Origin of the sequence: Streptomyces sp. ITFR-6 (assembly GCF_031844725.1) — a bacterium.
In the GTDB taxonomy this organism is placed as follows: domain Bacteria; phylum Actinomycetota; class Actinomycetes; order Streptomycetales; family Streptomycetaceae; genus Streptomyces.
The window spans coordinates 115344-230686 of sequence record NZ_CP134614.1; the positions used below are offsets into that span (position 1 = coordinate 115344).

Below are 115343 nucleotides of genomic sequence, written 5' to 3' on the forward strand. Positions count from 1 at the left end.
GGACCGCTTACGGTTCAGCGCCGCCACCGCGAGCGAATCGCCGTCGTACGTCTCGTCGACGGCACCGATCAGCGTGGCGTCCGGGCCCAGCTCCAGGAACCTGGTGACACCGGAGGACTTCAGGTGAGTGATCGCGTCCGCGAAGCGGACCGTCCCCCGCACCTGGTCCACCCAGTACGACGCGGTGAACCCGGAGACCGGCTCACCCGTCAGCGTCGACACGATCGGGATGCGCGGAGCCTCATACGTCACCGCGTCAGCCGCCGCACCGAACGCGTCCAGCATCGGGTCCATCAACACCGAGTGGAACGCGTGACTGACCTCCAGCCACCGCCCCTGCCGGTCAGACAGAGCGCCCGCTACCGCCTCAACCGCTTCACGAGCACCCGACAGCACCACCTGACCGGGAGCGTTCACCGCAGCCACGGACACACCATCGCCCTCGACCAGCAGCGGAGTGACCTCGTCGAGCGTCGCCCGAACCGCCCACATCGCACCACCAGCAGGCAACGCCTGCATCAACCCGGCACGCGCCGACACCAGCTTGCAGGCATCCGCCAGCGAGAACACCCCGGACACATGCGCAGCCGCCAGCTCACCCACCGAATGACCCACCAGGTAGTCCGGGCGCACCCCCCACGACTCAAGAAGCCGGAACAACGCCACCTCGACCGCGAACAACGCCGGCTGCGCCCAACCCGTTCGTCCGAGAGCCTCCGCGTCGGTGAACATCACCTCACGCAGACCATCGAAGTGCGCACACACCTCATGCAGAGCGGCTGCGAACACCGGGAAGGACTCGGCCAGCTCCCGGCCCATACCGACCCGCTGACCACCCTGACCCGAGAACACGAACCCGGTCAGACCGTCCCGGGCCACCACCGGCACCAGCGCCTCGCCCAGCCGCGCACGCAGCTCGTCAGCGTCCACGCCGAGCACGACGGCGCGGTGCTCCAGCGCCGCCCGGGTCGTCGCCAGCGACAGGCCGACATCGACCGCGTCCAGGCCCTCCACACCGGAAGCCAGCCGCTGCACCTGACCTTCCACGCCCGCCGCAGACTTCGACGACACCAGCCAGGGGATCACCGGAAGCGCGACGTCCGGCACCGTGGCCGGTGTGTACACGGCGGCAGGAATCTCTTCGATGATCACGTGTGCGTTTGTCCCGCTGACGCCGAAAGCGGACACACCCGCCCGCCTAGGCCGGTCACCGGGCGCCCAGTCCCGTGCCTCGGCCAGCAACTCCACCGCACCGTCCGACCAGTCCACGTGCGAGGACGGGGTACCGACGTGCAACGACTGCGGCAACACACCGTGCCGCATCGCCAGAATCATCTTCATCACACCCGCGACACCCGCCGCAGCCTGCGTGTGACCAATGTTCGACTTCACCGAACCCAACCACAACGGCTGGTCCGCAGGCCGGTCCTGGCCATACGTGGCCAGCAACGCCTGCGCCTCGATCGGGTCACCCAACGAGGTGCCCGTGCCGTGCGCCTCGACCGCGTCCACCTCAGCGCCCGACAACCCCGCATTGGCCAGCGCCTGCCGAATCACCCGCTGCTGCGAAGGACCGTTCGGCGCCGTCAGACCATTGGACGCACCGTCCTGGTTCACGGCCGAACCGCGCAACACCGCCAAAACCTGGTGCCCGCTGCGTCGGGCGTCCGACAACCGCTCCAGGACCAGAACGCCCGCGCCCTCGCCCCAGCCCGTACCGTCCGCATCGTCCGAGAACGCCTTGCACCGGCCGTCCCCGGCCAGACCACCCTGCCGCTCGAACTCCACGAACGCACCCGGCGTCGACATCACCGTCACACCACCGGCCAGCGCAAGATCACACTCACCCGACCGCAACGCCTGCGCCGCAAGATGAAGAGCCACCAACGACGACGAACACGCCGTATCAATAGTCACGGCCGGACCCTCAAGCCCGAGTGCGTACGAGACCCGCCCGGACAGGACACTGCCCGAGCTTCCCGTCCCGCCGTAACCATCAGCGGGCTCCCCCGCCAGCGCCAGTGCCGCCGGGTAGTCCTGGCCGTTCGTCCCCGCGAAGACCCCGACCGGCAGACCACGCAACGAGAACGGCGCGATACCCGACCGCTCCAGCGACTCCCACACCACCTCAAGCAGCAACCGCTGCTGCGGATCCATCGCCAGTGCCTCACGCGGCGAGATCCCGAACAGACCGGCATCGAAATCCGCCACACCCTCGACGAACCCACCGACCCGGGCATAGTCACCACCGACGCCGCTGATCAGCTCCCAGCCACGATCCGCGGGGAACCCACCCATCGCATCCGTGCCCTCAGCCAGCAGCCGCCACAACTCCTCCGGCGAATCCACCGCACCCGGGAACCGGCAACCCATCCCCACCACAACCACCGGATCATCACCATCAACCTGACGCGCCGCCACCACACCCAGCGCCGCACCCTCCTCCTCCACACCGAACAGCCGGGACAGCAGTTCATCGGTCAGTGCCTCGACGGACGGGTAGTCGAACACCACGGTCGAGGGCAGTTTCAGACCGGAAGTCGTGGTCAGGGCGTTACGGAGTTCCACCGCCATCAGTGAGTCGAGACCCAGATCGCGGAATGCCGTGGACATCCCGACGGCCGCCGGATCCTCGAACCCCAGCACCGCTGCGGCCAGCGACCGCACGGTCTCCATGAACGTCTTCCGACGGACAGCGGGTGACAGGCCGACGAACCGCTCCCTCAATGCGCCGGCTCCGGCGTCGGCGCGCGGCACAGGCGTGGTCGTGCTGCGTGGCGCGACCTCGTCCCACAGACGGTTCGCCCGCAACGCGGTCATCCCGGGAACGAAACGCTCCCACTCCACATCAACAACCGTCACACAACCCGAAGCAGACCCCAGCACGCCCAAGGCGGAGTCGGGGTCGAGCGGCCTTACCCCACCACGCTCCATCCGGGCCAACACCGTGACGTCATCAGCCATACCACCCTCGGCCCACGGACCCCACGCAATGGACGAACCCACCAGACCCTGACCCCGGCGGAAGTCCACCAACCCGTCCAGCGCAGCATTCGCCGCCGCATACGCACCCTGACCCGCACCACCCCACACACCCGCAGCCGACGAAAACACCACAAACGCATCCAGCTCCCGACCGAGCGAAGCATGATGCAGATTCCACGCACCCCCCGCCTTCGCCCCCCACACCCCGGACACCCGCTCAGCCGTCAGACCATCCACCACACCGTCGTCCAACACCCCCGCCGTATGCACCACCGCCGAAAACTCGAACCGGGCGAAAAGCTCCTCCACCTCCTCCCGCACACCCACATCACACGCCACCACATCCACCACAGCACCCAACGCCTGCAACTCACCCACCAGCTCCGCCGCACCAACGGACTCCGTCCCACGACGGCCCACCAACACCACACGCTCAGCACCCCGGCCCACCACCCACCGCGCGACCCGGGCACCCAACGCACCCAAACCACCCGTCACCAACACCGTCCCCGACGGCGACCACACCACACCCCCAGGCCGGCCAGGACCGAGCCGACGCCCCAGCACCGTCCCACCACGCACCGCAACCTCATCCTCATCACCGAAACCACCGGCCAGCACCTCCACCAGCCGCCCCACCGCACCCCCCACCAGCACCTCCGGCACATCGACCAACCCACCCCAACGCCCCGGCTCCTCCAAAGCCACCACCCGACCCAGACCCCACACACCAGCCCGCACCGGACGCGCAACCACATCACCCGCACCCACCGAAACCGCACCCGACGTCACCGACCACACCGGAACGTCAACACCGGCATCACCCAACGCCTGCACCAACACCACAGACCCCACAACACCCCCGGCCCCCGACTCCACCTGACCCAGGAACGACACCACCCGCCCAACACCCGCAAACTCCCCAAGACGGCTTAGCCAGAACCGCCCGCTCCAAACCCTCCGCATCCAAAACCAACCGGGACACCTCCGCACCCCGACCCGTCAGCTCATCCGCCAACGCAGCCGCCCACACATCCTCAACACCACCCGGCTCAACAATCAGCCACCCACCCGACACCCCAACACCAGCACCAACACCAGCACCCAACGGCGCCCACGACACCTCATAACGCAGCCTGTCCGCTACCTCACGCTCACGTTGCCGACGCTGCCACGCCGAGAACGCCGGCAACGTCTCCCGCAACGGCGCCCCGACATCCACACCGAACTCCGCCGCGAACAACTCACCATCACCACGCTCCACCGCATCCCAGAACACCGCATCAACAGCAGCCGACGCCACCACCGGCTCCCGCCGCACACTCGGCCAGAAACGCTGACGCTGAAACGCATACGTAGGCAGGTCGACGGTGCGGGCGCCGGTGGGCCCGTAGAACGACGCCCAGTCGACATCCGCGCCGTCCGCCCACAGCCCGGCCAACGCGGTCACCGCCGTATGCGCCTCGGGCCTGTCCCTACGCAGCATCGAGACAGCGAACACCGCATCGTCAGCCGCCTCACCGATCGCACCGACCAAGGACGCATCCGGCCCAACCTCCACCAGACGCGCCACCCCCAGTGCCCTCAGCCGGGAAACGGCATCCGAGAAACGAACCGTCCCCCGCACCTGATCCACCCAGTACGACGCGGTGAACTCGGAGACCAGCTCACCCGTCAGCGTCGATACGACGGGTATCTCGGGGCTGCGCATCTCCAGCGCATCGGCCGCCGCACGGAACGCGTCCAGCATCGGGTCCATCAACACCGAGTGGAACGCGTGACTGACCTCCAGCCACCGCCCCTGCCGGTCAGACAGAGCGCCCGCTACCGCCTCAACCGCTTCACGAGCACCCGACAGCACCACCTGACCGGGAGCGTTCACCGCAGCCACGGACACACCATCGCCCTCGACCAGCAGCGGAGTGACCTCCTCCACCGTCGCCCGAACCGCCCACATCGCACCACCAGCAGGCAACGCCTGCATCAACCCGGCACGCGCCGACACCAGCTTGCAGGCATCCGCCAGCGAGAACACCCCGGACACATGCGCAGCCGCCAGCTCACCCACCGAATGACCCACCAGATAATCCGGCCTGACACCCCACGACTCCACCAGCCGGAACAACGCCACCTCGACCGCGAACAACGCCGGCTGCGCCCAACCCGTCGACTTCAACGCCTCCGCATCGGTGAACATCACCTCACGCAGACCATCAAAATGCGCGCACACCTCATCCAACGCAGCCGCGAACACCGGGAAAGCCTCCGCCAACTCCCGCCCCATACCGACCCGCTGACCACCCTGACCCGAGAACACGAACCCGGTCAGACCGTCCCGGGCCACCACCGGCACCAGCGCCTCGCCCAGCCGCGCACGCAGCTCGTCAGCGTCCACGCCGAGCACGACGGCGCGGTGCTCCAGCGCCGCCCGGGTCGTCGCCAGCGACAGGCCGACATCGACCGCGTCCAGGCCCTCCACACCGGAAGCCAGCCGCTGCACCTGACCTTCCACGCCCGCCGCAGACTTCGACGACACCAGCCAGGGGATCACCGGAAGCGCCAGCCGCTCCAGCCGCTCCTGCGGTTCCTGCGGCTCGTCGGCCGAGTCCGAGACCGCGGCCTCCTCGGCGATCGGCTCCTCTTCGATGATCACGTGGGCGTTCGTCCCGCTGACGCCGAAAGCGGACACACCCGCCCGCCTCGGCCGGTCACCGGGCGCCCACTCCCGCGCCTCGGCCAGCAACTCCACCGCACCGTCCGACCAGTCGACATGGGTCGACGGCGTCTGCGCGTGCAGTGTCTTCGGCAGCATGCCGTGCCGCATCGCCAGGACCATCTTCATGACGCCCGCGACGCCTGCGGCCGCCTGCGTGTGCCCGATGTTCGACTTGATCGAGCCCAGCCACAGCGGCTGGTCCGCGGGCCGGTCCTGGCCGTAGGTGGCCAGCAGGGCCTGGGCCTCGATCGGGTCACCCAGCTTGGTACCCGTACCGTGCGCCTCCACCACGTCCACATCCGCCGACGAGAGACGCGCACTGGCCAGCGCCTGCCGAATCACCCGCTGCTGCGAAGGACCGTTCGGCGCCGTCAGACCATTGGACGCACCGTCCTGGTTCACGGCCGAACCGCGCAACACCGCCAAAACCTGGTGCCCGCTGCGTCGGGCGTCCGACAACCGCTCCAGGACCAGAACGCCCGCGCCCTCGCCCCAGCCCGTACCGTCCGCATCGTCCGAGAACGCCTTGCACCGGCCGTCCCCGGCCAGACCACCCTGCCGCTCGAACTCCACGAACGCACCCGGCGTCGACATCACCGTCACACCACCGGCCAGCGCAAGATCACACTCACCCGACCGCAACGCCTGCGCCGCAAGATGAAGAGCCACCAACGACGACGAGCACGCCGTATCAATAGTCACGGCCGGACCCTCAAGCCCGAGTGCGTACGAGATACGGCCGGACAGGACGCTGCCGGCGCTGCCGGTCATGATGTAGCCGCCGACGCCTTCCTCGGCGCCCAGGAGGATGTCGTAGCGGGACGGGGAGCCGCCCATGAAGACGCCGACCTTCTCGCCCTTCGTGGACATCGGAGCGATGCCCGCGCGCTCCAGCGACTCCCACACGAGCTCAAGGAGCAGCCGCTGCTGGGGGTCCATGGCCAGTGCCTCGCGCGGCGAGATGCCGAAGAGCGCGGCGTCGAAGTCGGCCACGTCACCCAGGAATCCGCCCTGGGTGGTGGGGCCGACGCCGGGCAGGTCGAGGTCCCAGCCACGGTCGCGCGGAACGGGAGACATCGCGTCCACGCCGTCCTCGACGAGCCGCCACAGGTCGTCGGACGAGCGGACGCCGCCCGGGAAGCGGCAGCTCATCGCGACGACCGCGATGGGTTCCCGCGCCGCGTCCTCCACTTCACGGAGCCGCTTGCGCGTCTCGTGAAGGTCGGCCGTCGTCCACTTGAGATAGTCGCGAAGCTTGTCCTCGTTCACCGTACGGACCGTCTCCTGTTGGCGTCGCCACGGGAGACGGTAGCTTCGGCTTTCGCTCAGGAAGACTTACCGAACTCCCTGTGGATGAATTCGAACAGCTCGTCGTCTGTCGCTGTCTCCAACTTGCGGGTTACGGGCTCCTCGTCATCCACGGACGGCCTGTCCCCCAGCACCGACAGTAGGCTGCGCAACCTTGCTTGCACGGCGTCCAGATCGTGGTCTGGGGAAAGAGCTGAAATTCCGGCTTCAATCTTGTCCAGCTCCTGAAGTACTGCCTGGTCCGGGGAGATCTGCCCCGGCTGCTCACCGAGGAGCCCCGAGCGCAGCCGTCCGACGAGGTCCAGCACGGTCGGATGGTCGAAGACCAGCGTGGCGGGCAGCTTCACTCCCGTGGCGGAGGTCAGCCGGTTGCGCAGCTCCACCGAGGTCAGCGAGTCGAATCCGAGGTCCTTGAAGGGCCGGTTCACCTCGACGGCGTCGGCCTCGTCGTGGCCCAGGACGGCGGCGACGGCGGACCGTACGAGACCGAGCAGGGCGGCGTCGCGTTCCGCCGCGGCCATACCGCGCAGCCGGTCGCCGTGGTCCGTGTCCGGCTGCTGCGACGCGTCGGGACCGGCCGATGCGGGGCGGCCGGTGGGCAGCTCGGTGAGCAGCGGCCGGGGCCGGGCGGCGGTGAAGCCGGTCGCGAAGCGCGGCCAGTCGATGTCGGCGACAGTGAGCAGCGTCTCGTCGTGTTCCAGGGCCTGGCGGAGTGCGGCGAGGGCCCGTTCGGGGGCCATGGCGATGACGCCCCGGCGGCGCAGTTGCTCCTCTGCTGCCGGGTCGGCGGCCATGCCGCTGCCGGACCAGGCGCCCCAGGCGACCGAGGTGGCGGTGCGGCCGCGTGCTCTGCGGGACTGGGCGAGGGCGTCGAGGGCGGCGTTCGCCGCGGCGTAGGCGGCCTGGCCTCCGCTGCCCCAGACACCGGCGTTGGACGAGAACAGCACGAACGCGTCCAGGTCGGCCTCGTCGAAGTACTCGCCGTACAGCTCGTCGAGGTGGGTTGCGCCCAGGGTCTTCGCGGCGAGCACGTCCGCGCATTCCTCGATGCTCATCTCGGACAGCGGGGTGGCCTGGACGGCTCCGGCGGCGTGTACGACGGTACGGACGCGGAGTCCTTCGTCGCGCAGTCCGGCCAGCAGAGCGGCCAGCGCGGCACGGTCGGCCACGTCGCAGCCGACGATGGTCACCTGGGCGCCGAGTGCGGTCAGTTCGGCGCGCAGTTCCTCGGCGCCGGGCGCGTCGGGGCCCCGGCGGCTGGTGAGCACCAGGTGCTCGACGCCGGATTCGGCCAGCCAGCGGGCGATGTGGGAGCCGAGTCCGCCGGTTCCGCCGGTGATGAGTGCGGTGTCCCGGGGCTGCCAGGTGCGTTGCGGCGGGGTGTCGTCGAGCGGCGCGGGTACCAGCCGCCGTACGAGGACGCCTTGGCGGCGCAGGGCGATCTGGTCCTCGTCGCCGCTGCCGGCCAGGATCTGGCGGATCCGCTCCGCGTCGGGTTCGGCCAGTTCGGCGGGCAGGTCGAGGAGGCCGCCCCAGCGGTCGGCGCACTCGAGGCCGATGACCCGGCCCAGGCCCCAGATCTGTCGTTGGGCGGGGTCGGTGAGCCGATCGGCGGGGGTGGCCAGTTCGGCTCCGCGGGTCAGCAGCCACAGGGGCGCCTCCCCATCGGTGCCGGTCAGTGCCTGGGCCAGCCGCAGGGTGGCCGCGACTCCGGCGTGCAGCGCCGGGTGCGCCGGGTGGGGGCGTACGTCGGTGCCGAGCAGGGAGACGATGCCGTGCACGGTGCCGGAGTCCGCCAGGTGGGTGCGCAGCAGTCCGGCGAGCGAGTCACGGGTGGCGGTGGCCGCGTCGACGGTCACGGTCCGCAGCTCGGCTCCGGAGGCTGCCGCCAGTGCCCCGCCGACGGTGTCGCACCAGGCGGCGGCGTCGGCGGTGGCGCCTGAGAGGTCCGGGGTGAGCAGCAGCCAGGTGCCGGACAGCCGGGCGGGCCGTTGCTCGGGGAGCGGGCGCCATACGGCGCGGTAGCGCCAGGCGTCCAGTGCGGCGGCGTCGCGGCGGGTGCGCCGCCAGGCGGACAGCCGGGGCAGCACCTCGTCGAGGGTGGTCGCGCCGATGCCGAGGGTGTCCGCGAGGGCGGCGGTGTCCTGCCGTTCGACGGCGCTCCAGAAGGCGTCGCCGACCGGGTCGGCGGCGGACCGGTCGGTGACGGCCGTCGCGGGGCGCGGCCAGTAGCGCCGGTGCTGGAAGGCGTACGTGGGCAGTTCGACGTGGGTGGCCGGGGCGTCCGTAGCGGTTACCGCGTCCCAGTCGACGTCGATGCCGGAGCAGTACGCCTCGGCCAGCGAGGTCGCGAACCGGCGCGGGCCGCCGTCGTCGCGGCGCAGCGAGCCTCCGACGAAGATCTGCCCGGCCATCGGGGCGCCGCTGTCGGTCAGGTCGTCGACGGTCTCCCGGACGGGGACGGTCAGGACCGGGTGGGGGCTCATCTCCAGGAAGCCGCGATGGCCGTGCCCGGCGAGGGTGCGTACGACGGGGTCGAGCCGCACGGGCCGGCGCAGGTTCTGGAACCAGTACTCGGCGTCCAGTTCGCCGTCGTCGATCCACTCTCCGGTGACGGTGGACAGCATGGGGATCGTGGGGTGCTGCGGCCGGATCGGGCGCAGCGCCTCGCGGATCTCGTCCGCTATGCGGTCGACGTGGACGCTGTGCGAGGCGTAGTCGACGGGGATGCGACGGACCCGTACGCCGGTGCCCTCGCAGTGGACGAGCAGTTCGTCGAGGGCGTCCACGTCGCCGGAGATCACCACGGAGGCGGGGCTGTTGACCGCGGCGACCGAGAGGCGTCCGTCGTAGCCGGCGACCAGCTCCGCTGCGGGTTCGGGCGCGAGCATCACGGAGACCATGCCGCCGCTCGCGGCGAGTGCGGTCAGTGCCCGGCTGCGCAGGGCGACGACGCGGGCGGCGTCGCGCAGGGAGAGGGCGCCGGACACGCAGGCGGCTGCGATCTCGCCCTGGGAGTGTCCGATCACCGCGTGCGGGCGGACGCCGCAGGACTGCCAGAGTTCCGCGAGCGAGACCATCACCGCGAACAGCACGGGCTGGACCACGTCCACCCGGTCGTATCCGGGGGCTCCGGACGTGCCATGCAGTACGTCGGTCAGCTTCCAGTCCACGTACTCGGCCAGCGCTTCCTCGCAGGCGGCGAGTTTCGCGGCGAACACCGGTGAGGAAGAGGCCAGTTCGGTGGCCATGGCGACCCACTGGGCGCCCTGGCCGGGGAAGACGAACACCGTTCTGCCGGGTGAGCCGGCCGTCGCGGTGACGACGTGTGCGCTCTCCCGGCCGTCGGCGAGCGCGGCCAGAGCGGCCACCAGCTCGTCGTGGCCGCTGCCGATGACGGCGGCGCGCCGGTCGAGCGCCGCGCGCGAGGTGACCAGGGTCCGGGCCACGTCCGCGGGGGCCGGTGCGTCCGGGCCGGTGACCCGGGACAGCAGCCGGGCGGCCTGGTCGGTGAGTGCCTGCGGTGTCTTGCCGGACAGGGTCCACAGCACCGCGTCCGAGAACGGTGCGGGGCGCGGGGTGGTGTCAGGGGCACTGGCAGGGGCGGTGTCAGGACCGGGCACCACCGGTTCGACGCTCACCGGTTCGGGTGCCTGTTCCAGGATGGCGTGGGCGTTGGTGCCGCTGACGCCGAATGCCGAGACTCCCGCGCGGCGCGGCCGGCCGAGGTCGGGCCAGGCCTGCTGCTCGGTGAGCAGCCGTACGCCGCCGCCCTGTGCGCTGTCCCAGTCGACGTGCGAGGTGGGTGCGGCCACGTGCAGGGTCTTCGGCAGGGTGGCGTGCCGCAGTGCCAGGACGGTCTTGATGACTCCGGCGACACCGGCAGCCGCCTGGGTGTGGCCGATGTTCGACTTGAGCGAGCCGAGCCACAACGGCCGGTCCTGGGGCCGGTCCTTGCCGTACGTGGCGAGCAGCGCCTGCGCCTCGATCGGGTCACCGAGCCTGGTGCCGGTGCCGTGGGCCTCCACCGCGTCGACGTCCTGCGTGGTGAGGCCCGCCGCGGCGAGCGCCTGGCGGACGACGCGCTGTTGGGCGGGGCCGCTGGGGGCGCTGAGCCCGTTGGACGCGCCGTCCTGGTTGACGGCGGTGCCGCGGATCACGGCCAGCACGGGGTGCCCGTTGCGACGCGCGTCGGAGAGGCGTTCCACCATGACGACGCCCGCGCCCTCACCCCAGCCGGTGCCGTCGGCGTCGTCGGAGAAGGCCTTGCAGCGGCCGTCCGGCGACAGTGCGCGCTGGCGGCTGAACTCGACGAACGCGCCGGGGGTGCTCATCACGGACGCGCCGGCCACCAGGGCTGCGCTGCACTCGTCGGCGCGCAGGGCCTGGCAGGCCAGATGCAGGGCGACCAGGGACGCGGAGCAGGCGGTGTCCACGGTCATGGCGGGGCCTTCGAGCCCGAACGTGTAGGAGATCCGGCCGGAGAACACGCTGGCGGAGCTGCCGGTGGCGATGTAACCGGCGACGTTCTCCTCGGAGTTGTGCAGGGCCACCGGGTAGTCCTGGCCGTTGGTTCCGGCGAACACGCCGATACGGCTGCCGCGTACGGAACGCGGGTCGATGCCGGCCCGTTCGAACGCCTCCCAGGAGCATTCCAGCAGGAGGCGCTGCTGCGGGTCCATGGCCAGTGCCTCGCGCGGGTTGATGCCGAACAGGTCGGCGTCGAAGTCCGCCACGCCCTGGAGGAAGCCGCCCTCCCGTGCGTACGAGGTGCCCTCGTGGGCGGGGTCGGGGTGGTGGAGGGAGGCGGTGTCCCAGCCGCGGTCCTCGGGGAACGGGCCAATGCCGTCCGCCCCGTCGGTGAGCAGCCGCCACAGCTCCTCCGGGGTCCGGATGCCGCCGGAGAACCGGCAGCTCATGGAGACCACGGCGATCGGTTCGTCGTCGGCCCGCGCCACGGCGGGCACCGGGAGGAGGCTGTCGTCGGGCGTGCCGTCGGCGTCGGCCAGCTCATGCAGCAGGTGGCGGGCGAGCGCGTCGGCGTTGGAGTGGTCGTAGACGAGGGTTGCGGGCAGGACGAGACCGGTGAGCGTGGAGAGCCGGCCGCGCAGGTCCAGGGCGAGCAGCGAGTCGAAGCCGAGCGCCGAGAACGCGGCCTCCGGTTCGACCGCGGTGGCGGACGTGTGCCCGAGCACCTCGGCGGCCTGGGCGCGCACCGCGTCCAGCAGTGCGGAGTGCCGCGCCTGTTCGGGCAGGGCGAGCACTTCGCGCCGCAGCGTCGGTGCGTTGCCCCGCGAGGCGGCGGCGACGGCGTCCACCGTCGCGCCGAGTTCCGCGAGGAGACCGCTGGGCCGCCCGGAGGTCATCCGCGTCCAGTCGGCGTCGGCGATCACCGCGCAGGACGCGTCACCGGTCAGGACGGGCTCCAGTGCGGCCAGCGCGTCCGCGGCGTCCATCGGGTTGAGACCGGTGTGCCGCATCCGCTCCGCCATGCCGTCACCGGCGGCCATGCCGTCGCCGGCCCAAGGGCCCCACGCGACCGACAGGGCCGGCCGGCCGGCGCGCCGGCGCGTCTCGGCCAGCGCGTCGAGGTAGGCGTTCGCCGCCGCGTAGCCCGCCTGGCCGACGGCGCCCAGGGTGCCGGACAGCGAGGAGAACAGCACGAACGCGGTCAGCTCCCGGTCCCCGAGCAGCTCGTTCAGGTGCGCGGCGGCCGTCGCCTTCGCCGCCCAGATGTCCGCCAGTTGCCGCGGGGTCATCGTGTGCAGCAGGCCGTCGTCGACCACTCCGGCGGCGTGGACGACGCCGTCGACGCGGACGCCGTCGGTGTCGAGTCCCTCGATCAGGGCGGCGAGCGCGGCCCGGTCGGAGACATCGCAGGCCGCGAGGGTGACGCGGGCACCGGCGGCGGTCAGTTCCTCGCGCAGCGCGGCCGCACCGGGCGCCTCCGGCCCCCGGCGTCCGACGAGTACGAGGTGCTGGGTGCCGTGTCCGGCCAGCCATCGGGCAACGTGGGCGCCCAGCGCTCCCGTACCGCCGGTGACCAGGACGGTGCCGCTCAGCGGCAGTTCGGCCACCTCGCCGGACGGCCGGGCGCCGCGTACCAGGCGCCGTACGGACATGCCTGCGGGGCGGATCGCGATCTCGTTCTCGGTGGTGCCGCCGGCCAGCAGACCGGCCAGCCGCTCGATGTCCCGCGCGGTCGGCAGCGCGGGCAGGTCGACCAGGCCGCCCCATCGGTCGGGGTGTTCCATCGCCGCCACCCGCCCCAGGCCCCAGACCGCTGCCTGCTCGGGCTCCGGTGCCGCATCGGCTCCGCCGGTGGCGACGGCACCGCTGGTGACGCACCACAACGGCGCCGCGACCGAGGCCTGGCCGAGTCCGCGTACCACCTGTGCGAGCCAGCCGGCCCGGCCCGGTCCTGAACCTGCGCCCGGCGCAGGCAGGCAGACGGCTCCCGCGATGCCGGTGTGCCCGGTGAGCAGCTGTGCGGGGTCCGTGTCCGGGGTGAGGACGATCAGTTCGGGCTGCGCGCCATGGGCCAGCAGCCCTTCGGTGAGCGGGGCGACGAGCGGGGCGTCGGCCGCTGGCGCGAGCAGCAGCCAGCGTCCGGCGAGCCGGCCGCGCCGCTCGGTGATCCGGTGCCAGGCGACCTGGTAGCTCCAGCCGTCCTGGGTCCGGGACGGGCCCGCTCCGAGCCAGTAGCGCCGGCGCTGGAAGGCGTACGTGGGCAGGTCGGTGACCCGCGCGCCGGCGGGGGCGAAGAACGCCGCCCAGTCGGCCTCCGCACCGGTCGCCCACAGGTGCGCCAGGGCGGTGACCGAGGTGACGGGGTCGGGCTTGTCCCGGCGCAGGAGCGAGACCACCGACACGGTGTCCCCGCAGGTTTCCTCGACGGCCCCGGTCAGGCTCGCGTCCGGCCCGAGTTCGACGAAGCGGGTGACGCCCAGGGACTCCAGGCGGGTGACGGCGTCGGCGAACCGCACCGTGCCGCGCACCTGGTCGGCCCAGTAGTCCGGGAAGAAGCCGGTGACCGGCTCGCCGGTCAGGGTGGAGACGATCGGGATGCGCGGAGTCTCGTACGTGACCTCGTTCGCCGCCGTACGGAACGCGTCCAGCATCGGGTCCATCAGCACCGAGTGGAAGGCGTGGCTGACCTCCAGCCACCGTGCCTGGCGGCCATCGAAGGCAGCCGACGAAGCGACCGCCTCAACCGCCTCACGGGCACCCGACAGGACGACCTGGCCCGGAGCGTTCACCGCAGCCACGGAGACACCCTCGACCAGGAACGGTGCGACCTCGTCGAGCGTCGCCCGCACCGCCCACATCGCACCACCAGCAGGCAACGCCTGCATCAACCCGGCACGCGCGGCCACCAGCTTGCACGCGTCGGCCAGCGAGAACACCCCGGACACGTGCGCGGCGGCCAGCTCACCCACCGAATGACCCACCAGGTAATCCGGGCGCACCCCCCACGACTCCACCAGCCGGAACAACGCCACCTCGACCGCGAACAACGCCGGCTGCGCCCAACCCGTTCGTCCGAGAGCCTCCGCGTCGGTGAACATCACCTCGCGCAGCGGCCGGTCCAGCAGACCGTCGAAGTGCGCACACACCGCATCCAGAGCCTCCGCGAAGACCGGATAGGCGTCCGCCAGCTCGCGGCCCATGCCGAGCCGCTGGCCGCCCTGACCCGAGAACACGAACCCGGTCAGACCGTCCCGGGCCACCACCGGCACCGCGCCCGGCGCCGGCTCACCGGCCGCCAACGCGCCCAGCCCTGCGAGCAGCTCGTCCGTGTCACTGCCGAGGATGACCGCGCGGTGCTCCAGCGCGGCCCGGCTCTTCGCCAGTGACAGACCCACATCCGCCGCGTCCAGACCCACCAGCCCGGACCGCAGCCGGCCGGCCTGCTCCACGACGGCCTCGCCCGACCGGGCCGACACCAGCCACGGCACGACGGGCAGAGGCGCGTTCCCCCGGGCGGGCTCCGGCTCGGCGGGCGCCTCCTCAAGGATCACGTGCGCGTTGGTGCCGCTGATCCCGAAGGCGGAGACACCGGCCCGCCTGGGCCGCTCGCCGCGCGGCCACTCCCGCGCCTCCGACAGCAGCTCCACCGCACCCGCCGACCAGTCCACGTGCGAGGACGGGGTGTCGGCGTACAGCGTCCTGGGCAGTTCGCCGTGCCGCATCGCCAGCACCATCTTGATCAGACCGGCGACACCCGCCGCAGCCTGTGTGTGACCCAGGTTCGACTTCACCGAGCCCAGCCACAGCGGCTGGTCGGCGGGCCGGTCCTGACCGTAGGTGGCCAGCAGCGCATGCGCCTCGATCGGGTCACCCAGCCGGGTGCCCGTGCCGTGCGCCTCGACCGCGTCCACGTCTGCCGACGACAGTCCGGCGGTGGCCAGTGCCTCCCGGATCACCCGCTGCTGGGCGGGGCCGCTGGGAGCGCTGAGGCCGTTCGACGCGCCGTCCTGGTTGGTGGCGGTGCCGCGCACCACGGCCAGCACCCGGTGGCCGTTGCGCCGTGCGTCCGACAGCCGTTCCAGGACGAGGACACCGGCGCCCTCGCCCCAGCCGGTGCCGTCGGCCTCGTCGGAGAACGCCTTGCACCGGCCGTCGGAGGCGAGGCCTCCCTGGCGGCTGAACTCGGTGAAACTGTCCGGCGTGACCAGCACGGCCACACCACCGGCGAGCGCCATGGTGGATTCGCCGGAGCGCAGGGACTGGGCGGCCCAGTGCAGCGCGACCAGTGAGGACGAGCAGGCCGTGTCGAGGGTGACCGCCGGGCCTTCGAGCCCGAGGGTGTAGGCAACCCGGCCCGAGACGACGCTGTTGGCGTTGCCGATGAGAAGGTGGCCCTGGACCTCCTCGGGGACGGAATCCAGCCCGCTGCCGTACCCCATGCTGTTGCAGCCGATGAAGACGCCCGTGCGGCTGCCGCGCACGGACGACGGGTCGATGCCCGCGTGTTCGAAGGCCTTCCAGGCCGTTTCGAGCAGCAGCCGCTGCTGCGGATCGGTGGCCAGCGCCTCGCGCGGGCTCATGCCGAAGAAGGCCGCGTCGAAGTCGATCGCGTCGTGGACGAATCCGCCCTCGCGGACCCCGCCGACGGTGGACGGCCAGCCTCGATCGGACGGCAGCGGTGACAGGGCGTCCGTGCCGTCGGCGAGCAGTTTCCAGAAGTCCTCCGGCGAGCGGATGTCGCCCGGGTAGCGGCAGCCCATACCGACGATGGCGATCGGCTCGTCGGCCGCGTGGGCGACGGCCGGTGCCACCGTGTCGTCCGCGGCGCTCCCTTCACCGCCCAGCTCCGTGTGGAGGAAGGCGGCGAGGAGCCGGGGCTGGGCATGATCGAAGACCAGGGTGGCGGGCAGCCGGAGTCCGGTCGCGGCGGACAGCCGGTTGCGCAGCTCCAGGGCGGTCAGCGAGTCGAAGCCCAGCTCGCGGAAGGCGCGCGTCTGCTCGATGGCGGAGCCGTCGGCGTGGCCGAGCACCGCCGCGGCGTGGGCGCGTACGAGTTCCAGCAGTTCCCGCTGCTGCTCGGCCGGGGTCAGGCCGGCCAGCCGGCGGCGCAGCGCGTCGTCGGCACCGTCGTGTCCGGTGTCCGGCCGGCCCGCTTCCGCGGCCTTCCTGACGTCGGGGAGTTCGTCGAGCAGCGGGCGGGGGCGGGCCGTGGTGAAGGCCGGGGCGAACCGCTCCCAGTCCATGTCGGCCACGACCGCGACGGTCTCCTCGCGCTCGACCGCGGCACGCAGTGCGACGAGGGCGGAGGCGGGCGGCATCGCGCGGATGCCCCGGGCGCCCAGGTGGCGTGCCATGGACGCGTCGGCCGCCATACCGGCGCCGCCCCAGGCGCCCCAGGCGACCGAGGTGGCGACCCGGCCGCGCGAGCGCCGGTGGTGTGCCAGCGCGTCGAGGTGGGCGTTGGCCGCCGCGTAGACCGACTGGCCGCCGCTGCCCCAGACACCGGCGCTGGAGGAGAACAGCACGAACGCGTCCAGCGGCCGGTCGCCCAGCAGTTCGTCGAGGTGGGTGGCGCCCAGCGTCTTCGCCGCCAGGACGTCCGCGAGGTCCGCGAGGCTGTGCTCGGCAAGCGGCGCGAACTCACCGACGCCCGCCGCGTGCACGACCGCCGTCAGCGGGTGCTCCTCCGGTACCAGGTCGAGCACCCCGGCCAGCGCGGCCCGGTCCGCGACGTCGCAGGCGGCAACGGTGACGCCCACGCCCTGCGCGGTCAGCTCGTCCCGCAGTTCCGGCACTCCGGGCGCCTCGGCCCCGCGCCGGCTGGTCAGGATCAGGTGGTCGATGCCCTCCGCGGCGAGCCACCGGGCGAGTTCCGCACCGATCCCGCCGGTACCACCGGTGACCAGTGCGGTGCCGTGCGGCTGCCAGCGGCGGCCCCGTGCCCCGCCAGGCCCGGCGTGCACCAGACGTCGCACGAAGGAGCCGGACGCGCGCAGCGCGATCTGGTCCTCTGCGCCGTCGGCCAGTGCGGTGGCGAGGCGCTCCGCGCCACGGGCGTCGAAGAGTTCGGGCAGGTCGATCAGCCCGCCCCAGCGGTCCGGGTGTTCCAGCCCGACGACCCGGCCCAGCCCCCAGGCCGCTGCCTGCGGCACGCTGCGCGGCGGGTCAGACGGCCCGATGCCGACCGCGCCCCGAGTGGCGAGCCACACCGGCGCGGCGAGGTCCGCGTCACCGAGTGCCTGCACCAGCGCGACGGTGGCCGCCAGCCCGGCAGGTACGGCGGGCTGTCCGGGATGCGGGCGCTCGTCGAGCGCGGCGAGGGACAGTACCCCGGCCGGCTGCGGTACGAGTTCCCGCAGCCGCTCCGTGATCGCCTGCCGCTCGGCCGTACCGTCGGCCAGTACCAGGGTGTGTACGTCGGCGCCGTGCGTGCGCAGGGCGTCGAGGACCGCGCCGGTGTGCTCAGTTTCCGCCTCGCTCTCCGGCAGGACGACCAGCCATGCCCCCGTCAGCTCGGGCTGCCCGGCGCTGCTGCTCCTGGGGCGCCATTTCACTTCGTAGCGCCAGGAGTCGGTGGTGTCCTGCTCCCGCTGCTTGCGCCGCCAGTCGGCCAGCGCGGGCAGCAACGGATCGATGAGCGCACTGTCCGCACCCAGCGTGCCGGCCAGCGCATCCACATCGGCCCGCTCCACCGCCGCCCAGAACGCACGGTCAGCAGCAGTGCCCTCATCCCCGGACACCACCGCCTCGGTCTCGAACTCCGGCCAGTAGGACTGATGCTGGAACGCATACGTGGGCAGGTCCACGGTCACGGGCCGGGCGCCGTCGGGGAAGGCGGCCGACCAGTCGACGTCCACGCCGCGCACCCACAGCTCTGCCACCCCGGCCAGGAAACGGTCCAGACCGCCGTCATCCCGGCGCAGCGAACCGGTGACGACACTGCCGTCCACGATCTCCTCGACGGCGGCGGTCAGTACGGGGTGCGAGGAGGCCTCGACGAAGACTCCGTAACCCTCCCCGCTCAGCTTCTCGATCGCCTCGGAGAACCGAACCCGCGAGCGCAGATTCGTGAACCAGTACCCGCCATCCATCCCGGAACCGTCCACCAGTTCGCCGGTCACCGTCGACATCAACGGGATGTCACCCGCACGCGGGGAGACCCCGGCCAGCTCGACCGCCAGATCCGCCTCCAGCACATCCATCGCAGCCGAGTGCGAGGCGTAATCCACCGCTATCCGCCGCGCCCGCAACCCCTGCCCCCCGCACTCGGCAACCAGCTCGTCCAGAGCAACGGCCTCACCCGAGACCACCACCTGCGACGGACCATTCACCGCAGCCACCGACACCCGGCCCGCCCACGAACCAAGCAACTCCTCCACCCGCTCCACCGACGCCGCCACCGACGCCATACCGCCCGCACCCGCCACCGCCGCAATCGCCCGGCTCCGCAAGCACACCACCCGCGCCGCATCCTCCAACGACAACACCCCCGCCACACACGCGGCAGCGATCTCACCCTGCGAATGCCCCACCACCGCAGCCGGCACCACACCGAACGAACGCCACAACGCCGCCAACGACACCATCACCGCAAACGACACCGGCTGCACCACATCCACCGCATCCAACGACGGCGCACCCGGCGCCCCATTCAGTACCTCCGTCAACGACCAGTCCACATAAGCGGACAACGCCGACTCACACTCCACTACCGCCTGTGCGAAGACCGGGGAGGACTCCAGCAGCTGGGCGCCCATGGCGGCCCACTGCGCGCCCTGACCAGGGAAGACGAACGCGGTACGGCCGACGGGAGCCGCAAGCCCGGTGACGACCTGCCCGGCGGGCTCGCCCGCCGCCAGCGCGGCCAGAGCGGACACCGGCTCCCCCACCACAACCGCCCGGTGCTCGAACCGCGCCCGGGACGACACCAACGACCACCCGACACCCACCGGATCAGTGCCGTCCGCCAGCGGACGCAGCGCCTCGGCCTGACCCCGCAGCGCGGCAGCACTCCGCCCCGACAGAATCCACGGCACCACCGACGGCGTCCCGGAAACCGTCCCCCCGGCCTCCGCCTCCTCCGGCACCTCTTCAAGGATCACGTGGGCGTTCGTCCCGCTCATCCCGAACGCCGACACAGCCGCACGCCTCGGCCGCTCACCACGCGGCCACTCCCGCGCCTCGGCCAGCAGCTCCACCGCACCCGCCGACCAGTCCACATGCGACGACGGCGTACCCAAATGCAGCGACTTCGGCATCAACCCGTGCCGCATCGCCTGCACCATCTTGATCACACCAGCCACACCGGCCGCAGCCTGCGCATGGCCGATATTCGACTTGATCGAGCCCAGCCACAGCGGAGCGTCGTCCGGCCGGTCCTGACCGTACGTGGCAAGCACCGCCTGCGCCTCGATCGGGTCACCCAGCGAGGTACCCGTACCATGCGCCTCGACCACATCCACGTCCGAGGAGGCCAGCCGCGCGTTGGCCAGCGCCTGCCGGATCACCCGCTGCTGCGACGGGCCGCTCGGCGCGGTGAGGCCGTTCGACGCACCGTCCTGGTTGACAGCGGTGCCCCGGACGACGGCCAGGACGCGGTGGCCGTTGCGGCGCGCGTCCGACAGCCGCTCCACCAGGAGGAGGCCGACACCCTCGCTCCAGGCCGTGCCGTCGGCGTCGTCCGAGAACGGCTTGCACCGGCCGTCGGGGGCGAGGCCGCGCTGGCGGCTGAACTCGCGGAACGTCGAGGGGCTCGTCATCAGCTGCGCGCCGCCGGCGAGGGCCAGCGAGCATTCGCCGGAACGCAGGGACTGCACCGCCAGGTGGAGCGCCACCAGGGAGGTGGAGCAGGCGGTGTCCACGGTCACCGCCGGTCCTTCGAGACCCAGGACGTAGGCGATGCGGCCGGAGGCGACGCTGGTGGCGGTGCCGGTGGCGAGGTAGCCTTCGGTGTCGACGCCGCTCTGGTGGACCAGCGGTCCGTAGTCCTGGCCGGTGGCCCCGGCGAAGACGCCGGTCGATGTGCCGCGCAGCGAGGCCGGGGATATCCGGGCGTTCTCCAGGGTCTCCCAGGCGACCTCCAGGAGGAGCCGCTGCTGCGGGTCCATCGCCAGGGCCTCGCGCGGCGAGATGCCGAAGAAACCCGCGTCGAACCGGTCGGCGTCGTGGAGGAACCCGCCCTCGCTGACGTACGTGGTGCCGCGCCGGTCCGGGTCCGGGTCGACGAGGGACTCGAGCTCCCAGCCGGGCCGGTCGGGAAACTGCGAGATGGCGTCCTCGCCCGCGGCGAGCAGCTGCCACAGCAGCTCGGGGCTGTTGGCCCCGCCGGGCAGCCGGCAGCCCATGCCCACGATCGCGATCGGCTCGCGCGCGACCTGCTCCAGGCGCTCGTTGCGCTGCTTGAGCTGCTCGTTGGTGCGCAGCGCGGCGCGCAGGGCATCGACGATCTTGTCCGAAGGTGCGGTCATGTCAGCTTTCCTGTACATGGGTGTCGGTGCCGAGTGCCAGCTCGACGAGGTCGGCCACGTTCATGTCGTCGATGCGCTCCGCGGTGTCGGCCGCGGTGTCCGCGTCCGGGGCGTCGGCCTGCTGCGGGGCGGCGGCCAGCTCCAGCAGGGCGTCGAGCAGCCCGGTCTCGCGCAGCCGGCTCAGCGGGATGGCGCGCAGGGCCGACCAGGTGGCCTCCTCCTCGGGGCTCTGCGCGGCGGCCTCGCTGTCGGCGCCGAACAGGCGGGTCGTCAGGTAGCGGGTGAGGTCCGGGAAGGTGGGGTGGTCGAAGACCAGGGTGGTCGGGAGCTGCAGGCCGGTGAGCGCGGACAGCCGGTTGCGCAGGGTCACCACGGTCAGGGAGTCGAAGCCCAGGTCCCGGAAGGACCGGTCGGACAGCAGCTCGGAGGCCGATTCGTGTCCGAGGGCCACCGCCGCCTCGCGGCGGATCCGGTCGAGCAGCAGCCGTTGCCGCTCGGTGTCGTCGAGTGCGGACAGTTCGCGGACGAGTCCGGTCACGGCGTCGCTCTCGGCGGCGGGTGCCTCGGACCCGGTGAGTGCCTGTCGTGCCTCCGGCACGCCGAGGATCAGCGGCCTGGAGCGGGCGGCACTGTATGCGGGGGCGAAGGCCTGCCAGTCGATGTCCGCGATGACCAGGTTGTGGTCCTGGCGGCCGACGGCGTCGGCGAGGGCGGCGACGGCCAGGTCGGGGTCCATCTGCCGGTTGCCGAGCCGGTGCAGATGGGCTGCGGTGTCGGTGTCCACCATGCCTCCGCCGTCCCAGGCGCCCCAGGCGAGGGACAGGAACGGCAGTCCGGCCGCCCGTCGTTCGGCAGCGAACGCGTCGAGGTGGGCGTTGGCGGCCGCGTAGCCGATCCGGCCGGAGTTGCCCCAGGTGCCGGCGCCGGAGGAGAACAGGACGAAGGCGTCGAGGTCGAGGTCCTCGGTGAGGGCGGCGAGGTTGCGGGTGCCGGTCACCTTGGGGCTCAGTACGGCGGCCAGTTCGGCGGGGGTCAGCTCCTCTGCGGGCATCTCGCGTCCGCTGGTGCCGGCGACGTGCAGCACCGCGCGGATCGGCGGACCGTCGGTGCCGATCTTGGCGAACAGGTCGCCGAGGGCGGCCCGGTCGGCCAGGTCGCAGGCGGCGATGACGACGTCGGCACCCAGGTCGACGAGTTCGTCGATGAGTTCCGGCATGCCGTCCGCGGCTTCTCCGCGCCGGCTGACCAGGACGACCCGGTCCGCGCCCGAGCGCGCGGCCCAGCGGGCCAGGCGGCTGCCGAGGGCTCCGGTGCCGCCGGTGATCACCACGGTCTCGCGCGGCTGCCAGGGCGTCGCCGCGCCGTCGGCGGGCGCGCGGACCAGCCGGCGGGCGAGTATCCCGGAGGGGGCGATCACCAGCTGTTCCTCGCCGGTGGTGCCGCCGAGGACGGCGCACAGGTGGCGGGCGCTGTCGGCGTCCAGCTCCTCCGGCAGGTCGAGCAGTCCGCCCCAGCGGCGGGGCAGGTCGAGGCCGATGACCACGCCCGTGCCCCACACCAGTGCCTGTGCCGGGTGGCGCGGCGGGTCGGCGGGGCCGGTGCCGACCGCGCCCGTGGTGCCCAGCCAGAGCGGGGCGTCCAGGTCCAGCGCGGTCAGTGCCCGGACCGTGGCGAGGACGGCGGTGAGCCCGGTGGTCATCGCGGGGTGGTCGGGGTGCGGGGTCTCGTCGAGGCCGGTGAGGCAGAGCACTCCGGCGGGGCGTCGGCCGTCGAGGGCTGCCGTGATCCGCTCGGCCAGCGAGGAGCTCCGGCCCCCGGCAGTATCGCTTCCGGCGGTGCCGTTTCCGGTGGTGTCCACCGGTACGTCGATGACGTCGGCGCCCGCCTGCTGCAGTGCGCGGGCGGTGGCGTCCGCGAGGCGGTCGTGGGCTCCGGCGGGCCGCAGCAGCAGCCAGCTCCCGGACAGCGGCGCGTCCGGGCCCGCCGCCACCGGCTCCCACTGGGTGCGGTAGCGCCAGTCGTCCAGCGCGGTACGGAGCCGGCGTCCGGTGTGCCAGCGGGACAGGGCGGGCAGCACGGGTGCCAGTTCGCAGCGTGCCATGCCGGTGTGCTCGGTGAGTGCGTCGAGGTCCTGGTCGCTCACGGCCCGCCAGAACTCGGCCTCGGCCGGGTCCGCGACCGTTGCCACGATCTCCTCGAACTCCGGCCAGAACCGGCGCCGTTGGAAGGCGTACGGGGGCAGGTCGATGCGCCGGGCGCCGGTGTCCTCGAAGACCCGGGTCCAGTCGACGGCCGCGCCCGCCGTATGGGCCTCGCCGACGGACCGCAGGAAGCGGGCCAGTCCGCCGTCGAAGCGGCGCAGCGAGCCGAGGGCGGCCACGTCGTCGCGGTCCGCGAGGGTCTCCTCGACGGCGGCGGTCAGCACGGGGTGGGCGCTGACCTCGATCAGCGGTCCGTAGCCCTCCTCGGCGAGCGCCCGGACGGAGTCCGCGAAGCGCACCGGCCGACGCAGGTTCTGGAACCAGTACGAGCCGTCGAACACCGGGCCGTCGGCCCAGTCGGCGGTCACGGTGGAGAAGAACGGCACGTCGGGCGCCGATGACGTGACCGGCGCGAGGACCTCCGCGAGCCGGTCCTCGACGGCGTCCGCGTGCGGGGAGTGGGAGGCGTAGTTGATCGGGACGGTCCTGGTGCGGATGGACTGGTCCGTGCAGGCGGCGGCGAACTCCCGCAGCGCGTCCGCGTCACCGGAGACGATCACCGCGCGCGGGCTGTTGACCGCGCCGATGTGCAGCCGGCCCTCGTACGCCCGCAGCAGTTCCTCGACCAGGGCCTGCGGGGCGGCCACCGAGAGCAGGCCGCCGAGCCCGGCGAGTGCGGTGACCTCGCGGCCGCGCAGGCAGACGACGCGGGCGGCGTCGCGCAGGGTCAGCGCTCCGGCGAAGCAGGCGGCGGCGATCTCGCCCTGGGAGTGGCCGACGACCGCGGCCGGTTCGACGCCGCAGGAGCGCCACAGTTCGGCCAGTGACACGGTGACGGCGAACGTCGCGGGCTGCACGACGTCGTCGCTGTCGAGGCCGGGGGCGCCCGGTGCGCCGCGCAGCACGTCGGTGAGCCGCCAGTCGACGAACTCGGCCAGCGCGGCCTCACAGCGGGCGATGCTGCGGGCGAACCGGGGTGAGGTGTCGATCAGTTCGGCGGCCATGCCGGCCCACTGGGAGCCCTGGCCGGGGAAGACGAACACCGGGCGGCTCAGCGGACGGGCGACGCCCTCGACGACGTGCGCGCTGGGTTCGCCCTCGGCCAGGGCGCGCAGTCCGTCGAGGAGTTCGCCCCGGTCGGCGCCGACGATCACCGCGCGGTGTTCGAAGGCCGACCGGACCGTGGCCAGGGTCAGGCCCACGTCCACGGGTGCGGTGTCCTGGAGGGCCGGCAGCAGGCTGTCCGCCTGGGCGCGCAGGGCCGGTTCGCTCGGTGCGGACAGGGTCCAGGCGACGGCGGCGGGCGGCGTGCGGTCCGGGTCCGGACGGGCGGCCGACGCGGGCTCGGCAGGTGCCTGTTCGAGGATGACGTGGGCGTTGGTGCCGCTGATGCCGAACGAGGAGACCGCGGCACGGCGCGGCCGTCCGGTGTCGGGCCAGTCCTGGTTGCGGTCGAGCAGCCGTACGGCGCCGGACTCCCAGTCGACCCTGGACGAGGGCTCGTCCAGGTGCACGATCCTGGGCAGTACCCCGTGCCGCATCGCCAGCACGGTCTTGATGATCCCGGCGACACCGGCGGCGGCCTGGGTGTGCCCGAGGTTCGACTTGAGGGCGCCGACCAGCAGCGGGGTGTCGTCCGCCCGTTCCTGGCCGTAGGTGGCGAGCAGCGCCTGCGCCTCGATCGGGTCGCCGAGCGGGGTGCCGGTGCCGTGCGCCTCGACGGCGTCGATGTCCACGGCGTCCAGCCGGGCGTTGGCGAGCGCCTGGCGGATGACGCGCTGCTGGGAGGGGCCGTTGGGGGCGGTGAGCCCGTTGGAGGCGCCGTCCTGGTTGACGGCCGAGCCGCGTACGACACCGAGGACGGTGTGCCCGTTGCGGCGGGCGTCGGAGAGCCGCTCCAGGAGCAGCAGTCCGGCGCCCTCGCCCCAGCCGGTGCCGTCGGCGCCCTGCGCGAACGGCTTGCAGCGGCCGTCGGTGGCGAGTCCGCGCTGGCGGCTGAACTCCTGGAACACGGTGGGTGTCGACATCACGGTGGTGCCGCCGGCCAGGGCGAGCGAGCACTCGCCGGAGCGGAGTGCGGCGACCGCCATGTGCACGGAGACCAGTGAGGAGGAGCAGGCGGTGTCGACGGTGACGGCCGGGCCCTCCAGTCCGTAGGTGTAGGCGAGCCGGCCGGAGGCGACGCTGCCCGCGGTGCCGGTGCCGAGGTGGCCCTCCAGATCGTGGGCGCGGCCGTGCAGCAGGGCCGAGTAGTCGGTGTACATCAGGCCGATGAACACGCCGGTGCTGCTGCCCCGCAGGGAGCGCGCGGGGAGCCCGGCCCGTTCGAAGAGCTCCCAGGACGATTCGAGCAGCAGGCGCTGCTGGGGGTCCATGGCGAGGGCTTCGCGGGGCGAGATCCCGAACGGGGTGGGGTCGAACCGGTCGGCTCCGACGAGGAATCCGCCCTCGAAGGCGTAGCTGGTGCCGGGCCGGTCTGCGTCCGGGTCGAGGAGCGCGCCGAGGTCCCAGCCCCGGTCCTCCGGCATCGGTACGACGGCGTCGTCGCCGCGCAGCACCAGCTCCCACAGCTGTTCGGGTGTCTCGACCCCGCCGGGCAGCCGGCAGGCCATGGACACGATCGCGATCGGCTCGTCGTCGGGGGCGCCGGCCGCCGTGACGGGGGTGGCGCCGGGGGCGGGCGCGGCCGTCGGACCCGCCGTCATCGACTCCAGGTGGCCGGCCAGCGCGGCCGGGGTGGGCTGGTCGAAGATGACGGAGGCGGGCAGTCTGAGGCCGGTCTGCTCGCTGAGCGTGTTGCGCAGTTCGACGGCCATCAGCGAGTCGAAGCCGAGCTCGGAGAACGACTTGTCGGGGTCGACGGCGCTCGTCGAGGAGTGCCGCAGTACGGCGGCGACCCGGCTGCGGACCAGGTCGATCGTGCGGACCGGCCGGGCCGCCGGGGCCGTCGCGGGCCTCTGGTGGCGTACCAGTCCGCGCAGCAGGGCGTGCATGGCCTGCTTGCCGTCCTGCCCGCGCAGGACGGGGAAGTCGAAGGCGGCGGGCACCAGGTTGCCCTCGGGGCTGCCGAGGGCCGTGTCGAACAGGGCGAGTCCTTCGGGGCCGCCCAGGCTGAGGACACCGATGCTGGCGGCGCGCTGCAGGTCGACGTCACTGAGGCCGCCGACCATGCCGTCCTGGCCCTCCCACAGGCCCCAGGCCAGGGAGAGGCCGGGCAGCCCCTGCCGGCGGCGGTTCTCCGCGAGGGCGTCGAGGTAGGCGTTGGCGGCGGAGTAGTTGCCCTGGCCGGGGCCGCCGAAGGTGCCGGCGGCGGAGGCGAACAGGATGAACGCGGTCAGGGGCAGGTCCTGGGTCAGCTCGTGGAGGTTGAGCGCCCCGGAGACCTTCGGGGCGAGTACGGCGTCGATGCGCCCGGGGGTCAGCGACTGGATGATGCCGTCGTCGAGGATGCCCGCCAGGTGGATGACGGCGGTCAGCGGGTGCGCGGCGGGCACCGTGTCGAGCAGTGCCGCCAGGGCGTCCCGGTCCGAGACGTCGCAGGCCGCGAGCCGCACCTCGGCGTCCAGCGAGGTCAGCTCGCCGGCGTCCGGGGAGTCCGGCCCCGACCTGCTGGTCAGCAGCAGGTGCCGGACGCCGTGCTGCTCGACGAGGTGCCGGCACAGGGCGCGGCCGAGCCGGCCGGTGGCTCCCGTGACCAGGACCGTTCCGTCGGCCCCGAAGGGGGACGCCGGCTCTTCGGTGCGGGGCTCCGGCCGGGCGAGGCGGGGCGCGTACCAGCGGCCGTCGCGCCACAGCAGCGACGGCTCGTCGTACGGGAGTGCCGCCACCGGGATCTGCGGGCCGTCGTCGGTGACGTCCACGAGGACGAACCGGTCCGGGTTCTCCGACTGCGCCGAGCGCACCAGGGCCTGGACGGCGGCGGCGACCGGGTCGGCCTGCGCGCTCTCGCCGGGCAGCCGGGCGGCGGCGCGGGTGCGCAGTACGAGCGGGGTCCCGTCCACGGGCTCGGGTCCGCCGAGCCGGTCCTGCAGGATCGCGAGGGTGCGGTGCAGGGCCTCGCGCAGCGCCTCGTGCGGGTCGTCCGGCAGCGCGGGGCCGCCCGGCAGGTCCATCACCTCGGGCGGTTCACCGGCCGGGGCGGGTCCGGCAGGGACCTCCGGCCACTCGACGCGGTACAGGGTGTCGCGGTGGCGCGGCAGTGCGCGCAGCCGTTCCCCGGGCAGCGGGCGTACCAGCAGCGATTCGACGGACACGACGGGCGTCCCGGCGGCGTCGGTCGCGGTCACCGTCAGCGAGCGCTGCCCGGACGGGCTGAGGGTGACGCGCAGTGCGGTGGCGCCCGGGGTGTGCACGCTGACGCCGGTCCAGGTGAAGGGGACCGCGGCGGCGGAGGTGTCGGCGCCGAGCGCGGAGGCGTGCAGGGCGGCGTCGAGGAGGGCCGGGTGCAGTTCGAACCGTTCGGCCTCGATGTGCCGGGACTCGGGCAGCTCGACCTCGGCGTGGATCTCGTCGCCGAGCCGCCAGGCGGCGCGCAGTCCGCGCAGCAGCGGACCGTACTCCAGTCCGGCCGAGGCCAGTTCGTCGTAGAGGTGCCCGGTCTCCAGGGGGGTCGCGCCCGGCGGCGGCCAGTCGGCGGGCCCGGCTCCGATGTCCGCAGGGCCGGGTGCCGGGGTCAGGGTGCCGGTGAAGTGGCGGGTCCACGGCCGGCCAGGGGTGTCCGCCTCCGGCCTCGCGTAGCCGGTGACGGCGCGCCGGCCGGCGGGGTCCGCGGCACCGATCACCAGTTGCAGGGTGACGCGGTCGGCGGGTTCCAGCACCAGTGGTTCGGCCAGGACGAGTTCGTCGACGCGGGGGCAGCCGATCCGGGTGCCGGCCGACAGCGCGAGTTCGAGGAAGGCGGTGCCGGGCACCAGGATGTGACCGGCCACGCGGTGGTCGGCCAGCCAGGGGTGCGTGGCGACGGACAGTTCGCCGTCGAAGACGAAGCCGTCCGCGTCGGCGCGTTCGACTCCGGCCCCGAGGACGGGGTGGCCAGTCGTCGTGTCGCGGTGCGGGAAGGGCGCCTCCAGCCAGAAGCGCCGGTGTTGGAAGGCGAAGGTGGGCAGCTCGGGGCGGCGGGCGCCGGTGCCCTCGTAGAAGGCGGACCAGTCGACGCGGCCGCCGCAGGCCCAGAGCATGGCCAGGGTCTCGGTGAGGGTCTCGGGTTCGGGCCGGGCACCGCGCAGCAGCGGCCGCACGAGGCCGGGGCCGGGCCGGCCGCCGGCGACGGCCGCGCACAGCGGTCCGTCGGGGCCGAGTTCGACGAACCGTTCGGTGCCCAGGGCGCGCAGCCGGTCGATGCCGTCGGCGAAGCGGACCGCCTCGCGTACGTGCCGCACCCAGTGCTCGGCGGTGAACTCCTCGACGGGACGCCCGGTCAGGTTGGACACGACCGGGACGGCCGGCCTGCGGTACTCGACGGTCTCGGCGACCGCGCGGAACTCCGCCAGCATCCCGTCCATGCGGTGGGAGTGGAAGGCGTGGCTGACGGTGAGGCGGCGGGTGTCGCGGCCGGGGAACCCGGCGGCGACGCGGAGCACTTCGTCCTCGTCGCCGGACAGGACCACGGAGTCGGCGGCGTTGATCGCGGCGATCGAGACGCGGTCCCCGAGCAGCCCGGTGACCTCGGCCTCGGTGGCGCGCAGGGCGAGCATGGCGCCGCCGGCCGGCAGGGCCTGCATCAGCCGGGCACGGGCGGCGACGAGCCGGCAGGCGTCCGGCAGGGACAGCGCGTCCGCGGCGTGGGCGGCGGCGAGTTCCCCGATGGAGTGGCCGATGAGGTGGTCGGGCCGCACACCCCAGGACTCCAGCAGCCGGAACAGGGCCACTTCGAGGGCGAACAGGGCGGGCTGGGTGTACTCGGTCCGGTCCAGCAGGCCGGTGTCCTCGAACATGACGGTCTTCAGCGGGGTGCCGGAACCGATGTCGAAGTGCGCGCAGATCTCGTCCAGTGTCCGTGCGAACACGGGGTAGGCGGCGTACAGCTCGCGGCCCGTCCCGGTCCGCTGGGAGCCCTGGCCGCTGAACATGAAGGCGACCGGGCCACTGAGGGGCTGTCCCGTGACCACACCGGGTCCGGTGCTCTCGCCGTCCGCGATGGCGGTGAGCGCGGCCAGCAGTTCCTGCGGGCCGGTGCCCACCGCCACCGCGCGCCGCTCCAGGGGCGCCCGGGTGACGGCCAGTGCGTGGCCGATGTCCTGGGGGGCGTGCCCGGCGGTGCCGGGGAGCAGCCTGCGGGCCTGGGCGGCGAGGCCTTCGGGGGTCTTCGCGGAGACCACCCAGGGGATCACGGGGAGGGTGCGCGGCGCGGGGCCTGCGGGCGGACCGTCCTGCGTCGCGGCGGCGGGCTCCTCCTGCGGGGCCTGTTCGACGATCAGGTGGGCGTTGGTGCCGCTGACGCCGAACGCCGAGACGCCGGCCCGGCGGGGGCGATCGGGTTCGGGCCACGGCCGGGCCTCGGTGAGCAGTTGCACGTCGCCCGCGGACCAGTCGACGTGCTGGGAGGGCTCGGTCACGTGGAGGGTCTTCGGCAGGCTGCCGTGCCGTATCGCCTGCACCATCTTGATCACACCGGCGACGCCGGCGGCGGCCTGGGTGTGGCCGAGGTTCGACTTGAGCGATCCGAGCCACAGCGGCCGGCCCGCCGGGCGGTCCTTGCCGTAGGTGGCGAGCAGCGCCTGCGCCTCGATCGGGTCGCCGAGCCGGGTGCCGGTGCCGTGTGCCTCGACGGCGTCCACGTCGGCCGGGGTGAGGCCGGCGTTGGACAGGGCCTGGCGGATGACGCGCTGCTGGGAGGGGCCGTTGGGAGCGGTGAGGCCGCTGCTGGCGCCGTCCTGGTTGATGGCGCTGCCGCGGATCACGGCCAGCACGCGGTGGCCGTTGCGGCGGGCCTCCGACAGGCGTTCCAGGGTGAGCAGGCCGACGCCCTCGGACCAGCCCGTCCCGTCGGCGTCGTCGGCGAAGGACTTGCAGCGTCCGTCGGGCGCCAGGCCCCGGTGCCGGCTGAACTGCACGAAGGTGACCGGTGTGGACATGACCGTCACACCGCCGGCCAGAGCCAGGGTGCACTCCCCCGACCGGAGGGACTGGCAGGCCAGGTGCAGGGCGACCAGCGAGGAGGAGCACGCCGTGTCCAGCGTGACCGCGGGCCCTTCGAGGCCGAGGGTGTAGGCGATGCGGCCGGAGGCGATGCTCGGGGAACTGCCGTTGCCTATGTAGCCCTCCAGGCCGCGCGGCGGCTGCCGCACCCTGGATCCGTAGTCGTTGTACATCACGCCGACGTACACGCCCGTACGGCTGCCGCGCAGCGACGTCGGGCTGATCCCGCCGTGCTCCAGCGCCTCCCAGGAGGCTTCGAGGAGGAGTCGCTGCTGCGGGTCGGTGGCCAGTGCCTCGCGGGGGCTCAGGCCGAAGAGTTCGGCGTCGAACCGGGTGGCGTCGTGCAGGAAGCCGCCCTGTGTCGAGTAGCAGGTGCCCGGCTGGTCGGGGTCCGGGTCGTAGAGCGAGCGCAGGTCCCAGCCCCGGTCGTCCGGGAACTCCGAGACGGCGTCGGTGCCGTCGGCGACGAGCTGCCACAGCTGCTCGGGCGAGGTGACCCCGCCGGGCAGCCGGCAGCTCATGCCGACGATCGCGATCGGCTCCGAGCTCTTCTCCTGGTGCTCGGCGAGTTTCTGACGGGTGCGCTGCAGATCGGCGGTGGCCCTCTTCAGGTATTCGCGCAGCCGCTCCTCGTTCATGGGACTCATCGGTCTCCCCCTCGTCCGGACCAGCTGGCCTGATGCACGTCCTGCTCCCCCATTCGCACGCTCACGGCTCCAGCCCGTCGAGGAACCGGAAGATCTCGTCGTCGGAGGCCCCGTCGAGGTCGTCGATCGCCGTGTCCGGCGCCGTCGGAGCGGCCGCCGGACCCGTCACCCTGGCCAGCAGGTCCCGCAGCCGGTTCTCGACCCGGCCGCGCAGCTCGTCGTCGGCGGTCGTGTCGGACAGGTTGGCGCCCAGCTTCTCCAGCTCCACCAGGAGCGGGGCCAGTACGAGTTCGCTGTCCGACGGGAAGACCTCGTCGAGGTGCGCGGCGAGCCCGGCAGGCGTCGGGTAGTCGAAGAGCAGGGTCGCCGGCAGGGTGAGGCCGGTCGCCTTGCCGAGCCGGTTGCGCAGTTCCACGGCGCTGAGGGAGTCGAAGCCCATTTCGAGGAATCCGCGCTCCACGTCGACGCGTTCGGAGGCCGAGTACGCGAGGACCACGGCCGCCTCGTCACGGACCAGGTCCAGCAGGGCGCGTCGGCGTCCGGGCCCGGACATTCCCGCGAAGCGGTCTTCCGGGGCGGCTGCGGCGGCCGGCCTGCCCGCCTGCGCGGCGGCCGGCCGTGCCTTGCCCCGCACCAGGCCGCGCAGCAGAGGCAGCACTTGGTCCGGGTCCATGTCGTCGAGCGGGGCGAGGGCCAGTCGTACGGGCACCAGGACCGCCTCGTCGATGCCGCGGGCGGCGTCGAGCAGGCTCAGTCCCTCGGCCGAGGACAGCGATGCCATGCCGCCCCGGGCGAATCGTGCGTGGTCCGCGGCCCCGAGCTTGCCCGTCATGGCGCTGGCCTCGGCCCACGGCCCCCAGCACAGGGACACGGCGGGCAGTGCGCGGGCCCGGCGGTGGCCGGCGAGCGCGTCCAGGAAGGCGTTCCCGGCGGCGTAGGCCGCCTGGCCCGCCCCGCCGAACGTCGAGGCCACCGAGGAGAACAGCACGAAGGCGCTCAGCTCCAGGTCCGCGGTGAGCTCGTGCAGGTTGACGGCGGCGTCGACCTTGGCCGCGAGCACGCCGTCGACCCGTTCCGGGGTCAGCCCGGTGACCACTCCGTCGTCCACGACACCGGCCGCGTGCACGACCGAGGTGAGCGGGTGCGCGGCGGGGATGCCGTCGAGCAGCCGACGCAGTGCCGTACGGTCCGCCACGTCGCAGGCCGCCAAGGTCACCTCGGCTCCCAGCGCGGTGAGTTCGGCCCGCAGTTCGGCCGCTCCCGCCGCGTCGGGGCCGCTGCGGCTGACCAGCAGCAGCTGCCGTACGCCGTGCTCGGCGACGAGATGCCGTGCGACCAGCCGGCCGAGCGTGCCGGTGGCACCGGTGACCAGTGTCGTTCCGGCGGGGTTCCAGACGGGTTCCCGGGCGGGCTCCTGACCGACGCGGACACGGGCCAGGCGGGCCATGCGCGCGGTGCCGTCGCGCAGCACCGTCTGGGGTTCGTCGCCGGTGAGCACGGCTGCCAGCGCGGCGGCCGGCATGTCGTGGCCGTCGACGTCCAGGAGTGCGAAGCGTCCCGGATGCTCGGTGATCGCGGCGCGGACCAGTCCGTGGACCGTGGCGACGGGCAGGTCGGTCAGCTCCGTGCCGGAGTCGACGGCGATGGCGCCCCGCGTCACGAAGACCAGCCGGGATCCGGTGAACCGCTGGTCCGCGAGCCAGCTCTGCACCAGCTCCAGGGCCCAGTGGGCGGCCGAGTGGGCGGCGCCCGCCGGGTCGCCGTCGAAAGACGGTGCGGCGACGAGGACCCGGTCGGGGACGGCGGTGCCCGCCGAGACGGCCTGGGCCAGGTCCGGCAGTGCCGCGTAGGTGTCGAGTACGACGGCCCGGGTGAGGGCGGCCGTCGGACCGGGCGACGCGTCGTACCCGACGATCGCCCAGGTGCGGCCCTGCGGGTCCGCCGCCGGGACCGGGACAGGTGTCCACTCCGTGCGCAGCAGCAGTTCGGTGCGCGGGCGGCCCGGCTCGGCGCCGGCGACCGGCCGGAACGCCAGCGAGCCGGCGGACACGGCGGGGGAACCGGCCGTGTCCCAGGCCTGGACAGACACCGTACTCGTACCGGTGTCCGCGAGCCTCACCCGCAAGGCCGTCGCGCCCGTGCTGTGCAGGGTGACGTTCTGCCAGGAGAAGGGCATCACGCTGCGGCCCTCGTCCCCGAGCGTGCCCAGGGACACCGCCTGAAGGGCGGCGTCCAGGAGCGCCGGGTGGAGCCCGAAGCCGGTCGCGTCCGTGCCGTCGGGCAGGGACACCTCGGCGAAGATCTCGGATCCCCGCCGCCAGGCGGCGCGCAGCCCCTGGAACACCGGACCGTACTCGCTGCCCGCCTCGGCCAGCCGGGGGTAGAGGCCGGTCAGGTCGACCGGGTCGGCGTCCGCGGGCGGCCAGGCCGCGGGGAGCGGCTCGGCGGGCAGGGCCTGGGGCAGCAGGGTTCCGCCCGCGTGCCGCTGCCACCGTCCGTCGGCGCCTTCGCTGTCGGGGCGCGAGTACACGCCGATCGGCCGGATGCCGTCGTCGGCGGCGGCGCCCACCCGCACCTGGACCTGGACCGCCCCGCTCCCGGGGAGCACCAGCGGCTCCTGAAGGGTCAGTTCGCCGATGCCGCCGCAGCCGACGTGGTCACCGGCCCGGACGGCGAGGTCCAGGAACGCCGTGCCGGGCAGTACCGCCCGGCCGGCGATGACATGGTCGCCGAGCCAGGGGTGGCGGCGGTGCGAGAGCCGGGCCGTGAACAGGACGCCGTCGCCGTCGGCGAGTTGCACCGCCGCGCCGAGCAGCGGATGGTCCGCGGTGTCGAACCCGGCCTCCCGTACGTCGCCCGCGGGCCGTGCGTCCAGCCAGTAGCGCTGCCGCTGGAACGGGTAGGTGGGCAGCTCGGCCGGTGCGGTGTCCGGCAGGAACGCCGACCAGTCGCAGCTGCCGCCGTGCACGTACAGCTGGGCGAGCGCTCCGAGTGCGGCCCCGGTCTCGTCCCGGCCACGGCGCAGCGCGGGCACGACCACACCGGGGGCGTCCTCGGCACGGCAGTCCGCGGTCATCGCGGACAGCACGGCGTCGGGGCCGATCTCCAGGAACCGGGTCACTCCGGCGTCCGTGAGGAAGCGGACGCCGTCGGCGAACCGGACGGTCCCGCGCAGCTGCGCCACCCAGTACTCGGGCGTGCACAGCTGTGCGGCCGTGGCGGTCTCACCCGTCACGTCCGACACCAGCGGAATCGTCGGCGGCGACATCGGAATGTCCCGGACGATCTCGGAGAAGCGCTCCAGCATCACATCCATATGCGGCGAGTGAAACGCATGGCTGACCCGCAAACGCCTAGTCTTTCGACCGATCTCCGCGAAGTGCGCGGCCACCCGGTCGACTTCGGCGGTGTCACCGGACACCACCACGGCATCCGGGCCGTTGACCGCGGCCACGCCGATCCGGTCCTCCCGGCCCGTGAGCAGCGGGATCACCTCTTCCTCTGCGGCGGCCAGGGCGGCCATCGCGCCTCCCTCGGGCACTTCGCCCATCAGCCGGCCGCGCGCCGCCACCAGGCGGCAGGCGTCGGGGAGGGTGAAGACTCCGGCGAGGTGGGCGGCGGCCAGCTCACCGATGGAGTGCCCGATCAGGTAGTCGGGCGTGACACCCCACGAGGCGAAGAGCCGGAAGAGGGCGACCTCGACCGCGAACAGTGCCGGCTGGGTGTACTGCGTGCGGTCGAGCAGCGCGGCCTCCGCGCTGCCTTCCGGCGCGAACACGATGTCACGCAGCGGCCTCGGCAGCTCCAGGTCCACGTGGGCGCAGACCTCGTCGAACGCATCGGCGTACACCGGAAACGTGCCGTAGAGCTCGCGGCCCATGCCGAGCCGCTGGGCGCCCTGTCCGGAGAACAGGAACGCGGTACGGCCGCCGCTCGCGGTGCCGTCCGCCGCGGGCGCCGCGGTGCGCCCGTCCATCCAGGCGTTGAGCTGCTCGCGCAGCCCGTCGCGGTCACTGCTCCAGGTCACCAGGCGGTGCTCGAAGCGCGAGCGAGCCACGAGCGCGCGGCCGATGGCCGCGACGTCGGTGTCCGGCCGGCTGTCGAGCACCCCGAGCAGGTTCTCCACCTGCGCGGTGAGCGCGGCGGCGCTGCGGGCGGAGAGGGTGAACGGGAGCCGTCCTGCGCTGTCCGTGCCACTCGCCCCGCCGGACACCGGCGCGGGCGCGGGCAGTTCCGGCTGAGCCGGAACCGGCGCCGGAGCCTGTTCGATGATCATGTGGACGTTGGTGCCGCTGACGCCGAACGAGGAGACCGCCGCCCGACGCGGTGTGTCGCCCTCCGGCCAGGCACGGGCCTCGGTCAGCAGCCGCACGGCACCCGAGGACCAGTCCACGTGCGGTGTGGGCCGGGCGACGTGCAGCGTGCCCGGCATGGTGTCGTGCCGCATGGCCAGGACGGTCTTGATGATTCCGGCCACGCCAGAAGCGGCCTGGGTGTGGCCTATGTTCGACTTCACCGATCCCAGCCACAGCGGCCGGTCCTCGGACCTCCCCTGCCCGTAGGTCGCGAGGAGCGCATCCGCCTCGATGGGGTCGCCCAGCGAGGTGCCGGTGCCGTGCGCCTCCATCAGGTCCACGTCGGCGGTGTTCAGTCCTCCGTTGGCCAGTGCCTGCCGGATGACCCGCTGCTGGGCGAGCCCGTTGGGCGCGGTCAGCCCGTTCGACGCGCCGTCCTGGTTGACCGCGCTGCCCCGCACCACCGCGAGCACCGGGTGCCCGTGGCGTCGTGCGTCCGACAGCCGCTCGACCAGGAGCATGCCGACGCCCTCGGCCCAGCCTGCCCCGTCGGCCTCGGCGGAGAACGCCTTGCAGCGCCCGTCCGGCGAGAGCGCGCCCTGGCGGCTGAACTCGATGAACGTGTCCTGGGTGGACATCACCGTGACGCCGCCGGCCAGCGCCATGGCGCATTCACCGGATCGGACGGACTGGGCGGCCAGATGCAGGGCGACCAGCGACGACGAGCACGCGGTGTCCACGGTGACGCCGGGCCCTTCGAGACCGAAGGTGTACGCCACCCGGCCCGAGGTCACGCTCGACGCGCTGCCGGTGGCGAGCTGTCCCTCGAACTCGCTCGGTGTGCCGAGGAGCCGGTGCCCGTAGTCGTTGTAGTTGGAGCCGACGAACACCCCGACCGGGGTGCCCTTCACGGTCGCCGGGTCGATCCCGGCCCGCTCGAACGCCTCCCACGAGGTTTCCAGCAGCAGCCGGTGCTGCGGGTCGATGGCCGGTGCCACCCGGGGCGAGATGCCGAAGAACACCGGGTCGAACTCGCCCACGTCCTGGAGGAAGCCACCGCCCCGGGTGTAGTACGTGCCCGAGTGGTCCGGGTCCGGGTGGAAGTTCCCTTCGAGGTCCCAGCCGCGGTCGGTGGGGAAGTCCGAGACCACGTCGCCGCCTTCGGACAGCAGGTCCCAGAACTGTTCGGGGGTCTGGATGCCGCCCGGGAAGCGGCAGCCCATCCCGACGATGACGACCGGGTCGTCATCGGTGCCGGCCACCGCGGCGGCCGGCTGCGCGCCGGGGGTCACGAGGGCGGCGGACGTCCCGCCGGACTGTTCGCCGAACAGTTCTCCGTCCAGGTAGCGGGCCAGCGGTCCGGCGGCCACGTGGTCGAAGACGACGGTGACCGGCAGCCGCAGTCCGGTGACAGAGTTGAGGCGGTTGCGCAGTTCGACGGCGGTGATCGAGTCGAAGCCGAGCTCGCGCAGGGCCCGGTCGGGGTCGATCGTCTCGGGCCCGGTCAGACCGAGCACCGCCGCCGCCTGGGTGCGCACCAGCGTCGACAGCAGTTGCTCCCGCTCGGCCGGCGCACGCCCGGCGAGGCTGCCGGCGAAGCCCGCCTCTTCCTTCTCTCCGGCGGACTCCGGCGACTTGGTGCGGAGCGCCTCGGGCAGTCTGTCGAGCACCCGCCCGGAACGGCCGGCCGTGCAGTTCGGCCCGAACACCCGCCAGTCGAGGTCGGCGACCATGAGGTAGGCCAGATCGTGATCGAGGGCGTACTGCACCGCGCGGAGCGCCACTTCGGGTGCCATCGGAGCCACTCCGCTGCGGCTCAGCCGCTCACCCATCTCACCCACGGCGAGCCCGACGCTGTCCCAGGCGCCCCAGGCCAGCGAGGTGGCCGGGAGTCCCTCGGCACGCCGCAGCCGGGCCAGCGCGTCGAGATAGGCGTTGGCCGCCGCGTAACTGCCCTGCCCCGGTCCGCCGAGCGTGCCGGCCATCGAGGACAGCAGGACGAAGGCGTCGAGGCCGGCGTCCCTGGTGAGTTCGTGCAGGTGGTGCGCCGCTGTCGCCTTGGGCCGCAGCACCGTGCGGACCCGCTCCGGGGTCAGCTCGTCGAACAGGCAGTCGTCGAGTACGGCTGCCGCGTGCACCACACCGGTCAGCGGCTGCGAGGCCGGAATGCCGGCGAGTACCCGGCGCAGCGCCTCGCGGTCGGACACGTCGCACGCCGCGATCGTCACCCGCGCCCCGAGCCCGGTCAGCCGCTCCGTCAGTTCCACGGCACCCGGGGCGTCCTCGCCCCGGCGGCTGGTCAGCAGCAGGTGCTCGGCACCGTTGGACGCCAGCCAGGCGGCGAACTCCGCGCCGACACCGCCGGTGCCACCGGTGACGAGCACAGTGCCGGTGGGCTTCCAGTTCCGTACGGGGGACAGGGCGGCCAGCGGCTTGCGTGCCAGCCGGCGTACGTAGACGCCGCCCGCACGCACGGCCAGCTGGTCCTCCCCGTCGGGCGCGGTCAGCGCCCGGACGAGCCGCTCGGCCGCTCGCGCGTCCGGCTCGGCCGGCAGGTCGACCAGGCCGCCGAACCGCTGCGGGTACTCCAGGGCGGCGATCCGCCCCAGCCCCCACACCAGGGCCTGGTCCGGTTCGACGGACCGGTCGGAGGGCCCGACGGAGACCGCGTCCCGGGTGGCGAGCCACAGGGGCGCCGTGATTCCCGCATCCCCGAGTGCCTGGACGGTCAGCACGGTCCGGTCGAGGTCCGCTTCCGGGCCGGGCGCGAGCAGGGACAGCACACCGGTGCTGTCCGCACCGGCTTCGCGCAGCCGCGCGGCGAGTTCTGCACGGTCGGTCCCGTCAGCCTCCGCCACCCGGACCTCGGCGCCGAGCGAGCTGAGCGCCCGGCTCGCGGGGGCCGCCCACGCGTGCCCGCCGGCCGGGACGAGCAGCAGCCACCGGGCGCCGTCGATACGCGGTGCGGCGCTGTGCGGGAGGGGCTGCCACAGGACGTCGTACAGCCAGGAGTCCACCTCGGATTCCTGGCGGCGGCGACGGCGCCAGTCGGAGAGCGCGGGCAGCAGTGATTCGATCGGGGCGGGATCCTCGACACCGAGAGTGGCGGCGAGCCCTTCCGCGTCGTCACGATCGACGGCCGCCCAGAACTCGGTGTCGGCCAGGCCCTGTTCGCTCACCGTGCCGGTGGCCTCGTCCTCCAGCCAGTAGTGCCCACGCTGGAAGGCGTACGTGGGCAGGTCCACGGTTGCGGGCCGTGCGTCGTCGGGGAAGGCGGCCGTCCAGTCGACGTCCACGCCGCGCACCCACAGCTCTGCCACCCCGGCCAGGAAACGGTCCAGACCGCCGTCATCCCGGCGCAGCGAACCGGTGACGACACTGCCGTCCACGATCTCCTCGACGGCGGCGGTCAGTACGGGGTGCGAGGAGGCCTCGACGAAGACGCCGTAACCCTCCCCGCTCAGCTTCTCGATCGCCTCGGAGAACCGGACCCGCGAGCGCAGATTCGTGAACCAGTACCCGCCATCCATCCCGGAACCGTCCACCAGTTCGCCGGTCACCGTCGACATCAACGGGATGTCACCCGCACGCGGGGAGACCCCGGCCAGCTCGACCGCCAGATCCGCCTCCAGCACATCCATCGCAGCCGAGTGCGAGGCGTAATCCACCGCGATCCGCCGCGCCCGCAACCCCTGCCCCCCGCACTCGGCAACCAGCTCGTCCAGAGCAACGGCCTCACCCGAGACCACCACCTGCGACGGACCATTCACCGCAGCCACCGACACCCGGCCCGCCCACGAACCAAGCAACTCCTCCACCCGCTCCACCGACGCCGCCACCGACGCCATACCGCCCGCACCCGCCACCGCCGCAATCGCCCGGCTCCGCAAGCACACCACCCGCGCCGCATCCTCCAACGACAACACCCCCGCCACACACGCGGCAGCGATCTCACCCTGCGAATGCCCCACCACCGCAGCCGGCACCACACCGAACGAACGCCACAACGCCGCCAACGACACCATCACCGCAAACGACACCGGCTGCACCACATCCACCGCATCCAACGACGGCGCACCCGGCGCCCCATTCAGTACCTCCGTCAACGACCAGTCCACATAAGCGGACAACGCCGACTCACACTCCGCCAGCCGCGCCGCGAACACCGGCGACGACTCCGCCAACTCGACCGCCATACCCGCCCACTGCGCCCCCTGACCAGGGAACACAAACACCGTCCGACCCACCGTACCCGCAACCCCGGACACCACCCGCCCCGAAGGCTCACCCACAGCCAACGCGGCCAGAGCGGACACCGGCTCCCCCACCACAACCGCCCGGTGCTCGAACCGCGCCCGGGACGACACCAACGACCACCCGACACCCACCGGATCAGTGCCGTCCGCCAGCGGACGCAGCGCCTCGGCCTGCCCGCGCAAGGCATCGGCGCTGCGGCCCGACAGAATCCACGGCACCACCACCGGGGCCCGGGAGACCGTCTGTTCGGCCTCCGCCTCCTCGGGCGCCTCTTCCAGGATCAGGTGAACGTTCGTCCCGCTCATCCCGAACGCCGAGACGCCCGCGCGCCTCGGCCGCTCGCCACGCGGCCACTCCCGCGCCTCGGAGAGCAGCTCCACGGCGCCCTCGGACCAGTCCACCCGGGAGGACGGGTTCTGCGCGTGCAGCGTCCTGGGCATCAGCCGGTGCTGAAGGGCGAGGACCATCTTCATCACGCCCGCCGCGCCGGCGGCGAGCTGGGTGTGGCCGAGGTTGGACTTGACGGAGCCGAGCCACAGCGGCCGGTCCTCCGGGCGGTCCTGGCCATAGGTGGCCAGCAGCGCCTGCGCCTCGATCGGGTCACCCAGCGAGGTGCCCGTACCGTGCGCCTCCACGACATCGACGTCCGAGGCGGACAGCCCGGCATTGGCCAGCGCCTGCCGGATCACCCGCTGCTGCGCCGGGCCGTTGGGCGCCGTCAGACCGTTCGACGCGCCGTCCTGGTTCGCCGCGCTGCCCCGGACCACCGCCAGTACGCGGTGGCCGTTGCGGCGCGCGTCCGACAGCCGCTCCACCAGGAGCAGGCCGACACCCTCGGAGAGGCCCATGCCGTCGGCGTCGTCGGAGAAGGCCTTGGACCGGCCGTCCTCGGCGAGGCCGCGCTGGCGGCTGAAGGCGATGAAACTCTCCGGCACCGAGGCGATCGAGGCCGCCCCCGCGAGGGCCAGCGAGCACTCGCCGGACCGCAGCGCTCGGGCCGCGAGGTCGAGGGCCACCAACGCCGAGGAGCATCCGGTGTCGAGGGTGACCGCCGGACCCTCCAGTCCCAGGGTGTACGAGATCCGCCCGGAGGCGATGCTGGGGCCCGTCCCGGTGAGCAGGTGGCCCTCCATGCCTTCCGGCAGTCGGCGCAGGCCTCTGCCGTAGCCGCCGTTGCCGACGCCGAGGTACACGCCGCAGGCGGTGCCGCGCAGGCTGTGCGGGTCGATGCGACCGTGCTCGATCGCCTCCCACGTGGTTTCCAGCAGGAGCCGCTGCTGCGGGTCCATCGCCAGGGCCTCGCGCGGCGAGATGCCGAAGAAGGCGGGGTCGAAGGAGCCCGCGTCCTGCACGAATCCGCCGGAGCGGACGTACGAGTGCCCCTCGTCGTCCGGGTCGGAGCTGAACAGCCGGCCGAGGTCCCAGCCCCGGTTGTCGGGGAAGTCGCTGAGGACCTCGTCGCCCGCCGTGACGAGGCGCCACAGGTCCTCGGGCCCGGCGATCCCGCCGGGGAAACGGCAGCCCATCCCGATGATCGCGACGGCGTCGTCGTCGGCCGGGCCCACAGCGACCGGTACGGTCCGCGGCTCGGCGGCCGCTCCGTCGCCGAAGAGCGCCCCTTGCAGGTACCGCGCGAGCCGGGTGACGTTCGGATAGTCGAAGACGAGCGTGGCCGCGAGCTTCAGGCCGGTCGCGGTGCGCAGGGCGTTGCGCAACGCCACCGCGAGCAGCGAGTCGAAGCCGAGGTCGCGCAGCGGCCGCCCCTCCTCGATGGCGTCCGGCGACGCGTGTCCGAGGACTCCGGCCGCGTGCGACCGTACGAGATCGCGCAGGGCGCGCTCGCGGTCGTCGGCGGAGAGCGGTCGCAGCCGCTCCCGCAGGGAGTTCTCGTCGGCCGACGGCGTGTCGTCGTCGGTACCGCCGTTGCGCTCCAGGAAGGCGCGGACCTCCGGAATGCCGTCGAGCAGGGGCCGTGCGCGCATGGCGGTGAACGCGGGGGTGAAGGAGTCCCAGTTCACGTCGCCGATGGCGAGGAACTCCTCGTCGTCCGCCATCGCCTGTCGCAGCCCGGCGATGGCGGTCTGCGGCGCCATGAACGTCAGACCGCGCCAGTTGAGCGAGCCGGGGTCGACCTTGCCCGCCATGCCGCCGTCGTCGGCGGACCACAGGCCCCAGGCGATCGTGGTTCCGGTGAGCCCTCGGGCGCGCCGGCTGCGGGTGACCGAGTCGAGGTAGGCGTTGCCCGCCGAGTAGGAGCCGTGTTCGCCGGCACCCCAGAGCGCCGCCACGGAGGAGTACAGGATGAACGCGTCCAGGCCGTCGCGGTCGAAGATCCGGTCGAGGTTGGCGGTCCCGGCCAGCTTCGCCTCCGCGCCGGCCTCGAACTCGGCCAGGTTCGTCCCGGTCAGTGAGGCGAGGTGGCCGACGCCCGCGCAGTGGATGACGGTTCGGATCGGCGGCCCGTCCGCCTCGATCCGCTCCACGAGTCGCGCCAGGTCCTCGTAGTCGCAGACGTCGCACGTCGCGACCGTCACCCTGACGCCCAGGGCGCCGAGCTCCTCGACGAGTTCGGGCACACCGGCCGCGTCCGGTCCGCGCCGGGAGGTCAGCACCAGGTGTTCGGCACCGGCCTCGGCCAGCCAGCGGGCCGTGTGCGCACCCAGGCCGCCGGTACCGCCGGTGATCAACGCCGTACCGCTCGTCCGCCACGGCTCCGCGGCGGCGCCCTCCAGCGGAGAACGCCGCAGCCGGCGCAGCAGGGCCGCACCCGAACGGATCGCGAACTGGTCCTCCGCACCACCTGCGGCGACCACCGCCGCCAGGCAGTCGGCATCCCGCTCCGTGAACCCCTCGGAGAGGTCGACCAGGCCGCCCCACCACTGCGGGAACTCCAGGCCGAAGACCAGCCCGAGACCCCAGCTGCTTCCCTGTACGGGATGACCGACCCGGTCACCGTCGGCCGCCGAGACCGCGTCCTGGGTGCACAGCCAGACCGAGATACGCCGGTCCCAGTCGGCCAGGGCCTGCATCAGCAGCACGTTGAGCGCGAGTCCTCCGGTGAGCGCCGGCCGGCCGGGGTACCCGCTCTCGTCGAAGGCGAGCAGGGAGATCACCCCGGTCACGTCCGGCTGCTCGGCCAGCAGCGCACCGAGCTGCTCCCGGTCGAGGTCCGCGGTGAGCACCAACTCGGCCACTGCCGCGCCGCGTTCGCGCAGGCTGTGGCTGATCAGTTCGACCGACACGTCACGGTCCGGCTGTGCTGCCGAGGTCACCAGCAGCCAGCGGCCGAAGAGCCCGGCCGCGGCGCGGGCCGGACCCGGCACCCAGTCGACGCCGTAGCGCCAGGAGTCCAGGACGGACCGCTCGGCCCGTCGCATCCGCCATGCGTGCAGGGCGGGAAGCATCGTGCTCAGCGAGGCGTCCTCGCCCACGCCCAGCTCATCGGCGAAGGCACGGGTGTCGCCGCTGCCGACGGCTTCCCAGAACTCCGCGTCCATCACGCCCTGTTCGCTCACCGTGCCGGTGGCCTCGTCCTCCAGCCAGTAGTGCCCACGCTGGAAGGCATACGTGGGCAGGTCGACGGTCGCGGGCCGTGCGTCGTCGGGGAAGGCGGCCGACCAGTCGACGTCCACGCCGCGCACCCACAGCTCGGCGACACCGGCCAGGAAACGGTCCAGGCCCCCGTCGTCGCGGCGCAGCGAACCGGTGACCACACCCGGCTCAGCGTCGGCGTCCTCGTCCGCCCCTTCCGCGATCTCCTGGACCGCAGCCGTCAGTACGGGGTGCGAGGAGGCCTCGACGAAGACGCCGTAACCCTCCCCGCTCAGCTTCTCGATCGCCTCGGAGAACCGAACCCGCGAGCGCAGATTCGTGAACCAGTACCCGCCATCCATCCCGGAACCGTCCACCAGTTCGCCGGTCACCGTCGACATCAACGGGATGTCACCCGCACGCGGGGAGACCCCGGCCAGCTCGACCGCCAGATCCGCCTCCAGCACATCCATCGCAGCCGAGTGCGAGGCGTAATCCACCGCTATCCGCCGCGCCCGCAACCCCTGCCCCCCGCACTCGGCAACCAGCTCGTCCAGAGCAACGGCCTCACCCGAGACCACCACCTGCGACGGACCATTCACCGCAGCCACCGACACCCGGCCCGCCCACGAACCAAGCAACTCCTCCACCCGCTCCACCGACGCCGCCACCGACGCCATACCGCCCGCACCCGCCACCGCCGCAATCGCCCGGCTCCGCAAGCACACCACCCGCGCCGCATCCTCCAACGACAACACCCCCGCCACACACGCGGCAGCGATCTCACCCTGCGAATGCCCCACCACCGCAGCCGGCACCACACCGAACGAACGCCACAACGCCGCCAACGACACCATCACCGCAAACGACACCGGCTGCACCACATCCACCGCATCCAACGACGGCGCACCCGGCGCCCCATTCAGTACCTCCGTCAACGACCAGTCCACATAAGCGGACAACGCCAACTCACACTCCGCCAGCCGCGCCGCGAACACCGGCGACGACTCCGCCAACTCGACCGCCATACCCGCCCACTGCGCCCCCTGACCAGGGAACACAAACACCGTCCGACCCACCGGACCCGCAACCCCGGACACCACCCGCCCCGAAGGCTCACCCACAGCCAACGCGGCCAGAGCGGACACCGGCTCCCCCACCACAACCGCCCGGTGCTCGAACCGCGCCCGGGACGACACCAACGACCACCCGACACCCACCGGATCAGTGCCGTCCGCCAGCGGACGCAGCGCCTCGGCCTGACCCCGCAGCGCGGCAGCACTCCGCCCCGACAGAATCCACGGCACCACCGACGGCGACAGCGTTCCCGAGCCGGTCTCGTCGTCCGGTTCCGGTGCCTGCTCCAGGATGAGGTGCGCGTTCGTGCCGCTCACTCCGAACGCCGACACGCCCGCACGCCGGGGCCGGTCCACGTGCGGCCACTCCCGCGCCTCGGAGAGCAGCTCCACCGCGCCCGCCGACCAGTCCACGTGCGACGACGGGTTGTCCGCGTGCAGCGTTCTCGGCAGTTCGCCGTGGTGCATCGCGAGGATCATCTTCATGACGCCGGCGACACCGGCGGCGGCCTGGGTGTGGCCGAGGTTGGACTTGACGGAGCCGAGCCACAGCGGCCGGTCCTCCGGGCGGTCCTGGCCATAGGTGGCCAGCAGCGCCTGCGCCTCGATCGGGTCACCCAGCGAGGTGCCCGTACCGTGCGCCTCCACGACATCGACGTCCGAGGCGGACAGCCCGGCATTGGCCAGCGCCTGCCGGATCACCCGCTGCTGCGCCGGGCCGTTGGGCGCCGTCAGACCGTTCGACGCGCCGTCCTGGTTGATCGCGCTGCCCCGGATGACGGCAAGGACGCGGTGGCCGTTGCGCCGGGCCGCCGACAGCCGTTCCAGGACGAAGACCCCGGCGCCCTCCGAGATCCCCATGCCGTCGGCGTCCTCGGAGAAGGCCTTGGAACGGCCGTCCTCGGCGAGGCCGCGCTGGCGGCTGAACCCGATGAACCCGAGCGGTGAGGAGCCGATGGAGGCCGCTCCGGCGAGCGCCATCGAGCACTCCCCGGACAGCAGTGCCTGGGAGGCCAGGCGCAGGGCCACCAGGGCGGAGGAGCATCCGGTGTCGACGGTGACGGCCGGGCCCTCCAGTCCCAGGGTGTACGAGATGCGCCCGGAGGCGATGCTCGTGATCGAGCCGGTGAGGAGGTGGCCCTCCACTCCCTCCGGGAGCTGGCGCAGGCCCGTGCCGTAGCCGCCGTGACCGACGCCGACGAACACGCCGCACTCGCTGCCGCGCAGGCTGTGCGGGTCGATGCGGCCGTGCTCGATCGCCTCCCACGACGTTTCGAGGAGCAGCCGCTGCTGCGGGTCCATGGCGAGGGCCTCGCGGGGCGAGATGCCGAAGAAGTCCGGGTCGAAGGAGCCCGCGTCCTGAAGGAAGCCGCCCGAGCGGACGTACGAGTGCCCCTCGTCGTCCGGGTCCGAGCTGAACAGCCGGCCGAGGTCCCAGCCCCGGTTGTCGGGGAATCCGCTGAGGACCTCGTCGCCCGCCGTGACGAGGCGCCACAGGTCCTCGGGCCCGGCGATCCCGCCGGGGAAACGGCAGCCCATCCCGATGATCGCGACGGCGTCGTCGTTGTCGGCCGCGTCGGCGGAGATCTGTGCGATGGCGGGCTCGAAGCCGGGCTGTTCACCGAAGAGGGTGGCGTGCAGGTGCTGTGCGAGGCGGGTGACGTTCGGGTGGTCGAAGACGAGTGTGGTGGCGAGCTTCAGGCCGGTCGCCGTGGTCAGGGCGTTGCGCAGCTCGACCGCGAGCAGCGAGTCGAAGCCGAGGTCGCGCAGCGGCCGCCCCTCCTCGATGGCGTCCGGCGACGCGTGTCCGAGGACCGTCGCCGCGTGGGCCCGTACGAGGTCGCGCAGCGCGGTCTCGCGGTCCTCCGCGGGAAGCGGGCGCAGGCGCTCCCGCAGGGTGTTCGCCTGGGTGGTCCGGGTGTGGTCGCCCTCGGTGCCCGGGTCGCCCTCCAGGACGGCGCGGGCCTCCGGTATGCCCTCGATCAGGGGGCGCGGACGGGTGGCCGTGTACGCGGGGGTGAAGGCGTCCCAGTCCACGTCGCCTATGGCGAGGAACTCCCGGTCGTCGGCCATGACCTGCCGCAGTCCGGCGATCGCGGTCCGGGGTGCCATGGCCGCCAGGCCGTGCCAGTTGAGCGAGTCGCGGTCGACGGTGCCGCCCAGTCCGCTGCCGTCGTCCGCGGACCACAGGCCCCAGGCGATCGTGGTCCCGGCCAGGCCGCGGGCGCGCCGGCTGCGGGTGACCGAGTCGAGGTAGGCGTTGCCGGCCGCGTAGGAGCCGTGGCCGCCGGCGCCCCAGACAGCCGCGACGGAGGAGTACAGGATGAACGCGTCGAGTTCCGTGCGGTCGAAGATCCGGTCGAGGTTGGCCGTCCCCGCCAGCTTCACCTGCGCGCCGGTCTCGAACTCCGCCAGGTCCGTGCCGGTGAGCGGGGCGGTACCGCCGGTTCCCGCGCTGTGCACGACTGTTCTGATCGGTGGGCCGTCCGCCTCGATCCGCTCGACGAGCCGGGCCAGTGCCGGGTAGTCGGATGTGTCGCAGGCCGCGATGGTCACCCTGACGCCCAGGGCGCCGAGTTCTTCGGCGAGTTCGGGGGCGCCGGGGGCGTCCGGTCCGCGCCGGGAGGTCAGCACCAGGTGTTCGGCACCGGCCTCGGCCAGCCAGCGGGCCGTGTGCGCACCCAGGCCGCCGGTACCGCCGGTGATCAACGCCGTACCGCTCGTCCGCCACGGCTCCGCGGCGGCGCCCTCCAGCGGAGAACGCCGCAGCCGGCGCAGCAGGGCCGCACCCGAACGGATCGCGAACTGGTCCTCCGCACCACCTGCGGCGACCACCGCCGCCAGGCAGTCGGCGTCCCGCTCCGTGAATGCCTCGGGCAGATCGGCCAGGCCGCCCCACCACTGCGGGAACTCCAGGCCGGACACCAGCCCGAGACCCCAGCTGCTTCCCTGTACGGGATGGCCGACCCGGTCACCGTCGGCCGCCGAGACCGCGTCCTGGGTGCACAGCCAGACCGGTACCGGTGTGTCCAGGTCGGCCAGCGCCTGCGTCAGCAGGACGTTGAGCGCCAGGCCGGTGGAGAGTGCGGGCCGCTCGGGGTGCGGGTTCTCGTCGAGGGCCAGCAGGGAGAGCACCCCGGTCGTGTCGGGGTGCTCGGCCAGGAGCGTGCCCAGCTGCTCCCGGTCGAGGTCCTCGGTGAGCCGCAGCTCGGTGACCTGCGCGCCGCGTTCGCGCAGGCTGTGGCTGATCAGCCCGGCCGACCCGTCACGGTCCGGCTGTGCTGCCGAGGTCACCAGCAGCCAGCGGCCGAAGAGCCCGGCCGCGGCGCGGGCCGGACCCGGCACCCAGTCGACGCCGTAGCGCCAGGAGTCGAGCGCGGATGTCGCGCGCACGGGTGCGTGCTCGTCCTCCAGCCAGTAGTGGGCGCGCTGGAAGGCGTAGGTGGGGAGGTCGGTGGTCTGTGCACCGGCCGGGGCGAAGTAGGCCGCCCAGTCGACGTGGGCGCCGTCCGCCCACAGGTGGGCCAGGGCCGCGACCGTGCTGGCCGGTTCGGGGCGCTTGCGGTGCAGGAGGGGGACGGCGACGGCGTCACCGCCGTACGTCTCGTCGATCGCGCCGATCAGGCCGGCGTCGGGGCCGAGTTCGACGAATCGGGTGACGCCGAGGGCCTTCAGGCGGGTGACGGCGTCGGCGAAGCGGACCGTGCCCCGGACCTGGTCCGCCCAGTAGGCCGCGGTGAACTCGGTGACCGGCTCGCTCGTCAGCGTGGAGACGATCGGGATGCGCGGACTTCCGTACGTCAGCTCCGCCGCGGCCTCGGTGAACCGGGCCAGCATCGGCTCCATCAGGGCCGAGTGGAAGGCGTGGCTGACCTCCAGACGGCGGCTCTGCCGGTCGGGCAGGAGAGCGGCCACCGCTTCGACGGCCTCGGCGGTGCCGGACAGGACCACCTGGCCGGGGGCGTTGACCGCCGCCACCGATACGCCCTCGATCAGCAGGGGTGTGACCTCGTCGAGCGTCGCCCGGACAGCCCGCATCGCACCGCCGGCGGGCAGTGCCTGCATCAGTTCGGCGCGGGCGGCGACCAGCCGGCACGCGTCGGGCAGGGACAGCACACCGGACACGTGCGCGGCGGCCAGCTCACCCACCGAGTGGCCGACCAGGTAGTCCGGCCTGACACCCCACGACTCGACCAGCCGGAACAGCGCCACCTCGACGGCGAACAGCGCGGGCTGCGCCCAGCCGGTGGTCTTCAGCGCCTCCGCATCGGTGAACATCACCTCGCGCAGACCGTCGAAGTACGCGCACACCTCGTCCAGAGCGGCTGCGAACACCGGGAAGGCCTCGGCCAGTTCCCGGCCCATGCCGGCCCGCTGGCCGCCCTGGCCCGAGAACACGAACCCGGTCAGACCGTCACCGGCGAGCCCGGACACCACGCCCGCGACGGGTCCGCCCGCCGCCAGCGCCGCCAGCCGGGTGCGCAGTTCGTCCGTGTCCGCGCCGAGCACGACCGCCCGGTGCTCCAGTCCGGTACGGGCGACGGCCAGCGACAGGCCCACGTCCGCCGGGTCCAGTCCGCCGACCGCGGACGCCAGCCGTTCGGCCTGCGCGGGCAGCGCGGACGCCGTCCTCGCGGACACCAGCCACGGGACGAGCGGCAGATCCGCCCGGCGCGGGGCGGCCTCGGTCCCGGCCTGCTCCGGCGCCTCCTCGATGATCACGTGCGCGTTCGTCCCGCTGGCGCCGAACGACGACACCCCGGCCCGCCTGGGCCGGTCGCCCGGGGCCCAGTCCCGCTCCTCTGAGAGCAGTTCGACCGCACCGGCCGACCAGTCCACATGCGTCGAAGGGTGCTGCGCGTGCAGCGTTCTGGGCAGCAGCCCGTGCCGCATCGCCAGCACCATCTTGATGACCCCGGCGATGCCGGAGGCCGCCTGGGTGTGGCCGATGTTGGACTTGACGGAGGCGAGCCACAGCGGCTGGTCGTCGGCACGGCCCTGGCCGTATGTGGCGAGCAGCGCCTGCGCCTCGATCGGGTCGCCGAGCGAGGTGCCGGTGCCGTGCGCCTCGACCGCGTCCACCTCGGACGCGGCGACATCGGAGTTGGCCAGCGCCTGCCGGATCACCCGCTGCTGCGAGGGGCCGTTGGGCGCCGTCAGTCCGTTCGACGCGCCGTCCTGGTTGGTGGCGGTGCCGCGCACCACGGCCAGTACGCGGTGGCCGTTGCGCTGTGCGTCCGACAGGCGTTCCAGGAGCAGGACGCCGATGCCCTCGCCCCAGCCGGTGCCGTCCGCGTCGTCGGAGAAGGCCTTGACCCGGCCGTCGACCGCGAGTCCGGACTGCCGGCTGAACTCGGTGAAGTTGCGGGTCGAGCCCATCACGGTGGCGCCGGCCGCGAGGGCCAGGGAGCACTCGTCGTTGCGCAGCGCCTGCACCGCGAGGTGCAGCGCGACCAGGGAGGACGAGCACATGGTGTCGACGGTGACGGCCGGCCCTTCCAGGCCCAGGGTGTAGGCGATGCGTCCTGACAGGACGGCGCCCGAACCACCGGTCAGCAGATGGCCCTCGACACCGTCCGGTGCCGTCCGCACCGAAGCGCCGTAGCCCTGGTGACTCGCTCCGACGAAGACGCCCGCGCGTTCACCGCGCAGGCTCTCCGCGTCGATGCCCGCCCGTTCGACGACCTCCCAGGAGGTCTCCAGGAGGAGCCGCTGCTGCGGGTCCATGGCGAGGGCCTCGCGCGGCGAGATGCCGAAGAACCCGGCGTCGAACTCGGCGGCGCCGTGCAGGAACGCGCCGTGCCGGGTGTAGCTGGTGCCCGGGTGGGCGGGGTCCGGGTGGTAGAGGTGCTCCAGGTCCCAGCCGCGGTCTGCGGGCAGGTCACCGACGAGGTCGGCGCCGGCCGCGATCAGGTCCCAGAACTCCTCGGGAGTGTCGGCACCGGGGAAGCGGCAGCCCATCGAGACGATCGCGATGGGCTCGCGCTGCTTGTCCTCCAGCTCCCGGACCCTTCGGCGGGTCGCCTGCAGATCCGCAGTGACTCGGTTCAGATAGTCCCGCAGCCGCTGTTCGTTCGCGCCACTGCTCATCGGATGCCCAACTCCCGGTCGATCAGGTCGAAGATCTCGTCGTTCGTCGCCGCTGCAAGGTCTTGGTGCGGGGCGTCGGTCTCTGTTTCCGGTTCGGCCCGGCGCAGCAGGGCACCCAGCCGGCCGGCCAGGTCGAGGCGGTTCCAGTCCTCGTCCGGCAGTGCCGCCAGCTGGGTTTCCAGCCGCTCCAGGCCGGCCAGTACGTCAGGTGTCCCGCCGCACAGCTCGTCCCACAGCCGGCGGGCGAGTGCGGCGGGGGTGGGGTGGTCGAAGACGAGCGTCGCGGGCAGCCTCAGGGCTGTCGCCACGTTCAGCCGGTTACGGAACTCCAGCGCCGTCAGGGAGTCGAAGCCGAGCTCCTTGAACGCCCGGCGGGGCCGGATGTCCTCCGGCTGCCCGGCCTTGAGCACCGCGGCCGCCTCCCGTCGGACGAGCTCCACCAGCGCGCTCTCCTGTTCCTCCGAGGACAGGCCGGCCAGCCGGTCAGCGAGTGCCGTGGACCGTTCCGGGCGGGGACCGGTGTCCCCGTCCCGCTGCCGCGCCACCGGCTGCGCCTCGGTGAGCGCGGCGACCAGCCGGCGGTCCCGCGTCATGGTGTAGAGGGGGAGGAAGCGGGCCAGGTCGAAAGAGGCGATGGCGACCGCGGCGTCGCCGTTGCCGACCGCGAGCGCCAGCGCCCGTACGGCCGATTCGGGCCGCATCAGGCGCATTCCGCGCCGGGTCAGCAGGTCGGAGACCTCACCCTCGACCATGCCGCCGCCGTCCCAGGCCCCCCAGGCGACCGACGTGGCCGCCGTGCCCCGGGCGCGCCGCGTCTGTGCGAGGGCGTCCAGGTAGGCGTTGGCGGCGGCGTATCCGGCCTTGCCCGCGTCGCCCCACGTACCGGCTCCGGAGGAGAACAGCACGAAGGCGTCCAGGTCCAGGTGGGCGGTCAGGTCGTCCAGATGCCGGGCGCCTTCGGCCTTGCCCCGCATTATCCGGGCGAGTTCGGCGGTGGACAGGTCCCCGACGGGGATCTCCTGCTGGGTGAGCCCGGCCGCGTGCACGACGGCCGTCAGCGGCTCGGCGGGGTCCGTCGCGGCGAGGACGGCTGCGAGCTGGTCCGCGTCACCGACGTCGCAGGCGGCGATCGTCACCCGGGCGCCGAGCGCGGTCAGTTCCCCGCTCAGCTCCCCGGCGCCGGGGGCGTCCGTGCCCCGGCGGCTGGTCAGCACCAGGTGCGCCGCGCCGTTCCGGGCGGCCCAGCGGGCGACATGGGCGCCGAGGGCGCCGGTGCCGCCGGTGATCAGGACGGTGCCACGCGGCCGCCACGGCTCGGCCCCGGGCGCCGGGGCGGGCACCAGGCGCCGGGCGAGGAGCGTGCCGTCACGCAGGGCGACCTCGGTCTCGCCGGTGGTTTCGGACAGCACCTCGACGAGCCGGCCGAGCGCTTCCCCGTCCAGCCGGTCCGGCAGGTCGATCTGCCCGCAGAGCCGGTCGGGTTCGTCGAGGCCGAGCACCACGCCGAGCCCCCACACCTGAGCCTGTACGGGGTGCCGGACGGGATCGTCCGGGCCGGTGCCGACCGCGCCCCGGGTCGCCAGCCACAGCGGGGCGTCGCCGGTCAGGGCCCGTACGCAGGCGACGGTGTCGGCCAGTCCGGTGCTGAGCGCCGGTTCGTCGGGGTGGGGCCGTTCGTCGAGTGCGGCCAGCGACAGCACGCCGTCGATCCGCTCCGGCAGCCGGGCACCGTCCCGGACCAGTTCGCGTACACCCACCGGGTGCACGGTCGCGCCGTGCCGGGCGAGCCCCGTGAGCACCGCACCGACGAGGCCGGTGTCCACCGGCTCGTCGGGGGTCACCACGAGCCAGTCGCCGGTGAGCACCGGGGTTCCGTCGGCGGGCACCGGGGTCCAGTCGACGCGGTAGCGCCAGCCGTCGACGAGGGCGCGCTCCTGTTGCGCGGCCGCCTCCGCCGGGGCTTCGAGCCAGTGGCGCCGGGGCCGGAAGGGGTAGCCGGGCAGCTCCACGTGAGGGGCGGCGGTCGGGAACGACCGGGCCCAGTCGACGGGGGCGCCACGCACCCATGCCTCGGCCAGCGAGAGCAGGAACCGCTCGCCGCTTCCGTCGTCGCGGCGCAGTGAGCCGACGGCGAAGGCCTCGGCGTGGTCGGAGACGGTCTCCTCGACCGCGGCGAGCAGCACCGGGTGCGGGCTGCTCTCGACCCAGCATCCGAAGCCCTGCCCGGCCAGTGTCCGTACCGCCTCCGCGAAGCGCACGGGCCGGCGCAGGTTGGCGCACCAGTAGGCGGCGTCGAGCGCAGCGGTGTCGATCCACTCGCCGGTGACGGTGGAGAAGAACGGGATGCGGGGCGGGCGCGGCTCCACGGGGGCGAGCAGTACGGCCAGTTCGTCCAGCACCGGTTCGACGTGTACGGAGTGCGAGGCGTAGTCGACCGGGATCATCCGTACCCGCACATCGCGCTGCCCACAGATCCTGGCCAGGTCCTCCAGTGCGTCCCGGTCGCCGGAGAGCACCACGGAGCGGGGCCCGTTGACGGCGGCGACGGACAGCCGCTCCCCGTACGGGGCCATCAGGTCGGTGAGCTGCTCCTCCGGCAGGGCGACGATCGCCATCGCACCGCGTCCGGTCACACCGGTGAGCACCTTGCTGCGCAGGCACACCACGCGTGCGGCGTCCTCCAGCGTCAGCGCCCCGGCCACACACGCGGCGGCGATCTCGCCCTGCGAGTGCCCCACCACCGCGGCCGGCTCCACGCCGTACGACTGCCACAGTGCCGCCAGCGACACCATCACGGCGAACGACACCGGCTGTACGACGTCCACCGCGTCCAGCGACGGTGCGCCCGGCACGCCGTTCAGCACCTCGGTCAACGACCAGTCGACATACGGGGACATCGCCTTCTCGCACTCGGCGAGCCGCTCCGCGAACACCGGCGACCACTGCGCCAGCTCGACCCCCATACCGGCCCACTGCGCCCCCTGGCCGGGGAAGACGAACGCGGTACGGCCGACCGGTCCGGCCACTGCGGAGACGAGCCGTTCGGCGGGCTCGCCCGCCGCGAGAGCCGCCAGTGCGGGGCCGGGCTCCCCCACGAGGACGGCCCGGTGGTCGAACCGCGCACGGGTCACCGCCAGCGAACGCGCGGTGGCGTACGGGTCGGAGGTGTCCACGAGCGGGCGCAGCGCGGCGGCGCGGGCGCGCAGCGCCTCCGGTTCGCGGGCGGACAGGATCCAGGGAACGGCACCGGTGGGCCGGTCCGCGGTGACGGCGGCCGGCTCGGGTGCGGCTTCCAGGATCACGTGTGCGTTGGTGCCGCTGATGCCGAACGCGGAGACGCCGGCCCGGAGCGGATGGTCCGTCGCGGGCCACGGCCGGGATTCGGACAGCAGCCGCACGGCGCCCGACTCCCAGTTGACGCGCGAGGTGGGCTCAGCCGCGTGCAAGGTCTTCGGCAGGACTCCGCGGCGCAGCGCCTGCACCATCTTGATGACGCCGACGACACCGGCGGCCGCCTGGGTGTGGCCCACGTTGGACTTGAGCGAGCCGAGCCAGAGCGGGCGCTCGGCCGGCCGGCCGGCGCCGTAGGTGGCGAGCAGCGCCTGCGCCTCGATCGGGTCGCCCAGCCGGGTACCGGTGCCGTGCGCCTCCACGGCGTCGACGTCCTGCGCGGTGAGCCCGGCGGCGGCCAGGGCCTGCCGGATCACGCGCTGCTGGGACGGGCCGCTGGGTGCGGTCAGGCCGTTCGAAGCGCCGTCCTGGTTGACCGCGCTGCCCCGCACCACGGCCAGCACGCGGTGGCCGTTGCGACGTGCGTCGGACAGCCGCTCGACCAGGAGGACGCCCACGCCCTCGGCCATGCCGAAGCCGTCCGCGTCCTCCGCGAAGGACCGGCAGCGGCCGTCCGTGGACAGGGCGCGCTGCCTGCTGAAGCTGATCATCGGGGTGGGTGTCGACATCACCGACGCGCCCGCCACCAGGGCGAGTCCGCACTCGCCGGAGCGCAGTGCACCGGCCGCCATGTGCAGGGCCACCAGCGAGGAGGAGCAGGCGGTGTCGATGGTGATCGCGGGGCCGGTGAAGCCGAACGTGTACGAGAGCCGGCCGGACGCCACGCTCGGCGCGCCGCCGGTCACCTGGTAGCCCTCCAGTTCACCGGGCATGCCGTGCAGTCGGCCGTAGTCACTGGCCAGGATTCCGGCGAACACTCCGGTGTCGCTGCCCTTGAGGTCGGCGGGGACCACCCCGGCGCTCTCGAACGCCTCCCACGTGGTCTCCAGGAGCAGCCGCTGCTGCGGGTCCATGGCCAGTGCCTCGCGGGCGGAGATGCCGAAGAACTCGTGGTCGAACTCGGCGGCCCGGTGCAGGAATCCGCCGGCGCGCGTGTAGCTGGTGCCGTGCCGGTCGGCGTCGGGGTCGTAGAGCGACTCGATGTCCCAGCCGCGGTCGGTGGGCAGGGCGCCGATGGCGTCGCCCCCGTCCATGAGCAGGCGCCACAGGGCTTCCGGGCCGTCGATGTCGCCGGGCAGCCGACAGGCCATGCCGACGATGGCGAGCGGCTCGTCCGCGGCGGAGGCACGGACCGGTGCGCCGTCGTCGTTCGCGGGCTGCTCGCCCAGGACCTCGCCGCGCAGGTGCTCGGCGAGCAGTGCGGGGGTCGGATGGTCGAAGACGAGCGTGGTGGGCAGCCGGGTGCCGAGGGCCTTGGCCAGCCGGTCGCGCAGACCGACGGCGGTGAGCGAGTCGAACCCGAGGTCCTTGAAAGCCCGGTCGGTGGCGAGGGCCTTCGGATCGCTGTGGCCGAGCACCTTCGCGGTGTGCTCGCGCACCAGGTCCTGGACCAGCTCGCGCTGTGCCTCGTCGGGGAGTTCGAGGAGCCGGGCGCGCAGGGCGGGGGCCGGGCGGCCGGGGTCCCCGGGCACCGCCGGGTCCTGCGGGGCGGCGACCAGTTCGCTCAGCAGCGGGCTGGGGCGGGTGGCCGTGAAGACGGGGCCGAACCGCTCCCAGTCGACGTCCGCGACGGCGACGGCCGTCTCGTCGTGGTCCAGGACGACGTCCAGTGCCCGCAGCGCGCGGTCGGGGTCCAGGAGCGGGAGCCCGGTGGCGGCGAGGATCTCCCGCTGGTCCGGGGCGATCATTCCGCCGCCGCTCCAGGGGCCCCAGGCGACCGACGTGGCGGTCAGGCCGCGGGCGCGCCGGCCGGCCGCCAGGGCGTCGAGGAAGGCGTTCGCGGCACCGTAGGCGCCGTGGTCGGCGACGCCCCAGGTGGCCGAGATCGAGGAGAACAGGACGAACGCGTCCAGCGGGGTGTCCGCGAGCAGTTCGTCGAGGATGCGCGCGCCTTCGGCCTTGGCGGCCATGAGGTCCGGCAGCTCGCCGGGGCCGAGGTCCTTCAGCGGGCCCAGCTCGCAGACGCCTGCGGCGTGGAACACCGCTGACAGCGGCCGGTCCCCGCCGATTCCGTCGAGCAGTGCGGCCAGTGCGGAGCGGTCGGTGACGTCGCAGGTCGCGGCCGTCAGCTCGCTGCCCGCCTCGCGCAGTTCGGCGGCGAGCGCCGCCATCTCGTCCGGGTCTCCGCCGTGGCGGCTCAGCAGGATGACCTGTTCGGCCCCGCCCTCGGCCAGCCGGCGGGCGAGCCGGCGGCCCAGTGCCCCGGTGCCGCCCGTGATGAGGACGCTGCCGTGCGGCTGGTAGGACCGCCGTCCGGTGGCGGGGCGCCGGGCCCGGACGAGCCGGCGGGCGAACACGGCGGCGGACCGGATCGCGACCTGGTCCTCGTCCCGGCCCCCGGTGAGCACGGCGGCGAGCCGTTCGCGGGCCCGCCCGTCCCATCGCGAAGGCAGGTCGACCAGGCCGCCCCAGGTACGGGGGTGTTCGACCGCAGCGGCACGCCCCGCTCCCCAGACCGCCGCCGACGCCGGGTCGGGCGCCGGGTCGGAGGGGCCGGTGGACACCGCGCCGCGCGTGGCGCACCACAGCGGGGCGGTGATGCCCGCCGCGTCCAGCGCGTGGAGCAGGGCGACCGTCGCGGCCACCCCGGCCGCGGGCTCCGGTGCCGCGTCCAGGGTGAGCAGGGACAGCACACCGGCCACCTCGTGGCCGGTGGCCGCCAGGGCGAGCGTCGACGCGTCGGGCACACCGTCCGGCAGCGGGCACAGCACCACGGCCACGCCGGCGTCGCGCAGGGCTCGGGCGGTCTCGCGGTGGTCGTCGGCCGGGCCGGGCGGTGCGACCAGCAGCCAGCTGCCGGCCGGTGGGGTGGCGGAGGTGTCCGGGAGCGGCCGCCAGGCGATCTCGTAGCGCCGGCCCCCGACCGGGTCCGCGTCCGGCACTGCCGCAGCGGGCTCCGTGGCGGACGGCGTCCACCAGTAGCGGTGCCGGTCGAACGGATACGTGGGCAGCTCGGTCCGGCGGCCGCCGGAGCCGGAGAGGACCTCGTCCCAGTCCGGTTCCACGCCGTGGACGTGCAGTTGGGCGAGCGACTCCATGAACCGGCCGGGGCCGCCTGCACCGCGGCGCAGCGAACCGACCGCGACGCCGTCCTCGACACCGGCGCTCTCCAGCGTCTGCTGGATGCCGATGGTCAGCGTCGGGTGCGGGCTCGACTCCAGGAAGACCCGGTGCCCCGACCCTGCCAGGGTCCGCACGGTCTCCTCGAAGCGCACGGTGCCGCGCAGGTTCCGGTACCAGTAGTCACCGGTGAGTTCGGTTCCCGCCAGCACGGTGCCGGTGACGGTGGAGTGGAACGGCACCCGGGCGGGCCGCGGCTCGACCGGTGCGAGCAGCCGCGCCAGTTCGTCCTCGATGGGCTCGACCTGCGCGGAGTGGGAGGCGTAGTCGACCGGGACGGCGCGCGCGTGGATGTCCAGCCGCGCGCACTCGGCCAGGAGCGCGGCGACCTCTTCGGTCCCGCCGGACACCACGACGGACCGGGGGCCGTTCACCGCCGCGCCGGAGATCCGTCCGTCGAACCGCGCCACCAGTTCGGCGACCCGGTCGGCGGACTCGAACACGGAGGCCATGGTGCCGCGTCCGGCCAGGGCCAGCAGCGCTCGGCTGCGCAGGGCCACGACCCGTGCGGCGTCCCGCAGGCTGAGCGCGCCCGCCACACAGGCGGCCGCGATCTCTCCCTGCGAGTGTCCGACCACGGCCGCCGGGCGGATGCCCCGGGACTGCCACAGTTCGGCGAGCGCGACCATCGTCGCCCACAGCGCGGGCTGCACGACGTCGACGCGGTCCGCGGGCGGGGCGTCGTCGGCGCCCCGCAGTACGTCCAGGAGCGACCAGTCCACGAACTCTGACAGCGCCCGCTCGCACGCGGCGATCCAATCCGCGAAGACCGGTGAGGTGTCGATCAGTTCCGTGGCCATGCCCTGCCACTGGCCGCCCTGGCCGGGGAAGACGAACACCACGCGGTCATCGCTCGCGGCCGTGCCGCGCACCAGCCCGTTCGCCTCGCCGTCCTCGGCGAGCACCGCCAGCGCGCGGTCCAGCTGCTCGGGTCCGGAGGCGAGCAGTACGGCTCGCTCCGCGAACCGGGCCCGGCCGGTGGCGAGCGTGCGGGCGATGTCGGCGGGACGCGCCGCCCCGTCGCGCAGCGCCGTGCGCAGCCGCCGCGCCTGCTCGCGCAGCGCATCCGGGGTACGGGCGGAAAGGGCGTGGGGCAGTACGGGCCCGGCGGCCTGTGCGGGGGCCGCTGCGGGTGCCGGCCCAGCAGGTGCCGGCCCAGCAGGTTCCGGCCCAGCAGGTTCCGGCTCCGGCTCCGCGGGCTCGGCGATGATCACGTGTGCGTTGGTGCCGCTCACTCCGAAGGCCGACACGCCCGCCCGTCGCGGCCGGTCGCCGGCCGTCCACGGCACGGGTTCGGTCAGCAGCCGGACCTCGCCGGCGGACCAGTCGACGTGCGAGGTCGGCGTGTCCGCGTGCAGGGTCCGCGGCAGCAGTCCGTGCCGCATCGCGAGCACCATCTTCATGACGCCGCCGAGCCCGGCAGCGGCCTGCGCGTGCCCGATGTTGGACTTCAACGAGCCGAGCCACAGGGGCCGTTCGGGAGAACGCTGCCCGTAGACGTCGAGCAGAGCGGCGGCCTCGATCGGGTCGCCCAGTACGGTGCCGGTGCCGTGCGCCTCGACGGCGTCCACTTGGTCGGGGTGCAGTCCGGCACTGGCTAGCGCCTGCCGGATCACCCGCTGCTGCGAGGGGCCGTTCGGCGCCGTCAGACCGTTCGAGGCCCCGTCGGAGGCGACCGCCGTACCCTCCACCACGGCCAGTACCCGGTGGCCGTGGCGGCGCGCGTCGGAGAGCCGTTCGAGGACAAGGGTGCCCACACCCTCGGCCCATCCGGTGCCGTCGGCGTCGTCCGAGAACGCCTTGCAGCGCCCGTCCGGCGCGAGCCCGCGCTGCCTGCTGAACTCGACGAAGATACCGGGGCGCGCCATCACCGTCGCCGCACCGGCCAGGGCCAGCGTGGACTCGCCGTTGCGCAGCGACTGCACCGCGAGGTGCAGCGCGACCAGTGACGCCGAGCAGGCCGTGTCCACAGTCATCGCGGGCCCTTCGAGGCCCAGGACGTAGGAGATCCTGCCGGAGGCGGTGGAGCCGGTGGTACCGGTCAGCGCGTAGCCCTCCAGCCCGTCCGCCGCCTCGTCCAGCCGGGGGCCGTACTCCTGCTGCATCGCGCCGACGAAGACCCCGGTACGGCTTCCGCCGAGCCGGGAGGGATCGATCCCGGCCCGTTCCAGGGCCTCCCACGCGGTCTCCAGGAGCAGCCGCTGCTGGGGGTCCATGGCGAGCGCCTCGCGCGGGCTGATGCCGAAGAAGTCGGCGTCGAAGTCGCCCGCGTCGTAGAGGAATCCGCCCTGGGCGACCGTCGAGCCGCCCGGTGCGTCGGGGGCGGCCAGCAGCCGTTCGATGTCCCAGCCCCGGTCCGCGGGGAAGGCCGCCACAGCATCGGTGCCGGAGTTCACCAGCTCCCAGAGGTCCTCGGGCGAGCTGACTCCGCCCGGGAAGCGGCAGCCCATGCCGACGATCGCGATCGGTTCGTCGTGCGCGGGCCTGGCGAACGCATCCGCCGTCCGCCGGGCGGCGGGTGCGCCGGCGGATGTGACGGCCACGCGCTGGAGGTGCTCCGCCAGCCGGGCCGGCGTGGGGTGGTCGAAGAGCAGGGTGGTCGGCAGGTCGACGCCGAGGGCCTCGCGGAGCCGGTTGCTCAGCTGGACGGAGGACTGCGAGTCGAACCTGAGGTCCTTGAACGACGTGCCGGCCGGTATCGCGCCGGCGTCCGTGTGTCCGAGCACCGCGGCGGCGTGCGTGCGCACCAGCTCCAGCAGAATCCGCCGCCGCTCGTCCTCGTCCCCGGCCTCGGCCAGCCGGGCGGCGGCCGCGCTCCGCGCGGTCTCCTCGTCTCCGGCCTCGGGGGCGACGGAGCCGAACCAGTGGCGACGGCGCTGGAACGCGTAGGTGGGCAGGTCGACGAGGGCGGGGCGGGCGTCGTCGGGGAAGGCGGCCGTCCAGTCGACGTCCACGCCGCGCACCCACAGCTCGGCGACACCGGCCAGGAAGCGGTCCAGGCCGCCGTCTTCGCGGCGCAGCGAACCGGTGATGACACTGTCGTCCACGATCTCCTGGACCGCGGCGGTCAGTACGGGGTGCGAGGAGGCCTCGACGAAGACTCCGTAACCCTCTCCGCTCAGCTTCTCGATGGCCTCGGAGAACCGGACCCGCGAGCGCAGATTCGTGAACCAGTACCCGCCATCCATCTCCGAGCCGTCCACCAGCTCACCCGTCACGGTCGACAGCAGCGGGATGTCACCCGCACGCGGAATGATCCCGGCCAGCTCGACCGCCAGATCCGCCTCCAGCACATCCATCGCAGCCGAGTGCGAGGCGTAGTCCACCGCGATCCGCCGCGCCCGCAACCCCAGCTCCTGGCAACGGTCCACGACCTCCCCGACTGCGGCGACCTCACCCGAGACCACCACCTGCGAGGGACCGTTCACCGCGGCGATGGACACCCGGTCGCCCCAGGCGGCGAGGATCTCCTCCACCCGCGCCGCGCCGGCACCCACCGAGGCCATCGTGCCCGCCCCGCTCGACAGCCGGGCTATCGCCTTGCTGCGCACGCAGACGACCCGCAGCGCGTCCTCCAGGGACAGCGCGCCCGCCACACACGCGGCGGCGATCTCACCCTGCGAGTGCCCCACCACGGCCGCCGGCTCGACTCCGAACGAACGCCACAGCGCCGCCAGCGACACCATCACCACGAAGGACGCCGGCTGCACCACGTCGACGCGCTCCAGCGACGGCGCGTCCGCCGCCCCGCGCAGCACGTCGGTGACCGACCAGTCCACCAGCCCGGCGAGCGCGGCCTCGCACTGTGCGACCGCATCCGCGAACACCGGCGACCCGTCCAGCAGCCGCGCGCCCATCGCCGCCCACTGCGCCCCCTGGCCAGGGAACACGAACACCGTGCGGCCCACCCCGCCGGCGACCCCGGAGACCACGCACGCCGACGGGTCACCGTCCGCCAGGGCACCGAGCCCCGAGGCGAAGTCACCCACCACCACGGCCCGGTGCTCGAACCGTGCCCGGGACGACGCCAACGACCACGCCACGGACACCGGGTCCGGCTCGCCCGCCGCGGTCCTGCCCAGCGCCGCCGCCTGATCGCGCAGCGCACCCGCACTCCGCCCGGACAGCACCCACGGCACGGCCGGTACGGATATATCGGCCGCATCGGACGCCTCGGGCGCCACCGACATGGCCGCCACGGGAGACGGCACCGGCGCGGGGGCCTCGCTCAGGACCAGGTGACAGTTGGTGCCGCCCATCCCGAAGGCGCTGACACCGGCGGTCCGCGGGCCGTCGGTCCCGGGCCACTCGGTCGGGCCGGCCACGACGCGCAGGTTGAGGTCGGCCAGCGGGATGTCCGGGTTCGGCTTCTCGAAGCCGAGGCTGGCGGGGATCTGCCGGTGGGACAGCGCGAGCACCGCCTTGAGCAGCCCCGCGGCCCCGGCGGCGGCCTCCAGGTGGCCCAGGTTCGTCTTGACGGAGCCGACCAGCAGCGGTGCGGCGGTGTCGCGGGCGCTTCCCAGCACCTCGCCCAGCGCCGCCGCCTCGACCGGGTCGCCCACCGGCGTTCCGGTGCCGTGCAGTTCGACGTACTGGACGCTGCCCGGGGAGATCCCGGCCGCTGCGTACGCCCGGCGCAGTACCGCTGCCTGAGCGTCCCGGCTGGGGGTGGTCAGCTGCTCGGCGACACCGTCGTTGTTGACGGCACCGCCGAGGATGACACCGTGGACGCGGTCGCCCGCGGCGATCGCGTCCGGGAGCAGCCGCAGGACGAGGGCGACGCCGCCCTCACCCCGTACGAAGCCGTTGGCGCGGTGGTCGAAGGTGTGGCAGCGCCCGTCCGGGGACAGGCCGCCGAACTCCTCCGCCGCGACGCCGGTCTCGGCGGCCAGGTTGAGGTTCACACCGCCCGCGAGGGCGAGGGTGCTCTCGCCGCGGCGCAGACTCTCCACCGCGGTGTGCACCGCGACGAGCGAGGACGCCTGGCCGGTGTCGATGACGAGGCTGGGCCCGCGCAGGCCGAAGAGGTGGGAGACGCGGTTGGCGATGACGCCTCGGCTCACGCCGGGCATCGCGTGGTGGTTGACCGCGTCCCGGCCGGCGCGTGCCAGCAGGAGCGCGTAGTCGTCGCGCATCGCGCCGAGGAACACGCCCGTCGCGCTGCCGCTGAGGTCACCGGCGACGATCCGGGCGTCCTCGAAGGCCTCCCAGGCGAGTTCGAGCATCAGCCGCTGCTGCGGGTCCATCACGGCGGCTTCCCGGGGGGTGATCCCGAAGAAGCCGGCGTCGAACCGGTCGACCCCCTCGATGAACGCTCCCCAGCGTCCGCCAACCGGTTCACGTCCGGGTGGCACCTGGCCGACCGCGCACTCCCCGTCGCTCAGCAACTGCCAGAACGCTTCGGGATCCGCCGCCCCGGGCAGTCGGCAGGAGATCCCGACGACAGCGACCGGCTCCTCGCCGGTTCCCGGGCGAGGACGAGAAGGGGACACGGAGTTCCCGGTGTGGGAAGTGTCCGTGGGTCGCAAGGTGTCCATAGGGCGCGCTGCTCCCGCCTATTCCGCGATTTTGGTGAAACCGGTCCAGCGGAAGGTCCTTGACGACAGGCCCCTGATGGCGGCCAGTTCGCCGGAGGGCTCGAAGTGCTGGTAGCCGCCGTAGTACTTGATCTTGATCTTCTGCTGTGCCTCGGACTCACTGACGTGGATCGTCCGCCGGGACTGGGGAAAGTCGGCCGGACCACCGACCAACGTCACCCGGACTGTGCGGCTTTCCTCGGTCCGCTCCATGTTTCCGTTCATGGGATGCCCCTTCTGTCTGCCGAGATCGTGACGGCGCGGTGTCGGATGACCGACGGGTCAGTCCGTGCAGGCGTGCAGACAGGCGATGAGGCTGCGGGCCTGCACATTGAGGTAGTGCCGGTGCTGGAGCAGCCAGGTGATCTGGGGCAGCGCCGTCCACACGAAGCCGGGCGGTTCCTCGTCCGGGTGGTCGTCGCCCACCTCGATGATCATGTAACGGCTGCGGGAGTGGTAGAAGCGGCCGCCCTCCTCCGACATCTCGGCATCGAACAGCACCCGGTCGGTGCTGCGGCGGCGTTCCACGTCGATCAGCTGGTCGTGGACGTCGCCGCCCAGGTGGGCGTGGTTCTCCGGGGTGCCCTGCACGGTCGGGGCGAGTTCGATGGCGTCGATGTATCCGGGTTCGATGCGGGCGCGCAGCAGCACGTGCAGCACCCCGCCGAACCGCTTGACCAGCAGGGCGGCCACGCCGACCCCGTACGGTTCGATCAACGGCTGGGTCCAGCCGCCGACTTCCCGGCTGTTGGCGACGACGTCCACGCCGATGACGCTGAAGAAGAGCCCGTCCTCATGGCTGATCGCCCGGTCCGACTGGTGCCAGCCGGGCAGGTCGCGCAGACCGACGACGGTGGTGTCCACGTCGTGGACGGCCTGGTTGGAGGTGATCCAGCTGAGGATCTCGGTGTCGGTGTGCAGACTGCCGTCCGCAGTGGCGGCCCCGGGGAGGCAGGACAGCACGGTGCGGGCGTCCATGTTCACCCGGTGGTCGATGCGCAGTTGTTCGCGGACCTGTCCCAGCGTCAGCCAGCAGAAGTCCTCGCCCGCCTCGACGTCGGGTCCGATCTCGATGACCATGTTGCGGTTGCGCTTGCGGTAGAACCAGGCGCCGTGCTCGGACTGGAGGACGTCGGCCAGCACCGTTCGCGGATCGGCGTGGGCGAAGTGCTCCACATAGGGGACGTGTCGGCCCTGGTGCACTCCGGTGTAGTTGCTCTTGGTGGCCTGCACGGTGGGCGAGAGCTGCACACCGTTCGGGTTGCCCGGTTCCGCCTTCGCCTGCATCAGCAGGTGCAGGACGCCGTCGATCTCGCGTACGGCGATGCCGAGCAGGCCTATCTCCGGCTGCAGGATGATGGGCTGGGACCACTGCCGCACAGGGCCCTCGTCGACCTCGACGCGCAGGCCCGCCACCGAGAAGAAACGGCCGCTGTCGTGCACCAGGTGCCCGCTGCCCTCGGCGAAGGACCAGTTCCGCAGCTTTGCGAACGGGACCCGGTTGACCTCGTGGAGCTGGGCGGCGCGGCGCTCGGCGAGCCACTTCTCGAACTGCTCCGGACTGGTGGCCACACCGCCGGTGGCACGTGCCGACCTGGCGAGTCGTGCCTGCAGGGTCGAGTCCGTATGACGAAGCACGCCGGGCCCGGTGGTCAGCGGCATAGTGTCTCCCCCGGTTCGTGTGTCGGTGGGACGCTCCTGTTCCGGTCGGGATGACCGGGTCCGGCCCATGGCGTCGCGTATCAGGTGAACACGGCCCCAGGAGCTGACCCAGCCGGGCCGGGCCGGTCTAGGTGTTCACTCAGATCCGCGCCGAGGGGCTGCCGCCAGGGCGGTCGGCCAATTTCTCTAGACACCAACGGCCGACGGGAGACGCGCTCTCGCCTCCCCCAGATGCCGGCCGTGCTCGCGACGAAAGAGGCCGACATGAGCGACACCGATGTGTGGATCCGCCGCTACTTTCCGAGCGCCGATGCGGCCGTCCAGTTGGTGTGCCTGCCGCACGCGGGGGGCTCGGCCCCCTTCTACCGCCCGGTCGCCCAGGCGCTGAGCCCTCTCGTCGAGGTGCTCGCCGTCCAGTACCCGGGCCGGCAGGACCGCCGCAACGAGCCGATGATCGACGATCTCGGGGTGCTGGCGGACCAGGTGGAGGAAGCCGTCACGGCCGCCGTCGACCGCCCGTTCGCGCTCTTCGGCCACAGCATGGGCGCGACCCTCGCGTACGAGGTGGCCACCCGGCTGGAGCGCCGGGGGCGCGTCCCGCTGCGGGTGTTCGCCTCCGGCCGGCGCGCTCCGTCCTGCCACCACGACGAGCGGGTCCACCTGCGCGACGACGACGGGATGGTCAGCGAACTGCGCGGGCTCAGCGGCACCGACCAGAAGGTGTTCGGCGACGAGGAGCTGCTGCGCATGGTGCTGCCCGCCATCCGCAACGACTACCGCGCGGCGGAGACCTACCGGTACACGCCGGGCCCCGCGCTGAGCTGCCCCATCACCGCCCTGGCCGGCGACAGCGACCCGAAGGCGAGCCACGACGAGGTGGCCGCCTGGAGCAGGCACACCGACAACGAGTTCGAGCTCCGCACCTACGCCGGCGGCCACTTCTACCTGCTCGACCACACCGCCGACGTCCTGCGGGTCATCGGGGAACGGCTGAACGAGCCGGCCCTGCGATGACCGGCCCGCGGACGAGTCTGGAGCAGTCATGACGACGAAACACGTCGCGATCCTCGTCTTCCCGGGGTACGGGCATGTGAATCCCACGCTGGAGTTCAGCCGCCTGCTGATGACGCTGGGCCACCGGGTCAGCTACGTACTGGACGAGCGGCTGGCCGCACCCGTGCGGGCGGCCGGGGCCGGATTCGTCGGCTACCGCTCCGAGCGCGGCCGGCTCGGCACCGGATACGTGACCGGCGAGGACATCGGCGCTCTGGGCCTGGCGTTCCTGCGGGAGTCGATGGAGGTGATCCTGCCCCGCACGCTGGAGGCGTTCGACGACGACGTACCGGATCTGATCCTGTACGACCTGGAGAGCTTCTTCACCGCCCGGGTCGCGGCCCGGCGCTGGGGACGGCCCACCGCGCAGCTGTTCCCGTACGTCGCCACCAACGAGCACTACTCGCTGGCCATGGAGGTCTTCTCCGGCGGGGGCGAGAACCTCCAGAAGTGCGTCGACCTGCTGACGGACTACCTGACCGGCCAGGGCGAGGAACCGGACGCCGTCTGGCCGTTCATGGCCAACTTCGACGAGCGCAACCTGGTGCTGATACCGAGGGAGCTCCAGCCGCTGGGGCACACCTTCGACGACCGCTACACCTTCACCGGACACAGCCTGCCGGCGGTCCGGGCCGGCGCGGGCTCGTGGTCCCGCCCGTCCGGGGACGGCCCGGTGGCGCTGATCACCCTGGGCACCGAGGTCAACGACCGCCCGGACTTCTTCGAGACCTGCGGTACGGCGTTCGCGGACGGGGACTGGCACCTGGTGGTGGCGGTCGGTCCGGGCAACCTGCCCGCCCGCCGGCCGGAGGCCTCCCACGTGGAGATGCACGAGTGGCTGGACTTCAGCACCGTCCTGCCGCACGCGTCGGCCGTGGTCTGCCACTCCGGGATGAGCACCATCCTGGAGTCGCTCTCCTTCGGCACACCGCTGGTGATCGTCACGTACACGCCCGAGGACCGGGTCAACGCCGCACGGGTCAGCGAACTCGGCCTGGGCGTGGAGCTGCCGGGCGAGGACGTCACCGCCGAGCGGCTGCGGGCCGCGGTGGAACACGTCGCGAACGACCCCCGCATCCGCCACCGGGCCGCCCGGATGCGCATGGACCTGCTGGCTGCGGGAGGACCCGCCCGGGCCGCGCAGCTGATCGACGGCTGGCTCAACGATTCCTCCCCGACATCTGGAGACACCATGAAGCACACCGCTCTGTCCGGCCCTTCTGCGAACGCGGGCGTCCGATGACGTACGCCATCGAGACGGAGGGCCTCGTCAAACGGTTCGGCAAGGTCACCGCGCTCAGCGGGCTCGACCTCACCGCGCGCCAGGGCACCGTGCTCGGGGTCCTCGGACCGAACGGGGCGGGGAAGACGACGGTGGTGCGCATCCTGGCCTCGCTGATGTCACCGGACTCCGGCACCGCCCGGGTCTGCGGCTACGACGTCGCCCGCCAGCCCCACGAGGTCCGCCGGGTCATCGGCCTCACCGGCCAGTACGCGGCCATCGACGAACAGCTCACCGGTGCCCAGAACATCGCGCTGGTGGCCCGGCTGCTGGGCCTGCGGCGGACCGCGGCCAAGCGCCGGGCCTCGGAGCTGCTGGAACGGTTCGGGCTCGGCCACGCCGGCGACCGCAAGGCGCAGACGTACTCGGGCGGCATGCGCCGCCGGCTCGACCTCGCGGTCAGCCTGGTGGGCTCCCCCTCGGTGCTCTACCTCGACGAGCCGACCACCGGCCTTGACCCGGAGAGCCGGTACGAGCTGTGGGACATCGTCCGCAAACTCGTCACCAACGGCTCGACGGTCCTGCTGACCACGCAGTACATGGACGAGGCCGACCGGCTTGCCGACGACATCGTGGTCATCGACGGTGGCACGGCGATCGCCACCGGCACCCCGGAGGAGCTCAAGGCGAAGACCGACCGGCAGACGCTGGAGATCCAGCCCGCCGACAGCGGCCGGCTCAAGGACACCCGGCAGATCGTCGAGGAGCTCAGCGGCATCCAGCCCATCGTGAAGGGCAACCAGCTGCGCATCCAGGTCAATGACACGGCCCTGACGACCGCGGTGCTGCGGCGTCTCGACGAAGCAGGCATCGAGGTCATCGAGCTGGCGCTGCGCCAGCCCAGCCTCGACGAGGTCTTCCTGTCACTGACCGGGAGCCGGGGCCAGAAGAACCCCGACCACGCGGAGGAACTCGCCACCGCCGGGGCCGTACCGGCGGCACAGACGGAACGGAGCAGTTCATGACCGCGCTCGCCGCCCCCTCGCCGAAGCACCGGCTGAGTCTGCTGACGGTGTCCCGGCACTGTCTGACCCTGGGGGGCCGCAATCTGCTGCACCTCAAGGCGAACCCGGGCGAGATCATCGGATTCGCCGTCGTACAGCCGCTGATCGTCATCGCGCTCCTGGTGTACGTCTTCGGCGGGGCGATCGCCGGGAACACCGACGCCTATCTGCAGTTCGCCCTGCCGGGGCTGATCGTGCAGTCGTCGGTCACCGCCGTGCTTACCACCGGCACAGGGCTTCACCAGGACATCAGCAACGGCCTGTTCGACCGGCTGCGCAGCCTGCCCATCGCACGGATCGCGCCCCTGATAGGCCATCTGATCGGCACCCTGGTGCGCGTCACCGTCGGGCTGGTCATGCTGCTGGCCGTGGGGGCGGTGCAGGGCTTCGAGGTGCGCACCGGATTCTGGTCGCTGCTGGCCGGGCTGCTGCTGATCACACTGTTCGCCGCGGGACTGGCCTGGCTGTCGATGCTGGTCGGCCTCGCCGCCAAGTCCGCGACCACGGTGCACATGTTCAGCGGTGTGCTGGCGGTCCCGCTCACGTTCTGCAGCAACGTGTTCGTCAAGACCGACACCATGCCCGGCTGGCTCCAGGCCTGGGCCGACATCAACCCGATCTCGCAGGAGGCGACCGCGCTGCGCGCACTCGTCTCGGGCGGGCCCGTCGGCAATTCGGTGTGGTGGACGCTCGGCTGGTCCGTCGTGATGACGGCCGTTTTCGCACCGCTGGCCATCCAGGCGTACCGGAGACGGGTCTGATGTGACCCGCGCCGTTTCAGAGGGGGCGTTCGGATGAAACACGGCACACAGGATCTGGCGCTGTTCGGCGGGACACCGGCTTTCGTGGAGGACCGGCGGGTGGGGAGGCCCAACCAGGGTGACCGCCGGCGGTTCCTCGACCGGATGAACCAGGCCCTGGACAACGAGTGGCTGTCCAACATGGGTCCACTCATGCACGAGTTCGAGGACCGGGTGGCGGAGCTGGCGGGCGTGCGGCACTGCGTCTCCCTGTGCAACGCGACCGTCGCCCTGCAGATGCTGATCGGGGACGAGGCCACCGGCGGCGCCCCCGGCGACGAGGTGATCGTCCCGGCGCTGACCTTCCCGGCCACGGCCCATGCCGTGGGGTGGCGGGGGCTGCGGCCGGTCGTCTGCGACGTCGATCCGGTGACCGGACTGATCGACCCGGAGCAGGTGGAGACGCTGATCACCCCCCGGACCCGGGCCATCATCGGCGTGCACGTGTGGGGGCAGGCCTGCGACGTACGGCGGCTGGAGAAGATCGCCGAGAGCAACGGGCTCCGGCTGTACTTCGACGCCGCTCCCGCGCTGGGCTGCACCCACAACGACACCCCGATCGGCGGCTTCGGCAACGCGGAGGTGTTCAGCTTCCACGCCACGAAGATCGTCAACTCCTTCGAGGGCGGCGCGATCGTGACCGACGACGACGCGCTGGCCGAACGCATGCGGGCGGTGCGGAACTTCGGGTTCGGACCGGGCGGCCGGGTCGGCCACATCGGTACCAACGCCAAGCTGAACGAGGCCGCGGCCGCGATGGGGCTGACCTCCCTCGACGCGCTCGCGGACACCATGATCCACAACCGTGCCAACTACGAGCTCTACCGGGCGGAGCTGGCCGGCATCCCCGGTGTGCGGCCGGTGGAGTACGCCTCACAGCACCGCAACAACCACCACTACATGATGATCACCGTGGACGAGGCGGCCGCGGGGCTGCACCGGGACCTGCTGCTCGGCGTCCTGCGCGCGGAGAGGATCCTGGCCCAGCCCTACTTCTCGCAGGGCATGCACCAGCTCCAGCCGTACGCCGAGGACCCGGGCCGCTCACTGCCGCACGCCGAGGAGCTGTGCGGGCAACTGCTCGCCCTGCCGACCGGACCCGCGGTCGGCGCCGACGACATCAAGACCATCAGCGACGCGATACGAGTCGCCGTCGCCAACGGGCCGGAGGTGACCTCGCTGCACCGCGCCCGGACCGCCGACGTGGACGAGTAGCGGGCAACGCACGGACAACGACCGGACACAGCCGTGCCGACGCACGCTGGACAGGATCGAGGAGTGGCTGCGATGGCAGCGAGCACCACGGAGACGCACGTCGGCAGGGTAAAGCCCAGCCGGTACGTCGATCTCCAACAGCATCAGGACGAACGCGGCTGCATTTCGATCGCGGAGTCGGAGTGGACCGCCGGATTTCCGATCCGGCGGGTCTACTTCCTGCACGATCTGACGGGTGGCGCGTCCCGCGGCGGGCACGCGCACCGCGAGCTGGAGCAGCTCTTCATCGCCGCCCACGGCGGCTTCACCCTGCGCCTGGACGACGGCTTCACCCAGGCCGAGCACCGTCTGGAGACTCCGGGGACCGCCCTGTACGTCGGTCCGATGGTGTGGCGGGACCTCAGCGACTTCACTCCGGGCGGGGTCTGTCTCGTCCTGGCGTCGCACCACTACGACGAGGCGGACTACTACCGCGGGTACGAGAGTTTCCTGCGGGACAGCCGGAGGCAGACGTGACCAAGGTTCCCTTCTTCGACCTGCGCGAGATGCACGCGGCCACCGGTGTCCAGGAGGAGATCGACGCGGCCGTGCTGCGGGTGTCCCAGTCCGGCCGCTACATCCTGGGCCGCGAGCTGGAGGCGTTCGAAGCGGCGTTCGCCGCGTACTGCGAGAACGCGTACTGCGTCGCGACGGGCAGTGGCCTGGCCGCCCTGGAGCTGGCGCTCAGAGCCCTCGGGGTGGGTCCGGGAGACGAGGTGATCGTGCCCGCGCACACCTTCGTCGGCACCTGGCTCGCCGTCTCGTCGACCGGCGCCCGGCCGGTCCCCGTGGAGCCGGGCGAGGGGTCGTTCCTGATCGACACGGACCTGCTGGAGGCGGCCGTCACCCCGCGCACCCGCGCGGTGCTGCCGGTCCACCTGTACGGGCACCCCGAGGACATGGACGCGGTACGGGACTTCGCCGACCGGCACGGCCTCGCCGTGCTGGAGGACGCCGCCCAGGCGCACGGTGCCCGCAGGAACGGCCGGCTCGTGGGCAGCGGGCACGCCGTGGCCTTCAGTTTCTACCCGGGCAAGAACCTGGGCGCGCTGGGCGACGGCGGCGCCATCGTCACCGACGACGCGGAGCTGGCCGGCCGGCTGCGGCTGCTGCGCAACTACGGCTCCCGCGAGAAGTACGTGCACGAGGTGAAGGGGGGCAACTCCCGGCTGGACGAGATCCAGTCCGCCGTGCTCGCCACGAAGCTGCCGTACCTGGACGACTGGAACGAACGGCGCCGCGCGGTCGCCCGCCGCTACACGGAGGCGTTCGTCGGCCTGCCCGGCCTCGCCACCCCGGACACGGCGCCCGGGACCGAGCACGTCTGGCACCAGTACGTACTGCGCACCCCGTTCCGCGATCCCCTGTGCCGGCGGCTGGAGGAGTCGGGCGTGGGAACGCTGATCCACTACCCGGTGGCCATCCACCGCACGCCCGCCTACGCGGGCCAGGGCCTCGAACCGGCCGTCGGCCTGCCGAGGACGGAGCGGCTGGCCGACGAGGTGCTGAGCCTGCCCATCGGCCCCCATCTGCCCGACAACGCGGTCGACCTGGTGATCGATGCCGTGCGGACCGCGGTCCTGGACCTCTCCGACTCGGGTCACTGAGGGTTTGCAGGGCCTCGCGGCAGCACGCCGGTCCCGCCGGGTTAGTTGTTCGACTAGATGCGCCGGCTCGACCGCCCGAGGCCCCGCCCCGCGCGGATACGCTCCTTGAACCATTCACCTATCGGGTCGGCCAAGGGGCGATTGTGACGGAGCTTGTCGAACTGGGCGACGGCTTGCAGGTGTACACGCAGAGCGTCCTCGAAACGCGGTACATCTACGACGAGATATTCCAGCAGGGCTGCTACAGCGGACTCGAACTCCCCGACAGCCCGCTCGTTTTCGACGTCGGCGGGAACATCGGCATGTTCGTCCTGTTCATCAAGGACAAGTACCCGGGCGCGGAGGTGATCTCCTTCGAACCGATGCCGGACTCCATCGAGCTCTTCGGCAAGAACATGGAACTGCACGGTCTCGACGACGTGACCCTGCACCGCACGGCTCTCGGCAGCAAGCCGGAGTCGGGTGTCACCTTCTCGTTCTTCCCCATGCTCCCCGCGAACTCCACCAGGTATCCGGAGATCAAGGAGCAGCCGAAGGCGCAGATGGCCCAGCTGTCCGACCGGGCCCTGGCCGACCAGATGTACTTCGCGCAAGAGGTCACCGTCGACGTCGAGCGCCTCGCGGCCTACCTGCCCCAGGACCGGGACATCGACCTGCTGAAGGTCGACGTGGAGGGTGCAGAGGCCGATGTGCTGCTCGGTATCGACGCGGCCCAGTGGCCGCGCATCCGGCAGGCCGTCGTCGAGGTCGCGGACCTCGACGACCAGCTGGAGCGGGTCTGCGGCATCCTGCGCTCCAACGGCTTCGAGGTCACCCCCCAGCAGGCCCCGCTCACCGACGCGGAGGACCACTACTACATGGTGCACGCCGTTCGCCCCTGAGGGCGGACGCGAGCACGGACAGCAACGCGGCGCAGGGGCCCGGCGGAAGAATCCGCCGGGCCCCTGCGCCGACTTCGTGTCAGGGTTCGGTGATCAGCTGCCGAGCGGCCACGGCACGTCGGGCGCGAGGTAGTAGTTCACACGTGCCTCACGCAGCCGCGGCCCCTGGGCCGCCAGCCGTACCTTGAAGTTGTCCCAGTTGTGCGCGGACGCCTTCGCCCAGCCGATCTCGGCGATCGACAGGAGCCTGGGGAACGCGAGGTTCTCCAGCTGGTTGATGCCGAACACCGTCTCCGTCCACAGCGGCGCCTCGACACCGGTGATCGAGGACTCCGGAAGGCCGGCGAGCTGGGTCTCCGGCTTCCAGTCGTAGGAGTCCTCCACCGTGGACGTGCCCGCCCAGGAGTTGCCTACGGGGTACTCGGGCAGGGCGTCGTTGTACTTCATGTCGAGGTAGGCGTTGCTCGCGGGCGCCATCACGAACTTGCCGCCGCCCTTGGCCGCGGCGAGCATCTGGTCGTCGTTGATGCCGGCGGCCCAGAACTCGGTCATCGACTTCGACGGGTCGAGCGAACCGGCCGCCTCCTGCCAGCCGAACACCTTCTTGCCGTGCTTCTCGACCAGCTTGGCGACCTTCTCGATGTAGGCGTCCATCTCGGCCTGCGGCCGCTCGTGCGCCTCGTCGCCGCCGATGTGGATGTACGGACCGGGGGTGAGCGCCGCGATCTCGCCTATCACCTCGTCGAGGAACTCGAACGTGGTCGGGTTGTCGAGGCACAGCTTGCCGTCGGGGCTGTTCACCCAGTCGGTGTACGGCTCCAGCGGCTTGCCGTCACAGGTCAGCTTCGCGTACGAGGCGAGCGCCGAGTGCATGTGGCTGGGGCCCTCGATCTCCGGGATCACCGTGACACCCTGCGCCCAGGCGTAGGCGACGAGGTCCTTGTACTGCTCCTGCGTGTAGTAGCCGCCGAGCATCCCGCCGGTGCCGGTGCTGCCACCGATCTTGGCGAGTTCCGGCCAGGACTTGATCTCGATGCGCCAGCCCTGGTCGTCGATCAGGTGCAGATGCAGATAGTTGATCTTGTACCGGGCGATGGCATCGATGTAGCCCTTCACGTCCGAGGGCGGAAGGTGGTGCCGTGCCACATCGATCATCGCGCCCCGGTAGCCGTAGCGCGGCGCGTCGGAGATGACACCGCCCTGGACCCGCCAGGGACCGGCCGTCCGCTGCTGCCGGTCGACCTTGACCGGAAGCAGCTGGCGCAGTGTCTCCACACCGTTGAACAGCCCCGCCCGCTCGTCGGCCCGGATCGTGACGGCCTTGGACGTCACCTCCAGCTGGTAGCCCTCGGGCTTCGTCACCGTGTTGTCGCCGCCGAGGGCGAGCACGATGCCCGACGGCTTGGCCCCGGCTGCCAGCTTGCGCACCGGAAGTGCGTAGCCGGTGGGCTTGCGCAGCAGTCCGGTGAGGAACGTGGCGGCCTCGCCCGCGTCCTTGGAGCCGGCGGTCGTGTAGACCGCGTCGTCCGAATCCAGGTCGAAGGCGACACCGGTGGTCGTGTGGACCTCGGCGGGCTGCGGGACGACCTGGGTGAGCGGTACGGCGCCGGTCGCCCTGGGCGGGCTGCCTGCAGACGCGGTCGTGGTCAGCATGGCCGCCGTCACCACCACGACCGCGATGACCGTCCCCTTCGCACGGCGTACGAGGCGGCGCCCGGGTGGACTTGCGTATGTGTTCATCTGTGCCTGTGTCTCTCTGTCGAGGGGCCTGATGTCCTGAATCCCATCGACAACCAGCTTGGACAACACGGTCTAGCGGGAGCCCTAGTTTTCGCTCCGGTCCCTCGAAGGCGACACGCGGACGTGTACATACTCACGCCGTGAACGGACGACCGGCTCAGGACGGATCCCAGCACCGGCAGACAACCACCCGGCGCGGCCACGTGGGTGTCTGCACCTTCCCCGCGTACGCGCACATCGCGCCCGCCGTGCCCCTGATGACCGAGCTGGTGAGACGCGGGCACCGGGTCACCTGCTTCGTCACGGAACGCTTCGCCGAACTGGCCCGGAGCAGTGGCGCGGAGGCCGTGGTCTACCCGTCGCGCTTCCCCTGGGCCGACGGGCCGACCGGCTCGGCGGTGGAGAACATCCTCGCCTTCTTCGAGGAGGCCATCGCCCCACTGGAGACGGCGCTGGCCCGCTTCGACGGCGACCGGCCCGATGTGCTCGCCCATGACCTCGCGGCCTCCGAGGCCGCCCGGCTGCTGGCCCGCGCCTGGGACGTCCCGGTGCTCCAGCTGTGCCCGACCATCGCCTCCGGCCCCGGCTTCTCGATGTCCGACCGCCAGAGCCAGGAGGTCACGGGGCCACCGCCGGAGCCGATCGACCCGCACGATCCGGCCATCGCCGAGTTCGTCGCGGGCAAGGGGCGGCTGTTCACCGAACACCGGCTGGACGGCTCCCCGCTCGACGGCTTCGGCGCGGAGCACGGCGACAACATCGTGTTCCTGCCCAAGGCGTTCCAGCCGGCCGCGGAGACCTTCGACGACCGGTTCGCGTTCGTCGGCCCCTGCCTGGCCGACCCGTCCGACGACGCCGCCCCGGACACCGGCGGCTGGCAGCCACCGGACGGGCGCCGGGTCGTGCTGCTGTCCCTGGGCAGCTCGTACACCCCCGACCAGGCCGCCTTCCTGCGTTTCTGCATCCAGGCGCTGGCCGACTCGCCGTGGCACGTCGTGGTGACCCTCGGCCACCGCGTCACCGCCGATGAGCTGGGGCCGCTGCCCGCGAACGTGGAGACCCACCAGTGGCTCCGGCACCCCGAAGTCCTCCGGCACGCCGCCGCGTTCATCACCCACGCGGGGATGGGCAGCGTCATGGAGTCGGTGGCCCACGGGGTCCCGATGGTGCTCGTGCCGTTCCACATCGACCAGCGGGTCATCGCCCGGCAGGCCGCCGACCTCGATCTGGGACGCGTCCTGCTGCGGGAGTCCGCCGATCCGGCCGCGCTGCGCACGGCGGTCGACGAGGTCGTCAACGGCTCCCGGGCAGCGGCGGCCGTGGCCGCCATGCGCCGGCACGTGCGCGAGGCGGGGGGCGCCTCCCGCGGAGCCGATGTCGTCGAGGGCCTGATGCGTCGCCCCGAACGTCCACGCACCCACCACGCGCCACCTACGGAAGTGACTCACCCATGAAGGGCATCATCCTCGCCGGGGGCGCCGGAACGCGCCTGCACCCCGTGACCCTCGCCGTCTCCAAGCAACTGCTCCCCGTCTACGACAAGCCGATGATCTACTACCCGCTGTCCGTGCTCATGCTCGCGGACATCCAGGACATCCTCATCATCTCGACGCCCGAGGACCAGCCGCTGTTCCAGCGCCTCCTCGGTGACGGCTCCGAACTGGGCCTGCGGCTCAGCTACGCGGTGCAGCAGGAGCCCAACGGGCTGCCCGAGGCGTTCATCATCGGCGCCGACTTCATCGGCGACGACTCGATCGCGCTGATCCTCGGCGACAACATCTTCTACGGCCCCGGCATGTCCGGCTTCCTCCAGGACAGCCGCCGCGATCTGGACGGCTGCGTCCTGTTCGGCTACCACGTGTCCGACCCGGAGCGCTACGGCGTGGGCGAGGTCGACGCACACGGCAGGCTCATCGCCATCGAGGAGAAGCCGGTCCGTCCGCGCACCGACCGCGCCATCACCGGGCTGTACTTCTTCGACAACCAGGCCCTGGACATCGCCAAGGACCTGGTGCCCTCTGCGCGCGGCGAGCTGGAGATCACCGACGTCATCCGGCACTACCAGCGCGAAGGCAAGGCGAAGGTGATCGATCTCGGCCGGGGCTTCGCCTGGCTGGACACCGGAACCCACGACTCGCTCATCGAAGCGGGCCAATACGTCCAGGTACTGGAGCGCCGCCAGGGCGTGCGGATCGCCTGCCTGGAGGAGATCGCCCTGCGGCGCGGCTTCATCGACGCCGAGGCCTGCCACCGGCGCGGCGCACGGCTGCCCAAGTCCGGCTACGGCGAGTACGTCATGGACATCGCGCGCAAGGACATCGAGTCCCGGCGCCCGGAGCCGGTGTTCACCCCGTGGGCGGAACAGCGCGAGACGGTGGGCCTTCGATGAGCGGCCGCCACATAGCCTTCTTCAACTACGCGGCACACGGCCATGTGAACCCCACGCTGCCGGTCGTCGCCGAACTGGTGCGCCGCGGCAACCGGGTGACGTACGTGGTCGCGGACCAGTTCGCGGACGTGGTCGCCGCGACCGGCGCCGAGGTGATCCGGTACGAGTCCGTCGTACCGAAGTCGTGGAACACGGTGGCCATCCCGGCGAAGATCACCGGGGACGACATGGCCCAGGCGGCGGTCGGGCACCTCAAGGAGTCGTTCACACCGCTCCACGACGTGGAGAAGCTGCTCGGTGACGACCGCCCGGACCTGATGGTCTACGACGCGTTCGGCTACCCCACCGGCCGGCTGCTGGCGCGCAGGTGGCAGCTGCCCTCGGTCATGACCGCGACCACGTTCGTGGTCAGCGAGACCTGCAACCCGTACGCCGCTCTCGCCGCGGGCATGTCCCCGCCCGACCCCGGCCACCCGGCCCTGGCCGAGTACCAGGACCTGCTGCGCTCCACGCTGGACGCCCACGGACTCGGTGACGTGTCGAACGAGGAGTTCACCGGCGCCGCCGAGGAGCGGACCGTCGTCTTCGTGGCGCCCGAGTTCCAGCCGGGAACCGAGACGTTCGATGCACGGCACGTCTTCGTCGGGCCGTGCATCGGGGACCGGGCCCTGCAGGGCGACTGGCGGCGCCCGGAGGACGGGCGCCCGGTGGCGCTCGTCGCCCTGGGCAGCTTCGGGTACGAGAACCAGGCGGCCTTCTACCGCGACGCGCTCGCCGCGCTGGCGGATCTGCCCTGGCACATCGTCATGTCGCTCGGCGGACTGGTCACCGCGGACGACCTCGGGCCGCTCCCGCCGAACGTCGAGGCCGCGCCCTGGGTGCCCCAGCTGTCGGTCCTCTCGCAGGCCTCGGCCTTCGTCTCGCACGCCGGGATGGGCAGCACCATGGAGGCACTCGCCTTCGGTGTGCCGCCCGTCGTGGTGCCCCGCACCGGCGAGCAGGACCTGGTGGCCGCACGCGTCGCCGAACTGGGCCTGGGCCGGGCCATCGCGCCGGACGCACTCGACGCGCAGGTGCTGCGCGGCGCGGTCCTGGACCTCTCCGAGGACCGGGAGACCCGGGGACGGGTACGGGCGCTGTCCGAGAGCATCGCCGCCCGCCGGGGCCCCTCGCTCGCCGCCGACACCATCGAGTCCAGGCTGGCCGCGTCGTGACCGACACGTCCCGCGGGGGCCCGCAGGGCCGGCCCCTGCACCTCGCCTTCCTTCCCTATCCGGCCTTCGGGCACATGGTGCCGGTGCTCCCGGTGGTCGCGGAACTCGTGGCACGCGGCCACCGGGTGACCTGTTTCGCGACCGAGGAGTTCATGGACCGGGTCCGGGCGACGGGCGCACAGGCGCGCCTGTACGAGCCGCCGCTGTCCTCGGACCCGCCGCCGGACGTCATCGACGCCGACGAGTGCGCGCGGGCCCCGCTGAAACTGCTCGACGGGAGCACCGCGGTGCTCCCGTCGATCGAGGCGTGCTTCGCGGACGACCTGCCCGACGCCGTCGCCTACGACACGACCCTGTGGCTGACCGGGCGGCTGCTGGCCGCGCGCTGGGGACGGCCCAGCGTGCAGCTGTCCCCGACCTTCATCTCGAACGAGCACTTCAACCTCTCCGAGCAGCACCAGGAGTTCGCCGGGCAGATCGATCCGGCGCACCCGGCGATCGTCGCGTTCACGCAGCGGCTCAAGGAGATCGTGGCCGGCAGCGGGCTGCGCGAGGAGCAGCAGGCCGAACTGTTCTACGGCCACGAGGAGTTCACGGTCGCGTTCGTGCCGAGGGAGTTCCAGTTCGCCGGCGCCACCTTCGACGAGCACCAGGTGTTCGTCGGACCGACGACACAGGCGGCGACGCCGGACGGCGGCCCGGCGTGGCAGCCCCCGGCAGACGGACGGCCGGTGGTACTCGTCTCGCTCGGCACCACCGTGAACAACCACCCCGACTTCTTCCGCCAGTGCGTCGAGGCCTTCGCCGGTCTGCCGTGGCACACGGTGCTCGCACTCGGCAAGCGCGTCTCCCCCGAGGAGCTCGGTCCGCTGCCGCCGCACGTGGAGGCGCACCCCTGGGTCCCGCTGGCCGAGGTCCTGCCGCACGCCTCGGTCCTGCTGTGCCAGTCGGGCATGGGCAGCATCCTGGAGGCGCTGCGGGCCGCGGTACCGATGGTCGTCGTGCCCCATCACCCGGAGCAGCACGTCAACGCGCGGCGGCTGACCGAGCTGGGCCTGGCCCGGGTGGTGCGGCGCGAGGACGCGTCCGTGGAGACCCTGCGCAACGCGGTGCTGGAGGTCGCGGCCGACACCGCGCTGCGTGAGCGCGTCCGGGAGATGAGCCGGCACGTCCGGTCGGCCGGCGGCGCCGGGACAGCGGCCGACGCGATCGAGCAGCGGCTCTACGCACGGCCCCTGGAGGAGGCATGACCCGGACACCGGACGCACCGGTCACCCTGCCGTCGGCGAGGAAGTGCCCCTTCGACCCGCCCCCCGAGTACGCGGAGCTGCGCGAGCGGTGCCCGGTCGCTCCGCTGGAGCTGACCGTCGGCCCGGGTGAGGGGGCAGGGTGGCTGGTCACCCGGCTCTCCGACGTGCGGTCCGTACTGAGCGACCGGCGGTTCAGCCACCGCAACGAGCTGATCGGCCTGCCGATCCCGCCGCCGTTCCCGATGACCGAGTACAGCCCGCCGCCCGCCGCGCCGGGCGCCTTCATCAAGATGGACCAGCCCGGTCACTCCCGCTACCGGCGGCTGCTGACCCGTCGTTTCACCATGCGGGCGGTCGCCCGCCTCACCCCGATGATCAGCCGGCTGACCGGGGAGCACCTCGACGCGATGGCCAGGTCCGCCGGGCCGGTGGACCTGGTGACCGCCTTCGCGGAGCCGCTCACGGTCCGGGTGATGTGCGAGATGCTCGGCGTGCCCGACGCGGTACGCGAACCGCTCGCCCGGCACCTGGCCGTCATGTCCCGGATGCACTACACGGTCGAGGAGCTGATCACCGCCTGCACGGTCATCGGCGAGACCCTCCAGGAGCTGGTCACGGCCGAGCGCGCCGCACCCGGCACGGGCCTGATCGGTGAGCTCGTCAGTGAGGAGCTCACCGACGAGGAGATCGTGAACATCACCTGGGCCCTGCTCGGCGGCGGTTTCGACACGACGGCCAACATGCTGGCGCTCGGCACGTTCGCACTCCTGGACCATCCCGACCAGCTCGCGCTGCTGCGGGCCCGCCCGGAACTCACGGACAACGCGGTGGAGCAGCTGCTGCGCTACCTCACCATCTCCCACCTCGGGGCGAGCCGCGCCGCGCTGGCGGACGTGGAGCTGAACGGCGTCCGGATCAAGGCCGGCGACACCGTGGTCCTGGCACTGCCCGCCGCGAACCGGGACCCTGAGCACTTCGAGGACCCGGACCGGCTGGACATCACCGCCTCCGCCCAGGGCCACGTGGCCTTCGGGCACGGCGAGCACCAGTGCATCGGCCAGAACCTGGCGCGCGGCACGCTGCGCATCGCCCTGCCGATGCTGTTCGACCGCTTCCCCGACCTGCGGCCGGCCACGCCCGCCGGCGAGGTCCCGCTGCGCTCGGACATGCTCCACTACGGGGTGCACGAGCTCCTGGTCGCCCGGGGCGAGGACACCGGCGACTGACACCCCGCCCATGGCGGCGCACGCGCGGCGGCCGCCGGATCACTGATTGGTCCGGCGGCCGCCGACTGCGTGGTCCCGGCCGGTCAGCCGGCCGGCGCGGGCCACCGCTCCGGATGGGCGCGGTACCACTCCACCGTGCTCTCCAGACCGGCGGTGAACTCGATCGCCGGAGTGAAGCCGAGCTTCGTGATCTTGCTGAAGTCGAGCGAATACCTCAGGTCGTGGCCCTTGCGGTCGGCGACCCGCTGGATCAGCGACGGGTCGGCGCCGCACAGTTCGACCAGGCGCCGCGCGATCGAGACGTTGGTGACCTCGACGCCGCTGCCGATGTTGTAGACCTCGCCCGGCTCCCCGTCGGTGAGCACCAGCTGCAGCGCGGTGCAGTGGTCGGCCACGTGCAGCCACTCGCGCACGTTGCTCCCGTCGCCGTACAGCGGCACGGGCCTGCCGCGCAGCAGGTTGGTGATGAACAGCGGGATGAGCTTCTCGGCGTTCTGGTAGGGGCCGTAGTTGTTGGAGCAGCGGGTGAGCCGGATGTCCAGGCCGTGGGTGCGCCGGCAGGCCAAGGCCAGCAGGTCGCTGCCGGCCTTGGACGCCGCGTACGGCGAGTTGGGCTGCAGCGGCTCGTGCTCGTCCCACGATCCGGTCTCGATGGAGCCGTACACCTCGTCCGTGGACACGCACAGCACGGTCGCCACGTCGTACCGGGCGCAGCTGTCCAGGAGCTGCTGGGTGCCGACCACGTTGGTCGAGGCGAACGGGACCGCGCCGGTGACCGACCGGTCCACGTGCGACTCGGCGGCGAAGTGCACCACCACGTCGTGCCCGGGCAGTGCCTCCTCCAGGGCGGCCTCGTCCCGGATGTCCCCCTGGACGAAGGTCAGCCGCTCGTGCCCGAGCGGCAGGTTCGCCGTGGTGCCCGCGTAGGTGAGCAGGTCGAAGACGGTGACCTCGGCGTCCTCGTACCCGGCGTACTCGCCGGCGAGCATCGCCCGCACGTACTGCGAGCCGATGAAGCCGGCTCCGCCTGTGACAAAAACTTTCACGTCGACGCGTCTCCTCAGCTGACCGGCAGGACCTTCAGTGAGCGGCGGCGGACGCCCTCGCCGGAATCCACGACCGAGGAGATGTGCGAGACGACCCGCTCGTCGGCCGGGTCGGCCGCGGGATCGTCGTGCACCCGGAGGATCTCGTACGTGGTGTTGCGCTGCGCCGGTGTGCGGTCGGCGCCGCGGATCAGTTCGAGGAGCTCGGGCAGGTTCGAGCGGTGCTTGGCCCCGGCAGAGGAGACGACGTTCTCCTCCAGCATCACCGAGCCGAGGTCGTCCGCGCCGTAGTGCAGGGTCAGCTGCCCCATCTCCTTGCCCGTGGTGAGCCAGGAGCCCTGGATGTGCGCCACGTTGTCGAGGAAGAGCCGCGCGATGGCGATCACGCGCAGGTACTCCAGCGAGGTGGCCTGGGTGCGCCCGCGCAGCTTGTTGTTCTCCGGCTGGTAGGTGTACGGGATGAAGGCGCGGAAGCCGCCGGTGCGGTCCTGCACGTCGCGGATCATGCTCAGGTGCTCGATGCGCTCGGCGTTGGTCTCACCGGTGCCCATCAGCATCGTGGTGGTGGACTCCAGGCCGAGGCCGTGCGCAATCTCCATGATCTCCAGCCAGCGCTCGCCCGACTCCTTCAGCGGGGCGATCGCGGTACGGGCGCGGGCCGGCAGCAGCTCGGCGCCGGCGCCGGCGAACGAGTCGAGACCGGCGTCCCGGATGCGGGTGATCGCCTCCTCGACCGTGACTCCGGAGACCTTCGCCATGTGCGCGACCTCGGAGGCGCCCAGCGAGTGGATCACCAGTTGGGGGTAGTTCTCCTTGATGGCGGAGAACATGCCCTCGTAGTAGTCGACGCCGTAGTCGGGGTGGTGTCCGCCCTGGAACATGATCTGGGTGCCGCCCAGCTCCACGGTCTCCGCGCACCGGCGCAGGATGTCATCGAGGTCCCGGCTCCAGCCGCGCTCGGTGTCCTTGGGCGGAGCGTAGAAGGCACAGAACTTGCAGGCGGTCACACAGACGTTGGTGTAGTTGATGTTGCGCTCGATGATGTACGTCGCCAGGTTCTCCTGGCCGGCGTAGCGATGGCGGCGCACGGCGTCCGCGGCCTGGCCGAGGGCGTGCAGCGGTGCGTGGCGGTAGAGCTCCAGTGCCTCGCCGGGCGTGAGGCGGCCTCCGGCGGCGGCACGGTCCAGAGCAGCGGTGAGATGACTGGTCGGGATGGCCATCGGGCCACCTTTCTGTTTCGGATGGATCGAGTCGCCGGGCGGAGAGGCCTAGGCGGCGGGCCCGGTGTCCAGCAGGCGGATTCTCAGATCGGGTGCGAAGCCGGCGTCCTGGCCGCCGACCCGGCGGGCGAACTCGCGAAGGCCGGCGAGCTGACGCTCGCCCAGACCGAAGTCGAGCGCGGACATGTAGTAGCGCTTGAGGGTCTCGAAGTCGAACTCGGCCCAGCGGGCCGCCTTGTGACAGACCACGTCGATCTCGTCGAGGAAGAGCTCGCGCGAGGCGAGGAAGCCCGAGTGCACCTCACGGACCAGCTGCGGGTGCTCGTCGGCGAACTCTCGCCGGGCCGCGAACACCGCGAAGACGAACGGCAGCCCGGTCCACTCCCGCCACATCTCGGCCAGGTCGTACACCTGGAACCCGAAGGTGTCGGCCTGGAGGAGGGAGGCGCGCAGCGCGGCGTCCCCGATCACCACGGCCGCCGGTGCTCCGGCCATCATGGTCGGCAGGTCGGGCGGGCAGCTGAAGTACTCGGGCCGCACCCCGACCGACTCGGTGAGCAGCAGCTCGGCCAGGCGCACGGTGGTGCGGCTGGCGGTGGTGCAGGCGAGCGGGACACCGTCGAGCTGGTCCAGCGGCACCTTGCTGAGCAGCAGACAGGACATCACCGGCCCGTCCGCGCCGACCGCGATATCGGGTAGCACCACCAGCTCGTCGGCGTGGCGCAGGTACTCCATGACGCTGATCGGGCTGATGTCCAGCTCACCGGCGACCAGGGCGTCGCTGAGGCGCTCGGGCGAGTCCTGGTGCAGATCGAGGTCGAGCAGGCTGCCGGTGCGGGCCAGTCCCCAGAACAGCGGCAGGCAGTTGAGGAAGTCGATGTGTCCGACCCGGGGCCGGACGGGCGCGGCCGACGCGGCGCTCCGGACCGGCCGTCGGCCGGTGAGCAAGGCCATCAGTCGTCCGCCGCGTCCGGTCCGAGGACCTCGGCTCCGTCACTGACCCGGCGCACATGGATACAGGCCCCCGGGCACTCCTTCACCGAGTCGGTGACGTCGCGCAGGGCGATGGTGGGCACGAGAACCGTGGCACCCGTCTCCTGGAGCAGATCGCCGTCCGCGGTCCTGACGTAGGCCAGGCCGTCGATGTCGAGTTCGAAGACGTCGGGCGCGTACTGGCTGCAGATCCCGTCGCCCGTGCACAGGTCCTGGTCGATCCAGACCTCAAGGGCGTCGCCCCGGAGGTCCTCGTCCCGTACGGTCATCGTGCGCACCTGCCGATACTTGTCGTTGTCGCGGTCATGAGTCAGACCCGCATGGGCTGGGGGCTCTCGCGGAGCTCGGGGTCCGGGCTCTCGTACTCGCGGACGATCTCGTAGAGCGTGTTGCGCTCCACGGGCTGGAACCCGGCGTCGCGGATCAGGTCCAGCAGGCCCTCGCGGGACATCTTGTCCGGGGTTCCGTAGTCGTCCGCGTCATGCGTGATCTTGTACTCGACGACGGAGCCGTCGATGTCGTCGGCGCCGTGGTTCAGCGCGAGCGCCGCGGTCTGCAGGCCGTGCATCACCCAGAAGACCTTCACGTGCGGCACGTTGTCGAAGAGCAGCCGGGAGACCGCGAAGGTCTTCAGCGACTCCGCAGGCGACGCCATCCGCGTCCTGGACATGAGCCGGTTGCGTTCCTTGCCGTCCATCGAGTCATGGAAGTCGTGCTGGTAGCGCAGCGGGATGAAGACCTGGAACCCGCCCGTCTCGTCCTGCAGTTCGCGCAGGCGCAGCACGTGGTCGACGCGGTGACGGGGCTCCTCGATGTGCCCGTACAGCATCGTCGCCGGGGTCTTGATCCCCTTCTCGTGTGCGAGACGGTGGATGCGCGACCAGTCCTCCCAGTGGGTGCGGTGGTCGACGATCTGCTTCCGGATCTCCCAGTCGAAGATCTCCGCGCCGCCGCCGGTCAGCGACTCCAGGCCGGCGTCGATCAGCTCGTCGAGGATCTCGCTGGCGGAGAGGCCGGAGATGCTCTCGAAGTGGTGGATCTCGGTGGCGGTGAAGGCCTTGACCGCCACCGTCGGCGGCAGGGCCTCCTTGAGCGCCCGGATCGAGCGCGGGTAGTAGCGCCACGGCAGCGTCGGGTGCAGGCCGTTGACCAGATGCAGCTCGGTGAGCTGCTCGGCCTCCATCGCCTTGGCCAGCTTCACGGCCTCCTCGATGCGCATGGTGTAGGCGTCCATCTCGCCCGGCTTGCGCTGGAACGAGCAGTACGCGCACGAGGCCGTGCACACGTTGGTCATGTTGAGGTGACGGTTGATGTTGAAGTGAACGACGTTGCCGTTCTTTCGCGTTCGCACCTGGTGCGCGAGCCCGCCGAGCCAGGCGAGGTCGTCGCACTCGTACAGGGCGATGCCGTCCTCGCGGCTGAGCCGCTCACCATCAGCGACCTTCTGCTCGACCTCGCGTTTGAATCCTGCGTCCACCCGTGCGCCTCCTCAGCGTCAAGTCCGGCATGAGAACAGTCTGCTCGGCCCCGCGAATACAACAGTCCCGGCAGCGCAGCTCCATGCTGGCCGAGCCACCGCTAAGAAAATCCCTACAGATGCGATCCAGGTCAGCCACCGGTGTGACCGGTGGGCCTTACCGTGAGCCTTCGCAAAGGTTCTGTACCGAACCGAGACAGGCGCAGCGACGTAAGGATGAAGACGCATGTCGAATACAACGACCGCCTCCCCCACCCGGCAGCAGGCCGGCCGACGGATCGTCTGCCTTCTGGCCGCCACCGTGGCGGCCGTCATCGTCTGGCTCATAGCGCACTCCGCTCTCGACATCGACCTCAAGACGAAGGCCCAGGGCGGTGGTGACCCCCAGGAGGTCGGACTGGCGATGGTCATCGGCGCGACGATCCTGATCGGCCTCGTCGCCTGGGGCGTGGTGGCGCTGCTCGACCGCAAGTCACCGAAGGCCCGCACCCGGTGGACGGTGATCGCGTCCATCGTGTTCGTGGTGTCCCTGTTCGGCCCGCTCGGCAGCGGCGAGGGCGGCTCGACCAAGGCGACGCTGCTGTGCATGCACCTGGTCGTGGCCCTGGTGCTCATCCCCGGGTACGCCCGCACGGCGCGGAAGGACTGACGGGTGAAGAAGACATCGCTGAGCCTGCACAAACAGGGCGGCACCTTCGTCATCGACGGCCTCGGTTCCCCCACTGCCGCGTTGGAGTTCGACCGCGGCATGCGCACGGGCACGGTCACCTCGGGTGGCCGTGCCCTTCCGATCGCGGCCACCGGACGGCTGCGCACCCGGGTCACCGCCGGCGAGCCCGCGATCCTGTGCCTGGACGGCCCCGAGGCGTTCGTGCCGGGGGGCGGGGCGCCCGTCGAGTGGCGTACGTCCAAGCCTCATCGGGGCCGCTACCACGCGACTCTCGTCCGGGGCTCGGACCTGATCGACTTCTCGCTCGCCAAGTCCGACGGCAAGTCCGTGCGCATCGAGGTCAGCGGCAGCTGGGACCAGCTGGAACTGATCGCGCTCGCGGGCTCGTTCGCGCTGCTGTCCCGGCGCCGCGGCGACACCTATCTGAAGGTGGCCTTCGTGAGTGTCATCAGCGGCGGCCAGCACACGCACTGAGCGGAGCGTGATGACACCCTCCCCACCGGACGGACCCGGGGGCCGGCGCGATGAGCGCGCCGGCCCCCGGGTTCTGCTCGTCACCGCGGTCGACGCGGAACGCGACGCGATGGCGACCGCCTTCGGCGCCACCCCGCCCGCACCGGTCGCGGACCGCACCCTGCACCGGGTGACCGGGGGCCGACTCCGCGTCGACCTGCTGGCCGCCGGTGTGGGGCCCGCCGCTGCCGCCGCCGCGACGGCGTCGGCACTGACCGCCGCGACGCTCGGCGGGGCCGGGTACGACCTGGTAATCAGCGCGGGCATCGGCGGCGGCTTCCAGCCCGAGGCGCCGCTCGGTTCGCTCGTCGTGGCGAGCGCGATCGTCGCAGCCGACCTGGGCGCCGATACGGCCGACGGCTTCGTGCCGGCCACCGAGCTGGGCTTCGGCACCGTCGAGTACCGGCCGGACGCGGCGCTGGTGGCCCGTGTCGCCGAGGCGACGGGGGCGCGTACCGGCACGGTGCTCACCGTCTCCACCGTGACCGGTACCGCGGCCTGGTCCGCCGCGCTGCGGGCCCGCCACCCGGACGCCCTCGCCGAGGCCATGGAGGGGTTCGGGGTCGCGGAGGCCGCCGTCGCGGCCGGCTGTCCGGTCGTGGAGCTGCGCGCCGTCTCCAACGCGGTCGGCCCGCGCGACCGGGCCCGGTGGCGCGTCGGGGAGGCGCTGGCCGCCCTCGCCGCCGCCTCCGGCCGCCTCACCTCCGTGTACGCGGATCTGCCGGTACGACGGTGAGACGGGCGAAGGCGGCCGGCGCTCAGTAGCGGTAGTGGTCGGACTTGTACGGTCCCTCGACCTCGATGCCGATGTACGCGGCCTGCTCCGGACGCAGCGTCGTCAGCTTCACCCCGAGCGAATCGAGGTGGAGGCGGGCGACCTTCTCGTCCAGGTGCTTGGGCAGCACGTAGACGTCGGTCGGGTACTCCTCGGGCTTCGTGAACAGCTCGATCTGGGCCAGCGTCTGGTCCGCGAACGAGTTGGACATGACGAACGAGGGGTGGCCCGTGGCGTTGCCCAGGTTCAGCAGACGGCCCTCGGAGAGCACGATGAGGACCTTGCCGTCCGGGAACTTCCAGGTGTGGACCTGCGGCTTGACCTCGTCCTTGACGATGCCCTCGATCTTCGCGAGGCCCGCCATGTCGATCTCGTTGTCGAAGTGGCCGATGTTCCCGACGATCGCCTGGTGCTTCATCCTGGCCATGTCGCTCGCCATGATGATGTCCTTGTTGCCCGTCGTCGTGACGAAGATGTCGGCCTTGTCGACGACCTCGTCGAGCGTGGTGACCTGGAATCCGTCCATCGCCGCCTGCAGCGCGCAGATCGGGTCGATCTCCGTGACGATCACCCGGGCGCCCTGCCCGCGCAGCGACTCCGCGCAGCCCTTGCCCACATCGCCGTAACCGAACACGACGGCGGTCTTGCCGCCGATCAGCACGTCGGTGGCCCGGTTGATGCCGTCGATCAGCGAGTGCCGGCAGCCGTACTTGTTGTCGAACTTCGACTTCGTCACCGCGTCGTTCACATTGATCGCCGGGAAGAGGAGGGATCCGTCGCGCTGCATCTCGTACAAGCGGTGCACACCTGTCGTCGTCTCCTCCGTGACACCCCGGATCTCCGAAGCGAGGGCGGACCAGTCCAGTCCGCTGCGTGCCAGCAGGGCGCGGACGACGGCCGCTTCCTCGTTGTCCGCGACGGGGAGCTCTCCCGTCTTCCGGTACTCGACGCCCTTGTGGACGAGGAGGGTGGCGTCACCGCCGTCGTCGAGGATCATGTTCGGGCCCGTGTGGCCGGGCCAGGTCAGGGCCTGCTCCGTGCACCACCAGTACTCCTCCAGGCTCTCGCCCTTCCAGGCGAAGACCGGGACGCCGGCGGGGGCGTCCGGGGTACCGGCCGGACCGACCGCGATGGCCGCGGCCGCGTGGTCCTGCGTCGAGAAGATGTTGCAGGAGACCCAGCGGACCTCAGCGCCCAGGGCGGTCAGCGTCTCGATGAGGACGGCCGTCTGCACGGTCATGTGCAGCGAGCCCATGATCCGGGCGCCCGCCAGGGGCCGCGTGGCGGCGAACTCCCGGCGGATCGACATCAGGCCGGGCATCTCGTGCTCGGCCAGGGTGATCTCCTTGCGGCCGAAGGCGGCGAGGGAGAGGTCGGCGACCTTGAAGTCCGTGAACGCGGTGTTGGGTTGAGCGGGCATGCGTACTGCTCCTCGGGTTCTGAATCGTCTCGTGGGTGGTGCGTCGTCGCTCACCGCATGCCGCTGAGAGCCGGTGCGATCTCCTCTTCGGCCTCGGCGCCGTAGGCACGCGCGACCGAGGCGAGCAGGCTGTCGCGATCGGCCCGGTAGGCCTGGGAGCCGACGGTGCCGAGCGCCGAGGCGGCGGTCACGCAGCCGAGCCGGGCCGCCGCCTCCAGCGGCAGCCCCGCGCTCACCGCGGCGAAGAACCCCGCGCGGAAGGCGTCGCCCCCGCCGGTCGGATCGGTGACCTCCGTGTCCGGCACGGCCGCGACCGTGATCGTCGCCTGGTGCGCGCTGTCGATCCGGACGCCGTCGCCGCCCAGTGTGGTGACCCAGGTGCCGGCGCGTTCGAGCACCTCGGCGCGGGTCCAGCCGGTGCGTTCGAGCAGCAGGGCGGCCTCGTACTCGTTGGTGAGCAGCCACTGGGCGCCGGTGACCAGCTCCCGGATCTCGTCGCCGTCGAGGCGGGCGAGCTGCTGGGAGGGGTCGGCGGCGAAGGGGAGCCCGAGCTCGCGGCACTCAGCGGTGTGCCGGAGCATCGCCGCCGGGTCGTTCGGGCAGACGAGGACCAGGTCGGGTCGCTCCCGCGTGCCGACCAGCTGCCACAGGTCGATCTCACGGGCGTCCTGCATGGCACCGGCGTAGAACGCGGCGATCTGGTTGGCGTCCTCATCGGTGATGCACATGAAGCGCGCGGTCTGGTGCTCGGCGGAGACCCGCACCCCGCCGGTGTCGACGCCGTGCTGCTTGAGCCAGACCTCGTACTCGGCGAAGTCGGTGCCCACGGCGCCGACCAGCAGCGGGTCGAGGCCGAGGCTGCCCAGGCCGAAGGCGATGTTGGCCGCGACTCCGCCCCGGCGCACTTCGAGCGCGTCGACCAGGAAGGAGAGCGAGACGTGGGCGAGCTGGTCGGGGATCAGCTGATCCGCGATCCGGCCGGGAAAGACCATGAGATGGTCCGTTGCGATGGAGCCTGTCACCGCGATACGCACATGAACTCCTGAGGCTGGACGTGTCCTGGACGGGCGGTCAGATTCCGGCAGCGGCCTTGAGCGCGTCGGCCCGGTCGGTTCGTTCCCAGGCGAAGTCCGGCAGTTCCCGCCCGAAGTGGCCGTACGCGGCGGTCTGGGCGTAGATCGGGCGGAGCAGGTCGAGGTCCCGGATGATCGCGGCCGGGCGGAGGTCGAAGACCTCGGAGACGGCCTTCTCGATCTGCTCCTGGTCCGCCGTACCCGTACCGAAGGTCTCGATGAACAGGCCCACCGGCTCGGCCTTGCCGATCGCGTAGGCGACCTGGACCTCGCAGCGGGCGGCGAGCCCGGCGGCGACGACGTTCTTGGCGACCCAGCGCATCGCGTAGGCGGCCGAACGGTCCACCTTGGACGGGTCCTTGCCGGAGAAGGCGCCGCCGCCGTGACGGGCGTAGCCGCCGTAGGTGTCGATGATGATCTTGCGGCCGGTGAGTCCGGCGTCGCCCATCGGGCCGCCGATCTCGAAGCGTCCGGTCGGGTTGACCAGGAGCCGGTAGTCCTCGGTCTCCAGCTTGATGTCGTCCTCGGCGAGCTGGGCGAGGACGGACTCCACGACGTGGCGGCGGATGTCGGGCGCGAGCATCTCGTCCAGGTCGATCCCGGAGGCGTGCTGCGAGGAGACGACGACGGTGTCCAGCCGGACCGGGCGGTCGCCGTCGTACTCGATGGTGACCTGCGTCTTGCCGTCGGGGCGCAGATAGGGGACGGTGCCGTCCTTGCGGACCTCGGTGAGCCGGCGCGACAGGCGGTGGGCCAGCTCGATCGGCAGGGGCATCAGATTCGGCGTCTCGTCGGTGGCGTACCCGAACATCAGGCCCTGGTCGCCCGCGCCCTGCTGGTCGAGCTCGTCGATCTCCCCGCCCCCGACCCGCTTCTCGTACGCGGTGTCGACGCCCTGCGCGATGTCCGGGGACTGGGCGCCGATGGACACCGAGACGCCGCACGAGGCGCCGTCGAATCCCTTGGCGGAGGAGTCGTAGCCGATCGCGAGGATCTTCTCGCGCACGAGGGTGGGGACATCGGCGTACGCACGGGTCGTCACCTCCCCCGCGACATGGACCTGGCCGGTGGTGATCAGGGTCTCGACGGCGACGCGCGAGGCCGGATCCTGTCTCAGCAGCTCGTCGAGGATCGCGTCACTGATCTGGTCAGCGATCTTGTCGGGGTGGCCCTCGGTCACAGATTCCGAGGTGAACAGGCGACGGGACATGGCTCTCCAGAGAGGTGCGTGGTCGGACGGTTGGCGTGCATGGGCTCATCTCGCACGTTCCGCAGCGGCTCGCGGTACTGGAGCAGCCGCCGGTCACCAGAAAGTGCGCACGTCGATCGCGCCTCCCACTGTCGCCCGGTTCACTTGAGAAGGGTTGGAAGTGCACTCGACAGGCCCTAAGGGCTGGGCCGGAGAGCCGCCGGACCGGTCCCGTGGACGAGTCCGTCAGCTGCCGACGAGAGCGATGCGGGCAAGGTCGCCCGGCGCAGGGAAGACGCGGCGCGAGCTGACGTCGGCCACCGTTTTGGCGAGGGCCTCCGCGAAGGCGTCGATGTCCTGCCGCGTGGTGCCCTCGTACACCGAGGCGCGCAGGGCCGTGGCGCGGCCCCCGGGGCGGTCGAGCAGCGGAGTCTGCTCTGCCACCGTCTTCCACACCGCCACGCCCCGCTCCGCGAGGCCGCGCCGCAGGAGCGCCGAGGACAGGTCGGGGTGGTGGAAGGCGAGGACCGCCGAGTGGTACCGGCCGGGCGCGAGCAGTTCCATGCCGGGAACGTCGACGACGGCACAGTGCAGCGCCGGAATCAGCTCCTCGTACGGCTGGGCCGGCAGCTCCGCGCGGTGGGCCAGCGCCGAGGTGAACGCCGCGACCGCGGCCGTCGCCGGTACCGGCTCGGGGACGCGCGTGGTGCACGCGGCCGCACGGGGCGCCCCGCCGCCGAAGTCCGACGGCGACAGTTCCTCGCGCAGTCTCGGCGCCACGTAGGCGAAGCCGACCGCACGCGGCCCGCGCAGGAAACGCCAGCCGTCACCGGTCAGCAGATGGCAGCCGATGCGCGAGACGTCCACGGGCAACTGGCCCAGCGAGTAGGCCGCGTCGACCGCGTACAGGCAGCGGTGGGGCGCGAGGAGGCGGCCGATGTCCTCGACCGGGTTGATGATGCCCCGGCTGGCGGGGACGTGGACCACGGAGACCAGCGCCACGGAATCGTCGATGTGCGCGGCCATCCAGCCGAGGTCCAGGTCGCCGTCGGGGCGCAGCGGAACCACCTCGATGCGGCAGCGGGTGCGGTCGCGCACGGACCGGAGCGTGGTGAGCCGGGCGGCGCTCTCGTACGGAGTGGTCCAGATCCGGTCGCCTCTGCCGAGCGTCAGGCCGGACACCAGCGCGTCGAACGCGGCCGCGCCGCCGGTGAACAGTTCGGTGTGCCCGTCAGGGGTGTTGAGCAGGCCTTCGAGCCGCTGGTGGACCTCTCCGTGCACCAGGTCTCCGACCCGCTCCTCCAGTACGTGGGGCCCGAAGCGGTCCTCCAGGCGTACGCACTCCGTGAGGACCGTGCGTACCGCGTCGGGCATTCGGCCCTGACCTGCCGTGTTCAGGTGGATCATTTCCGGGGCCTCCCCTATGCCAGACGTTGCCAACTCTGTTGGCAATAGATTGCCTACAGGGAAGGGCAGTTGGCAATCCACGCTCCAGTGACGCTCTAGTCCAGGGCCTCGGCATGGACCTGCCGCAGCTTGCCCGTCAAGAGGAGCACCGGAGGGCCGTCGGCCGCACCTAGGCGGAGAGACAGCTGTCTTCGCAGGTCACATGCTCTGCAGGAGATACGGGACACCGGGTCATGGAGGAGTTTTCCGGCCATCGGTTTGCCAAGCTCAAGCGATCGTCGAGCACATCCCGAGCGGAACCCAAGCGGAGTTTGTCAATCTTCTTGCCAAGAAGCCGAACACAGCCGAACGCAGGCAGAACAGAGAGGAGTCAGTCATGAAGGTTCTCGCCCGGGGTCTGGTCGTCACCGCAGCTCTTACCGGCGCCCTGTTCACCGCGGCGGGGGTCAGTGCCGCGGACAACATCGGCTGGCCGGTCGCCCCGGCCGGCAACATCGGATGGTCCAACGCCGCCGCCTGACGGGCGGGAAACGGGCCGCGTGCGGGCATGCGTGCCCGTCCCGGCGAGCGGGCGGGGAGTGTGCAGCGAAACGGCCGGCCGCCGCGGCTCACCGTCGGTGCCGACGGTGTCCTCCTCGCGGCTCCAACGCGCGGTCAGCCCACGCACGGACGCCGAATCAGGCGTCGCGCAGGGCCGCTTATCAAGCCCCGCACCGGACGCACAGCCCCAGCGCCGCTGACGGCGTGCAGAGGCACCCGTCAGGCGTGATCCTGCTCCTGGGCCAGCCGGGGCGACGGCACGGCCGGCGAGGCATGCAGCTGAGTCAGCGCCTCTGCCAGGACCCGCCAGATCTCGGCGGCCAGGTCGATGTTCCCGCTGCGCTGCGCCTCTTCCGCCAGCGCGCGCAGCCCCTGGACACCGCTCTCGTCGCCCTCGAACACGCGCAGCTGGTAGCGCAGGATGTCGAAGCGCACCCGGTCCCGGTACGTCATCAGCTCGTCCCTGGCCAGTCCGGCGAGCAGCACCCGGGCGTCGTCGTTTCGGCCGGTGACGAACGCCAGGTCCGCCTTGAGCCCGGCAAGTTCCTGCCCCAGGCTCTCCGTGCCGACGTAGACGAGAGCCGCCTCCGCCTCATCCATGCGCAGTTCCGCCGCCGCCGGGTCTGCCGGGACCTTCTGCAGGTACAGCCGGCCGGCCGCGATCCGCAGCCTGACCCACAGCGTCAGGTCCTCCCCGCTGGAGAACCCGGCCAGCGCCCGTTCGAGGATGTGCTGCGCGCCCGCGTGATCGCCCTGGCGCACCCGCACGGCGGCCGCCGTCCACAGTGCCTCCGCCCACAGCGTGTCGGCGCGCCCCTCGACCAGGTCCGTCAGCTCGTCGGCGTGGAGGCGTGCGTCCGGCAGCCGGCCCGCCTCAGCCTCCACGGACGCCAGGGCGAGCAGCACACCGGCGCGGTCCTCGACGCCCAAGTCGGCCTCGCAGGCCAGCCGGTGGGCGTCCTCGCCCATGGCGATGGCGGTCTGGATCTCACCGACGGACCGCAGGCAGCGGGCCAGCCGGGTCAGGCCGCGGACCCGGAGTTCGGGCAGCGCGACCTCGTCGCCCAGCCGGACCAGTTCCTCCAGGTGGGCCCGCTCACCGACGAAATCGCCCTCCAGCCTGCGGGCGCGGGCCAGCAGCCACAGCGCCTGCCAGCGCAGTGCGGGTGACTCGTGGCTCTCGGCCGCGTACGCCTCGCGCAGCCCCTCCGCGGTGGTGGCGGAGCCGGTGGGAGCGAAGGCGGAGGTGGCCAGGGTGATCGCGTGCGCGAGCGAACCCGCCGAGGGCTCCTCGAAGTCGGACGGCTGCAGGCCGAGCCGCTCGGCGAGGTGGGCCACCGCGCGTTCGGTGGGCTGACGCCCCCCTGACTCCAGCCGGGAGAGGTAACCGGTGGACATGCCGTCGCCGGCCAGCGCGCTCTGGGACAGACCGCGGGCCAGACGGAGCTTCTTCAACCGACTTCCGAACGCGGGCTGTCGCAACATAGGCCAATTCCTCGGAGAGCAGCGGTCAGGGACGCATACAGGGACCGCAGGAAACGAACCGGCGTGCCGGGGCCCGGGTCGGACAACGAGCGTATGACCGCTGACAACAGCTGGGCAAATGTTTGCCAGACCCGTAACCCGCTCTCCGGCAGGGCTCACGGGGTCCTTCGGCACCGCTCGATCGTCGCGCGAGTGGGGCCCGAGCAGACCGCGAGTGGATTCCGAGCATTTTGAGGCAGGCTTTCGAGCAGCCTTGCCGAGCGCATGTCCTCGTGAGGGAGTCGCTGATGAAGCACGTGGTGCCCGCGTTCGGGCCGAAGGAGTCCGATGACGACATCGGCTGGCCCAAACGCGACAGCTGCGGCCGGACCGGACAGCACCGCTGTGTGCTGGTCCGTGCGCGGTTCAGGCAGCCGGGGACGACACGGCGGCGACAGCGGTGGACCGCGGCCCGGCCGGTACCGGGAAGCCGCGGTACTCGCTGACCTCGCCCTGCGCGTCGAAGCGGAACTCCGCGATCAGGCCACGTGCGACGGGGCCGTCCGTGAGCGTGACGCGGGCGGTCACCCGGTCGTTCTCCGCGACCACCGACTCGTAGCGCGCCCGGTGGTGGCCGGCGGCGAAGAGGGCGCGGGCCAGTGCCTTGTTGCGCTCCTGGACGGCCTGCGTGCTCAGCAGCCGGGACAGGGCTCCGCACATGGAGTCGTGTGGTGTCGCGTCCATTCCAGGACCTCCCGTCCCTGCGGCGCACCACCGCGGGCACCGCTTCCCGACCGTGTCATACGGGGGTCGAGTGCCGATCGAGCGCCGGTACAACCGCAGACCGCCGGTACAGCCGACTGCCGCGTTTCCGGTCGGTTTCGTTCCGCTCCCGCTCCAGCCGGACACGACTTCCGTCGCCCACGATGGAGCGGAGCCCCGGGCACTCCGGCCCGGTGCGCTGTCCGGCCCGGGCCGTCCATTCCTTCCCCCGGCTCGACGGCCCGGGTTCAGGATGTCCGGCCTCAGGCGGCGAACAGATCGAACGTCGACGTCGGCCGCGGCCCCGACAGCACATCGAGCAGCGGATCGACCGCCAGCATCGCCTGGTGCAGCCGCTGCAGCTGAGGGGACGGTTCGACACCGAGTTCCTCGATGAGCCGCCCGCGGACTCTTCGGTACACATCCAGCGCCGAACTCTGCCGGCCGGATCTGTAGAGGGCGACCATGGCCTGAGAGTGCAGGCTCTCGTGCCGGGGATGACGCGCCGTCAGTTGCATGAGTTCAGCGATGAGTTCGGTGTGCCGGCCCATTCTCAGGTCCGCGTCTATCCGACGCTCCACCGCCACCAGGCGGCTCTCCTCCAGCCGCATGGCCTCGATCTCCAGGACCGGGCCGAGCCGCACGTCGACAAGGGCCTGACCCCGCCACAGGTCGAGGGCCGAGCGAAAGCGCTCGGCCGCCAGTGCATTGTCGCCGCTCTCGAAAGCGGTCTGTCCTTCACGCGTGAGGTTCTCAAAGATACGGACGTCGATATGTGATTCCGGTATCTGCAGCAAGTAGCCACCGTGCCGGGTGGCCAGCACATCCTTGACGCCCTCGCGCGAGTCCGGGCCCATCGCCGTACCGAGCCTGCGGCGCAGCTGGAGTATATACGTCTGCAAAGTGGTGAGTGCGCTCTGTGGCGGGTTCGATGCCCAGATCTCCTCCATCAGAGTCGGGACCGGTACCACTCGACTGGGATAAAGGGCAAGCAGAGCCAGAATCTGGCGGGGCTTGCTTGCCGTAGGGACGATCGACCCAGCATTGATTTCGGCCGACAACGGACCTAGAAGATTAACCCTCACTTCGCCCTCCCCGTTAGCGTCCGCTTTTAATGGCCTCTAGTGGCCACAAAACTGCGCTGTGGAGCAAGCTATCCGGTCATGCTCCACCGAGTGCGTTTCTCCAGTGGCTCTGTAGCGGATCTCAAACATTTGGGTTTACCCGCACTCCCGACCCCTATTTCCCGCCTGTCTTTCTGGTGGAAATAACAGAACCGGAGGGGTAGGGTACCGCCCCGCCGCATGGCGCGATATGAGCCATGGGAAGCGGGAAGAGCGAGCCGCGTCAGCTGATCGGCACCGCGCCCGCGCCCCCCAGCGGAAGCACGGAGTCGTTGACGGTGGCGCGTCCGTCGGCGACCGGAGAAGCCAGCAGCGACTTCTGCAGCCGGGCGAGCCGGGCCGACGGCTCAAGCCCCAGTTCCTGTACGAGGGTGGTGCGCAGCCGCCGGTAGAGCCCGAGCGCCTCGCTCCGGCGGCCGGAGCGGTAGAGCGCGATCATGAACTGGGCGTGCAGGTTCTCATGGGTGCGGTAGCGGCTCACCAGTACCGTCAGCTCGGCCAGCAGTTCGCGGTGCCGCCCCAGCCTCAGGTCCGCGTCGATGCGCTGGTCGAGGGCGCACAGCCGGCTCTCCTCCAGCCGCTTCACCTCCATGCCCAGCTGCCCGCCCGCCTGCACCCCGGAGAACGGCAGTCCGGTCCACAGGTCCAGCGCCTGGCGCAGGGTCTCGGCGGCCATGGGGTAGTCGCCGGCATCCATGGCCCGGTAGCCGAGGCCCGCGAGCCGGTCGAACTGGCGGACGTCGCTGACGCCTTCACCGCTGACGAGCATGTATCCGCCGGGCGCGGTCACCAGCACATCCTTGGGGGTGCGGACGGGGCCGTCGGCGGGGTCCTTCAGCAGAGCGACGGCGATGAGGTCTCGCACCTGGAGCACATATGTCTGTAGGGTCGTACGGGCGCTGCGCGGCGGCGTGCTTCCCCACAACTCCTCGACGAGGACCGACACGGGCACCACCTGGTCCGCGTGCAGGGCCAGCAGAGCGAGCACCTGACGCGGCTTGGGCGCGGTCGGGGTGATGGACACACCGTTCTCGCGCACGTCCAACGCGCCCAGAGCATCCATGTCCACGCAGCTCGCCTCCTTGGCTTCTGTCCTGGTACACAAGACTCACATTAAAAAACAGCGCAGGCGGTTTGTCAATTGCGACCGCCCTGACCCCTGTTCGGAGAAAAGGGGGGGCAGGGCGGCGCTACTCCCCTTCTACTGCGAGGGGTTGCCGTGCTTGCGGGACGGAAGGTCCGCGTCACGCGCCGTCAGCCTGCCCGTCATCGCCGAGCGCAGGCCGACCGCGAGCGCGTCCGCACTCGCCTCCGCACTGCCCGTGCCCGCCATCACCACGACCGGGTCCCGGCCGGCCGCGGCGGTGCGCGCGATCTCGTACGCCGTCACCGCGCCCGGTCCGCAGCCGCACAGCAGCAGCCTGGCCCCGCGCACCACCTCCACGAGCGCGGGCGGCAACGCGAGCGGGGTTTCCTGGCAGTTCAGTTCGACGATGTGTTCCGGGCCGTCGTGCCGGCGGGCGAAGCGCTCGTACGCGCCGGAGACCACGCCCTCCCGCGCGACCAGGCAGATGACGTCCGCGCCCGGTTCTCCGGTCCTCAGCACGGTCAGGGACGGCCGGCGGGCGCCCTGACGCCCCGGCGGCCGCACCGCCACGTGCGGCACGCCCAGGCCGTCCAGCACCCGGGCCAGTTGCGCGACGGTTGTGCCCGCGTCGGTGAAGTCCGCCAGGGCACGCAGCATCCGCACACACTGCGAGAGCAACAGCGCGGCATCCGCGTCCCGCAGCACCGCGCGGTCGTAGAGCGAGGTCAGGCTGAGACTGCCGTCCGGCTCGTGGCGCGCCACGAGCGTGACCGAGGCGCCCGAACCGCCGACGAGGCGCGGTACGTCGACCCGGACTCCCTGCGCCGCGAGTTCCGCGCGCACGGCCGGGGTCATCGGTGGCCTGCTGTCGAAATCGATGATGGTGCCCGTCTGCCGCGCACCGCGCCCGGTCCACTCGCTCAGCAGCTCGTCGCTCACCCACGGATAGATGGCCATGTCCAGTGCGGCGTCGCGCAGCCTGGATATCAGCGTTTCCAGCGGCTCCACCGGGTCGACGTTCACCGTCAGCGGGGCGCAGCCGCCCAGCAGACCCGGCACGTCGGTGGCGCCCGGCAGCGCGACGTCCCGCCCTGACAGCCGTACGTCGAAGGTGACGTGCCCCGGGCGGCCGCCGGTCCCCATGGCCCGGTGGAGCAGCAGCGCCCACACCAGGTGCAGCGCGCTGCTCTCCCCGGCGCCCCGAGCGGTCACCCAGGCCCTCAGCCGCAGCACCTGCGCCGGGGAGAGGCGGCGCCGCGCCTGGGCGTCCCCGCTCTGCCGGGTGGGGCCACCCTGCTGTCCGGGGCTCACCGCTGCGTCCGGTGGCGGGGCGGCGCGGGTCCAGTAGGCGCGTGCGGCGTCCGGGGACTGCCCGGCCAGCCAGCGGGCGTGGTCGCGGACATCGGGGCGCCGGTCCCCGCCGGGCAGCGACCCGCCCGCCAGATACGCGCGGTAGAAGGCGCGCAGCAGGACGTGTACGCCGCGCTCGTCCAGGAGCGCCCGGTGATACGTGAGCAGGACGCGGGTACCGGGTACGGACGCGCCCTCCCCGGACGGGGCATCCTCGATCAGCGTCAGCCTCAGGAGTCCGGCGCGGTTCAGCACGAAGCCCTGGGCCCGGTCGTGCGCGAGCAGATCGTCCCAGGAAGGGACCGCCTCACGGGAGCGGTGGACGATGTCGATGTGCGCGTGGTCGTGCAGCACCAGCCGGGGCGTGGCCACCCAGTCGAACGCGCTGCGCAGCACCGATTCGCGGGCGGCCACCGACTGCCAGGCGGCCACGAAGCGGTGCGCGTCCAGGGGGCCGGTCCAGTGCAGGGCCACCTGCTCGACGTGGCGGCCGGGATCGTCCGGGGTGCGCAGGGCCGCCCGCGCCCAGGCGCGCTGGGTGCCGGTCAGTGGCACGGTCCACGCGCCCACCGGCAGCAGCAGGACGTCCGCGAGCAGTTCGGACGAGAGGGGCACCGGGCCCGGCGGGGCGGTGCCACGCGGGATGAACGTCAGGGTGTGGCGGCTGTCGGTGTGGCTGGCGAACAGGACGGAGAAGGTGCGATGGCGCTCGACGAACCGGGCCGCCAGCCGGTCGGCCTCGACCGGTGTCAGCGGCCCGTGCAGTTCGAGCACCTGAGAGCCGTCCGGCGCCGTGGCGGACGCCGTGTGGGTCACGCACAGGACGCCGCCCAGGCTCGGACGTCCGCCGCTCATCCCCGGTCCCGCGCGCCCTCGTCCCCCACGACGGCGGCGCCGGCGGCCGCGGGCAGGTCCGCCGCCGGGCCGGGCAGCGGTCCGCGGTGGGCCTCACTGACCAGGTACCGGTCCTGAACCAGGTGGGTGCCGAAGGCCCAGGCGTCGGCGTCCGGTGCGGGCGCGGCCAGCCTGATGCGCCCGTCGGCGCCCTCCTCGAAGCCAACCCGGGAGAAGCTGTGGCGCAGCCCGTAGCCGAGCGCCTTGGTGTACGCCTCCTTCAGGGTCCACAGCCGCAGCAGTTCGGCACGCTGTCGCTCCTCGGGCATCGCCCTCAGCCGCTCGGCCTCGACGGGGGTGCACACCTCCTCGCCCATCAGCTCGAAGGGGACGGGCCGGTCGGCCCGTTCGACATCCACGCCGATCGGGCCGGTGCCGCTCACGCCGACCAGGAGCAGTTCGTCGGTGTGCGCCAGGCTCAGCGAGAGCTCGTCCCAGCCGCGTACTCCGGGCCGTCCACCGGGCCGGAAGGTGAAGTCGATGGTCTGGACGGGGATCTCCAAGGCCGCGGCGACGGTGTACTTCATGAGGTAGCGCGAGGCGGCGAAGCCCAGGCGCTGCCCGGTTCCGGGGAACTGCCGGTAGCGGGGCCAGTCCTGGCCCAGCGTCTGACGGAGTTCGGGATCGAGCAGCGCTGCCGGCGCCCACGCCCCCCATGTGGTGTGCACGATCACGCGCCCCGCACTGCAGAAACGACTCTGCACCGAATCCCACGGACCGTCGGGGCTGGATACGTACACCGGCGCCGCACCGCCGGCCGCGGTGACCTCCGCGGCGTCCAGGGCGCTCACCACAGAATCCTGGTGGCGTGCAGGTCGCAGTCGGCTCGCAGCCGGTCCCGGCTGTCCAGCTCCGCCTCGACAGCCGCCTGCGCCTCGACGAACGGGCCGACCGGCGGCAGGCCGAGGCGCTGGACGGCGCGGGTGAGCGCGAGCGTCGACCACGCCCCGGAGGCGAGGAAGCGGCTGCCGCCGTACAGAGCGGCGTCCCGGTGGACCGCCAGCACCGCGCAGACCGTGAGGAGCTGGGCATACCGCTCGGCCGCCGCCGTGCCCGCCTGGGCCATGGACCTGTCCGCTCCGGTCAGCAGCCGGCGTTCGGCGAGCAGCCGCCGCGCCGCCCGGGTCTGCCCGGGGACCGGACGGTCCGCGTCGCCGGAGCCGTGGGCCGCCGCGGCGTCCAGGACACCGTGCAGCTCCGCCGCCCAGTCGAAGTCCGCGTCCCCGCGCGCCGCGGTGGGCCGCGCCGCCACGCGGCCGCCGCCGGGGCCCGCTGACGACGGCAGCTCATGCATCAGTTCGGCCCGGCAGTTGGCCATGCCGATCGTCTCGCGTACGTAGGACACCTCGGCCGCCGTCTTGGCGCACCACCGCAGCGCGGCGCTGCCGGGCTCGTGACCGCATTCGCCCAGCGTGAGTACGGATTCGTCCAGGATCTCGGCCGCCAGACCGGGTACGACGCAGCCCGCCGCGGCCCGCAGGGCCTGCCCCGTACCGGGCGAACGGGTCAGGGACCGCAGCGCCACGGCCGTCAGGCTCTCGCAGGCGGCCAGGTCGGCGAAACTCCGGGCGAGCGAGGCGCGCCAGCGTGACAGCCCCGGCGTCTTCCGCTCCCCCTCCGAGACGGCCCGCACCGCGGCGCGCAGCGCGGTTCCGGCCGCGGCGCTCAGCGCGGCCGGCCCCAGCAGCCGGGCCAGTTCCACCGTCCGGGCCGACATCGGCCCGTCCGGCCCGTCGGCCTCGAACAGGGCCCCGGTGACGGTGGCGTGGCCCAGGGCCAGGTCCCGGCGGAAGAGCGGGCGCAGGGCGGCGACCAGTGCCTCGGCACCGCCGAAGTACCCGCTCTCACCGGCCGACCGGACCTCGGACGCGGCGATGCCGTTGAGCGCGGGCAGCCCGCCGGGAAGCGTCAGTGCGTGGTGGCCGTACGGGTTGGCCCGGTCGCGCGGGTCGCCCAGCAGCCCCTCAAGACGCCGGGCGCGCCTCGTCGCGGCGGGGGGCAGCGGCGCCGCCGCGTGAAAGGGCGGCGCGACGGCCGGTGCGGCCGCCCGCTCGTCCCGCAGGAGCGATCCCTGCCCGCTAACGCCCATCGGCGTGCCCTCCTCGTCCGTCCGGTCCGCGTGGTCACCCCACGCGGCGCAGGGCGCTCTCGCATGCCACTTGGCCAGCCCGAGGATCTCGGCACTGGCCTGCCCCAGCCCCGTACGCACCTCGTGACGGGCGTCGGTGAGGGTGGCTCCGGCGCCGAGGAAGGAGACGAGAGCCTCTTCCCTGAGCATCACGGAGTGCGTACAGACCGCGGTGAGTCCCGAACTGTCCGGCAGCAAGGACCACTGGACGGTGTGCCCCGCGAGGATCTCGGGCGGCACCACGTCCTTGTGGACGATGTATCCGGCAGCCGGGAAGCAGAGCCGGACGGCGCCCGAGGTGACGGTGTCGCCGCCGTCCCAGGCGGTGCTGTCGATATCGACGACCTGCACGCCCGAAGCGTCCGTGCTGACCTCGGTCCACTCGATGTGCGGAACCAGGTCGGGCCAGTCCTCGACGCGCTGGAGGAAGTCGTAGACCAGCTCGGGCGGCCCGTTGGTGTGGACGCTGTCCGAGAAGGCCAGCAGGAGTTCGTCCAGCCGCTCCCAGCGCTCGGCCACCGCCCTGACCTCGTCGAGCCGGGCCCTGACCTCCGTGTCGAGCACCTGTGCCGCCTCCCCGGCCCCGGCAGAGGGCACCGGGAAGGGGGACGGCCCGAGTTCCCTTCGCAGGGTCAGCACGCTGCCGCCGCCGCTACCGGGCGTCACACGCCAGACGCCGCGCCCGGTGACCTGCTGCGTCAGGGGTTCGATCCGCTCGGTCTCCACGGTCCTGGTGTGCGGGTGCAGGTGGCGGCGTACGTGCAGGGCGCGCAGTCCGTCGCTCGTCATGTCCCACAGGTGCAGCAGTTCACGGAAACCGTCACCGTCGATGCGCTCGACGTGGACGTACGACGGGAACAGCACGGGCCAGCGGAGCGGGTCCGCGAGGAGGCCGTAGACCACGCCGACAGGAGCTGCCACAGAGATCGCGTGTTCGGCCACGTGCACTTGCGACGACATGCGTGCTGGCCCCCTCTTCAACGGCCCGAATCACCGGACCAAGGGTGCGGTGTCCTGCTGGAGTACGACTTGAGCCGGGCAGGACCCGGCACCCTTCAACCGGACTCAACCACCTCGGCCGGCCCGCCGACCTGCCGAGGCCGTTCCTGCCACATCGACGTGGCCGGCCAGGACAGGAGGAATTCCCGGAACTGGACCACGTACGCGTGCGGCAGCTGTGGCGGAGCGCAGATGCCGCCGAACAGCGCGACGCCGGCGACGGCCGCCGCGATGGCGACGGCCGCGTACTCCGGGGAGATCTGCTCCGACAGCTCGCCCTCTTCCCTGGCCCGCACGAGCACATCGCGGACCCACTCGTGCCAGCAGGCGATGACACCGCCGCCACGTTTGCGGGACGGATCGCCGCCCAGCCGGAGGCCTCCCCGGACCACGGGGTCCGAACCGACCGCGTCGAGCAGCAGCGTGACGGCGCGCCCCAGGCACTGCGGCGCGGTGGCCGACGAGTCGCTGCACTGTTCGAGCATGGTGCGTACGGCGAGCTCCGCGTCGCTCTCCACCGCGAGCGCCAAGGAGTCTTTGCTCGGAAAGTGGAAGTGCAGGGCGCCGGTGCTCACTCCGGCCCGTTTGCTGATCGCAGGAAGGGAGGCCAGTGCGTATCCGTCGTCCGCGAAGATCTCCGCGGCCGCGTTGATGAGAGCACGACGAGTACGGGCCGCTCGCTCCTGCTTGACCATGAGTTCCTCCTCATTCCGCCCTGAGCGGCACGCCGGGTCCCCACTCCGGTCGCCGCGGACAGCGGTGCCTCGCTCAGAGCACCCTAGCAAACCGCATATCTGGTTGGTTTCTAGAGGTTCTTGCTGCTGCCGGCCACCCCGGGACGGCCAAGCACCGTCAGCGAAAGAAGAAGTGACTGCACGTGAACGCGGTCGTCCCGCGGCTTCCGGCCGCCGTGCCGCCGCACCCGTCCTCGCTGTCGTCGACAGCCTCACGATGCCGACGACAGCAAGAATCCAGCACGGCTCCAGTGCGGGGGAGAAAGACGGCGATGGTCCGTACTTCTGCCGTCAGACAGACGCACGGACCACGGAGATACCTGCTGTGCCTGCTACGCCTCGGCGGACGTGAGCGGTGTGCCGTCCGGGTCCTGGAACTCCGCGAGGACCCGGGTGCCGCGGTCCGGCGCGGTGTCCAGCCTCATCAGCGCCGCGGGCGTGGCGATGGCGGGCAGTACGAGGTTGTACAGCACGGAGACACGTTGGCTGAGGTCCCCCCAGCGGGCCTCGGCCTCCGACACGAGCTGTGTACCGACCCACGCACCGACGAAAGCCTGCGAGGTCTCCTCCGGGTCGACGTGCGGGAGCACTTCGCCCTGTTCCTTCGCCTCGGTGAGCAGCTTGGCGACCAGACCGGTCCAGATGGGCCACGCGCTGCCGAACCGGGTCCGGCCCTGCATGTCGGCCGAGAGCCGGATGCCCGCGAGCAGGACGACATCGCTGGGGATCCGCTCGGCCAGCGTCATGCCGACGTCGATCCACTCCTGCAGCTTCAACTCGCGCGGAGCCCACTGAGCGGGGTCGACCTGCGCCTCTATGACTCCGCGCGCCAGCATTTCCTTGGAGTCGAAGTGGAAGTACAGGGCGCCCTTGGTCATTCCGGCCCGCTGAAGGATCTCGGCCATGGTGGCCGCCGCGTAGCCCCGTTCGGCGAAGACCGCGGCGGCTGCTTCGATAACAGCACGGCGGGTTCGTATCGCACGCTCCTGCTGCGCCATGGCCCCCGCTCCGATCACTAACAAACCGAATGTGACTACCTTACCCGGCCCCATCTCCGGCACGAAGGCCCGTCAGCAGTTGTGGGACGGACCCGCCCCACCCGTCCCGGCTCACCAGGCGGTACGCCCTCCGTCCACCGGCAACGTGGCCCCCGTGACAAAACTTGCCAGGTCACTGCAGAGCCAGGCCGCCGTCTCCGCCACTTCCTCCGGGTCGGCCGCCCGCGCCTGCGGAGCGGACCGGGAGGCCCTCTCCTCCACTTCCGGCGAGCTCGCGAACCAGTCGTCCATCATCTCGGAGCGGGTCAGCCCCGGAGCGATCGCGTTGACGCGAATGCCGTGCGGGGCGTACTCGACCGCGGCCGCCTTGGTCAGCCCGAGCACCGCGTGCTTCGACGCGATGTAGGGCGCCCCGGTGGAGGAGGCCACCAGCCCGCCGACACTGCTCGTGTTGACGATCGCCCCGCCCCCGCCCTTCAGCATGGCCGCGATCTCGTGGCGCATGCAGTTCCACACGCCTGTCACGTTCGTCGACAGGACGCGTTCGTACACGTCGTCCTCGATGAGGTGCATCGGGGTTCTCGGCAGGCCGACGCCCGCGTTGTTGAAGGCGCCGTCCAGCCGCCCGTAGCGCTGGACGGTGCTGTCCACCGCACGCCGCACGGCCTCCCCGTCCCGCACGTCCACCACGTGGTGGCTCGCCTCCGCACCCGTGGCGCGCAGCCGGCCGACCAGCTCGCGCAGCCGGTCCTCCCGGCGCGCGGTCAGCACCACGACGGCGCCGTGGCGGGCGAACACACGCCCGGCGGCGGCCCCGATGCCGCTGCTGGCACCGTGGACGATGACGACCTTCCCCTCAAGGGCCGGGGCTGCGGCGCTGTTCATCTGCCCACCTCCTGGGCGGCGGGCCGGCCGGCGTTTCGCCATACCGTTCCGTCCCCGGCCTCCTGGTCGAGCCTGCGCACCAGCGCTTCGTCGATCTCGTCCAGCGAACCGGCCACGTGCCGGGCGCCGGCCTCGCGCATCAGTTCCGGCTGGAAGCTGTTCTCGTAGTGGCTGGGGTGTCCGATGAAGGGCACGTCCAGCTCGCGCGCCCGGACCGCGAACGACGCGGCGTCGTCGATGAAGAGCACCTGGTCGTGGCGGAGGGAGAAGGAATCCTCGACGATCTCCCGGATCCCGGGCCGGCAGTCGTTGGTGCAGATGTACCCGGGTGCGGTGAACCGTGCGGTCTCCGCACCGAGATGGCGATGGAAGTGGTCTGCTTCGAGGCCGCCGTAGCACACGAGGTCGAGGCCCAGGGCCGCCAGCCGTTCGAGCAACGCAAGGGCCCCCGGCAGGAGTCGCACCGGATGCTCGCGCAGATAGCGCTCGCGGACCGCGAAGTAGGCCTGGATCACCTCCTGCACGGTCGCGTTCACACCGGTCGTCTCGACCAGCAGGCGCGCCACCGCACTCTGCGGTTGCGACAGCATTCGCCGTTCGAGCTCGGCCGTATAGGTGCCGCCCCACTCGACCACGAGACGGTGCAGGACGGGGCTGAACGTGTCATTGAGCAGAACCCCGTCGATGTTGACCGCGGCGAGGCGAAGTGTGCGCAGTGGTGCCTTCATCAAATCGGTCTCCCTGTCACTTCCGGCCGCCACCCGAGTACCCCCACAAGAAGAAAAGACCTCACGTGATGTTCCCGCGCTTTCTTACTCCTCCAGCCCGGGGCCAACAGTTGCCGCTTAAGTCCGTTTCTCCCTTTATTTCGTGAACATTCACAGTGAAAGATATGGAGTGATCACGCAAACCGGAATGTTGGATTCAGCAAACGAGTGCACTTGACCAATTCTTTACTTTGTGGTTCTCGTTAAGAAAACCGGTAGGCCCGTACCTTATAGGGGTCATCGCTGACCGCGTATTCAAAACGGGGGGTCTTCCATGGCTCTGTCCACCACAAGCGGCCATAGCGAACTGCCGCAAATGTCCCAGCTGACCACGACGGTTCCCAAGGAATACGTCCACCGGGCATCCCTGGCGGAGGTGTTCCTCACCGGCTGCACCGCCCAGGAAGACCTGCGGTTCACCCTCACCGGGCAGTGGCCGCGAGCGCATACGCTCTTCAACAGCGCGGACGGGCTCAGCCACGATCCGCTGCAGGTGGCCGAGACATTCCGGCAGGCCGGAATGTTCCTGGCCCACGCCGAGCTGGGTGTCCCGCTCGGTCATCACTTCGTGATGTGGGACCTCAATTACACGACCTACCTGGAGAACCTGAACATAGGCTCCTGCCCGACGGACTTCTCCCTGGACGCGAGATGTACGGATATCACCTATAGCGGGCGAAGAACCAGTCATCTGCGTATAAAGTTCGTCATCCGGCGGGGCGACGCCGTCGTCGCAAACGGAACGTCACGCTTCTCCGCCATCATCCCGCCCGTCTACGCGCGTCTGCGCGCGAACCGTCCGGAGGGCGACAACCCGGCGATGCCGTCGGTCGAGCCGGGCAGTGCGCCCATGGCACCGGCCTCCGTCGGCCGTCGCTTCGCCGCCGACGTGGTCCTGACCCCGACCGACGTCCCGTCCGTCTGGCTGCTCGCCCCGGACCTGGATCACCCGATCTTCTTCGATCACGCCGGGGACCATCTGCCCGGCATGGTCCTGCTCGAAGCGGCGCGCCAGGCGGCGTGCACGCTGACCGCGCCCCTGGTGATGCCGCCCGCGAGTGCGGCCACCGTCTTCCACCGCTTCGCCGAGCTCGACCGCCCCTGCTGGATCGAGGTGGCCGGGCACTCGGCGGACAACAGCGAACTGATGACGGTGGAGGTCGTGGGCCGGCAAGGGGGCGAGACCGTCTTCACCTCGACCATGTCGGGCCCCGTGCGGCCTCTGTGACCACACCGCCGCGCTCTTCCGCGGCACATCGCGAGAGAGCCGGACCTACTGCCCGGCAACGCTCTTCCCGGAGTGTCCCCGTGACCCGCCGTACCGGCCACGGGGACACCTCCGTCCGTACGCGGCGCTCAGGAACCGGCCGGGACTATCTCCGCGGTGCCCTGTGAGCGGCTGGTCTTCTCCCCCACCTCGCCCGGCGCGACCGTGCGCGGGTCGACCGCCTCGAGGGGCGAGCCGACCTTGTAGGGGCACTCGGGGTCGTCGGGCCGGTTGGGGCGGTCGTGCGGCAGCAGGTAGAACGTACGGCGGGCGAACAGGCCGCTGTCGGCACTGCGGGGCGCCTTCGGGGCGAGGTTGGTGTAGCCGACGAGACGGCCGTCACGCTCGTACCGTGGCTTGCCCTTGCGCGTGTTGACCTTGTCCAGGGCCTGGCGGACGTAGTCGAGGCCCCTCGGGTCCTCGAGCCACACGATCTCGACCTCCTGGGCAACATCGCCTTCCTGGGGCAGCGCGCTCATCGGCCCTCCTGCGTGTGGGTGGCCGCGGGTCGGCCTGGCGGTGTGTCGTTCGAAGAGCTCGTGCCCGGGCCGGCGGTGCGGAACCGGTCGGGGCAACCACCCCTATCGTACGGTTGCCCGGCAAGGGCAGGCAGGGCGCATGGTGTTGCTGTCATCGAGCGCCCCCTTCAGAAGCGCCGTCGGGGAGCAGCGCGAGACCCGGGTAGAGCTTGGTCGCGTTATTCTTGATCATTTCGGCGGGCGAGGCCAGACCCAGTTCCTGACGGATCCGGCCGGCGAAGGCGCGCGGTGTGGAGGAGCGGATGCCCTCGTCCGAACACCATCGGCCGTAGGCCTCGTACAGCAGCTTCTGCTCGACGCGCAGATCGGGGTTGGGACGGTCTCCCTCGCCCTTGGTGCAGCGTTCGGTGAGGAACCGCCCGATGTGGTCCTCTGTCGTCTCGTACGCGGCTGTCGCGACCCGTACGGACGCGGGGCCGGTGAGCGGGTCCCGGGTGGCCAGGTAGCGCTGGGCGCCTTCGATGAGCCACTGCAGGATGCCGGGACCCTCGTCGGCTACGAGTTCGGCGGCGAGGTTGTCGATCTTCCGCTCGTCGGGAACGCGCCGTTCGAAGGGGATGATGCGCATGCGGCGCCAGAACGCGTGCCCGCCGGTGCCGACCTCCGGTCGGTGGTTGCCGAGCAGCCAGAGCTTGTGGGTGGGCGTGAAGGTGAAGAAGTTCTGCCGCATGCGGCGGGCGGTGATGGTGTCGCCGCCGGTGAGGAGCTTGACCCGGGCCTCGTTGAACTTGTCGTTGGGCTTGAGCTCGCTGCACACCACGATGCGCCGGCCGTGCAGTTCGGTCAGCTCGGTGGAGTGTTCGGTGAACTTGCCCTTCTCCATGAGGAAGCCGGGCGGGGCGGCGTTCGCGTAGTCCCCCAGGATCTGGGTCATGACCTCCAGGAGCACGGACTTGCCGTTGGCGCCCGAGCCGTACAGGAACGGCAGGACCTGGGCGCCGACGTCGCCGGTGATGGAGTAGCCGAGCAGCAGGTGCAGGAAGCGCGTGGTCTCCAGGCCCTGGTCGTCGTCGCCGAAGGTGTCGCGCAGAAAGCTGTCCCACCTCGGGACCGGCGTCTTGAGCGGGGCGACGGTGGTGGCGCGCGAGTGCATGTCGGTGAGCGGGTTGGGCTTGCGCAGCCGGCCGGTGCGCAGGTCCACCACGCCGGAGGGGGTACACAGGGCGTACATGTCGCCGTCCAGGACATCGGGGTACAGGCGCAGGCTCGGTGCTGCCTGCGCCTGGAACAGGAGGGCCTTGACTCCGGCGGTCGACTCCGAGTGGCGGCGGTGTCCGGCCAGTTGCCGGTCCATGAACCGCCCGGTCGGGTCGTGGTCGGCGTACTGCTCTGCCATCTCCCCCGCGGCCCAGACGGCGGCCTCCTCGCCACCGGTGAGTTTCCACCGGTACCTGTCCCAGGAGTGCCAGCCCATCCCGATGACGTACCGGAACCGGTCCCTGTACAGGCGCGCGAACAGCTTCGCGTTCCCTCGGTCGGTGAGGGCGGTCGGCAACAGCCCGGCGGGCTCTGCGGGGTGCTGGGCAGGCGCCTCGTTCTGCTGGGCGGGGAGGCTGGGCTGCTGCAGGTCCAGGTTCAGATCGAGGCTCTGCTGATGAATCTGCCTGGCTGCGGCTTCGGCATCGAAGCGTACGGGCTCGACGCTCATGAGCTTCCTCGCGGGTGGAGCGGGCGCTGGGCGCCGGCGGACAGAGCGGATTCGATGACCATGAAATTGCGACGTTCCTGGTGCGGGCGGGCGGTACGGGCAGTCTCCGCAAGCAGGCTGCGCGCATCAGCCCCGGACAGGTGACCGCCTTCTACAAGGCCACCAGCGGTGTAGGCGGCACGGTTGAGCTTCTCGGTGAAGCTCGCTCCCTCCCTGACGGTTCGACAGGCGGCGACCTCCGCGAGCAACGGCTCCAGGAGCCGTTCTGCGGCCTTTGTGGCCGGACGTGAGCGACGCCTGGGCACCGGGGGGGCGGACGGCGCCTGAGAGGCACTCACGGCCTCCGGGACGTGCCCTGTGCGCTTCAGCTCGGCTGCCAGCCAGGCGGGCAGCGGGGCCGGCTCACGGGTAGCGCTCACGGGGACGTAGTCGCCTGCGGCGGTCCGGACGCCGGGGGCCACGATGTAGCCGTTGTCGGACCGGACGTCGACCTGCCAGGCCAGGGCCGTCCGCGGGCTGGAGCCGGTGGACGAGCGGTAGCGGGTCGCCGGGTACGGGTTGCGGTACCAGATGTGCAGCCCGCCGGACGGGGTCCGCACGCGCAAGGTGGTCTCGTCGGCCGCCGGGTCCTGCTCACCGCGCAGGGCCGCGAGCAGCGCCAGCGTGTCGAAACCCGTGGCCAGGCCCGCCAGGTCCACCTGGGGGCCGATCGGGATGCCGGGCAGCAGCCGGGCCCTCTCGGGCACTTGGGCGGCGTGGGCGTCGACATCGAGCACCACCAGTTCGGCGGGACCGCACGAAACGCCCACCCCGAAGCGGGGCTGCGCGCTCCACCAGGCGTCGATGAGCCCGGGGACGGTGGTCGCCGCGTGGAAGCCGTGGCACCACCTGCCCGCGTTCCTGCACGGGCAGGTGGCCGGGGCGTGGTGACCCTTGCAGTCGGCGCAGTTGGCGGGCGGCGTCTTCTGTGCCGGTGCGAGCGGGTGCACCGGCCAGCCCTCACGGGCGCACCAACGCGCGATCGTGTGCCCGTCCGCCGGCCGGGAGGCAGCCGGCGGGGGGGCCGAGGCGTGGTCGGGCAACTTTTGGTCCTTCTCAGGCTCTTCGCGTGCGGGTCTTGCTCCCTCGCCTCGGCAAGCCCCGCGCCGACGGGACTACGGGACTACGGGACTACGGGACTGAAGGGACTGAGCTTTCGAGTCAGCCGAACAGAGCGTAGCCCACCCCGGAGGGGTGCAGGAGAGGAAGAACCGCGTGTCGCGGAAAATGAGTCCCGTCAGGCCCGTGCCCCCGCCCGGCGGCTCGGTCCCCCGCGTTTCGTTCAGTCCCGTGAGGGGCTGAACGCTTCAGTCCCGTTCAGTAAAAGTGCAGGTCAAAGCAGTATCCCGCAGGACTACGGGACTGACGGGGCTGGACCTCGTAGTTATCTCCTACACAGAGAAACAGATGTCATGCGCGTGCGTACGCGTGTTCCCATATGTTCTTACACAGCTGATAACTACGAGGTCCAGCCCCGTCAGTCCCGTAGTCCTCCAGGAAAACGCTCTGACCTGCACTTTTGTACGGGACTGAACCACGGGGCTGAACGGGACCGGAGCCTCCGGTCCCGTTCAGCCCCGTGCCCCCTGCCCCGGGCCTGGGCTCTTCTTCGAGCGCGCCTCTACCGCCTCTACCGCCTCTGGACCTGCGGGAGAGGCCCGGCGGGCACTCCCGTCACTCCCCCGCCGCCTGGCCGCCTACGGGGTCCGACAGTGCCCGCATCAAGATCCGCCCCGAGCTGGATGAGAGAGCATTCGCGCCATTTCAAGGACGGCCTCGGGGAACATCGGTACAGCGGTTGGCGCTGAGATTGATCATGGCCGGCTGCCACACCGGCCGGTGCTCCGCTGACGTTCGCGGAAAGCTCGCCGGGCGAGTGCTGGGGCTGGCTACGGTCCGTTCGTGCCGGTGGAGTTTCTGACTGATGAGCAGGCCGAGGCGTTCGGGAAGTTCACCGAGGAGCCGACCCGCCCCGAGCTGGAGCGTTTTTTCTTCCTGGATGACGTCGACCGCGATCTGATCGCCCGGCGGTGCTCTGCGCACCACCAGCTCGGCTTCGCGCTCCAGATGTGCACGGTGCGCTATACCGGCAGGTTCCTCCCGGATGACCCGCTGGATGCGCCGTGGCCGGTGGTCAACTCCGGTTACGAGGCCCTGACCCGGGCCCGGCTCGTGCACGTCGACCAGTACTACCTGCCCGACCGCTGGCTCCCTGCGGCCTCTGTGTGATCCGGACGCGCCGGAGCTGGATGAGGACGATGACGGGGGCGGGCAGGAGTAGCGGCGGTGAGGAGCGTGCAGGTCCTGGAGAAGGCTGGAGGCCGGGTCAGAGCGGCGGGGGATTCGCCTGCTGCGGTCCGACCGTGCGCGTGGGACTTCGGGGTTCAGCTCTGCGTCTGTGCCCGGTCCCAGGCGGCGTAGTAGGTGAGGGTGCCCTTAAGGCTGCCGGGATGGCGCGGCGTCCAGCCGCGCCCTGCTCACTTGGCGTGCAGACCCCACGTTGCCGGGCGGCGGTGATCCCGCCTCGCTGACGCCTTGAACGGACGACTTGTGAATTTACTATCGAAAACGTATTGTCGAAAATGCGTTGTCGCTACTTGGTCGAGCAGGCCCGCGGATGCGGACTATCAACATCACGACAGGGACACTGATGACCAAGCAGGCACCGGCCTCAAGCCGGCGCAAGCGGCTGACGGAGGAGCGTGAGCGCGAGATCCTCGGCGTCACATTCGACCTCGTTGCCGAGGTCGGCTACGAGCAGGCGACGGTGGATGAGGTGGCACGTCGTACGAAGGCGAGTACAGCCACGCTGTACCGGCAGTGGGAGAACAAGCCCAAGCTGGTGATCACGGCGATGATGGCTCGCAAGTACGCCCCCCTGCCGGACATTGACGCCGGCAGTCTGCGCGGTGACCTGGTGGCGCTGGCCCTCATGCTGCCTGCGCCGCACCCGCAGGGCGCCCCCACTCTGGGGATCTGGCAGGCGGTCATGTCGGACCCGGCGCTGGCCCAAGCACTGCGGGACGTCCTGTTCGCCCCCTACCTCAACGTGCTGAGCAGCATCTTGGCCCGGCACGTGGAGCACGGCACCATCCGTCCCGACAACCCGGCCCTTGCGCAAGCCGAAAGGTTCCTACTGGGCAGCATCTTCGTGGAGAAGCTGCTCACCGGCACCGAGGCGAATTCCGACCAGCTCATCAAGGTCATGGACGCCCTGCTGCTGCCGGCGCTGACCAGCGACAGCTGATCCCTCCCTGTCCGGCCGATACCCCCTGGACCGGCCGGACCGCACTTTGAAAGCAAAGGAACACCTCCCCATGAGCAGCACTTCGACCGATGCCGTCCTGGTCACCGGAGGATCCGGCTTCTTGGGTGGCCGGGTGACCGCCCAGGCCCTCACTGAGGGCTACCAGGTCCGCACCACCGTGCGCTCCCTCAGTCGCGAGGCACACGGTCCGCGAAGACCTGAAGGCCATGGGCGCGGACGCGGCTGAGCGGCTCACCTTCGTGGCAGCCGACCTCACCGCCGACGACGGGTGGGCCGAGGCGGTAGCCGGGTGCCGCTACGTACTGCACACCGCCTCACCCTTTCCCGGCGGCGAGCCCGACAACGAAGACGACCTGATCATCCCGGCCCGGGAAGGCACGCTCCGTGTGCTGCGCGCGGCGCGGGACGCAGGCGTCGAACGCGCCGTGGTCACGTCCTCGTTCGCCGCGGTCGGCTATGGGCGCCCCGCCAGCGAGCGGGCCTTCACCGAGGACGACTGGACCGACCCGGACAGCGACATCCCCGCCTACATCAAGTCCAAGGCCCTGGCCGAGCGGGCCGCCTGGGACTTCATCCAGCGCGAGGGAAACACTCTGAACCGTTCCGGATTTGATCGAGACTCGTTTCCTTGGAAGGATCGAGTCCGTTATTGGCGAAGCAATATCCGAAGGAGCTCAAGGAGCGGGCCGTGCGTCTGGTCCTTGAGACTCGTGATCAGTACAAGACCGAGTCTGCAGCGATCCGCTCGGTCGGCGCGAAGCTCGACGTCGGGCCTGAGTCCCTGCGGCACTGGGTACGTCAGGCTGAGGTCGATGCCGGCGCCCGGCCCGGGACCACGACGGAGGAATCCGCCCAGCTCAAGGCGCTGAAGAAGGAAGTCGCCGAGCTGAAACGGGCGAACGACATCCTGAAGGCCGCGGCGTCTTTCTTCGCGGCCGAGCTCGACCGGCCACACACACGCTCGTAGCGTTCATCGACGAGCACCGGGACCGCTTCGGCGGAGTCGAGCCGATCTGCAGGACGCTCACCGAGCACGATTGCAGCATCCACCCGTCCACCTATTACGCGTACAGGAAACGTCCACTGTCGGCCCGTGCCCTGCGGGACGCGGACCTGGCGCCGTTGATCGTCAGCGTTTACCGGGACAATTACAGCGTCTACGGAGCCCGCAAGATCTGGGCCGAGCTCAAACGCCAGGGTCATCAGGTGGCCCGCTGCACCGTCGAGCGCCTCATGAAGGCCGAGGGACTGGTGGGGGCGGTGCGCGGGAGGAAAGTCGTCACCACGGTGGCGGACAAGGAGGCCGAGCGGGCCCCGGACCGGCTTGGCCGGCAGTTCGTGGCCAGTGCTCCGAACCGGGTGTGGGCCGCGGACTTCACTTACGTGGCCACGTGGTCCGGGACCGTCTACGTCGCGTTCGTCGTAGACACGTTCTCCCGCAGGATCGTCGGCTGGTCCGCAGCGACGAACAAGCAGACCCCGCTGGTTCTGTCCGCACTGGAGATGGGGCTGTGGCAGCGCGACCGGGCCGGAAACCCCGTCACCGCACGGGAGTTGATCCACCACTCCGATGCCGGATCGCAGCACACCAGCTCCCGTCTTGCCACCCACCTGGCCGCCGAGCAGATCGCCGCGTCCACCGGCACTGTCGGGGACGCCCTCGATAACGCCCTGATGGAATCGACCATCGGGCTCTACAAAACGGAACTCATCAAGCCGCAACGGCCCTGGAAGGCGCTCAGCGACGTCGAGTTGGCCACCGCTGAGTACGCCGACAGGTACAACCACCGTCGGCTTCACCGTGAGATCGGACACGTCCCACCCGCCGAATACGAAGCCACCCACTACCAAAACACACAAGAACACCAGGTCACAGCCACAATCTAGAGTCTCTACCGAACCCAGAACGGTTCACTCTCCAGCTCGCCACCGTCGCCCCGGTCGGCATCTTCGGCCCCGTCGTCGGCGCCGACCACTCCTCCTCGATCAACATGATCACCGGCCTGTTCAGCGGCGCTATGCCAGGCACGCCACGGCTGTATTTTGCCGTCGTCGACGTCCGAGACGCCGCCGAACTGCACCTGAAAGCCATGACCCACCCCCAGGCCGCCGGGGAACGCTTCATCGCCGCGGCCGGCGACGCCGTCTCCATGCACCAGATCGCCCTCGCCATCCGCGACCGACTCGGCGATGCCGCCAGCACCGTCCCGGCCAGCGAGCTTCCGGATGAGACGATACGCAAGGCCGCCGAGGCCAACCCGGCGCTGAAGGGCATGCTGCCCAACCTCGGCAAGATCCGTCACGTCAGCAACGACAAGGCCCGCACCGTGCTCGGCTGGAACCCCCGCAGCAGCAACGAAGCCGTCGAGGCCACCGCCGAAAGCCTCCTGAAGCTCGGCTTCCTGGACATCACAGATCCCCAGTAGAAACCTGCGCTCTCACTTGATCACACTCCCACGGCGGGGCGGCGTCCTTGAGACCGGTCCGAACGCCGCCCCGCCCCCGTGGCTGATGGCAATCTGCGACAACACGTACATGGCGCTGCCATTCGCGTCACCCCCGGACGGACCGGCAGGCTGGCTCCGGAGCGGTGCGGGCGTCCACCGCGCCGTCCTCTGAAGTGCGGCGCCGCGCCGCGCCCCGTGCCTGTTCCTCGGCCGCTGCCAGCCGCTCGACGGCGGCCAGGGCGTCCCCGCAGTCCCGGCCCAGCGCATGGCCCGCCGAGAGTACGAGAACCGGGTCAACGCACTCACGCACTGACCATGATCAATCTCAGTGCCAACCGCTGTACCGATGTTCCCCGAGGCCGAAGGAGGCCCCACGGCTGCTCTCAGGAGTCCCTGCGCCCCGGCAGGTACTGGTCGAGGACGACCGCCAGGAACTTGGTGTGGTCAGGAAGCCCGGCCTCGGTCACCAGGCCGTCGATGACCCCACGCTGAGCCCTCGTCGGCTTGTACTGCAGCTGCACCGGCCCGAGCCCCCGCAGGTCCGTGTTGTTCGTCGCCACGGCGAAGAGCTTGGACTGGAACTTGGGCGCCCGCCGTGCCTCCTCGACGACCTGAGCGAGCCCCTTCTCGACAGCGGCTTCCACCGCCAGGAACACGATCTGGGTATGGGTCAGGTCGCTCTGCTTGCGAAGCTTGCGGAAGCGGTTGGCCACGTTCGTCGACACGTAGAACCCGACCGGCTTGGCGGTGTCCGCATCGGAGACCGGGGGCGTGGGCTCCTCGACGAGCTCCTGAGTGGGCCGGGGCACCACAGGAGGCCGCGGGACGGCCGGGCCCGGCTGACCCGCCGGGACAGCCGGGGCCGAGGGGCCCGGCTGAGCCGCCCAGCCGGCGAGCGCACCGGACGGTGCGGCGCCACCGGTGAACAGGTT

At 71.9% G+C, this 115343-nt stretch carries 54 protein-coding genes and 3 pseudogenes (2 of these 57 cut by a window edge); 23 read left to right on the forward strand and 34 right to left on the reverse strand.

Going from position 1 to position 115343, the window contains the following annotated elements; translation table 11 throughout:
• The 8 genes and pseudogenes from RLT59_RS38680 to RLT59_RS38720 all read right to left on the reverse strand — a co-directional run.
• Positions 1 to 3885 (reverse strand): annotated as a pseudogene (locus RLT59_RS38680) (type I polyketide synthase) (its annotated part extends 14997 nt beyond the left edge of the window); the annotation flags it as partial.
• Positions 3806 to 6970 carry a type I polyketide synthase gene (locus RLT59_RS38690; RefSeq protein ID WP_311308160.1) on the reverse strand — a complete coding sequence of 1055 codons (3165 nt, stop codon included), beginning with the start codon at positions 6968 to 6970 and terminating at the stop codon, positions 3806 to 3808. The gene RLT59_RS38690 and the pseudogene RLT59_RS38680, both read right to left, overlap by 80 nt.
• A gap of 56 nt (positions 6971 to 7026) precedes the next feature.
• On the reverse strand, positions 7027 to 20946 hold the full coding sequence (locus RLT59_RS38695; protein WP_311308161.1) for a type I polyketide synthase: 13920 nt from the start codon (positions 20944 to 20946) through the stop codon (positions 7027 to 7029).
• Between the two features lies 1 nt (position 20947).
• Positions 20948 to 30931 (reverse strand): type I polyketide synthase, encoded by a 9984-nt coding sequence (locus tag RLT59_RS38700; RefSeq protein ID WP_399127129.1) that lies wholly within the window; start codon positions 30929 to 30931, stop codon positions 20948 to 20950.
• Positions 30932 to 30992: 61 nt separating this feature from the next.
• Positions 30993 to 50180: a type I polyketide synthase gene (locus RLT59_RS38705; RefSeq protein WP_311308162.1), complete on the reverse strand. Its 19188-nt coding sequence runs from the start codon at positions 50178 to 50180 to the stop codon at positions 30993 to 30995.
• Positions 50177 to 62242, reverse strand: coding sequence for an SDR family NAD(P)-dependent oxidoreductase (locus RLT59_RS38710; RefSeq protein WP_311308163.1), 12066 nt, complete (start codon positions 62240 to 62242; stop codon positions 50177 to 50179). Before RLT59_RS38710 ends, RLT59_RS38705 begins: the two co-directional genes overlap by 4 nt.
• A 63-nt stretch (positions 62243 to 62305) precedes the next feature.
• Positions 62306 to 62551 (reverse strand): DUF5988 family protein, encoded by a 246-nt coding sequence (locus RLT59_RS38715; protein ID WP_073737839.1) that lies wholly within the window; start codon positions 62549 to 62551, stop codon positions 62306 to 62308.
• A 57-nt stretch (positions 62552 to 62608) separates the two neighbouring features.
• A complete protein-coding gene (locus RLT59_RS38720; RefSeq protein ID WP_073737840.1) occupies positions 62609 to 63988 on the reverse strand; it encodes an NDP-hexose 2,3-dehydratase family protein in 1380 nt (459 codons plus the stop codon).
• A 264-nt stretch (positions 63989 to 64252) separates the two neighbouring features.
• Here RLT59_RS38720 and RLT59_RS38725 point away from each other — a divergent pair, with 264 nt between their 5' ends.
• From RLT59_RS38725 to RLT59_RS38760, 8 genes are all read left to right on the forward strand, one after another.
• On the forward strand, positions 64253 to 65002 hold the full coding sequence (locus tag RLT59_RS38725; RefSeq protein ID WP_311308164.1) for a thioesterase II family protein: 750 nt from the start codon (positions 64253 to 64255) through the stop codon (positions 65000 to 65002).
• Positions 65003 to 65030: 28 nt separating this feature from the next.
• The gene (locus tag RLT59_RS38730) at positions 65031 to 66284 is read left to right on the forward strand and encodes a macrolide family glycosyltransferase (RefSeq protein WP_073737841.1); all 1254 of its coding nucleotides are present in this window, start codon (positions 65031 to 65033) and stop codon (positions 66282 to 66284) included.
• Positions 66281 to 67288, forward strand: coding sequence for an efflux ABC transporter ATPase subunit, DrrA-related (locus RLT59_RS38735; protein ID WP_311308165.1), 1008 nt, complete (start codon positions 66281 to 66283; stop codon positions 67286 to 67288). Before RLT59_RS38730 ends, RLT59_RS38735 begins: the two co-directional genes overlap by 4 nt.
• Positions 67285 to 68088 carry an ABC transporter permease gene (locus tag RLT59_RS38740; protein WP_073737843.1) on the forward strand — a complete coding sequence of 268 codons (804 nt, stop codon included), beginning with the start codon at positions 67285 to 67287 and terminating at the stop codon, positions 68086 to 68088. Before RLT59_RS38735 ends, RLT59_RS38740 begins: the two co-directional genes overlap by 4 nt.
• A gap of 33 nt (positions 68089 to 68121) precedes the next feature.
• Positions 68122 to 69342, forward strand: coding sequence for an aminotransferase class I/II-fold pyridoxal phosphate-dependent enzyme (locus tag RLT59_RS38745; protein WP_311308166.1), 1221 nt, complete (start codon positions 68122 to 68124; stop codon positions 69340 to 69342).
• A 72-nt stretch (positions 69343 to 69414) separates the two neighbouring features.
• Entirely contained in the window at positions 69415 to 69858 is a 444-nt protein-coding gene (locus tag RLT59_RS38750) for a sugar 3,4-ketoisomerase (protein WP_073737845.1), read from the forward strand.
• A 29-nt stretch (positions 69859 to 69887) separates the two neighbouring features.
• Positions 69888 to 70988, forward strand: coding sequence for a DegT/DnrJ/EryC1/StrS family aminotransferase (locus RLT59_RS38755; RefSeq protein ID WP_311308217.1), 1101 nt, complete (start codon positions 69888 to 69890; stop codon positions 70986 to 70988).
• Between the two features lie 143 nt (positions 70989 to 71131).
• On the forward strand, positions 71132 to 71869 hold the full coding sequence (locus RLT59_RS38760; RefSeq protein ID WP_311308167.1) for an FkbM family methyltransferase: 738 nt from the start codon (positions 71132 to 71134) through the stop codon (positions 71867 to 71869).
• A gap of 93 nt (positions 71870 to 71962) precedes the next feature.
• On the opposite strand, the gene RLT59_RS38765 is transcribed toward RLT59_RS38760, so the two are convergent.
• Positions 71963 to 73609 carry a beta-N-acetylhexosaminidase gene (locus tag RLT59_RS38765; RefSeq protein WP_311308168.1) on the reverse strand — a complete coding sequence of 549 codons (1647 nt, stop codon included), beginning with the start codon at positions 73607 to 73609 and terminating at the stop codon, positions 71963 to 71965.
• Positions 73610 to 73749: 140 nt separating this feature from the next.
• Between RLT59_RS38765 and RLT59_RS38770 the strand changes: the two genes are divergently transcribed.
• The 5 genes from RLT59_RS38770 to RLT59_RS38790 are packed head-to-tail and all read left to right on the forward strand — an operon-like array spanning position 73750 to position 79688.
• A complete protein-coding gene (locus RLT59_RS38770; RefSeq protein WP_311308169.1) occupies positions 73750 to 75063 on the forward strand; it encodes a macrolide family glycosyltransferase in 1314 nt (437 codons plus the stop codon).
• Positions 75060 to 75998, forward strand: coding sequence for a glucose-1-phosphate thymidylyltransferase RfbA (gene rfbA / locus RLT59_RS38775; protein ID WP_311308170.1), 939 nt, complete (start codon positions 75060 to 75062; stop codon positions 75996 to 75998). Before RLT59_RS38770 ends, rfbA begins: the two co-directional genes overlap by 4 nt.
• Positions 75995 to 77212 carry a macrolide family glycosyltransferase gene (locus RLT59_RS38780; RefSeq protein ID WP_311308171.1) on the forward strand — a complete coding sequence of 406 codons (1218 nt, stop codon included), beginning with the start codon at positions 75995 to 75997 and terminating at the stop codon, positions 77210 to 77212. The genes rfbA and RLT59_RS38780 overlap by 4 nt, the downstream gene beginning before the upstream one ends.
• Complete coding sequence (locus tag RLT59_RS38785) at positions 77209 to 78462, forward strand: macrolide family glycosyltransferase (RefSeq protein WP_311308172.1); 1254 nt, start codon at positions 77209 to 77211, stop codon at positions 78460 to 78462. Before RLT59_RS38780 ends, RLT59_RS38785 begins: the two co-directional genes overlap by 4 nt.
• On the forward strand, positions 78459 to 79688 hold the full coding sequence (locus RLT59_RS38790) for a cytochrome P450 (RefSeq protein ID WP_311308173.1): 1230 nt from the start codon (positions 78459 to 78461) through the stop codon (positions 79686 to 79688). Before RLT59_RS38785 ends, RLT59_RS38790 begins: the two co-directional genes overlap by 4 nt.
• 83 nt (positions 79689 to 79771) lie before the next feature.
• Here RLT59_RS38790 and rfbB read toward each other — a convergent pair whose 3' ends face one another.
• From rfbB to mqnE, 5 genes are read right to left on the reverse strand one after another with little or no spacing between them, the layout of a single operon-like run.
• A complete protein-coding gene (rfbB, locus tag RLT59_RS38795; RefSeq protein WP_311308174.1) occupies positions 79772 to 80734 on the reverse strand; it encodes a dTDP-glucose 4,6-dehydratase in 963 nt (320 codons plus the stop codon).
• Between the two features lie 14 nt (positions 80735 to 80748).
• Entirely contained in the window at positions 80749 to 81954 is a 1206-nt protein-coding gene (gene mqnC / locus RLT59_RS38800; RefSeq protein WP_311308175.1) for a cyclic dehypoxanthinyl futalosine synthase, read from the reverse strand.
• 48 nt (positions 81955 to 82002) lie between these two features.
• Positions 82003 to 82908: a menaquinone biosynthetic enzyme MqnA/MqnD family protein gene (locus tag RLT59_RS38805; RefSeq protein WP_311308176.1), complete on the reverse strand. Its 906-nt coding sequence runs from the start codon at positions 82906 to 82908 to the stop codon at positions 82003 to 82005.
• Positions 82908 to 83216, reverse strand: a complete 309-nt coding sequence (locus RLT59_RS38810) for a ferredoxin (RefSeq protein ID WP_073737856.1) — start codon at positions 83214 to 83216, stop codon at positions 82908 to 82910. The genes RLT59_RS38805 and RLT59_RS38810 overlap by 1 nt, the downstream gene beginning before the upstream one ends.
• Positions 83217 to 83257: 41 nt before the next feature.
• The gene (gene mqnE / locus RLT59_RS38815) at positions 83258 to 84424 is read right to left on the reverse strand and encodes an aminofutalosine synthase MqnE (RefSeq protein WP_073737857.1); all 1167 of its coding nucleotides are present in this window, start codon (positions 84422 to 84424) and stop codon (positions 83258 to 83260) included.
• Between the two features lie 226 nt (positions 84425 to 84650).
• On the opposite strand from mqnE, the gene RLT59_RS38820 reads away from it, so the two are divergent.
• Genes RLT59_RS38820 through RLT59_RS38830 form a run of 3 tightly spaced genes read left to right on the forward strand, consistent with a single transcriptional unit; the run spans position 84651 to position 86343 of the window.
• Positions 84651 to 85073 (forward strand): DUF6069 family protein, encoded by a 423-nt coding sequence (locus RLT59_RS38820; protein ID WP_311308177.1) that lies wholly within the window; start codon positions 84651 to 84653, stop codon positions 85071 to 85073.
• Between the two features lie 3 nt (positions 85074 to 85076).
• Complete coding sequence (locus RLT59_RS38825; RefSeq protein ID WP_073737859.1) at positions 85077 to 85568, forward strand: hypothetical protein; 492 nt, start codon at positions 85077 to 85079, stop codon at positions 85566 to 85568.
• Between the two features lie 10 nt (positions 85569 to 85578).
• Positions 85579 to 86343, forward strand: a complete 765-nt coding sequence (locus RLT59_RS38830; RefSeq protein WP_311308178.1) for a futalosine hydrolase — start codon at positions 85579 to 85581, stop codon at positions 86341 to 86343.
• Between the two features lie 22 nt (positions 86344 to 86365).
• On the opposite strand, the gene ahcY is transcribed toward RLT59_RS38830, so the two are convergent.
• The 4 genes from ahcY to RLT59_RS38850 all read right to left on the reverse strand — a co-directional run bounded on the left by ahcY (position 86366) and on the right by RLT59_RS38850 (position 91471).
• Entirely contained in the window at positions 86366 to 87802 is a 1437-nt protein-coding gene (ahcY, locus tag RLT59_RS38835) for an adenosylhomocysteinase (RefSeq protein WP_073737861.1), read from the reverse strand.
• A 50-nt stretch (positions 87803 to 87852) separates the two neighbouring features.
• Positions 87853 to 88836: a carbohydrate kinase family protein gene (locus RLT59_RS38840; protein ID WP_073737862.1), complete on the reverse strand. Its 984-nt coding sequence runs from the start codon at positions 88834 to 88836 to the stop codon at positions 87853 to 87855.
• A 37-nt stretch (positions 88837 to 88873) separates the two neighbouring features.
• Positions 88874 to 90085 (reverse strand): methionine adenosyltransferase, encoded by a 1212-nt coding sequence (metK, locus tag RLT59_RS38845; RefSeq protein WP_073737863.1) that lies wholly within the window; start codon positions 90083 to 90085, stop codon positions 88874 to 88876.
• Between the two features lie 225 nt (positions 90086 to 90310).
• Positions 90311 to 91471 (reverse strand): aminotransferase class V-fold PLP-dependent enzyme, encoded by a 1161-nt coding sequence (locus RLT59_RS38850; RefSeq protein ID WP_311308179.1) that lies wholly within the window; start codon positions 91469 to 91471, stop codon positions 90311 to 90313.
• 376 nt (positions 91472 to 91847) lie between these two features.
• Between RLT59_RS38850 and RLT59_RS38855 the strand changes: the two genes are divergently transcribed.
• Complete coding sequence (locus RLT59_RS38855) at positions 91848 to 91991, forward strand: hypothetical protein (protein WP_311308180.1); 144 nt, start codon at positions 91848 to 91850, stop codon at positions 91989 to 91991.
• A gap of 239 nt (positions 91992 to 92230) precedes the next feature.
• Here RLT59_RS38855 and RLT59_RS38860 read toward each other — a convergent pair whose 3' ends face one another.
• The 11 genes from RLT59_RS38860 to RLT59_RS38910 all read right to left on the reverse strand — a co-directional run bounded on the left by RLT59_RS38860 (position 92231) and on the right by RLT59_RS38910 (position 105164).
• On the reverse strand, positions 92231 to 93496 hold the full coding sequence (locus RLT59_RS38860) for a helix-turn-helix domain-containing protein (RefSeq protein ID WP_311308181.1): 1266 nt from the start codon (positions 93494 to 93496) through the stop codon (positions 92231 to 92233).
• A gap of 405 nt (positions 93497 to 93901) precedes the next feature.
• Positions 93902 to 94219: a hypothetical protein gene (locus RLT59_RS38865; protein ID WP_311308182.1), complete on the reverse strand. Its 318-nt coding sequence runs from the start codon at positions 94217 to 94219 to the stop codon at positions 93902 to 93904.
• A 281-nt stretch (positions 94220 to 94500) separates the two neighbouring features.
• A complete protein-coding gene (locus RLT59_RS38870) occupies positions 94501 to 95322 on the reverse strand; it encodes an AfsR/SARP family transcriptional regulator (RefSeq protein ID WP_311308183.1) in 822 nt (273 codons plus the stop codon).
• Between the two features lie 262 nt (positions 95323 to 95584).
• Positions 95585 to 96430, reverse strand: a complete 846-nt coding sequence (locus tag RLT59_RS38875; RefSeq protein WP_311308184.1) for an AfsR/SARP family transcriptional regulator — start codon at positions 96428 to 96430, stop codon at positions 95585 to 95587.
• Between the two features lie 132 nt (positions 96431 to 96562).
• Positions 96563 to 98653 carry a condensation domain-containing protein gene (locus RLT59_RS38880; protein WP_311308185.1) on the reverse strand — a complete coding sequence of 697 codons (2091 nt, stop codon included), beginning with the start codon at positions 98651 to 98653 and terminating at the stop codon, positions 96563 to 96565.
• Complete coding sequence (locus RLT59_RS38885; RefSeq protein WP_311308186.1) at positions 98650 to 99483, reverse strand: 4'-phosphopantetheinyl transferase family protein; 834 nt, start codon at positions 99481 to 99483, stop codon at positions 98650 to 98652. Before RLT59_RS38885 ends, RLT59_RS38880 begins: the two co-directional genes overlap by 4 nt.
• Positions 99480 to 101780, reverse strand: coding sequence for an SRPBCC family protein (locus RLT59_RS38890; RefSeq protein WP_311308187.1), 2301 nt, complete (start codon positions 101778 to 101780; stop codon positions 99480 to 99482). Before RLT59_RS38890 ends, RLT59_RS38885 begins: the two co-directional genes overlap by 4 nt.
• Before the next feature lie 95 nt (positions 101781 to 101875).
• The gene (locus tag RLT59_RS38895; RefSeq protein ID WP_311308188.1) at positions 101876 to 102514 is read right to left on the reverse strand and encodes a ScbR family autoregulator-binding transcription factor; all 639 of its coding nucleotides are present in this window, start codon (positions 102512 to 102514) and stop codon (positions 101876 to 101878) included.
• Positions 102515 to 102885: 371 nt separating this feature from the next.
• On the reverse strand, positions 102886 to 103551 hold the full coding sequence (locus tag RLT59_RS38900; RefSeq protein WP_311308189.1) for a ScbR family autoregulator-binding transcription factor: 666 nt from the start codon (positions 103549 to 103551) through the stop codon (positions 102886 to 102888).
• A 111-nt stretch (positions 103552 to 103662) separates the two neighbouring features.
• Positions 103663 to 104436, reverse strand: a complete 774-nt coding sequence (locus RLT59_RS38905) for an SDR family NAD(P)-dependent oxidoreductase (protein WP_311308190.1) — start codon at positions 104434 to 104436, stop codon at positions 103663 to 103665.
• Positions 104433 to 105164 carry an HAD family hydrolase gene (locus RLT59_RS38910; RefSeq protein WP_073737875.1) on the reverse strand — a complete coding sequence of 244 codons (732 nt, stop codon included), beginning with the start codon at positions 105162 to 105164 and terminating at the stop codon, positions 104433 to 104435. Before RLT59_RS38910 ends, RLT59_RS38905 begins: the two co-directional genes overlap by 4 nt.
• Positions 105165 to 105519: 355 nt before the next feature.
• Between RLT59_RS38910 and RLT59_RS38915 the strand changes: the two genes are divergently transcribed.
• Positions 105520 to 106431, forward strand: coding sequence for a ScbA/BarX family gamma-butyrolactone biosynthesis protein (locus RLT59_RS38915; RefSeq protein ID WP_311308191.1), 912 nt, complete (start codon positions 105520 to 105522; stop codon positions 106429 to 106431).
• 128 nt (positions 106432 to 106559) lie between these two features.
• Here the strand turns inward: RLT59_RS38915 and RLT59_RS38920 are convergent, their stop codons facing one another.
• The 3 genes from RLT59_RS38920 to RLT59_RS38930 all read right to left on the reverse strand — a co-directional run bounded on the left by RLT59_RS38920 (position 106560) and on the right by RLT59_RS38930 (position 109739).
• Entirely contained in the window at positions 106560 to 106949 is a 390-nt protein-coding gene (locus RLT59_RS38920; RefSeq protein ID WP_073737877.1) for a DUF6009 family protein, read from the reverse strand.
• A 151-nt stretch (positions 106950 to 107100) separates the two neighbouring features.
• Complete coding sequence (locus RLT59_RS38925) at positions 107101 to 108657, reverse strand: DNA primase family protein (protein WP_073737878.1); 1557 nt, start codon at positions 108655 to 108657, stop codon at positions 107101 to 107103.
• Complete coding sequence (locus RLT59_RS38930) at positions 108654 to 109739, reverse strand: bifunctional DNA primase/polymerase (RefSeq protein WP_399127145.1); 1086 nt, start codon at positions 109737 to 109739, stop codon at positions 108654 to 108656. Before RLT59_RS38930 ends, RLT59_RS38925 begins: the two co-directional genes overlap by 4 nt.
• Before the next feature lie 859 nt (positions 109740 to 110598).
• On the opposite strand from RLT59_RS38930, the pseudogene RLT59_RS38935 reads away from it, so the two are divergent.
• The 5 genes and pseudogenes from RLT59_RS38935 to RLT59_RS38955 all read left to right on the forward strand — a co-directional run.
• Positions 110599 to 110832, forward strand: a pseudogene (locus RLT59_RS38935) (DUF4158 domain-containing protein); the annotation flags it as partial.
• Positions 110833 to 111346: 514 nt separating this feature from the next.
• Positions 111347 to 111943, forward strand: coding sequence for a TetR/AcrR family transcriptional regulator (locus tag RLT59_RS38940; protein WP_311308193.1), 597 nt, complete (start codon positions 111347 to 111349; stop codon positions 111941 to 111943).
• A 70-nt stretch (positions 111944 to 112013) separates the two neighbouring features.
• Positions 112014 to 112560: pseudogene (locus tag RLT59_RS38945) on the forward strand (NAD-dependent epimerase/dehydratase family protein); the annotation flags it as partial.
• A 32-nt stretch (positions 112561 to 112592) separates the two neighbouring features.
• Positions 112593 to 113851, forward strand: a protein-coding gene (locus RLT59_RS38950) for an IS3 family transposase (RefSeq protein WP_399127148.1) whose coding sequence is annotated in 2 segments (ribosomal slippage) — positions 112593 to 112887 and positions 112887 to 113851 — 1260 coding nt in all. Because the reading frame shifts where the segments join, the coding sequence is not laid out codon by codon here.
• A 104-nt stretch (positions 113852 to 113955) separates the two neighbouring features.
• Positions 113956 to 114390 (forward strand): Rossmann-fold NAD(P)-binding domain-containing protein, encoded by a 435-nt coding sequence (locus RLT59_RS38955; protein ID WP_311308195.1) that lies wholly within the window; start codon positions 113956 to 113958, stop codon positions 114388 to 114390.
• A 127-nt stretch (positions 114391 to 114517) separates the two neighbouring features.
• Here RLT59_RS38955 and RLT59_RS38960 read toward each other — a convergent pair whose 3' ends face one another.
• Positions 114518 to 114721, reverse strand: coding sequence for a hypothetical protein (locus RLT59_RS38960; protein WP_311308196.1), 204 nt, complete (start codon positions 114719 to 114721; stop codon positions 114518 to 114520).
• 73 nt (positions 114722 to 114794) lie between these two features.
• Positions 114795 to 115343: the 3' portion of a hypothetical protein gene (locus RLT59_RS38965; RefSeq protein ID WP_311308197.1), read on the reverse strand. The gene runs 72 nt beyond the window's last position; only the last 549 of its 621 coding nucleotides appear in the window; its start codon lies off the right edge, out of view; the stop codon is at positions 114795 to 114797.

What these genes read in the sequence shown, in the direction of transcription:
- RLT59_RS38805 (WP_311308176.1), bottom strand. Translation starts at nt 82,908, where the DNA reads ATGGCCTTGCTCACCGGCCGACGGCCGGTCCGGAGCGCCGCGTCGGCC.
- RLT59_RS38780 (WP_311308171.1), top strand. Translation starts at nt 75,995, where the DNA reads ATGAGCGGCCGCCACATAGCCTTCTTCAACTACGCGGCACACGGCCAT.
- RLT59_RS38705 (WP_311308162.1), bottom strand. Translation starts at nt 50,180, where the DNA reads ATGAGCAGTGGCGCGAACGAACAGCGGCTGCGGGACTATCTGAACCGA.
- metK (WP_073737863.1), bottom strand. Translation starts at nt 90,085, where the DNA reads ATGTCCCGTCGCCTGTTCACCTCGGAATCTGTGACCGAGGGCCACCCC.
- RLT59_RS38920 (WP_073737877.1), bottom strand. Translation starts at nt 106,949, where the DNA reads ATGAGCGCGCTGCCCCAGGAAGGCGATGTTGCCCAGGAGGTCGAGATC.
- RLT59_RS38925 (WP_073737878.1), bottom strand. Translation starts at nt 108,657, where the DNA reads ATGAGCGTCGAGCCCGTACGCTTCGATGCCGAAGCCGCAGCCAGGCAG.
- ahcY (WP_073737861.1), bottom strand. Translation starts at nt 87,802, where the DNA reads ATGCCCGCTCAACCCAACACCGCGTTCACGGACTTCAAGGTCGCCGAC.
- RLT59_RS38880 (WP_311308185.1), bottom strand. Translation starts at nt 98,653, where the DNA reads ATGAGCGGCGGACGTCCGAGCCTGGGCGGCGTCCTGTGCGTGACCCAC.
- RLT59_RS38905 (WP_311308190.1), bottom strand. Translation starts at nt 104,436, where the DNA reads ATGAACAGCGCCGCAGCCCCGGCCCTTGAGGGGAAGGTCGTCATCGTC.
- RLT59_RS38725 (WP_311308164.1), top strand. Translation starts at nt 64,253, where the DNA reads ATGAGCGACACCGATGTGTGGATCCGCCGCTACTTTCCGAGCGCCGAT.
- RLT59_RS38955 (WP_311308195.1), top strand. Translation starts at nt 113,956, where the DNA reads ATGATCACCGGCCTGTTCAGCGGCGCTATGCCAGGCACGCCACGGCTG.
- RLT59_RS38755 (WP_311308217.1), top strand. Translation starts at nt 69,888, where the DNA reads ATGCACGCGGCCACCGGTGTCCAGGAGGAGATCGACGCGGCCGTGCTG.
- RLT59_RS38865 (WP_311308182.1), bottom strand. Translation starts at nt 94,219, where the DNA reads ATGGACGCGACACCACACGACTCCATGTGCGGAGCCCTGTCCCGGCTG.
- RLT59_RS38745 (WP_311308166.1), top strand. Translation starts at nt 68,122, where the DNA reads ATGAAACACGGCACACAGGATCTGGCGCTGTTCGGCGGGACACCGGCT.
- RLT59_RS38810 (WP_073737856.1), bottom strand. Translation starts at nt 83,216, where the DNA reads ATGACCGTACGGGACGAGGACCTCCGGGGCGACGCCCTTGAGGTCTGG.
- mqnC (WP_311308175.1), bottom strand. Translation starts at nt 81,954, where the DNA reads ATGGCCATCCCGACCAGTCATCTCACCGCTGCTCTGGACCGTGCCGCC.
- RLT59_RS38830 (WP_311308178.1), top strand. Translation starts at nt 85,579, where the DNA reads ATGACACCCTCCCCACCGGACGGACCCGGGGGCCGGCGCGATGAGCGC.
- RLT59_RS38715 (WP_073737839.1), bottom strand. Translation starts at nt 62,551, where the DNA reads ATGAACGGAAACATGGAGCGGACCGAGGAAAGCCGCACAGTCCGGGTG.
- RLT59_RS38850 (WP_311308179.1), bottom strand. Translation starts at nt 91,471, where the DNA reads ATGATCCACCTGAACACGGCAGGTCAGGGCCGAATGCCCGACGCGGTA.
- RLT59_RS38895 (WP_311308188.1), bottom strand. Translation starts at nt 102,514, where the DNA reads ATGGTCAAGCAGGAGCGAGCGGCCCGTACTCGTCGTGCTCTCATCAAC.
- RLT59_RS38720 (WP_073737840.1), bottom strand. Translation starts at nt 63,988, where the DNA reads ATGCCGCTGACCACCGGGCCCGGCGTGCTTCGTCATACGGACTCGACC.
- RLT59_RS38855 (WP_311308180.1), top strand. Translation starts at nt 91,848, where the DNA reads ATGAAGGTTCTCGCCCGGGGTCTGGTCGTCACCGCAGCTCTTACCGGC.
- RLT59_RS38765 (WP_311308168.1), bottom strand. Translation starts at nt 73,609, where the DNA reads ATGAACACATACGCAAGTCCACCCGGGCGCCGCCTCGTACGCCGTGCG.
- RLT59_RS38860 (WP_311308181.1), bottom strand. Translation starts at nt 93,496, where the DNA reads ATGTTGCGACAGCCCGCGTTCGGAAGTCGGTTGAAGAAGCTCCGTCTG.
- RLT59_RS38890 (WP_311308187.1), bottom strand. Translation starts at nt 101,780, where the DNA reads ATGTCGTCGCAAGTGCACGTGGCCGAACACGCGATCTCTGTGGCAGCT.
- RLT59_RS38900 (WP_311308189.1), bottom strand. Translation starts at nt 103,551, where the DNA reads ATGGCGCAGCAGGAGCGTGCGATACGAACCCGCCGTGCTGTTATCGAA.
- RLT59_RS38735 (WP_311308165.1), top strand. Translation starts at nt 66,281, where the DNA reads ATGACGTACGCCATCGAGACGGAGGGCCTCGTCAAACGGTTCGGCAAG.
- RLT59_RS38740 (WP_073737843.1), top strand. Translation starts at nt 67,285, where the DNA reads ATGACCGCGCTCGCCGCCCCCTCGCCGAAGCACCGGCTGAGTCTGCTG.
- RLT59_RS38695 (WP_311308161.1), bottom strand. Translation starts at nt 20,946, where the DNA reads ATGACCGCACCTTCGGACAAGATCGTCGATGCCCTGCGCGCCGCGCTG.
- RLT59_RS38910 (WP_073737875.1), bottom strand. Translation starts at nt 105,164, where the DNA reads ATGAAGGCACCACTGCGCACACTTCGCCTCGCCGCGGTCAACATCGAC.
- RLT59_RS38790 (WP_311308173.1), top strand. Translation starts at nt 78,459, where the DNA reads ATGACCCGGACACCGGACGCACCGGTCACCCTGCCGTCGGCGAGGAAG.
- RLT59_RS38700 (WP_399127129.1), bottom strand. Translation starts at nt 30,931, where the DNA reads ATGAGTCCCATGAACGAGGAGCGGCTGCGCGAATACCTGAAGAGGGCC.
- RLT59_RS38915 (WP_311308191.1), top strand. Translation starts at nt 105,520, where the DNA reads ATGTCCCAGCTGACCACGACGGTTCCCAAGGAATACGTCCACCGGGCA.
- RLT59_RS38820 (WP_311308177.1), top strand. Translation starts at nt 84,651, where the DNA reads ATGTCGAATACAACGACCGCCTCCCCCACCCGGCAGCAGGCCGGCCGA.
- rfbA (WP_311308170.1), top strand. Translation starts at nt 75,060, where the DNA reads ATGAAGGGCATCATCCTCGCCGGGGGCGCCGGAACGCGCCTGCACCCC.
- RLT59_RS38940 (WP_311308193.1), top strand. Translation starts at nt 111,347, where the DNA reads ATGACCAAGCAGGCACCGGCCTCAAGCCGGCGCAAGCGGCTGACGGAG.
- RLT59_RS38750 (WP_073737845.1), top strand. Translation starts at nt 69,415, where the DNA reads ATGGCAGCGAGCACCACGGAGACGCACGTCGGCAGGGTAAAGCCCAGC.
- RLT59_RS38730 (WP_073737841.1), top strand. Translation starts at nt 65,031, where the DNA reads ATGACGACGAAACACGTCGCGATCCTCGTCTTCCCGGGGTACGGGCAT.